This is a genomic window from Bradyrhizobium sp. Kon69, from assembly GCF_055807515.1.
Genome location: NZ_JBVVOS010000015.1, coordinates 54,264 through 164,197 on the forward strand (window position 1 = coordinate 54,264; position 109,934 = coordinate 164,197).

General features: G+C 63.9%; 114 protein-coding genes, 1 pseudogene and 1 riboswitch (2 of these 116 cut by a window edge). Of the genes and pseudogenes, 55 read left to right on the forward strand and 60 right to left on the reverse strand.

The features are described 5' to 3' along the window. Both AC0L3U_RS20480 and AC0L3U_RS20485 read left to right on the forward strand, forming a co-directional pair. Positions 1–286, forward strand: partial view of a YeeE/YedE family protein gene (locus AC0L3U_RS20480; protein ID WP_473362965.1) — the 3' portion only. 143 nt of this gene lie to the left of the window's left edge; only the last 286 of its 429 coding nucleotides appear in the window; its start codon lies off the left edge, out of view; it ends in the stop codon at positions 284–286. A 5-nt stretch (positions 287–291) separates the two neighbouring features. Next, complete coding sequence (locus AC0L3U_RS20485) at positions 292–759, forward strand: DUF6691 family protein (RefSeq protein WP_473362966.1); 468 nt, start codon at positions 292–294, stop codon at positions 757–759. 71 nt (positions 760–830) lie between these two features. Here the strand turns inward: AC0L3U_RS20485 and AC0L3U_RS20490 are convergent, their stop codons facing one another. Together AC0L3U_RS20490 and AC0L3U_RS20495 are read right to left on the reverse strand one after the other, a co-directional pair. Next, positions 831–1,160 (reverse strand): hypothetical protein, encoded by a 330-nt coding sequence (locus tag AC0L3U_RS20490; protein WP_018456387.1) that lies wholly within the window; start codon positions 1,158–1,160, stop codon positions 831–833. A 111-nt stretch (positions 1,161–1,271) separates the two neighbouring features. Beyond that, positions 1,272–1,676, reverse strand: a complete 405-nt coding sequence (locus AC0L3U_RS20495; protein ID WP_473362967.1) for a hypothetical protein — start codon at positions 1,674–1,676, stop codon at positions 1,272–1,274. Between the two features lie 182 nt (positions 1,677–1,858). On the opposite strand from AC0L3U_RS20495, the gene AC0L3U_RS20500 reads away from it, so the two are divergent. Together AC0L3U_RS20500 and AC0L3U_RS20505 are read left to right on the forward strand one after the other, a co-directional pair. Continuing rightward, positions 1,859–2,092, forward strand: a complete 234-nt coding sequence (locus AC0L3U_RS20500; RefSeq protein ID WP_473362968.1) for a hypothetical protein — start codon at positions 1,859–1,861, stop codon at positions 2,090–2,092. Then, a complete protein-coding gene (locus AC0L3U_RS20505) occupies positions 2,093–4,141 on the forward strand; it encodes a pyrroloquinoline quinone-dependent dehydrogenase (RefSeq protein WP_473362969.1) in 2,049 nt (682 codons plus the stop codon). A gap of 46 nt (positions 4,142–4,187) precedes the next feature. Here AC0L3U_RS20505 and AC0L3U_RS20510 read toward each other — a convergent pair whose 3' ends face one another. Next, positions 4,188–4,430 (reverse strand): PilZ domain-containing protein, encoded by a 243-nt coding sequence (locus AC0L3U_RS20510; protein ID WP_456769183.1) that lies wholly within the window; start codon positions 4,428–4,430, stop codon positions 4,188–4,190. 180 nt (positions 4,431–4,610) lie between these two features. Here AC0L3U_RS20510 and AC0L3U_RS20515 point away from each other — a divergent pair, with 180 nt between their 5' ends. Next, positions 4,611–4,904 carry an HdeA/HdeB family chaperone gene (locus AC0L3U_RS20515; protein WP_007602202.1) on the forward strand — a complete coding sequence of 98 codons (294 nt, stop codon included), beginning with the start codon at positions 4,611–4,613 and terminating at the stop codon, positions 4,902–4,904. 112 nt (positions 4,905–5,016) lie between these two features. Here the strand turns inward: AC0L3U_RS20515 and AC0L3U_RS20520 are convergent, their stop codons facing one another. After that, complete coding sequence (locus AC0L3U_RS20520; RefSeq protein ID WP_007612196.1) at positions 5,017–5,481, reverse strand: PaaI family thioesterase; 465 nt, start codon at positions 5,479–5,481, stop codon at positions 5,017–5,019. A gap of 359 nt (positions 5,482–5,840) precedes the next feature. Between AC0L3U_RS20520 and AC0L3U_RS20525 the strand changes: the two genes are divergently transcribed. Continuing rightward, positions 5,841–6,152 carry a hypothetical protein gene (locus AC0L3U_RS20525; protein WP_473259169.1) on the forward strand — a complete coding sequence of 104 codons (312 nt, stop codon included), beginning with the start codon at positions 5,841–5,843 and terminating at the stop codon, positions 6,150–6,152. Between the two features lie 102 nt (positions 6,153–6,254). Further along, positions 6,255–6,509 carry a hypothetical protein gene (locus tag AC0L3U_RS20530; protein ID WP_456769185.1) on the forward strand — a complete coding sequence of 85 codons (255 nt, stop codon included), beginning with the start codon at positions 6,255–6,257 and terminating at the stop codon, positions 6,507–6,509. Between the two features lie 9 nt (positions 6,510–6,518). Here AC0L3U_RS20530 and AC0L3U_RS20535 read toward each other — a convergent pair whose 3' ends face one another. Together AC0L3U_RS20535 and AC0L3U_RS20540 are read right to left on the reverse strand one after the other, a co-directional pair. Further along, positions 6,519–6,752 (reverse strand): DUF6894 family protein, encoded by a 234-nt coding sequence (locus AC0L3U_RS20535; protein WP_354208470.1) that lies wholly within the window; start codon positions 6,750–6,752, stop codon positions 6,519–6,521. 202 nt (positions 6,753–6,954) lie between these two features. After that, positions 6,955–7,143, reverse strand: coding sequence for a hypothetical protein (locus AC0L3U_RS20540; protein ID WP_456769186.1), 189 nt, complete (start codon positions 7,141–7,143; stop codon positions 6,955–6,957). 255 nt (positions 7,144–7,398) lie between these two features. Here AC0L3U_RS20540 and AC0L3U_RS20545 point away from each other — a divergent pair, with 255 nt between their 5' ends. Continuing rightward, positions 7,399–7,656 (forward strand): DUF2798 domain-containing protein, encoded by a 258-nt coding sequence (locus AC0L3U_RS20545; protein ID WP_473347699.1) that lies wholly within the window; start codon positions 7,399–7,401, stop codon positions 7,654–7,656. 660 nt (positions 7,657–8,316) lie between these two features. Here AC0L3U_RS20545 and AC0L3U_RS20550 read toward each other — a convergent pair. The 3 genes from AC0L3U_RS20550 to AC0L3U_RS20560 form a co-directional block, all read right to left on the reverse strand. Then, on the reverse strand, positions 8,317–8,484 hold the full coding sequence (locus tag AC0L3U_RS20550) for a hypothetical protein (RefSeq protein ID WP_473362970.1): 168 nt from the start codon (positions 8,482–8,484) through the stop codon (positions 8,317–8,319). Between the two features lie 207 nt (positions 8,485–8,691). After that, positions 8,692–9,222 carry a hypothetical protein gene (locus tag AC0L3U_RS20555; RefSeq protein WP_473362971.1) on the reverse strand — a complete coding sequence of 177 codons (531 nt, stop codon included), beginning with the start codon at positions 9,220–9,222 and terminating at the stop codon, positions 8,692–8,694. A 473-nt stretch (positions 9,223–9,695) separates the two neighbouring features. Then, on the reverse strand, positions 9,696–10,598 hold the full coding sequence (locus AC0L3U_RS20560) for an IS1 family transposase (RefSeq protein WP_473362972.1): 903 nt from the start codon (positions 10,596–10,598) through the stop codon (positions 9,696–9,698). A 482-nt stretch (positions 10,599–11,080) separates the two neighbouring features. On the opposite strand from AC0L3U_RS20560, the gene AC0L3U_RS20565 reads away from it, so the two are divergent. The 4 genes from AC0L3U_RS20565 to AC0L3U_RS20580 all read left to right on the forward strand — a co-directional run bounded on the left by AC0L3U_RS20565 (position 11,081) and on the right by AC0L3U_RS20580 (position 15,786). Then, positions 11,081–11,911 carry a hypothetical protein gene (locus AC0L3U_RS20565; RefSeq protein WP_473362973.1) on the forward strand — a complete coding sequence of 277 codons (831 nt, stop codon included), beginning with the start codon at positions 11,081–11,083 and terminating at the stop codon, positions 11,909–11,911. 623 nt (positions 11,912–12,534) lie between these two features. Beyond that, entirely contained in the window at positions 12,535–13,623 is a 1,089-nt protein-coding gene (gene recA / locus AC0L3U_RS20570) for a recombinase RecA (protein WP_007602214.1), read from the forward strand. Between the two features lie 103 nt (positions 13,624–13,726). Next, complete coding sequence (locus AC0L3U_RS20575) at positions 13,727–14,716, forward strand: hypothetical protein (protein ID WP_473362974.1); 990 nt, start codon at positions 13,727–13,729, stop codon at positions 14,714–14,716. Positions 14,717–14,811: 95 nt separating this feature from the next. After that, complete coding sequence (locus tag AC0L3U_RS20580; RefSeq protein ID WP_473362975.1) at positions 14,812–15,786, forward strand: hypothetical protein; 975 nt, start codon at positions 14,812–14,814, stop codon at positions 15,784–15,786. 125 nt (positions 15,787–15,911) lie between these two features. On the opposite strand, the gene gcvP is transcribed toward AC0L3U_RS20580, so the two are convergent. The 3 genes from gcvP to gcvT form a co-directional block, all read right to left on the reverse strand. Further along, entirely contained in the window at positions 15,912–18,776 is a 2,865-nt protein-coding gene (gcvP, locus tag AC0L3U_RS20585) for an aminomethyl-transferring glycine dehydrogenase (RefSeq protein ID WP_473363063.1), read from the reverse strand. Between the two features lie 273 nt (positions 18,777–19,049). Further along, entirely contained in the window at positions 19,050–19,418 is a 369-nt protein-coding gene (gene gcvH, locus AC0L3U_RS20590; RefSeq protein WP_007612173.1) for a glycine cleavage system protein GcvH, read from the reverse strand. 11 nt (positions 19,419–19,429) lie between these two features. Then, positions 19,430–20,578 (reverse strand): glycine cleavage system aminomethyltransferase GcvT, encoded by a 1,149-nt coding sequence (gene gcvT, locus AC0L3U_RS20595; RefSeq protein WP_473362976.1) that lies wholly within the window; start codon positions 20,576–20,578, stop codon positions 19,430–19,432. A 143-nt stretch (positions 20,579–20,721) separates the two neighbouring features. Further along, positions 20,722–20,810: riboswitch (glycine riboswitch) on the reverse strand. Positions 20,811–21,031: 221 nt separating this feature from the next. Here gcvT and alaS point away from each other — a divergent pair. After that, positions 21,032–23,725 (forward strand): alanine--tRNA ligase, encoded by a 2,694-nt coding sequence (gene alaS / locus AC0L3U_RS20600; RefSeq protein ID WP_473362977.1) that lies wholly within the window; start codon positions 21,032–21,034, stop codon positions 23,723–23,725. Between the two features lie 4 nt (positions 23,726–23,729). After that, on the forward strand, positions 23,730–24,956 hold the full coding sequence (locus tag AC0L3U_RS20605) for a cyclic nucleotide-gated ion channel (protein ID WP_473362978.1): 1,227 nt from the start codon (positions 23,730–23,732) through the stop codon (positions 24,954–24,956). Positions 24,957–24,960: 4 nt separating this feature from the next. On the opposite strand, the gene AC0L3U_RS20610 is transcribed toward AC0L3U_RS20605, so the two are convergent. After that, the gene (locus tag AC0L3U_RS20610) at positions 24,961–25,455 is read right to left on the reverse strand and encodes a DUF3455 domain-containing protein (RefSeq protein WP_473362979.1); all 495 of its coding nucleotides are present in this window, start codon (positions 25,453–25,455) and stop codon (positions 24,961–24,963) included. A gap of 96 nt (positions 25,456–25,551) precedes the next feature. Next, positions 25,552–26,766, reverse strand: a complete 1,215-nt coding sequence (locus AC0L3U_RS20615; RefSeq protein ID WP_473362980.1) for an NADP-dependent isocitrate dehydrogenase — start codon at positions 26,764–26,766, stop codon at positions 25,552–25,554. Positions 26,767–27,134: 368 nt separating this feature from the next. Between AC0L3U_RS20615 and AC0L3U_RS20620 the strand changes: the two genes are divergently transcribed. Continuing rightward, positions 27,135–28,334: a TrmJ/YjtD family RNA methyltransferase gene (locus tag AC0L3U_RS20620; protein ID WP_473362981.1), complete on the forward strand. Its 1,200-nt coding sequence runs from the start codon at positions 27,135–27,137 to the stop codon at positions 28,332–28,334. Between the two features lie 84 nt (positions 28,335–28,418). Here AC0L3U_RS20620 and AC0L3U_RS20625 read toward each other — a convergent pair whose 3' ends face one another. From AC0L3U_RS20625 to mddA, 4 genes are read right to left on the reverse strand one after another with little or no spacing between them, the layout of a single operon-like run. Continuing rightward, on the reverse strand, positions 28,419–29,168 hold the full coding sequence (locus AC0L3U_RS20625; RefSeq protein ID WP_473362982.1) for a hotdog family protein: 750 nt from the start codon (positions 29,166–29,168) through the stop codon (positions 28,419–28,421). Between the two features lie 28 nt (positions 29,169–29,196). Beyond that, the gene (locus AC0L3U_RS20630) at positions 29,197–30,174 is read right to left on the reverse strand and encodes an NADPH:quinone oxidoreductase family protein (protein WP_473362983.1); all 978 of its coding nucleotides are present in this window, start codon (positions 30,172–30,174) and stop codon (positions 29,197–29,199) included. Next, positions 30,171–30,821, reverse strand: a complete 651-nt coding sequence (locus AC0L3U_RS20635; protein ID WP_473362984.1) for a helix-turn-helix transcriptional regulator — start codon at positions 30,819–30,821, stop codon at positions 30,171–30,173. Before AC0L3U_RS20635 ends, AC0L3U_RS20630 begins: the two co-directional genes overlap by 4 nt. 23 nt (positions 30,822–30,844) lie before the next feature. Continuing rightward, a complete protein-coding gene (mddA, locus tag AC0L3U_RS20640; protein WP_473362985.1) occupies positions 30,845–31,645 on the reverse strand; it encodes a methanethiol S-methyltransferase in 801 nt (266 codons plus the stop codon). A gap of 148 nt (positions 31,646–31,793) precedes the next feature. Between mddA and AC0L3U_RS20645 the strand changes: the two genes are divergently transcribed. Next, entirely contained in the window at positions 31,794–33,353 is a 1,560-nt protein-coding gene (locus AC0L3U_RS20645) for a bifunctional AfsR/SARP family transcriptional regulator/alpha/beta hydrolase (RefSeq protein WP_473362986.1), read from the forward strand. A gap of 78 nt (positions 33,354–33,431) precedes the next feature. On the opposite strand, the gene AC0L3U_RS20650 is transcribed toward AC0L3U_RS20645, so the two are convergent. Continuing rightward, a complete protein-coding gene (locus AC0L3U_RS20650; protein ID WP_473362987.1) occupies positions 33,432–34,097 on the reverse strand; it encodes a TetR/AcrR family transcriptional regulator in 666 nt (221 codons plus the stop codon). Positions 34,098–34,342: 245 nt separating this feature from the next. Here AC0L3U_RS20650 and AC0L3U_RS20655 point away from each other — a divergent pair, with 245 nt between their 5' ends. The 3 genes from AC0L3U_RS20655 to AC0L3U_RS20665 are packed head-to-tail and all read left to right on the forward strand — an operon-like array spanning position 34,343 to position 36,956. Next, positions 34,343–34,885, forward strand: coding sequence for an OsmC family protein (locus AC0L3U_RS20655; protein WP_473362988.1), 543 nt, complete (start codon positions 34,343–34,345; stop codon positions 34,883–34,885). Between the two features lie 33 nt (positions 34,886–34,918). Beyond that, entirely contained in the window at positions 34,919–36,031 is a 1,113-nt protein-coding gene (locus AC0L3U_RS20660) for an acyl-CoA dehydrogenase family protein (RefSeq protein ID WP_473362989.1), read from the forward strand. A 46-nt stretch (positions 36,032–36,077) separates the two neighbouring features. Then, complete coding sequence (locus tag AC0L3U_RS20665; RefSeq protein ID WP_473362990.1) at positions 36,078–36,956, forward strand: sulfurtransferase; 879 nt, start codon at positions 36,078–36,080, stop codon at positions 36,954–36,956. A gap of 6 nt (positions 36,957–36,962) precedes the next feature. On the opposite strand, the gene AC0L3U_RS20670 is transcribed toward AC0L3U_RS20665, so the two are convergent. Continuing rightward, a complete protein-coding gene (locus AC0L3U_RS20670; protein WP_473362991.1) occupies positions 36,963–38,891 on the reverse strand; it encodes a sigma-54 interaction domain-containing protein in 1,929 nt (642 codons plus the stop codon). A gap of 160 nt (positions 38,892–39,051) precedes the next feature. Here AC0L3U_RS20670 and AC0L3U_RS20675 point away from each other — a divergent pair, with 160 nt between their 5' ends. The 4 genes from AC0L3U_RS20675 (at position 39,052) to cynS (ending at position 42,868) form a co-directional block, all read left to right on the forward strand. Continuing rightward, positions 39,052–40,431: a CmpA/NrtA family ABC transporter substrate-binding protein gene (locus AC0L3U_RS20675; protein WP_473362992.1), complete on the forward strand. Its 1,380-nt coding sequence runs from the start codon at positions 39,052–39,054 to the stop codon at positions 40,429–40,431. Between the two features lie 166 nt (positions 40,432–40,597). Further along, the gene (gene ntrB, locus AC0L3U_RS20680) at positions 40,598–41,440 is read left to right on the forward strand and encodes a nitrate ABC transporter permease (RefSeq protein ID WP_473362993.1); all 843 of its coding nucleotides are present in this window, start codon (positions 40,598–40,600) and stop codon (positions 41,438–41,440) included. 5 nt (positions 41,441–41,445) lie between these two features. After that, positions 41,446–42,369, forward strand: coding sequence for an ABC transporter ATP-binding protein (locus AC0L3U_RS20685; protein ID WP_473362994.1), 924 nt, complete (start codon positions 41,446–41,448; stop codon positions 42,367–42,369). A 16-nt stretch (positions 42,370–42,385) separates the two neighbouring features. Then, the gene (gene cynS / locus AC0L3U_RS20690) at positions 42,386–42,868 is read left to right on the forward strand and encodes a cyanase (RefSeq protein ID WP_007612142.1); all 483 of its coding nucleotides are present in this window, start codon (positions 42,386–42,388) and stop codon (positions 42,866–42,868) included. A 55-nt stretch (positions 42,869–42,923) separates the two neighbouring features. Here the strand turns inward: cynS and AC0L3U_RS20695 are convergent, their stop codons facing one another. Beyond that, the gene (locus AC0L3U_RS20695; RefSeq protein ID WP_473287785.1) at positions 42,924–43,247 is read right to left on the reverse strand and encodes a DUF1476 domain-containing protein; all 324 of its coding nucleotides are present in this window, start codon (positions 43,245–43,247) and stop codon (positions 42,924–42,926) included. Positions 43,248–43,556: 309 nt separating this feature from the next. On the opposite strand from AC0L3U_RS20695, the gene purC reads away from it, so the two are divergent. Both purC and purS read left to right on the forward strand, forming a co-directional pair. Next, positions 43,557–44,324 (forward strand): phosphoribosylaminoimidazolesuccinocarboxamide synthase, encoded by a 768-nt coding sequence (purC, locus tag AC0L3U_RS20700; RefSeq protein ID WP_171944915.1) that lies wholly within the window; start codon positions 43,557–43,559, stop codon positions 44,322–44,324. 12 nt (positions 44,325–44,336) lie between these two features. Next, complete coding sequence (gene purS, locus AC0L3U_RS20705; RefSeq protein WP_007602264.1) at positions 44,337–44,579, forward strand: phosphoribosylformylglycinamidine synthase subunit PurS; 243 nt, start codon at positions 44,337–44,339, stop codon at positions 44,577–44,579. A gap of 10 nt (positions 44,580–44,589) precedes the next feature. On the opposite strand, the gene AC0L3U_RS20710 is transcribed toward purS, so the two are convergent. Next, positions 44,590–45,606, reverse strand: a complete 1,017-nt coding sequence (locus AC0L3U_RS20710; protein WP_018455523.1) for a magnesium and cobalt transport protein CorA — start codon at positions 45,604–45,606, stop codon at positions 44,590–44,592. A 165-nt stretch (positions 45,607–45,771) separates the two neighbouring features. Here AC0L3U_RS20710 and purQ point away from each other — a divergent pair, with 165 nt between their 5' ends. Together purQ and AC0L3U_RS20720 are read left to right on the forward strand one after the other, a co-directional pair. Beyond that, positions 45,772–46,473: a phosphoribosylformylglycinamidine synthase subunit PurQ gene (gene purQ, locus AC0L3U_RS20715; protein ID WP_354208492.1), complete on the forward strand. Its 702-nt coding sequence runs from the start codon at positions 45,772–45,774 to the stop codon at positions 46,471–46,473. Beyond that, positions 46,470–47,444 (forward strand): tripartite tricarboxylate transporter substrate binding protein BugD, encoded by a 975-nt coding sequence (locus AC0L3U_RS20720; protein ID WP_473362995.1) that lies wholly within the window; start codon positions 46,470–46,472, stop codon positions 47,442–47,444. The genes purQ and AC0L3U_RS20720 overlap by 4 nt, the downstream gene beginning before the upstream one ends. Here the strand turns inward: AC0L3U_RS20720 and AC0L3U_RS20725 are convergent, their stop codons facing one another. Both AC0L3U_RS20725 and AC0L3U_RS20730 read right to left on the reverse strand, forming a co-directional pair. Next, on the reverse strand, positions 47,445–48,401 hold the full coding sequence (locus AC0L3U_RS20725) for a DMT family transporter (RefSeq protein WP_473362996.1): 957 nt from the start codon (positions 48,399–48,401) through the stop codon (positions 47,445–47,447). Positions 48,402–48,476: 75 nt separating this feature from the next. Continuing rightward, positions 48,477–48,956 (reverse strand): PaaI family thioesterase, encoded by a 480-nt coding sequence (locus AC0L3U_RS20730; protein ID WP_106944469.1) that lies wholly within the window; start codon positions 48,954–48,956, stop codon positions 48,477–48,479. 183 nt (positions 48,957–49,139) lie between these two features. Between AC0L3U_RS20730 and purL the strand changes: the two genes are divergently transcribed. Next, positions 49,140–51,350 (forward strand): phosphoribosylformylglycinamidine synthase subunit PurL, encoded by a 2,211-nt coding sequence (purL, locus tag AC0L3U_RS20735; protein WP_473362997.1) that lies wholly within the window; start codon positions 49,140–49,142, stop codon positions 51,348–51,350. 100 nt (positions 51,351–51,450) lie between these two features. Here purL and AC0L3U_RS20740 read toward each other — a convergent pair whose 3' ends face one another. Continuing rightward, the gene (locus AC0L3U_RS20740) at positions 51,451–52,629 is read right to left on the reverse strand and encodes an acyltransferase family protein (protein ID WP_473363064.1); all 1,179 of its coding nucleotides are present in this window, start codon (positions 52,627–52,629) and stop codon (positions 51,451–51,453) included. Positions 52,630–52,819: 190 nt separating this feature from the next. On the opposite strand from AC0L3U_RS20740, the gene AC0L3U_RS20745 reads away from it, so the two are divergent. Beyond that, complete coding sequence (locus AC0L3U_RS20745; RefSeq protein WP_007602280.1) at positions 52,820–52,993, forward strand: DUF1328 domain-containing protein; 174 nt, start codon at positions 52,820–52,822, stop codon at positions 52,991–52,993. A 122-nt stretch (positions 52,994–53,115) separates the two neighbouring features. Here the strand turns inward: AC0L3U_RS20745 and AC0L3U_RS20750 are convergent, their stop codons facing one another. Beyond that, positions 53,116–53,475 (reverse strand): DUF427 domain-containing protein, encoded by a 360-nt coding sequence (locus AC0L3U_RS20750; RefSeq protein ID WP_473362998.1) that lies wholly within the window; start codon positions 53,473–53,475, stop codon positions 53,116–53,118. A 212-nt stretch (positions 53,476–53,687) separates the two neighbouring features. On the opposite strand from AC0L3U_RS20750, the gene AC0L3U_RS20755 reads away from it, so the two are divergent. Then, positions 53,688–53,924, forward strand: a complete 237-nt coding sequence (locus tag AC0L3U_RS20755) for a BolA/IbaG family iron-sulfur metabolism protein (RefSeq protein ID WP_007602284.1) — start codon at positions 53,688–53,690, stop codon at positions 53,922–53,924. Positions 53,925–53,948: 24 nt separating this feature from the next. After that, entirely contained in the window at positions 53,949–55,142 is a 1,194-nt protein-coding gene (locus tag AC0L3U_RS20760; RefSeq protein ID WP_473363065.1) for a low temperature requirement protein A, read from the forward strand. A 25-nt stretch (positions 55,143–55,167) separates the two neighbouring features. Here the strand turns inward: AC0L3U_RS20760 and egtD are convergent, their stop codons facing one another. Together egtD and egtB are read right to left on the reverse strand one after the other, a co-directional pair. Next, the gene (gene egtD, locus AC0L3U_RS20765) at positions 55,168–56,139 is read right to left on the reverse strand and encodes an L-histidine N(alpha)-methyltransferase (RefSeq protein WP_473362999.1); all 972 of its coding nucleotides are present in this window, start codon (positions 56,137–56,139) and stop codon (positions 55,168–55,170) included. Positions 56,140–56,191: 52 nt separating this feature from the next. Next, complete coding sequence (egtB, locus tag AC0L3U_RS20770) at positions 56,192–57,490, reverse strand: ergothioneine biosynthesis protein EgtB (RefSeq protein WP_473363000.1); 1,299 nt, start codon at positions 57,488–57,490, stop codon at positions 56,192–56,194. Between the two features lie 241 nt (positions 57,491–57,731). Between egtB and grxD the strand changes: the two genes are divergently transcribed. Genes grxD through AC0L3U_RS20790 form a run of 4 tightly spaced genes read left to right on the forward strand, consistent with a single transcriptional unit; the run spans position 57,732 to position 61,210 of the window. Further along, a complete protein-coding gene (gene grxD, locus AC0L3U_RS20775; RefSeq protein WP_063995769.1) occupies positions 57,732–58,058 on the forward strand; it encodes a Grx4 family monothiol glutaredoxin in 327 nt (108 codons plus the stop codon). Positions 58,059–58,061: 3 nt separating this feature from the next. After that, positions 58,062–58,613 carry an O-acetyl-ADP-ribose deacetylase gene (locus AC0L3U_RS20780; RefSeq protein ID WP_473363001.1) on the forward strand — a complete coding sequence of 184 codons (552 nt, stop codon included), beginning with the start codon at positions 58,062–58,064 and terminating at the stop codon, positions 58,611–58,613. A gap of 46 nt (positions 58,614–58,659) precedes the next feature. Next, positions 58,660–59,946 (forward strand): serine hydrolase domain-containing protein, encoded by a 1,287-nt coding sequence (locus AC0L3U_RS20785; RefSeq protein ID WP_473363002.1) that lies wholly within the window; start codon positions 58,660–58,662, stop codon positions 59,944–59,946. Between the two features lies 1 nt (position 59,947). Further along, positions 59,948–61,210 (forward strand): serine hydrolase domain-containing protein, encoded by a 1,263-nt coding sequence (locus tag AC0L3U_RS20790; RefSeq protein ID WP_473363003.1) that lies wholly within the window; start codon positions 59,948–59,950, stop codon positions 61,208–61,210. A gap of 122 nt (positions 61,211–61,332) precedes the next feature. Here the strand turns inward: AC0L3U_RS20790 and AC0L3U_RS20795 are convergent, their stop codons facing one another. From AC0L3U_RS20795 to murI, 8 genes are all read right to left on the reverse strand, one after another. Further along, complete coding sequence (locus tag AC0L3U_RS20795; RefSeq protein ID WP_473363004.1) at positions 61,333–62,400, reverse strand: threonine aldolase family protein; 1,068 nt, start codon at positions 62,398–62,400, stop codon at positions 61,333–61,335. A gap of 152 nt (positions 62,401–62,552) precedes the next feature. Next, complete coding sequence (locus AC0L3U_RS20800; protein WP_473363005.1) at positions 62,553–62,738, reverse strand: type II toxin-antitoxin system RelE/ParE family toxin; 186 nt, start codon at positions 62,736–62,738, stop codon at positions 62,553–62,555. Then, positions 62,717–62,947 (reverse strand): hypothetical protein, encoded by a 231-nt coding sequence (locus tag AC0L3U_RS20805; protein ID WP_473347738.1) that lies wholly within the window; start codon positions 62,945–62,947, stop codon positions 62,717–62,719. Before AC0L3U_RS20805 ends, AC0L3U_RS20800 begins: the two co-directional genes overlap by 22 nt. A 113-nt stretch (positions 62,948–63,060) precedes the next feature. Continuing rightward, positions 63,061–63,678: a 30S ribosomal protein S4 gene (gene rpsD, locus AC0L3U_RS20810; protein ID WP_007602315.1), complete on the reverse strand. Its 618-nt coding sequence runs from the start codon at positions 63,676–63,678 to the stop codon at positions 63,061–63,063. 195 nt (positions 63,679–63,873) lie between these two features. Continuing rightward, positions 63,874–64,641 (reverse strand): acyltransferase, encoded by a 768-nt coding sequence (locus tag AC0L3U_RS20815; RefSeq protein WP_473363066.1) that lies wholly within the window; start codon positions 64,639–64,641, stop codon positions 63,874–63,876. A 104-nt stretch (positions 64,642–64,745) separates the two neighbouring features. After that, positions 64,746–65,129, reverse strand: a complete 384-nt coding sequence (locus AC0L3U_RS20820; protein ID WP_473287772.1) for a cupin domain-containing protein — start codon at positions 65,127–65,129, stop codon at positions 64,746–64,748. 74 nt (positions 65,130–65,203) lie between these two features. After that, on the reverse strand, positions 65,204–65,977 hold the full coding sequence (locus tag AC0L3U_RS20825) for an HpcH/HpaI aldolase family protein (RefSeq protein WP_106944481.1): 774 nt from the start codon (positions 65,975–65,977) through the stop codon (positions 65,204–65,206). 61 nt (positions 65,978–66,038) lie between these two features. Further along, positions 66,039–66,836, reverse strand: coding sequence for a glutamate racemase (gene murI / locus AC0L3U_RS20830; protein WP_473363006.1), 798 nt, complete (start codon positions 66,834–66,836; stop codon positions 66,039–66,041). 172 nt (positions 66,837–67,008) lie between these two features. Here murI and AC0L3U_RS20835 point away from each other — a divergent pair, with 172 nt between their 5' ends. Further along, on the forward strand, positions 67,009–67,557 hold the full coding sequence (locus AC0L3U_RS20835; RefSeq protein WP_473363007.1) for a cytochrome b: 549 nt from the start codon (positions 67,009–67,011) through the stop codon (positions 67,555–67,557). Positions 67,558–67,623: 66 nt separating this feature from the next. Next, positions 67,624–68,265 carry a glutathione S-transferase family protein gene (locus AC0L3U_RS20840; protein WP_473363008.1) on the forward strand — a complete coding sequence of 214 codons (642 nt, stop codon included), beginning with the start codon at positions 67,624–67,626 and terminating at the stop codon, positions 68,263–68,265. Between the two features lie 18 nt (positions 68,266–68,283). On the opposite strand, the gene AC0L3U_RS20845 is transcribed toward AC0L3U_RS20840, so the two are convergent. Continuing rightward, positions 68,284–69,090: a Crp/Fnr family transcriptional regulator gene (locus AC0L3U_RS20845; protein ID WP_456769230.1), complete on the reverse strand. Its 807-nt coding sequence runs from the start codon at positions 69,088–69,090 to the stop codon at positions 68,284–68,286. Positions 69,091–69,362: 272 nt separating this feature from the next. After that, complete coding sequence (locus AC0L3U_RS20850; RefSeq protein WP_473363009.1) at positions 69,363–70,457, reverse strand: SecDF P1 head subdomain-containing protein; 1,095 nt, start codon at positions 70,455–70,457, stop codon at positions 69,363–69,365. 259 nt (positions 70,458–70,716) lie between these two features. Here AC0L3U_RS20850 and AC0L3U_RS20855 point away from each other — a divergent pair, with 259 nt between their 5' ends. The 4 genes from AC0L3U_RS20855 (at position 70,717) to AC0L3U_RS20870 (ending at position 77,962) form a co-directional block, all read left to right on the forward strand. Beyond that, a complete protein-coding gene (locus tag AC0L3U_RS20855; protein ID WP_473363010.1) occupies positions 70,717–72,624 on the forward strand; it encodes an acyl-CoA synthetase in 1,908 nt (635 codons plus the stop codon). A 166-nt stretch (positions 72,625–72,790) separates the two neighbouring features. After that, the gene (locus AC0L3U_RS20860) at positions 72,791–74,635 is read left to right on the forward strand and encodes a caspase family protein (protein ID WP_473363011.1); all 1,845 of its coding nucleotides are present in this window, start codon (positions 72,791–72,793) and stop codon (positions 74,633–74,635) included. Positions 74,636–74,640: 5 nt separating this feature from the next. Continuing rightward, a complete protein-coding gene (locus AC0L3U_RS20865; RefSeq protein WP_473363067.1) occupies positions 74,641–76,476 on the forward strand; it encodes a caspase family protein in 1,836 nt (611 codons plus the stop codon). Between the two features lie 160 nt (positions 76,477–76,636). Then, complete coding sequence (locus tag AC0L3U_RS20870; protein ID WP_473363012.1) at positions 76,637–77,962, forward strand: LVIVD repeat-containing protein; 1,326 nt, start codon at positions 76,637–76,639, stop codon at positions 77,960–77,962. Between the two features lie 150 nt (positions 77,963–78,112). Here the strand turns inward: AC0L3U_RS20870 and AC0L3U_RS20875 are convergent, their stop codons facing one another. Both AC0L3U_RS20875 and purB read right to left on the reverse strand, forming a co-directional pair. After that, positions 78,113–79,285 (reverse strand): M20 aminoacylase family protein, encoded by a 1,173-nt coding sequence (locus AC0L3U_RS20875; protein WP_473363013.1) that lies wholly within the window; start codon positions 79,283–79,285, stop codon positions 78,113–78,115. A gap of 106 nt (positions 79,286–79,391) precedes the next feature. After that, positions 79,392–80,699: an adenylosuccinate lyase gene (purB, locus tag AC0L3U_RS20880; RefSeq protein WP_473363014.1), complete on the reverse strand. Its 1,308-nt coding sequence runs from the start codon at positions 80,697–80,699 to the stop codon at positions 79,392–79,394. Positions 80,700–81,275: 576 nt separating this feature from the next. On the opposite strand from purB, the gene AC0L3U_RS20885 reads away from it, so the two are divergent. Beyond that, positions 81,276–81,863, forward strand: a complete 588-nt coding sequence (locus tag AC0L3U_RS20885) for a TetR/AcrR family transcriptional regulator (protein ID WP_473287762.1) — start codon at positions 81,276–81,278, stop codon at positions 81,861–81,863. Between the two features lie 140 nt (positions 81,864–82,003). Here the strand turns inward: AC0L3U_RS20885 and AC0L3U_RS20890 are convergent, their stop codons facing one another. Then, positions 82,004–83,200, reverse strand: a complete 1,197-nt coding sequence (locus tag AC0L3U_RS20890; RefSeq protein WP_473363015.1) for a calcium-binding protein — start codon at positions 83,198–83,200, stop codon at positions 82,004–82,006. Between the two features lie 174 nt (positions 83,201–83,374). On the opposite strand from AC0L3U_RS20890, the pseudogene AC0L3U_RS20895 reads away from it, so the two are divergent. Then, positions 83,375–83,510: pseudogene (locus tag AC0L3U_RS20895) on the forward strand (TetR/AcrR family transcriptional regulator); the annotation flags it as partial. Positions 83,511–83,571: 61 nt separating this feature from the next. On the opposite strand, the gene AC0L3U_RS20900 reads toward AC0L3U_RS20895, so the two are convergent. From AC0L3U_RS20900 to AC0L3U_RS20915, 4 genes are all read right to left on the reverse strand, one after another. Then, positions 83,572–83,871: a hypothetical protein gene (locus AC0L3U_RS20900; RefSeq protein ID WP_473363016.1), complete on the reverse strand. Its 300-nt coding sequence runs from the start codon at positions 83,869–83,871 to the stop codon at positions 83,572–83,574. 89 nt (positions 83,872–83,960) lie between these two features. Continuing rightward, positions 83,961–84,863: an MBL fold metallo-hydrolase gene (locus tag AC0L3U_RS20905; protein WP_473363017.1), complete on the reverse strand. Its 903-nt coding sequence runs from the start codon at positions 84,861–84,863 to the stop codon at positions 83,961–83,963. 376 nt (positions 84,864–85,239) lie between these two features. Next, entirely contained in the window at positions 85,240–85,890 is a 651-nt protein-coding gene (locus tag AC0L3U_RS20910) for a response regulator (protein WP_473363018.1), read from the reverse strand. Positions 85,891–85,897: 7 nt separating this feature from the next. Further along, positions 85,898–87,268, reverse strand: a complete 1,371-nt coding sequence (locus AC0L3U_RS20915) for a sensor histidine kinase (protein WP_473363019.1) — start codon at positions 87,266–87,268, stop codon at positions 85,898–85,900. Positions 87,269–87,447: 179 nt separating this feature from the next. On the opposite strand from AC0L3U_RS20915, the gene AC0L3U_RS20920 reads away from it, so the two are divergent. The 5 genes from AC0L3U_RS20920 to AC0L3U_RS20940 all read left to right on the forward strand — a co-directional run bounded on the left by AC0L3U_RS20920 (position 87,448) and on the right by AC0L3U_RS20940 (position 91,817). Continuing rightward, entirely contained in the window at positions 87,448–88,248 is an 801-nt protein-coding gene (locus tag AC0L3U_RS20920) for a MotA/TolQ/ExbB proton channel family protein (protein ID WP_473363020.1), read from the forward strand. Next, entirely contained in the window at positions 88,245–88,931 is a 687-nt protein-coding gene (locus AC0L3U_RS20925; protein ID WP_027567694.1) for a hypothetical protein, read from the forward strand. Before AC0L3U_RS20920 ends, AC0L3U_RS20925 begins: the two co-directional genes overlap by 4 nt. Beyond that, a complete protein-coding gene (locus AC0L3U_RS20930; protein WP_027567695.1) occupies positions 88,924–89,529 on the forward strand; it encodes a hypothetical protein in 606 nt (201 codons plus the stop codon). The genes AC0L3U_RS20925 and AC0L3U_RS20930 overlap by 8 nt, the downstream gene beginning before the upstream one ends. Positions 89,530–89,645: 116 nt before the next feature. Next, positions 89,646–90,386, forward strand: a complete 741-nt coding sequence (locus tag AC0L3U_RS20935) for a metallophosphoesterase family protein (RefSeq protein WP_473363021.1) — start codon at positions 89,646–89,648, stop codon at positions 90,384–90,386. Between the two features lie 6 nt (positions 90,387–90,392). Further along, complete coding sequence (locus AC0L3U_RS20940; protein ID WP_473363022.1) at positions 90,393–91,817, forward strand: protein kinase domain-containing protein; 1,425 nt, start codon at positions 90,393–90,395, stop codon at positions 91,815–91,817. A 23-nt stretch (positions 91,818–91,840) separates the two neighbouring features. On the opposite strand, the gene AC0L3U_RS20945 is transcribed toward AC0L3U_RS20940, so the two are convergent. The 4 genes from AC0L3U_RS20945 to rpe all read right to left on the reverse strand — a co-directional run bounded on the left by AC0L3U_RS20945 (position 91,841) and on the right by rpe (position 93,226). Further along, a complete protein-coding gene (locus AC0L3U_RS20945) occupies positions 91,841–92,032 on the reverse strand; it encodes a hypothetical protein (RefSeq protein WP_007602380.1) in 192 nt (63 codons plus the stop codon). Positions 92,033–92,053: 21 nt separating this feature from the next. After that, positions 92,054–92,230, reverse strand: coding sequence for a hypothetical protein (locus AC0L3U_RS20950; protein ID WP_473287749.1), 177 nt, complete (start codon positions 92,228–92,230; stop codon positions 92,054–92,056). A 4-nt stretch (positions 92,231–92,234) separates the two neighbouring features. Beyond that, positions 92,235–92,375 (reverse strand): hypothetical protein, encoded by a 141-nt coding sequence (locus tag AC0L3U_RS20955; protein ID WP_007602382.1) that lies wholly within the window; start codon positions 92,373–92,375, stop codon positions 92,235–92,237. 149 nt (positions 92,376–92,524) lie between these two features. After that, a complete protein-coding gene (rpe, locus tag AC0L3U_RS20960) occupies positions 92,525–93,226 on the reverse strand; it encodes a ribulose-phosphate 3-epimerase (RefSeq protein ID WP_473363023.1) in 702 nt (233 codons plus the stop codon). 250 nt (positions 93,227–93,476) lie between these two features. Between rpe and AC0L3U_RS20965 the strand changes: the two genes are divergently transcribed. Next, complete coding sequence (locus tag AC0L3U_RS20965) at positions 93,477–94,268, forward strand: EF-hand domain-containing protein (protein WP_473363024.1); 792 nt, start codon at positions 93,477–93,479, stop codon at positions 94,266–94,268. Between the two features lie 12 nt (positions 94,269–94,280). Here the strand turns inward: AC0L3U_RS20965 and AC0L3U_RS20970 are convergent, their stop codons facing one another. The 3 genes from AC0L3U_RS20970 to AC0L3U_RS20980 are packed head-to-tail and all read right to left on the reverse strand — an operon-like array spanning position 94,281 to position 98,423. After that, positions 94,281–94,493 (reverse strand): KTSC domain-containing protein, encoded by a 213-nt coding sequence (locus tag AC0L3U_RS20970; protein ID WP_473363025.1) that lies wholly within the window; start codon positions 94,491–94,493, stop codon positions 94,281–94,283. Between the two features lie 50 nt (positions 94,494–94,543). Continuing rightward, positions 94,544–95,539, reverse strand: a complete 996-nt coding sequence (locus AC0L3U_RS20975) for a P1 family peptidase (RefSeq protein ID WP_473363026.1) — start codon at positions 95,537–95,539, stop codon at positions 94,544–94,546. Positions 95,540–95,597: 58 nt separating this feature from the next. Next, positions 95,598–98,423, reverse strand: a complete 2,826-nt coding sequence (locus AC0L3U_RS20980; RefSeq protein ID WP_473363027.1) for a PAS domain S-box protein — start codon at positions 98,421–98,423, stop codon at positions 95,598–95,600. A gap of 225 nt (positions 98,424–98,648) precedes the next feature. Between AC0L3U_RS20980 and AC0L3U_RS20985 the strand changes: the two genes are divergently transcribed. Continuing rightward, a complete protein-coding gene (locus AC0L3U_RS20985; protein ID WP_473363028.1) occupies positions 98,649–99,035 on the forward strand; it encodes a response regulator in 387 nt (128 codons plus the stop codon). An 84-nt stretch (positions 99,036–99,119) separates the two neighbouring features. Here the strand turns inward: AC0L3U_RS20985 and AC0L3U_RS20990 are convergent, their stop codons facing one another. The 5 genes from AC0L3U_RS20990 to AC0L3U_RS21010 all read right to left on the reverse strand — a co-directional run bounded on the left by AC0L3U_RS20990 (position 99,120) and on the right by AC0L3U_RS21010 (position 104,213). Beyond that, positions 99,120–100,238, reverse strand: a complete 1,119-nt coding sequence (locus tag AC0L3U_RS20990; protein ID WP_007602405.1) for a branched-chain amino acid ABC transporter substrate-binding protein — start codon at positions 100,236–100,238, stop codon at positions 99,120–99,122. 159 nt (positions 100,239–100,397) lie between these two features. Continuing rightward, positions 100,398–101,138, reverse strand: coding sequence for an ABC transporter ATP-binding protein (locus AC0L3U_RS20995; protein ID WP_456769254.1), 741 nt, complete (start codon positions 101,136–101,138; stop codon positions 100,398–100,400). Next, positions 101,135–101,968 carry an ABC transporter ATP-binding protein gene (locus tag AC0L3U_RS21000; protein ID WP_473363029.1) on the reverse strand — a complete coding sequence of 278 codons (834 nt, stop codon included), beginning with the start codon at positions 101,966–101,968 and terminating at the stop codon, positions 101,135–101,137. The genes AC0L3U_RS20995 and AC0L3U_RS21000 overlap by 4 nt, the downstream gene beginning before the upstream one ends. Continuing rightward, entirely contained in the window at positions 101,965–103,284 is a 1,320-nt protein-coding gene (livM, locus tag AC0L3U_RS21005) for a high-affinity branched-chain amino acid ABC transporter permease LivM (protein ID WP_027567705.1), read from the reverse strand. Before livM ends, AC0L3U_RS21000 begins: the two co-directional genes overlap by 4 nt. A gap of 11 nt (positions 103,285–103,295) precedes the next feature. Beyond that, positions 103,296–104,213 (reverse strand): ABC transporter permease subunit, encoded by a 918-nt coding sequence (locus tag AC0L3U_RS21010; protein ID WP_007602412.1) that lies wholly within the window; start codon positions 104,211–104,213, stop codon positions 103,296–103,298. A 343-nt stretch (positions 104,214–104,556) separates the two neighbouring features. Between AC0L3U_RS21010 and AC0L3U_RS21015 the strand changes: the two genes are divergently transcribed. After that, complete coding sequence (locus AC0L3U_RS21015) at positions 104,557–105,093, forward strand: hypothetical protein (protein ID WP_473363030.1); 537 nt, start codon at positions 104,557–104,559, stop codon at positions 105,091–105,093. Here the strand turns inward: AC0L3U_RS21015 and AC0L3U_RS21020 are convergent. The 3 genes from AC0L3U_RS21020 to AC0L3U_RS21030 form a co-directional block, all read right to left on the reverse strand. Beyond that, positions 105,055–105,447 carry a carboxymuconolactone decarboxylase family protein gene (locus AC0L3U_RS21020; RefSeq protein WP_027567707.1) on the reverse strand — a complete coding sequence of 131 codons (393 nt, stop codon included), beginning with the start codon at positions 105,445–105,447 and terminating at the stop codon, positions 105,055–105,057. The genes AC0L3U_RS21015 and AC0L3U_RS21020 overlap by 39 nt on opposite strands. A gap of 107 nt (positions 105,448–105,554) precedes the next feature. After that, a complete protein-coding gene (gene pcaD / locus AC0L3U_RS21025) occupies positions 105,555–106,337 on the reverse strand; it encodes a 3-oxoadipate enol-lactonase (RefSeq protein WP_473363031.1) in 783 nt (260 codons plus the stop codon). Positions 106,338–106,373: 36 nt separating this feature from the next. Next, positions 106,374–107,729, reverse strand: coding sequence for a 3-carboxy-cis,cis-muconate cycloisomerase (locus tag AC0L3U_RS21030; protein WP_473363032.1), 1,356 nt, complete (start codon positions 107,727–107,729; stop codon positions 106,374–106,376). Positions 107,730–107,913: 184 nt separating this feature from the next. Between AC0L3U_RS21030 and AC0L3U_RS21035 the strand changes: the two genes are divergently transcribed. The 4 genes from AC0L3U_RS21035 to AC0L3U_RS21050 all read left to right on the forward strand — a co-directional run. Continuing rightward, positions 107,914–108,360, forward strand: coding sequence for an SRPBCC family protein (locus tag AC0L3U_RS21035; protein WP_007602417.1), 447 nt, complete (start codon positions 107,914–107,916; stop codon positions 108,358–108,360). Positions 108,361–108,495: 135 nt separating this feature from the next. After that, positions 108,496–108,981 (forward strand): (2Fe-2S)-binding protein, encoded by a 486-nt coding sequence (locus AC0L3U_RS21040; protein WP_007602418.1) that lies wholly within the window; start codon positions 108,496–108,498, stop codon positions 108,979–108,981. 33 nt (positions 108,982–109,014) lie between these two features. Then, complete coding sequence (locus AC0L3U_RS21045; protein ID WP_027567711.1) at positions 109,015–109,821, forward strand: FAD binding domain-containing protein; 807 nt, start codon at positions 109,015–109,017, stop codon at positions 109,819–109,821. A 62-nt stretch (positions 109,822–109,883) separates the two neighbouring features. Next, positions 109,884–109,934, forward strand: partial view of an AAA family ATPase gene (locus tag AC0L3U_RS21050; RefSeq protein ID WP_473363033.1) — the start only. The gene runs 885 nt beyond the window's last position; 51 of the gene's 936 nt are visible here — the first part of the coding sequence; it begins with the start codon at positions 109,884–109,886; the stop codon falls past the right edge of the window.

Genomic DNA, 109,934 nt, shown 5'->3' on the forward strand with positions numbered 1-109,934 from the left:
TCGGCAATTCGCCGGCCGGCTCGCCTTCGTCGCGGGCCTCGTCATCGCGCCCGTCCTGGTGCGCCTGGTCATGGGAGGCCTGCCGGCGCAAACGATCGCCGCCGGAACGCCGCTTCTGATTGTCGCGGGACTGCTCACCGGCTTTGGCGCGGTGTGGGGCAGCGGTTGCACCTCCGGCCACGGCGTCTGTGGCCTGTCGCGGTTGTCGGTGCGATCGCTGGTCGCGACCATGACCTTCATGGCGGCCGGCATGGCGACCGTCTTCGTGATGCGGCACTGGAGCTGACCGCGATGACAATCCTCATTCAATTCGGGATCGGTGTGGTCTTTGGCCTTGGCCTCATCGTCTCAGGTATGTCGAACCCGGCAAAGGTCCTGAATTTCCTGGACGTTGGCCGCATCCCGGCAGGAACGTGGGATGCAAGCCTCGCTTTCGTGATGGCCGGCGCGGTCGCGGTGACCTTCATCGGCTTCAGCCGCGTCTTGAAACTGGCGCGGCCTGTCTTCGCCGATCGCTTCTATGTCCCAACGCGAAAGGATATCGATCCGAGAATTGTCGCCGGTCCCGCCATCTTCGGTATCGGCTGGGGCCTTGTAGGCTTTTGTCCAGGCCCGGCGTTGACCGCGCTCGGATTTGGCTCGGCCTCCGCATTCATCTTCGTCGCCGCGATGTGTGCTGGCATGGTGCTCGCCCGCTTCATCGCGCAGCTTCCGTCGGCAACGCGTGTCGTCACGCCGGCAGATCCGCTCGAAACCTGACATGGAAAGGACCGGGCGAGTTGTCTCGTCCGGTCCTGCCTGTCATGTCCTGCCTTTCATGGCTTCATCGACTACCAGCGATCGCCGACACCGACGCCAACACTGACGCCGGGCGCGCGGATGCCGACGCCGCCGCGCGGACCATCGTCCCAGTCACGATAAGTGCGGCGCTCGTAGTAACGGTCGCGCGGCATGGTTGCGTAGGAGTCGCGCACGATCACGCGCGAACCGCCGCGGGTCCGATAGCAATTGCCGGAATCGTCGCAGACCAGCCGCACTTGCTGGACGAGATCGGGGCTGGTGTATTCGCTGGTCGTGTAGACGTCGGCGGCCTTCGCGCCGCTCACCGCTGCCAAAGCTCCGACGCCAGCCAGCAACGCAATCGTGAATGTCCTCATCATGTCCTCCTCGAAACTGCCCTCGGCGGTAACAAGAAGGGGAGGCCATGATCGTTCCGGCAAAATTACAGGTTTTTCCCGGAACCGGGATCGGATGCCGGCTTGATCCATTTCCTAGATCGGCTCGTAGCTTTCCGATCCGCAGATGTCGTCCGCTTCGGCGCGGCGGCGATCGACCACCTTTCCGCCTGATATGGTCACGATGTAGGTCTGTGGGCCGAGCGGCGATCCGGTCGCCGAGGTGAGCTGGGCGCGAACGCAAGCTGTCCAGCCTGGTCCCCGCACCTCACGATGGGGCGTGGCGACATGCACCTCACGCGGATAGGACGTGCTGAGGAAGACGAATTCCATCTGCTCGCGCACGACGCGTTTGACGTCGGGGGGCGCTTCGGGCGGCGGCTGCTCGGCCTCCTTCATGCGCATGAACTCGGGCACCGGTGCGCGGCTGTCCGCAAAGCCGCAGGCCCCGAGCGCGAGCGCGCTGGCCAGCAGCGCGGCATGAACAATGATCCGCAACATCCGTGAAGGTCCCCTGCGGGCCAAAATAGGCACGAATGCGATCCGACGAAGACCCGGCCGATCAAGATTTGCTGAAGCCAGCATTTCCCGAAGCCAAGATTTCCTCAGGCCCTGGAGCCCGCAGCATTGGCTATTCCATAATTGCCGGCTAGTTTGTGCCCCAGACGAGGGGGATTGCGCCCATGAGGATTTTGGTCATAGCGGCCGCGGTGCTGGCGCTGGCGGTTGCCTCCGCGCAGGCGCAGATGGGCGGCGGCAGGCGTCAGCCTAACGAGGGCGGCCAGAAGGCGGACAGCAAGCCTAAGGTCGACGAGAAGGCCTACAAGGCCGCACTCGAGCGCATTCCCGAGTCCAAGGAGAAGTACGATCCGTGGAGCGGGGCGCGTCCGCCTGAACCTGCCAAGAAGCCGAAATAGGTGAGGCGGGCGCTGGCGACCCGCTCCTGCTATTTGGCCGCTCTCGTCACGCTCCTCTTGTTTTCGTCGCGGCCAGGCATCGCCTGGGAGAGCTGGGGTGGCGATCCCGGCGGCTCGCGCTTCTCGCCATTGCGAGAGATCACGCCCGACAATGTCGGCAACCTGGTTCGGGCCTTCGAATTCCACACGGGCGATCTCGCGGCGCGGCCGCCCGGGGTGATGCGGCGAACCAAATTCCAGGCGACGCCGCTGTTCGTCGAGGACAGTCTGATCTTCTGCTCGCCTTTCAACGAGGTGATCGCGCTCGATCCTGGCACGGGCGCGCAGAAATGGCGCTACGATCCGAAGATCGCGATCAACCAGCGTCCCGCCAACCGCTACGTCTGCCGCGGCGTCACCTACTGGCTCGACGACGAGGCGCCTGTAGATGCCTCATGTCGATCGCGCATCTTCATGGGGACCAACGATGTCCGCCTGATCGCGCTCGATGCGAAGACGGGAATCCCCTGTGCCGACTTCGGCAAGGGCGGTGAGGTCAGGCCCGATATAGGCATGAAGCTGGAATGGCCCGGCGAATTCCAGATCACCTCGCCGCCGGCAGTCGGCCGGGGTGTGATCGTGGTCGGCTCCGCGATCGGCGACAACCGCCGCGTCGACGCACCGAGCGGAATCGTGCGCGCGTTCGACGCGCGCAGCGGTCAGCCACGCTGGACCTTCGAGCCGCTCAAGCGCGATGGCATCGAAGCCGGTCACGCCAATGTCTGGGCGCCGATGTCGGTCGACGCGGCGCGCGGACTGGTATTCCTGCCGACGTCCTCGCCGTCGCCGGATTTCTGGGGCGGCATGCGGCCTGGCGATAACGAGCATGCCAATTCGGTGGTCGCGTTGCGCATCGAGACCGGCGCGCTCGTATGGGCATTCCAGACCGTGCATCACGACGTCTGGGATTACGATCTGCCGGCGCAGCCGACGCTCACGCGCATCGACACCGGCGAAGGTCAGCGCGATGTCGTGATCCAGCCGACCAAGCAGGGCTTTGTCTTCGTGCTCGATCGCGACACCGGCAAGCCGGTGTGGCCGGTCGAGGAGCGCAGCGTTCCGCAGGGGGCCGCGGAAGGTGAACGGCTGTCGCCCACGCAGCCATTCCCGACGCATGTGCCACCGCTGATGTCGCAAAAAATCTCGGCTGAGGATGCGCTCTCGCTCGTTCCGGGCCTGCGCCGCTCAGCTTGCGAGAAGCAGTTCGCAGAGGCGCGCAACGAGGGCCTGTACACGCCACCCTCAACGCAAGGCACGCTGGAGTTTCCCTTCACCGGCGGCGGCGTCAACTGGGGTAGTGCGGCCTTCGATCCCGTCAACCAGATCCTTTATGCCAACACCAGCCGGGCCGTTCATCTCATCAAGCTGATTCCGCGGGCGGAGGCGGCCGGATTCGAGCCTCCGCCCGGTCATGATTTCGGCCAGCAGAATGGTGCGCCGTTTGCGATGTCACGTGCGGTGGCAATGTCGCCGCTCGGGCTTCTTTGCAACAAGCCGCCCTGGGGCGAGATGGTCGCGGTCGATCTGAAGGCCGGCAAGATCCTCTGGCGTTCGACGGTGGGCACCACCGAGGATCTCGCCCCGCTCGGCGTGCCGCTGCCATGGGGTGCGCCGCTCGTCAACGGGCTCGCGGTCACGGCAGGCGGGCTCGTTTTCACCGGCGCGATGGACGCCTATTTGCGCGCCTTCGATGCGCGAAGCGGAAGGGAGCTGTGGCAAGGCCGGCTGCCGGTGCCCGGAGTCGCCAATCCGATGACCTATCTCTGGAAGGGCGAGCAGTATGTTGCCATCGGCGCCGGCGGCCACTCCGAGGCAGGCACCTCGATTGGCGACAGCGTCGTTGCGTTTCGCCTGGCGCGGCCGGGCGAGGGGCCGTCGTTATGGTCGCGTACCATCGATCGTCCCGGTGGACGATTTTTTGCAGCATCATCGGCGGTCGCGCTCGCGATTGTCGCGCTCGTGGTTGTAAGCCTGCGCTGGCGTCGCCGACGTCGTATCGCGCGAACATGACGCAGCATCGCGCGCGCGATGCGAACGATCGTTCACATCATGCGCACTACTGTTCGAAAGCGACGCCGATGCGCCTCTCGCTGCGCCAGACGGGGCGGCATTTGCGCACGAAATTGTCGCGCGCGATCGCGAGCGTGAACGATTGCGGCACTGTGACGAGGGCATCGAGGTCGATTGCGGCGCCGTTCGCCGACATGTTTCGCACCGTGCACGTGATGCCGCAATTTTCAAAGGTGATCGTTCCACCCTTGAAAACACGGTAACGCTGCGCTGCACGCTTCTCGATCATCCGCGTTAATCCATAATGATATTTGTGAAGTAGTGCATAGAAATTACGTTGAACTAAACTCAATACTGGCGCTACTTGCACTGCGCTTCAGATTTCGTTTACGACGTCGAAGCGGAAGTCACTCCGCGGATTTTCCCCCAAGCCGTTCCTTTGTGGCGCTACGCGCCGATGGAGATATTGATGAAGACCACGTTCTCGCTTCTGTTCGCCGCAGCGCTCTCGCTGTCGTCCATGCCCGCCCACGCCACCAAGCTCGATCTCGCGACCATGAGCTGCAAGCAGTTCCTGGAGAGCGGCGACGACACCATCAAGATGGTGCTGACCTGGATGGATGGCTGGTACAAGGGCGATGAAGAGAACGCGATCATCGACACCGACGTGTTCGTCGAGAACGCCAAGCAGTTCGGCAGCTATTGCGGAAAAAATCCGAACGTCAGCATCGTCACGGCGGCTGACGAAGTGCTCGGCAAGTAACTTCTCCCGCGTGACGGCGCGAAGCGCGATCGCGCTTCCGGTCTCGACATGACGCCATCGAGAGCCGCGGTGCGCTTTGCGCTCACGCGGCTTTCCTCTTTTCGGCTGATACTCACCCCGGCAGCATCGCGAACGCGCTCGACACCATCGCCACCGGCTTGTTGTCGGTGGCCGAGAGCAGCGTGACCCGGCCAAAGCTCATGGTGCGCCCGAGTCGCACCACGCGGGCGTCGGCCAGCACGTCCGACGAGGAGACTGCGCGCATGAAATGCGTGGTCTGGTCGACCGTCGTCATCGGACGATAGCCGCGGTTGGCGGCGAGGTTCGCAATCACCATGGCGGTATCGGCGAGCGCCATCAGCGCCTGGCCGCAGACCACGCCGCCGTTGCGGCACAGGCGCTCCGAGAACGGCATGCGCAGGAGCGCTGCCGGCTGCCAATCCGGCACGTCCGGCGGCGGCAGGTGCTCGATGCGCTCGACCGACAGGTTGAGATCCTGGACCCAGGGCGCAAAGACCTCGCCGAGGATGCGTCTGGCTTCAGTGATGCCGAACTCGGCTTCTGGCTGCGATGGCATTGCTGTCGTTTCCTCCGTGTTGCCGGATGTTCGGCATTCCGAGCGGACCGGCGCGGCAAAGTCACCCGGACTGCCGCGGGTCCCGTCGGCTTGAAAATGCCTGACTTCGCCCGGTATGATGCCACGGAGTGGGTATGGGTGGGTGATGTTGCGTCGGTATGTCCTCGTGTTTTGTCTGGCCGGGCTCGGCCTGTTGCTGAACGGGTGCACCAAGTGCGGCCCGATCTGGGACGACTGGCTCCACGCGCCGAAATCGTGCAAATCGGACAGGCTCTAGCGGGCCGAGCAGCCCCTGCGGAGTGGCAGGGGTGATAAGGCGCAGGCGACCCGCGTCGCCATGGATGATCAAGGAGTTGATGATGAAGCTTTTCCGTATGGCCGCGGTGCTGGCTGTTCTGGCGGGACCGACCGTGCTGGCGGGACCGGCCTATGCGCAGATGCCCAATCTCAATTTGCTGCAGGAGGGGCCTGGCAAGACACCCGAGGAGAAGGCTGCGGAAGCGGAGCGTGACAGGGCCTACAAGGAAACGCTGAAGAAGATTCCGGATTCCAAGGCCTCCAACGATCCCTGGGGTGGCATGCGCTCCGACCCGCCGAAGCAGGCGGCGGCGCCAAAGGCATCGGCCGCAACCGGTGCGCCGAAGAAGAAATCCGGCACGACTGCCAATTGACCGTCTGCCCGATCGGAGGCGGCCGGCCTCCGGCCGGGACTCCACTTCGGCCGGCCTGCTTCCTACATTGCGCGAGAGCGTATTGCGTAACGGAGGCGGGACATGGCCGATCGTCCGCGAGATCTCGCCGAGCGGATGGCGCGCCGGCGCAAGATGGGCGGCACACCCGGCGCGACGGCCGGCGACGGTTATCTGCGCGAGACCTTCACGCTGCCACGCGCGGCGGCACGGGAGAGGGCGCAGGCTTTCTTCGCCCGCTACCCCAAGGCCGGCTATATGAGCGCGGTCGAGACCTGGCGCGAGCTGCCCGGCGGGGACATCGAATTCACGATGCGGCGGCTGCCCAGCGCGGATTAGGGCCGGCCCCTATTCGAAGGTTTCCGATGTGATGCGGATCCGGAACACGGGCTCCTTGGCCTCGTCCAGCAGCTCCATGTGCCATTCGGAATTTTCCTGGAGCTTGCGGGCGATGCCGGCGGCCATGTCGGCGCAGACGCTGGTCATCTCCTTCCAGGCCAGATCGCGATTTGCAAATTCCGACGCCTGGTCGGCACAGCCGGAATAGCTGCCGTTCCGGATTCGAAAGAAGTAGAGCGGCATGGTTCGCACCGATCGCGCCTGATGGCTCCGTCCCCACGGCCATAATCGCGGGCAGTCCAATCCCAAACCGTCGGCAGATCAATTCCGGTCGGCTACGGAATAGTCCCATGGGCGCCGCTGCGTCCTATAGGCCATGACGGCTGCGGCGCGCCGGGGCGCGCCAGCCGCCGCCGATCTCGGTCCTGCCGTTTAGGCTTGCCGCTCAGGCCGTGTCGCGCCCGATCGCCTTCAGCTCGCGATCAATGCGCAGCTGCACCCGCCGGATCGCCAACAGATCGATCTTGGTCTCGGTCCGGCCGGTCTTGATCTGCTCGCCGATCCGGAACTGCCACTGCCAGATGCCGGGAAGTGCCGTCTTGGCGACGGTGAACTCGACGCCCCTGTGATTCATGGCCTTCTCCCACGATTCCATCACTGAGAACATGCTGGGCGGCATAATATTCCTGGGAAAGCTAAATCTGTCGGTAAGCCCCGGATAGCTCACGGCTATCCCGCAAACGCACGCGCTGCCGCCCAGCGGCGGCGCGAGAGCTCTCCGTGGTTCTCCGGCCATGAACAGAGTTCCTGGGATGGGTAAGGGCGCCTTCCGGAACGTGGCGGCATGTGCCTTGCTTGGTCCGATCACGGTCAGCAACATGGGCGCGTCATGCTGGGCATTCCCCGCCGCTATTCTCATTTCGTGTTCGGAATCATCCAGTCCGGACTGACCTCGCTGGTCGCCGCGGGCATCGCCAGCTTTCCCGCAGGGAACGCGCTGGACTTCCTCGCGCACTGGATGGTGTCGTGGCTGATCGCATGGGCGGCGATGCTGCCGATCGTGCTGCTCGCGGCGCCGGCGATCCGCGCCTTCTCGCTGCGTCTGACGCAGGAGGAGGGCGGCTCGCAAACCGGCCGGCCGGCATGAAATCGGCAAGGAAATCGGCAAGAAAATCAGCATGAAAAAACCCCGCTTGGGAGAACCAAGCGGGGAGAAGGTTATTGGAGGCTGAGGTGCTGGGCTGCAACACCATAGCCGGACGACCCTAGCCGGCTCAGCTTACGACAGCCTGACAAGGCCCGACGGTGACAGCGAAAGCCGGAGCGCGGGGGCCGCACACTGGCCCCGCACCGGTCCCAATTTCGACATCCGTTCGCACAACTCAGGACACAACCGCAGGCGAGATTCCGCAGCGACGGTGCTGCCATGGGGGAAACGTGGCGCACCGGCAACGGGGTGGCATCATGGACAACGTAGAGCGGTCATTCGCCGCCGCAACGGCGGCTGGCTTCGTAGTGCTGGTGATCGGCATCGGGTTGCTGGTTCTGCTGTAGGCGGTGTTGGGTGCCGGAGATAGCTTTGGGGGTGGAAAGGCCCATGCGCGCCTTTCAAAAACACGAAAACAACCCCATGCACAGTAGCCTGTTGGAAAATTCCGCCGCTCCATCAAGGGGTTATCGGTAGCATTATGATACCATATTGTCTCGGAATCGCCTTCACGTTAGGCGAATCCCCATTCCCGTGCCGATCTCCTGGAGATCAACGGGCGGCCGCTCCGGCACCGTCGCCAGCGCGGTCCCGGCGACCTTAGTGAACCTTGATCGCGTCCAGCGGCAAATGGAGTTCGGCGGCACGCTCTTCGCGGTCCTTCTTGCGGAACTCGTTTTCCTTGCGCTCGAACTTGCTCATCTCCTCCTGCGCCGCCTCCAGCAGCGGAATGCGCCGGTTCGTATCGTGATGCGTGTTGTTCGTCATGACTGAGGTCCCCAGAGTTGCGGTCCCGTCCAAGACTCCCATGCAAGAGTCCCATCCCAGAGAAGGCCGCAGACCGCGAAAAGGTTCGGTGCCGCAGGATTACGGAATTCTGACGGCGCTGAGCTCATCCGTCTTTGATGCGCGTCATTTAACGCGCAAATCCGGGTACTGGCCGAAATAGCCCACTCGGGATTTCAAAGTAGGCCATCAAGAATTTTCTTGCTCTGAATAAAGCGTCCGCTCTGGTGGCAACGGCTTCCCTGCAAACCAGTAACCTTTGCCCTCATGGTTCTTAAAATCGTTTTCGTGACGCCAAAGGATAGTCCCGACATATTTCGCCCGCTCGCCTTTGCCGGCCCCCGGGAGTGGCGTTCCTTGCCGCTCCAATTCTTCGGCAAGTTCGCCCCGGGTCATCGGGCGCGACTTTCCAATGAGGATAGCTTTGACGGCAGCAACAATAGCCGCTGGATTTCCACGGCGGTGTGCCCGCGCTGACTGTCTCCCCGACTCGAAGTCCTCAGCCTTAAAGGTGGCGGGGAGTTTGGCTCCTCCCAACAAGGGGATGCCAGTTTCCGACTTGTCCGACTTATCCACAGGTATGGGTTCTTGGTTTGTTTTCGAAAACTTCTTGTGGAGTGTCAAATAGAGTTCGATTTCGGCCATCTCTCGCTTTGACGCTTCTATCAGAAATTTCAATTCTTCTAATCTTTTCAAAGCGTTGGCAAAGGCTTGGTCCATAACCCGAACTCCTGAACGGCTGTCACGCCGATAAAGCACGTAAAAGGCCTTGAAGGCAACTCATGCGGCCTTGAGTTCTGGAATTGAGTCGGGCATATTGGGAACAGCCGTCCTGAAATGAGTACGGCTCCCGAGGCGGTGAGACGCCAGAGGAGCCGTTTTCAGGTTCTTCCAAGGTGGTAGCAACACCAAAGAAGATGGAGGCGGGAGTGTGGTCCCGATATCCGTACTGGGAATCTAACACTTCCGCGCATCGGCTGCAAGTTGCTCCATCCAACGATGGAGAACAACGATGGTATGGGTTCACCCATACACTCGCGTTCGCTTCGGTCACTTGGAATCGGTGAGCGGTCATTTCCGTTCACTTCCAAGGTACTGAACTGAACGTTAACAACGATGCTTAGGGCTTGCGAATTGGGCGGCCCGGTGTCCTGGCCGGCGCGGTTGAGAATCCTCCCGCGCCGGCTTTCCATTTAGATCTTCCCGCCCTCGATTACCGTGAACTTCCGGCGCCGATCTGGCGGCGTCTCAGTGGGCAGCGCAGGCGCCACAGCGAGCGCGGCGTCCACAAGCTGCGCAACCGTCCACGGCTTCTGAGCAAGCCCAAGCGCCTTCGCTGGCGTCGTGCGTAGGGCTTCGTGAGTACGGCAGAGATTGTAGTGCGCGACGTACAGCGCGACGGCTGCAACATGGTTGTCCAGCTTCTTGCTAAAGCCGTTGGTCAACCGGGTGAACCGACGCGACGCCATGCGCAGCGAAAGGTTCTGGCGCTCGACATAGGAGGTCGAAACGTACTGGTCGGGGTCGCCAGATACTACGTCACGGCTTACAGCTACTACGGCGGCGGGGGAGTACCGGCCCTGCGCTTCCTTTACCAGATGCGTGACGCTGTAGGTCTTTACGATCACGCCATGCGAGGCGCTGGGGCCGAAGGCGTCGCGGATCGCTACGCGGTAGGGGTGGAAGCCGTCCGTTGAAATCTCCGGCTGGCCAATGACGCGGCTGCGGAGGTCGTGCAGGAAATCCATGGTGCTTTCGGCATTCCGCTTGCCGACGCCCCAGCTAATGATTGCCTTCTGCGTCCCGGCCATGCCGATAAAAACGTACTGGTCGCCCTTGGCGTTAATCTCGTGGCGCTGGACGTTCTTTTGTTTCTTGCCGACGAAGCTCCACAGCTCGTCAAGCTCAAGCCGCTCGGTGCGCACGCCGACCATGATGCGGTCGTGCAATTCCATGCAGCCAAGGCCGACACGCAGGGCCAGGCTGGCGACGGTGCCACGGTTGACGCCGGTTAGGCGGGAAGCGGTGCGGACGCCGACGCCTTCACAGAGGGCGGCAATGACTTCAATTTGCTTTTCGCGGGAAAGTACATTCATGAGGGCGCAATCCTCTGGTTTGAGGAATTGGCCCGTCAGCGACTCTAGAAAAGACGCCCTCCAAGGCGTATATTCCGGATGGTTATCGCTTCGGGGCGCAATCCCGGGGTGGGTAACTAGGGATCGGCAGCGCTCCAACGCCGTCGGTCCCGCTTATTCGAATCCTTGGCGGCCCCGCCGGGATTCGGACCCGGACCTCTCGGCCTGTAAGAGCGAGCGTCCTACCGTTAGACTAAGGGGCACTAGAGCCGATTAGGGGGCCGCTACCTTTCCTTCGCGGGGAGCCGGGTAGCGGCCCTTTCCTATGTGTCACAGCCTCAGCGCCGGTCGGGATTACGCTGAAGCTCTGGCCGTGTTGTCATACTCGCCTCCGTTGACGAGAATCACTCTAGGATAATTTATCCTCCATCACAAGGATTATTTCTGGACAAAGTTTCGGCTTGTCTATAGAAATATCCTCACGCCTTTAAGGAGGGTGCCAAATGTCAGACGAAAGTGCGGACGCGCGCGAAGATACGTTGAAATTGAGTGCTGGTCGTGGGCCCGCCTACCCAGCGATCTCGCTTCGCGAGGCTCTAGACCGTGCGACCAAGTTCAGGGTCGCTAATGCCATTAGGATCACGCTCAACATGGAGGCCGCCTATCGCGTCCTCGGCTTTAAGGGCGCGTCCGGTGCATCACGCCAAATCGTTGCCTCCCTCAATTACTATGGTTTGCTGGATTACATTGGGAAAGGAAGCGACAGGAAGGTGCGCCTTAGCGAGCTTGCGCTTCGGATCATGCTGGACAAGCTCCCCGACTCGCCGGAGCGAATAGCCGCCTTGAGAGAGGCCGCCCTGAAGCCAGCGATCCACGCTCGACTTGCCGAGCAACTTCAATTGCCGCCGCCGGCCGATGTAATCATTGAGCGGTTCCTCGTCTTGGAATGTGAGTACAGCGAGGCGGTCGCGGAGACGATTATTCAGGTCTACAAAGACACTTTGGAGTTTGCGGGGCTTAATAAGCCTGATAGAATCGACGAGCAAGAAGGCTCCGTTGTCGATTTACCGCCCCCTCCGACGATGGTGGATGATGCAATTAAGGGAATTGGGGCCGGGATAGGGAAGCCGCTAATGACCCCTGCGACTCATACCCCAGCGCCATTGCCACCCGTTGAGCCGGGAGCAATGAAAGTCGCGCTGGACGGAAATAGGATCGTCGTCTCGGCCGTAGTGGGCCTGCGCGATGCAAAGCGCTTGCTCAAGCGGCTTGAAGCAAACATTGCTCTTCTTGAAGAGGAAGAGAACGATGGCGAAGGAGAGGCCGCCCACTGAGGCGGGCCTTAGTCTTTCTTTCGAAACTGCTGCGCCCGCGCTCTGTAGGTCTCTAGTTGTACCATCGCGGTGTGTATTTCGGCGTCTCTGAGCTGACTTCGGCACGTTCTGCGGAGCGCAATGGATTCGTCTATCGCGCGTTGAGCGCGGTCCAACAGTTCCTGAGTTTCCGGGCTGATTGTTTGTTCTGGCACAAGAAGCGCTCCCTGCTTGAGGCGGGAGCGCTATGGCGTCTCTCAGTCAACCGACGCCTGAAATCGTGGCCGGTGATAGATGCTAACGTATCACAGGCGGGGTGGGTCCCAAATCGCTCAATTCATTTTGCGGCGGAGTTTCTCGGCAATGGCCCGCTGGTCGTCAATGTGCTCTTGGACGACCTGCCGAGCTTCATCTTCCCGGGAAGGTTTGGGCTTCTCTTTGTCGCTCATTCCGACAGCCTAAACCAAAATAGGCCAGCGCGAAAATCAACTTAGGCCACTGACGATGGAAACAGGCCAGTACCCAAATCCGCAAAAGAACATATTGCGAACCTAGAACAAATAGGGTACATTGATTTTATCGCCGCGCCGCCTCGCCAGCCGTTTGTCCCTCTAGCGAATCCTCGCCATAAGGAGCACGACCCAATGTCCACCACTGCCCTGCGTATCGTCGAAGGATCTTCCATGGACAAGAGTAAAGCTCTGGCCGCCGCGCTCTCCCAGATCGAGCGGCAGTTCGGCAAGGGCTCGGTGATGAAGCTCGGCAAGAACGACCGTTCGATGGACGTCGAGGCGGTCTCCTCGGGCTCGCTCGGGCTCGACATCGCGCTCGGGATCGGCGGCCTGCCGAAGGGACGCGTCGTGGAAATCTATGGGCCGGAATCCTCGGGCAAGACCACGCTGGCGCTGCACACGGTGGCGGAAGGGCAGAAGAAGGGCGGCATCTGCGCCTTCATCGACGCCGAGCACGCGCTCGACCCGGTCTATGCACGCAAGCTGGGCGTCAACATCGACGAGCTCCTGATCTCGCAGCCGGACACCGGCGAGCAGGCGCTGGAAATCTGCGACACGCTGGTGCGCTCCGGCGCGGTCGACGTGCTGGTGATCGATTCGGTCGCGGCGCTGGTGCCGAAGGCCGAGCTCGAGGGCGAGATGGGCGATGCGCTGCCGGGTCTGCAGGCCCGCCTGATGAGCCAGGCGCTGCGCAAGCTGACGGCGTCCATCAACAAGTCCAATACCATGGTGATCTTCATCAACCAGATCCGCATGAAGATCGGTGTGATGTACGGCTCGCCGGAAACCACCACCGGCGGCAACGCGCTGAAATTCTATGCCTCCGTCCGCCTCGACATCCGCCGCATCGGCGCGATCAAGGAGCGCGACGAAGTTGTCGGCAACACCACGCGCGTCAAGGTCGTCAAGAACAAGCTGGCGCCGCCGTTCAAGCAGGTCGAATTCGACATCATGTACGGCGAGGGCGTCTCCAAGATGGGCGAGATCCTCGATCTCGGCGTCAAGGCCGGCATCGTCGAGAAATCCGGCGCATGGTTCTCCTATGACAGCCAGCGTCTTGGCCAGGGCCGCGAGAATTCGAAAGCATTCCTGAAGGCCAACCCGGACATCACCGCCAAGATCGAGACCTCGATCCGCCAGAACTCCGGTCTGATCGCCGAGCAGATTCTCGCCGGCAGCCCCGAGCGTGACGCCGACGGCGAAGAGCCGGGCGACGAGTAAGCTTCAACAGTAGAGTTTTTCGCGAGGAGCGGGCGCTGAGGACGTTGAGTTGCCGACGTCTTCGGCGCCTGTTTCGTTTTGCGTGGGGGCACCGGGTGGTGCGATGAAGCGTCTGATCTTGACCAGTTCGTCCGGAGGCCAGCTCGCACGATCCGGGTTGGCGGAGCTTGTCATCTCATCCTCGTTTCACTTTGAGTGGGGACCGCTGCCCTCGCCCGAGAAGCTCGCAGCCTATTTCGCGCCGCGTTCGGCGAATCTCGGGCCGGGTGATCATTGGTCTGATTGGGGCATCCGGTGGCCCAAGAGCATCAAGGATCGCAAAGACTTGTCGCTTGCGGACTTCTGCGAGCAATATGACGTGGTTGAACTTTGGTTCGACCCAGCTCCCCGGGATCAATTGCAGCTCGTCTGCCTGCTGGACCACCTCAGCTCCTGCTCCTCGCTGGTGGGAAAGCTTAAACTTCGACTTGTGGCATCCGAGCTGACGACAGCACACGGTGAGGATCTCGCTGCATCCGAGCCGCACATTCATGTCGTGCCTGTTAGGGCCCAGGAGTTCGAGACTGCCCGGTTGGCGTGGTCGGCCTACCGCGCAATGACCCCTGAGGCGTGCGTCGATCTCCTTTACCAGGATCTCAGTGCATTGCTGATGCTGCGCCCGGCCTTGCTCGATCTCTTGGCAGAACTCCCGTCGCCTGCGACCGGACTCGGTGCGACCGAGATGCGGTTCTTGGAGATGCTTGCCAGAGGGTTTGCGAACACGGGTTCGTTGTTTCACCTGCGCTCGCATCGGCGCACTTTCGTGTTTGGAGAGACTGAGTTGGGTCGGTTGCTCGACGGGCTCGCGCTCGGCCCCAAGCCCGCAGTGGCCGGATTGGACGACGAACTGCGCACGATCGACCACGAGAATCACAGGGATCGGCATGCCGCATATCTCCGCAGCCGACTGTCACTGACCGAGTTCGGGGAGGCTGTCCTGGCCCACCAGGAGGATTTCAGTCGCCACAATCCGATCGACCGCTGGTGGGGTGGCACGCATCTGACCAATGATCGGCTGTGGCGTTACGGGTCTGTTTTGACGACGCCATCGTGAAGTCATTGGCATGACACATGACACACCTTGTTTCGACGACAGATTTGACCGTTGCCGGCGCCACACAGCGCGCCGGACTCCTTTGAGAGCTGATCGTGTCACATCTGATTTTGACCACGAACCATCTTGCGGCAGACACGCTTCGCCAGTCCAAACTGGCGAATATCGCGCTCGGCTTCTACACGCGCTTCGTCTGGAGGAAATTGCCTTCCGCAGAGCAGCTTTTAATGGGGCTGGAGCGGCGGTCGGCAAAGCACTGCAATCCAGGCGATCATTGGCTCGATGACGTTTGTCGAGACTGGCTGGAAGGTTTCGGCACGCGCGATATCGGTTTCTTCGAACTCTGCACGAAGTTTGACTCGATCGAATTGTGGGTTGATCCTCGACCAAACGATCAGCTCGTACTCGTCTGGCTGCTCGACCTGCTTCGCCCTTACAAGGAGATCACGACGAAGCTCAGCCTGGTGCATACGGATGACAAGGTCGCCAACTATGCTCCAGAGTCTGTCGCAAAATGGAAGCTGCCGGCCTTCAAGGTGACCGACAACCATTTGCTGACGGCCAGCCGCGCCTGGAAGGCCTATCGGGCTGAAACGCCAAAGCCCTGTTTCGATCTTCTGATGACGGACCTGACGATGCTGCCGAGACTTCGACCGGCACTCATTGCGTTGCTTGAAGAGCTTCCGGACAGCGTCACGGGCCTAGGTGCCAGCGAAATGGATATTCTGGATTTTGTGAACGACGGGCACACGGACCCGAGGCGTGTCACCGAAGCGTGGTGGATGCGAGATGTGTTCGACGAAAACGACGCGCGCGATGCTTTGCTCGAATTGGGGGCACATTCGGCGCCGGCGGTCCTCTTGGGCGATCCGGCGTTCGACAATGAGGCCCGCTACTTCGGCAAGAGCGAGTGGAAGGTCACGCTGACCGCACTCGGGCGTTCAATTTTTGCGCGCGAAGACGACATGTGGCGCCACAACCGGATCTATCGCTGGTGGGGTGGCACGGAGCTGACCAACGAACGGCTTTGGCGATGGGATCGCGAAAGCCGATTGCTGGTTGCGCCTTAGATAAATAAAATCGTGTGCCGTAGGCTGTAAGATGGGTGGAGCGAAGCGAAACCCATCGCACTTCCATCCTTAGACCGGAATGCAGGGATGGGTTTCGCTACGCTCTACCCATCATACGCATCGTGTTACTCCGCCGCTTCCGCATAATCGCTCACCGGGGGGCACGAGCACACCAGATTGCGGTCGCCATAGACGTTGTCGACGCGGCCGACGGGGCTCCAGTATTTGTCCGTGCGCGAGGTGCCCGCGGGGAAGCAACCCTCGGCTCGGGTGTAGGCGCGCTTCCAATCGTCATCCGCGATGTCGTGCACGGTGTGCGGGGCGTGGCGGAGCGGCGACGCCTCGATCTTGAACCGGCCGGCCTCGACCTCGGCGATTTCCTTCCGGATCGCGATCATGGCATCGCAGAAGCGATCGAGCTCCGCCTTGGATTCCGATTCGGTCGGCTCGATCATCAGCGTGCCCGGCACCGGGAAGCTCATGGTCGGCGCGTGGAAGCCGTAGTCGATCAGGCGCTTTGCGATGTCGTCGACGGTGACGCCTGAGGTCGTCTTCAGCGCGCGGGGATCGACGATGCACTCATGCGCGACGCGGCCCTTTTCGTTCTTGTAGAGCACCGGGAAATGCGCATCGAGCCGTGCGGCGACGTAGTTGGCGTTGAGGATCGCGATCTCGGTGGCGCGCTTGAGGCCTTCGCCGCCCATCATCAGGATGTAGATGTAGGAGATGGTCAGGATCGAGGCTGAGCCGAACGGCGCTGCCGAGACCGGGCCGACCGGCGCGTCTGCATTCGTTCCGGGATGACCGGGGAGGAACGGCTTGAGATGCGCCTTGACGCCGATCGGGCCCATGCCCGGGCCGCCGCCGCCATGCGGGATGCAGAAGGTCTTGTGCAGGTTGAGATGGCTGACATCGGCGCCGTAATCGCCGGGCCTGCTAAGGCCGACCTGCGCGTTGAGGTTGGCGCCGTCGAGATAAACCTGCCCGCCATGGCCATGCACGATGTCGCAGATCTCGCGGATGTGCTCCTCGAACACGCCATGGGTCGAGGGATAGGTGATCATGACCGCGGCGAGGTCGTTCGAATGCTTCTCGGCCTTGGCGCGGAGATCGCTAACGTCGACGTCACCGTTCTTCTCGCAGGCGACCACCACCACGTCCATGCCGACCATCGCGGCCGAAGCCGGGTTGGTGCCGTGGGCGGAGGAGGGGATCAGGCAGATCTTGCGATGCGTCTCGCCACGCGCCGCGTGATAGCCGCGGATGGCCAAAAGCCCGGCATATTCGCCTTGCGCGCCCGAATTCGGCTGCAGCGAGATCGCGTCATAGCCGGTGATGTCGCACAGCCACTTCTCCAGCCGCGCGAACAGCGCGTGATAGCCGCGGGCCTGCTCGCGCGGGGCGAAAGGATGCAGCGAGCCGAACTCGGGCCAGGTCAGCGGCATCATCTCGGTCGTCGCGTTCAGCTTCATGGTGCACGAGCCGAGCGGGATCATCGCGCGGTCGAGCGCGAGGTCGCGGTCGCTGAGCTTGCGCATGTAGCGCAGCATCTCGGTTTCCGAGCGATGCGCATGGAAAACCGGATGGGTGAGGAAGGAGGTCGCGCGCTTGAGCGCCTCCGGCAGCGCCTCACGCGTGGTCGCGTCGATCTCGGCATAGGCAAGCTGGCCACCGAACGCGCGCCAGACCGCTTCCACCGTCGCGGGCGTCGTGGTCTCGTCGAGCGCGATCCGCAATGCAGTTTCGCCGACGCCAAGGTTGATCTTCTCGGCAGCGGCGCGCGCGACGATCTCGGCGCGTTTGCTACCTGCACCCACGCTGAGCGTGTCGAAGAAACTGTCGGACTGCAGCGCAAAGCCGAGCTTGCGCAGGCCCGCGGCGAGCACCGCGGCGCGGCGATGCACATTGCGCGCGATCTGCGAAAGGCCTTCGGGGCCGTGATAGACCGCATACATCGAGGCGATCACGGCGAGCAGCACCTGCGCGGTGCAGATGTTGGAGGTCGCCTTCTCGCGGCGGATGTGCTGCTCGCGGGTCTGCAGCGCGAGGCGATAGGCCGGCATTCCGCGCGAATCCACGGAGAGGCCGACGATGCGGCCGGGCAGCGAGCGCTTCAGCGCATCGCGCACCGCCATATAGGCCGCGTGCGGTCCGCCATAGCCCATCGGCACGCCGAAGCGCTGGGCAGAGCCAATCGCGATGTCGGCGCCGAGCTCGCCGGGCGAGGCGAGCAGTGTCAGCGCCAGCAGATCGGCGGCGATGATCGCAAGCGCGCCCTTGGCCTTCAGGCTCGCGATCGCGGGCCTGAGGTCGCGCACAGCGCCTGAACTGCCCGGATATTGCAGCAGCGCACCAAGCACGTCGGTCTTGTCGAGATCGGTGAGGGGATCGCCGACGACCAGCGTCCAGCCCAGCGGCTCCGCGCGAGTGCGCATCACCGCAAGCGTCTGCGGATGCACGTCCTTGTCGACGAAGAAGGCCTTTGCTTCAACTTTCGAGTGCCGCTCCGCGAGCGCCATCGCTTCGGCGGCCGCGGTTGCCTCGTCGAGCAGCGAGGCGTTGGCGACGTCGAGCCCGGTGAGATCGCAGATCATGGTCTGGAAGTTGAGCAGCGCCTCGAGCCGGCCCTGGCTGATCTCGGGCTGGTAGGGCGTGTAGGCAGTGTACCAGGCCGGGCTCTCCAAGATGTTGCGCTGGATCACCGCAGGCAGGATCGTACCGGAATAGCCCTGGCCGATCAGCGAGGTGAAGACCTGGTTCTGGGCGGCGAGCTCGGCCATATGCGCGATCGCCTCGGTCTCGCTGAGCGGCTTGCCGAGATCGAGTGGAGTCGTTTGCCGGATCGAGGCGGGTAGCGTCTGCGCCATCAGCGTATCGACGCTGTTCGCGCCGACGGCCTCGAGCATCGCGGCGACGTCGCGCGTGGAGGGGCCGATGTGGCGGCGTACGAAGCTCGTGGTATCGCCGTTGGATTTGCGGTGCGCGGTCATCATGGGTCCTCGCTTTAGATGTTCTTGTCGCCGTCATGCCCGCAGGCGCAGGGGCAATCGCATAAGGGGATCAGATCACATTGCTTCTGCACGTCCGTGCCACAAACTCGTCATGCCCGGGCTTGTCCCGGGCATCCACGTTCTTGGTGCCGCGCGAAGGCCGTGGATGGCCGGGACAAGCCCGGCCATGACGTTGTGGGAACATCGCGTACACTCTCATGCGATAGTCCTGAGCCTTCGCGGGGCATGACGATCGGTTGGGTCTGCATCATCTCACGCCGTGTGGGCCTTGTACGCCGCTTCATCCATGAGGCCGCCGAGCTCGCTCTTGTCGGCCATCTTGATCTTGAAGAACCACGCCTTGCCCTGCGCGTCCGAGTTTACCAGCGCCGGCTCGCTCGCGAGCTCGGGGTTGGTCTCGAGCACCTCGCCGCTGACAGGCGCGTAGACGTCCGAGGCGGCCTTGACGGACTCCACGACGGCGGCGGCTTCGGTCTTCTTCAGCGTGCGGCCGAGCTTGGGCAATTCGACGAACACGACGTCGCCGAGCTGCGATTGCGCGTAGTCGGTGATCCCGACGGTGGCGACATCGCCGTCGATCGCGAGCCATTCGTGGTCGGAGGTGTACAGCGTCGTGGTCATTGTCTCAGTCCTCAGCGTTTGTAGGTGTTTTTCACGAAGGGCATGGCGGCGACGGCGAGCGGCAGGCGTTGGCCGCGCACTTCGGCGAACAGTTTTGTGTCGATCGCGCTTGATCCGGTGGGCACATAGCCCATCGCGACCGGCGCATTCAGGCTCGGGCCGAAACCGCCCGAGGTGACCTTTCCGATCGGCTCGCCGGAGGTTGCGTCCGCAAACAGCAGCGCGCCCTCGCGCACCGGCGCGCGGCCCTCGGTGCGCAGGCCGACGCGGCGGCGGGACGCGCCATTGTCGAAATGGGCAAGAATCTTGTCCGCGCCGGGAAAGCCGCCGGCGCGCGCGCCGCCGGTGCGGCGGCTCTTCTGCACCGACCATTCCAGTGCGGCCTCGACCGGCGTGGTCGCGGTATCGATGTCGTGGCCGTAAAGACAAAGCCCGCCTTCGAGCCGCAGGCTGTCACGGGCGCCGAGCCCGATCGGCATGACGTCCGGATTGTCCAGCAGGGCCCTGGCGAGCCGTTCGGCATCGCCGGCAGGAACCGAAATCTCAAAGCCGTCCTCGCCGGTGTAGCCGGAGCGCGAGACGAAGCAGTCGAGGCCGGCAACCCTGTGCGGGCCGGAATCCATGAACTTCATGGCGGGTGCTTCTGCACATAATTTCGCCAGCGCGGATTCCGCCTTCGGCCCCTGCAGCGCGATCAGCGCGCGGTCGGAGAGCTGCTCGATGATGCAGTCGTCCGAGAGATTCGCGCGCAGATGCGCCTCGTCCTCGGCCTTGCAGGCGGCATTGACGACCAGGAAGAGGTGATCGCCGAAATTGGCGACCATCAGATCGTCCAGAATCCCGCCCTCGGCATTGGTGAACTGGGCGTAGCGCTGCCGGCCCGGCGCAATCGCCAAAATATCCTGCGGCACCAGCCGTTCCAGCGCGCGGGCGGCGTCCTCGACCTTGCCGGATTTCGGCCGGAGCGCGATCTGGCCCATGTGGGAAACGTCGAACAAGCCGGCTGCGTTGCGGGTATGAAGGTGCTCCTTCAGGACTCCGGCCGGATATTGCACGGGCATGTCATAGCCCGCGAACGGCACCATCTTGCCGCCGAGCGAGACATGCAGATCGTAAAGCGGGGTGCGTTTCAGGGAGTCTTTGTCGTCACGCGCAAGCATCGGGGGGCCCTCGGCGGTTCCCCGGGAACGATTTCCCGTGGACACCAGTCGAAGCCCCATCTGTCGCTGTGCCTGAGAGTATTATCCCGTCGGCGGACGCTGTCCGGGCCTAAACCCGTCGGCGCCTCTTTCCAGATGCTGTCAAAGCCACGCGGTCCTTTTGCCTGAGAGTTTCCGGGGCGGTTGCTCCTTCGGCGCCGGCACCAGTGCCGGTCTCTCCCGACGTGGCCGTACGATACAGTGGGTAAAGACCACAGGCCGGCCAAGCCTGTCAACGCGGCTCAAGCGGCTTTCCAACGGATTACGCGACTGCGGCAACGCCTTGATCTGGCTGCACAGTTTCTGGACAGCGAAGCTGGCCTTGTCTAAAAGCGCTTTGACCCGCAGATATCAGCCCAAACTTGCGGTTTGGATGGCTGGAAGGCGGGTGCAAGCACACCCGATTGGATGAACATGAGCGGCGTCAACGAGATCAGGTCGACCTTTCTGAACTTCTTTGCCGAGAACGGCCACGAGATCGTGTCGTCCTCGCCATTGGTGCCGCGCAACGATCCGACGTTGATGTTCACCAATGCCGGCATGGTGCAGTTCAAGAACGTCTTCACCGGCGTCGAGAAGCGGCCCTATCAACGCGCCACCACCTCGCAGAAATGCGTGCGCGCCGGCGGCAAGCACAACGACCTTGACAATGTCGGCTACACCGCGCGCCATCTCACCTTTTTCGAGATGCTCGGCAACTTCTCGTTCGGCGACTATTTCAAGGAGCGCGCGATCGAGCTGGCCTGGAAGCTGATCACCAAGGAATACGGGCTCAAGAAGGACAAGCTGCTCGTCACGGTCTACCACACCGACGACGAGGCGGCGGACCTCTGGAAGAAGATCGCGGGCTTCTCGGATGATCGCATCATCCGCATTCCGACCTCGGACAATTTCTGGGCGATGGGCGATACCGGCCCGTGCGGACCGTGCTCGGAGATCTTCATCGATCGCGGCGAGCACATCTGGGGCGGGCCGCCGGGCAGTCCGGAGGAGGACGGCGACCGCTTCCTCGAATTCTGGAATCTGGTCTTCATGCAGTATGAGCAGGTGACGAAGGAGGAGCGCGTGGCGCTGCCGCGTCCCTCGATCGACACCGGCATGGGGCTGGAGCGCATGGCCTCCATCATGCAGGGCGTCGACAGCGTGTTCGAGACCGACCTGTTCCGTCATTTGATCGATGCGACGGCGTCTGCTCTGGGAAGCGGACCGGACGAGAAGACCGTGGCCTCGTTCCGCGTCATCGCCGACCATCTGCGTTCCTCGGCCTTCCTCGTCGCCGACGGCGTGCTGCCCTCGAACGAGGGCCGCGGCTATGTGCTGCGCCGGATCATGCGCCGCGCGATGCGCCATGCGCAGCTGCTCGGTGCGCAAGAGCCGCTGATGCATCGCCTGGTCTGGGCGCTGGTGCGCGAGATGGGCCAGGCCTATCCGGATTTGATGCGCGCGGAAAATTTGATCGAGGAAACGCTGCGCCTGGAAGAGACCCGCTTCCGCAAGACGCTGACGCGCGGCCTCGCCATCCTCGACGAGAAGAGCGCTTCCTTGAAGAAGGGCGACATGTTCGACGGCGACGTCGCCTTCACGCTGTACGACACTTATGGCTTCCCGCTCGATTTGACGCAGGACGCGCTGAAGTCGCGCGGCATCAGCGTCGACCAGGCCTCGTTCACCGATGCGATGGAGCGTCAGAAGGCCAAGGCGCGCGAGTCCTGGAAGGGATCTGGCGAAGCTGCTTCCGAGGCGATCTGGTTCCCGCTGCGTGAGAAGCTGGGCGCAACGGAATTCCTGGGTTACGAGACCGAGAGCGCTGAAGGCGTGGTGACCGCGCTGGTCAAGGACGGCAAGGAAGCCGCGAGCCTCAAGGCCGGCGACACCGGCGCGATCGTGCTGAACCAGACGCCGTTCTACGCGGAGTCCGGCGGCCAGGTCGGCGACACCGGACTATTGACCGGCGAGGGCGGCATCAAATTCCGCGTCACCGACACCCAGAAGAAGCTCGGCGATTTCTTCGTTCATGTCGGCACGGTCGAGAGCGGCGAGCTGAAGCTCGGCACGGCGCTGCAGCTCGAAGTGGATCACGGCAGGCGCTTTTCGATCCGCGCGCATCACTCGGCCACGCATCTCATCCACGAGGCGTTGCGACAGGTGCTCGGCGACCACATCGCCCAGCGCGGCTCGATGGTCGCGCCGGACCGTTTGCGTTTCGACTTCGTGCATCCGAAGCCGATCACGGCGGAAGAGCTCGCGCGCGTCGAGGACATCGCCAACGACGTGGTGCTGGAGAACGACGAGGTCTCGACCCGCGTCATGGGCGTGGACGAGGCCCGTGAGGCCGGCGCACGCGCGCTGTTCGGCGAGAAATATGGCGACGAGGTTCGCGTCGTCTCGATGGGGCGGACCGCGCGCGAGCGCGGCGCCAACGCACTCGGCTGGTCGGTCGAACTTTGCGGCGGCACCCATGTCAGGCGGACCGGTGACATCGGGCTGATCACGCTGACGGGCGAGAGCGCGGTCGCCTCCGGCGTGCGCCGCATCGAGGCGCTGACCGGCAACTACGCGCGAAAACACGCCAACGACACCATGGCGCTGGCGAAGACAGCGGCCCACGAGCTGCGCACCTCGATCGACGACGTCCCCGCGCGCATTGCCGCGCTGATGGAGGAGCGCAAGAAGCTCGAGCGCGAACTCTCCGACGCCCGCAAGAAGCTGGCGATGGGCGGCGGTGCAGCTTCGAGCAACGCCGCGGCCTCCGGCGTGCGCGAGGTCGGCGACGTCAAGCTGATGGCGCGCGCGGTCGAGGGCATCGAGATGAAGGATCTCAAGAGCCTTGCCGACGACGGCAAGAAGCAGATCGGCTCCGGCGTCGTCGCCATCGTCGGCGTCACCGAGGACGGCAAGGCCGGCGTCGTGGTCGGCGTCACCGCGGACCTCACTTCGCGTTTCAATGCGGTCAATCTGGTGAAGGTCGCCTCCGAGGCGCTCGGCGGCAAGGGCGGCGGCGGGCGGCCCGACATGGCCCAGGCCGGCGGCCCCGATGGCGCGAATGCGGCTGCGGCGCTCACGGCGATCGAAAAAGCCATGAGCGAACAAAAATCGGCCGGCGCGTAAGCAGGTGCGCCCCGTTCCGCGAGGGCGTGGGCTTCGCGATCCCGATCTGAGGGATCGCCTCTACGAATTGCTGGAGCACGATCCGCTGGCCTACTCGGTAGGGTCGCGCTTCATCCAGCTGATCATTGGCGTCATCGTGCTCGACGTGGTCGCGATGATCCTTGCCTCGGTGCCGGAGCTGGACGCGGAATTCGGTACGCTGTTCGCAGGCATCACCATCCTGTCCGTAATCGTGTTCGCGCTGGAATATGCCGCGCGGCTGTGGACGGTGGCGGGCCATACCCAGCGCACGGCGTCCGCGCTGTCGGATCGGCTGGGCTATGTCTTCTCCGCACTCGGCATCATCGATCTCCTCGCCTTCCTGCCGGCTGCGATCGTGCTGGTCACTGGCCGTCACGCGACGCTGGCAGCCCTGGGCGTGCTGCCGTTCTTCAAGCTGGTGCGGTATTCGCCGGCGATGCGCTCGCTGCTCGCGGCCGTGCACGCGGAGCGGCGGGCGCTGATCGGCTGCATCGTCATCCTGATCGGCGCGGTGCTGACGTTTGCCTCGCTGCTCTACGCCATCGAGCGCGACGTGCAGCCGGACAAGCTTGGCACCATTCCGCAGGCGATGTGGTGGGCGATCGTGACGCTCGGCACCGTCGGTTACGGCGACGTCGTGCCGGTGACGGCGCTCGGAAAGTTCATCTCCGTCTTCACGATCATCAGCGGCTTTGCCATGATCGCGCTGCCGGTCGCGATCATCTCGACGGCCTTTGCGGAAGAGGTGAAGCGGCGTGATTTCGTGGTCACCTGGGGCATGCTGGCGCGGGTGCCGCTGTTCTCGCATCTCAGCGCATCCGAGATCGCCGACATCATGCGGCTGCTGCGCGCACGCACGATCGAGCAGGGCGAGATCCTGGTGCGGCGGGGCGATGCGGCTTCGTCGATGTATTTCATCACCGCCGGCGAGGTCGAGATCGCGCTGCCGAACCAGCAGGTGCGGCTCGCGGATGGCACCTTCTTCGGCGAGATCGCGCTGCTGCACAAGACAAAACGCAGCGGCACGGTGACGGCGACACGCAAGACCCGCCTGCTGGTGCTCGACGCCCAGGATTTTCACGCGCTGATCGAACGCATGCCGACGCTCGCCGCGCACGTCCACAAGACCGCAAAGGCGCGGCTGGAGGGCAGCGGCGACCTTGCGGTGGCGGAGCTGGCGCAGGCGGAGCGCGACGGCACCGACCGCTGAGGGCTCAACCTTTCTTCAGGAAGACATACTCGGCCGAGTAGGGCGCGCTCTTGAAATCGCCGGCCTTGTCGCAAGAACCCTCGAGCTTGCCGCCATGGGTGTTGATGCGCTGGACGGTGGTGACCGGCGTCAGCACGCCGCTGCCGCGGTGGGTCGTCACTTCCAGCTTCAGCCAGGCGATGTCGTTCGCGGTCGTGCCCGGCGCGTTGCCGATGGCCTTGCCGATCACCGCGCTGCCGTCGACATGCTCCCAGTTCGGCCCGGCATAGTGACGGCCAATGGTCTTGCCCTCGGACAGCAGCATCGCGATCGGCTCGCGAAAAGCCCAGGCGAGCTTGCCGTCGGTGCCGGCCTTGCACTCATAGACCTGCGCGCCTTCGGCGTGGACGCTGAGCACGATGCTCTCGCCGGGCGCTGCGATGGCGTCGGGGAGCGGGTCGGCGGCCACAGCCGGTCCAGCGAGCAGCAACAGGCAGGGGACGGCAAGCTTGATCGACATGGTCGCATCTCCACGAAAGGTCTCAAAAAGAACGGGCCGCGCTTGCGGCGCGGCCCGTGATGATGTCCGGCCCAGTCGGGCGAAATTGCGGACGGCTTACGCCGCCAGCGCCTTCCCGAGGTTCTCGGCGACCTTGTCGAGGAAGCCGGTGGTCGAGAGCCAGCGCTGGTCGGCGCCGACCAGGAGCGCGAGGTCCTTGGTCATGTAGCCTTCCTCGACGGTGTCGACGCAGATCTTCTCCAGGGTGTTTGCGAACTTGGCGAGCTCGGCATTGTTGTCGAGCTTGGCGCGGTGCGACAGGCCGCGGGTCCAGGCGAAGATCGACGCGATCGAGTTGGTCGAGGTCTCCTTGCCCTTCTGGTGCTCGCGGTAATGGCGGGTCACCGTGCCGTGGGCGGCTTCGGCTTCCACCGTCTTGCCGTCGGGGGTGAGGAGGACCGAGGTCATCAGGCCGAGCGAGCCGTAGCCCTGCGCCACCGTGTCGGACTGCACGTCGCCGTCGTAGTTCTTGCAGGCCCAGACATAACCGCCGGACCATTTCAGCGCCGAGGCGACCATGTCGTCGATCAGGCGGTGCTCGTAGGTCAGGCCCTTGGCGTCGAACTCCTTCTTGAACTCGCGCTCGTAGATGTCCTGGAAGATGTCCTTGAACCGACCATCATAGATCTTCATGATCGTGTTCTTGGTCGAGAGATAGACCGGATAGTTGCGCAGCAGGCCGTAGTTCAACGAAGCACGGGCGAAGTCGATGATCGAGTCGTCGAGATTGTACATCTGCATCGCGACGCCGGCGCCCGGGGTCTTGAACACTTCCTTCTCGATGACGGTGCCGTCCTCGCCGACGAACTTCATCGTCAGCGTGCCCTTGCCGGGGAACTTGATGTCGGTGGCGCGGTACTGGTCGCCATAGGCGTGGCGGCCGATGATGATCGGCTTGGTCCAGCCGGGAACCAGGCGCGGCACGTTCTTGCAGATGATCGGCTCGCGGAAGATCACGCCGCCGAGGATGTTGCGGATGGTGCCGTTCGGCGACTTCCACATCTGCTTGAGGTTGAACTCCTTCACCCGCGCTTCGTCCGGGGTGATGGTGGCGCACTTGACGCCAACGCCGACCTTCTTGATGGCCTCGGCGGCGTCGATGGTGACCTGATCGTTGGTGTGGTCGCGGTACTCCATTCCCAGGTCGAAATATTGCAGCTCGACATCCAGGAACGGGTTGATCAGCTTGTCCTTGATGTACTGCCAGATGATCCGGGTCATCTCGTCGCCATCGAGTTCGACGACGGGGTTGGACACCTTGATTTTTGCCATGATCGGGGAAGCCTCTTGGGAACGGCGCTTTTGGCGCGCCACGGGAATATCCGCCGCTCTTAGCACCTGATAGCAGCGGGCGAAAGCCAAGGGATTATGCACTTTTAGCTCATCCAGCCTCCGCAGATGGGGGGCGGGAGCAGTCCTGCGGCGGGGACCGGGCTGAGGTTTCAGGCGAGATTCAAAAGTTGAATCCAACCCGTTATTTCCCTTGAGAATTTCGTCAGGACAGGCAAACGACAGGCGGAGGGACAGCCGGCCCAAGGCTGGGGCAAATCCGGGTCGAGACCAGGTCAGGACCGGCCTTGAATCAATTCATGAAGAGCGCCTCTCCAAGGCCTTGAGAACCAGTGTGAAAGCGAAGCGAGATGTCCGGGACTGACAAGAGCAAAGCGGGTCTTTCCCTCGACGGTCCCATCGTCATCCTGGTCGAGCCGCAGCTTGGCGAAAACATCGGCATGGCCGCGCGCGCCATGGGCAATTTTGCGCTTTCCGCGCTGCGCATCGTCAATCCGCGCGATGGCTGGCCCAACATCGCCGCCCAGCGCGCCGCGGCCGGGGCCGACTATATTCTGGACAAGGTCGAATTGTTCGACACGGTCGGTGAGGCCGTCGCCGACCTCGACCTGCTGTTCGCCACCACCGCGCGTCCCCACGACCAGGCCAAGCCGGTGGTAGGACCGGAAGCCGCAGCTAGCGAGATTTCCGGGCACGTCGCGGCGGGCGGCAAGGCCGGTATCCTGTTCGGCCGGGAGCGCTGGGGCCTGACCAACGAGGAGGTCGGACTCGCCAACCGCATCATCACCTTCCCGGTCAATCCAGGCTTTGCCTCGCTCAACCTCGCCCAGGCCGTGCTCTTGGTCGGCTACGAATGGTTCAAGCGCGCGACCTCCGGCGAGCTGCCGCACGCGATGCCGGAGCGCTCCGAGCGCGCCTCGCAGCACCAGATGCAGGCCTTCTTCGACAATCTCATCCGCGAACTCGACCGGGTCGAATTCCTGCGTCCGGCCGAGAAGCGCGACACCATGCTGGTGAACCTGCGCAACATCTTCAGCCGGATGGAGCCGACCAAGCAGGACATGCACACCCTGCACGGGGTGGTGATGGCCATCGCTGAAGGGCGCAAAGGCCCGGCCAAGGGCGGTGTGCTCGACGGCGAGCAGGCCACCCGTCTGCGCGCGCTGCTGGCCGAGCACGGGCAGGGTGGCGGGGTGCCGGACAGCGGCTCCACCGTGCGCGGCCTCGCCCGCCTGCTCCGCCGCAACCCGACCGATGCCGAACGCCTGCTTTGGCAGGCCCTCACACGGGATCGTCGATTTGCAGGTGGATTCAAGCGCCAGACGCCTGTGGGGCGGCACATCCCGGACTTCGTCTCGTTCCCGCACCGAATCGCGATCGAGTTGGTGAACCCGGGTGAGAACGAGGCGATCGTCGCCGATCGGGCGGGAAGGCGAGCCTGGCTCGAGGCGCGGGATTATCGCGTGATCGAGATGCGCGCGGCGGATGTGGAGCGGGATATCGAGGCGGAGCTGGCGCGGCTGCAGGGGATGATCGAGCAGAGCATGTAGGTCTCGTAGGGTGGATTAGCGAAGCGTAATCCACCTCTTTTCGTGCCGCGGCCAAAGTGGTGGATTACGCTTCGCTAATCCACCCTACGAAGTGCGCCCGAGCTGTACGTCGCGGTCGACCGCAATCCATGTCGTGCGCGCCACCGCGAGCAACTTCCCGACTCCATCATGCACCGCGGCGTCGGCCATGCGCTTGCGGCCGTCGCGGGCGGTCGGCCACGCCGTGATGACGCAGCGGTCGCCGGGGCGGGGGCGGGCTTCGATTCGGACCGACATGCGGCCAAGCAGCAGCGGCGTCCGGTCGAAGCTGCCGGTCTGCTGATCGCAATTGCAGGCAAAGCCGGTGGGGCAATCGAGCGCCGACCAGAGGAATTCCGGCGCGACGAGGCCGTCGTCGGTGGCGAGATTCTTATCCGGTGTCCAGCTTGCTGCGAGAACGGCGTTGTGACCACGGAGCGAGCCGGCAAAAATGCGCAAGCCATCTCCCTTGGCCCTTGCGGGGCCGCACACGAAACATGTCGGCAGCGGATGCTCGTGCGGCTTCACCGGCGTCAACAATTCGGCGGCGCGGGCCTCCTCGAAGCTGGCTGTTTCCACGCGCGCAAGCTCGACGCTTGCCGGCCGCCCGGTCGCGACGATCTTGTCGCCGTCGCGAAGCTCCCATGTGCCGTCGTTCGTCGCGACCGCATCAAGCGGCGTGTCCAGCGGCGGCGGTGCGCGCAGCGTTATCTCCGCGGCGCCGGGAATATGGCGGGCCAGCCGGCCGCAGACATAGCCGCCGTTGCCGGAGTTCGGAGGACCGCAAAAGCGTTTGTCGATGATGATCTGTGTCATCGGTTTTGTTCTCTCTTCCCCGTGCACTTTACCTGATCTTGAGGACAATTCGCCCCTGAACCGTTCGGTTGGCCACGGCACGCATGGCTTCGCCGGCCTCCTCCAAAGGGAGGACGCGATCGATATGCGGGCGGATTTTTCCGCCGGCCAGCAATTGCATCAGCGTGGCATTCATACGCGCAGCGTCCGCGGGAAATTTCTCCGCCCAGGCGCCGAGGAAGACCCCGAGGATGGAATAGTTCTTCAGCAGCGGAAGGTTCATCGGGAGCTGGGGAATTTCGCCGCTGGTGAAGCCGATCGGCATCAGCCGTCCGCCCCATTTCATCGACCGGGCCATCTGCTGGAATATCGCGCCGCCGAGATTGTCGAAGCCGATATCGATGCCTTCGCCGCCGGTGATCGCCTTGATCCGGTCGCGCAGATCCTCGCTGCGATAGTTGACGATTTCGCCAGCCCCATAATTGCGGACGAGGGCACCCTTGTCATCGGAGCCGATACCGGCGACGACGCGCAGGCCCAAATGGCGGCCGAGATCGACGGCGGCAAGGCCAACTCCGCCGGCAGCGCCGGTGACGAACAGCGTTTCGCTGCGCTGCGCCCTAGCCCGCTCGACCAGCGCATAATAGGCCGTGCCGTAATTGTGCAGGACCGTCGCCGCGGCCTCGAACGCGACACCTTCCGGCAGAAGCACGCACTTGGAGTCCTTCGCTATCATCCGTTCGGCGTAGCCGCCGGTCCAGGCGCTGCATGCCACGCGGTCGCCGGGCGCGAATGCCGTGACCTCGTCGCCGACCGCGACAACCACACCGGATGCTTCAGTGCCGGGCACGAAGGGCGTCGGCGGCCGCATCTGGTAGAGCCCCGAGACCACCAACTGGTCCATGAAGCTGACGGAGGCCGCATGGACGTCGATCAGGATCTCGTCGCCGACCGGCTTCGGCTCGTCGATTTCACTGAGGCGCAAATCGGCGGGGCCAGTGAATGAGCTGCATAGAATTGCTCTCATCGTGTCGCTCCAACGGATTGTCTGCATTCGGCAGGTTTGCGTAACGGCGTCGCATATCCCGCGACAAGCTTGACGAAATCTGCCTGTCGCGCTGCACCGGTCTTTTCAAACAGGCGCCGGACATGCGTCTTGATCGTCGTATTGGCGACGCCGAGTGCCGCCGCCACTTCGGGAACGCCGCCGAGTTCGACGATCGCGAGCATCACACGCAACTCGGTCGGCGTCAGCTTGAATGCCTTGCCGATCACTTCGGAACGAGACGGTAGCATCAGCGCCGCCCTGCGGACGAACAGCGCTGCGACGGCGCTGTAGGCGACACCCCCACGTCGGCGTGCGCCGGAAGTCAACGGCAGAGCATGGGCGACGTGGCGCTTCCCATCCCGCCCGATCATCGGCACCGCGATCCCGTCGGCGCCGAGGAACGCGTTTTCCTGCCCGGCGGCTGCGAAAAAATGCTGCAGGGTCCGGTTGACCGTCGGATCGCAAGCCGCGAGATGCCCGCGGATCTCAAACAGGATGTCGCGCGCTTCGATCATGTCCTGCCCGGCAGTATTGGCGTGAATGAGACGCGCCTCCGCGTCAACGAGACAAAGACCGACGTCAAGCCCATCCAGCGTATCGGCAAACGTGGCGGCCTCCGCCGACATCCGGGGAATAGCTGATATTGCATTCATTGCGATGCTCCAGCAGGCCGAGGCGGCTGGCGATCTTCCGTCCGACGACCGAAAAGACGCGGCAGCAGCATGGGAACGCGCCGGCGATAATCCTGGTACGTCGCGCCGAATTCGGCGATCAGGTCGCGCTCCTCGAACTGAAGCGCGGCCAGGATGTAGGCGGTGTTTGCGAGCGCAAACAGAAGGTGGCCAACGGTCATCTCGGGCGTGGCCCAGAACGCGAGCAGGAAGCCGAGCATGATAGGATGCCGCACGATCTTGTAGAGCAGGGGCGTCCTGAACGATTGATCTGGTATCTCGCTCCCGCGGAACGCGACGAAAGCCTGGCGCAGGCCGAACAGATCGAAATGATCGATCATGTGGGTCGAGGCGAACGCGATCAGCCAGCCGAGCCAATGCACCCCGATCAGCAACCAGGCCGCTATTCCGCTCGCTTGCCAGACCGGCGTCGGGATCGGACGCCACTGCCAGAACAGCAACAGCAGGATCAGGCTGGAGAGCAGCACATAGGTGCTGCGCTGGCAGGCCGCGGGGAGGAATTGGACCAGCCATTTTTTGAAAGCCGGCCGTGCCATCACGCTGTGCTGGATCGCAAACAGGCTGATCAGCAGCAGGTTGACGACGACGGCCACGCTTAGGTCGGTGGAGGTGCCGAGATCGATCGACTTACCGATCGACATGTCGATCGACTTGGGCACGACATAATTGCCGACGAAACCGAGCGCATAGAGAAATGAGACCGTGAAGATCACGTAGCTCACGATGGCGTAGAGCAGGATCAGGAGGCGCGAGATCATGTTTTTTCCTATTGTGCCTGATGCAGCCGTGCCGCATGGAGGAGCCTGAATTGCTCGCCCGCGAGCAGGCTCGATCTGCCCCGACTGCTATTGCTGGACCGTCCCCTGTGCGTCCCCCGGGGGCGCCGCAAGGGGAGGGAGGACTTTCATGACGATTTTCTCGCTGGGGACGTTTGGGTTCCCGGAGGTCCACGCCGACGGCCGCCCGATCAAGTTGGCCTTGCGCAAGGGCCTCGCGCTGCTGGTCTATCTCGCGGAGGCCAAGGGCGCTGTGGCCCGCGAAATTGTGGCCACGCTGCTGTGGCCTGAAACTGACCGCGAGACCGGCCTTGCGCGATTGCGGCGCCTGCTTCACCGCATCGAGCTGACGCTCGGTCAGCAGGTTTTCGAGACCGACCGGACCAGTCTGCGATGGGCTCCGGCAGTCGCGCTGCAGGTCGATGCACATCTGTTCGAGAGCGCCTGCGATCGCGGTGACTTTGACGAAGCCTGCCAGATCTATCGGGGAGATTTCCTGGCAGGCTTCTCGCCGGAGGATTGTCCGGAATTCGACGACTGGGCGTTCTTCCGCCGCGAGGCGCTGCGCGGACGTCTAATGCACGCGCTGGAGCGCCTGGTGCAGGACAAGACCGCCGCCGGCGACTACTTTGCCGCGGCCACGCATGCGACCCGTCTGGTCGAGCTCGATCCTTTGAGCGAGGTCTACGGCCGGCATCTGATCCGCAGCCTGCTGCTGGCGGGTGACCGCAGCGCGGCAGAACGGCACCACGCGGCACTGACGCAGCGGCTGAAGGACGAGCTTGGCGTTGCGCTCGAAGCCGAGACCGAGGCGTTGATGAGTCCTGCGGCGGCATACGCCGTTCCAGCGACGCGCTACGTCAAGGGCGCCGGCGTGCATCTGGCATATCAGACCTATGGCAGCGGTCCGCTCGATATCCTGGTCATGCCCGGCTTCGTGTCGCATGTGGAACGCGCCTGGGAGCATCCCGCGAGCCGGACGTTTCTGGCGTCATTGATGAAGTTGGGGCGACTGATCGTGTTCGATCGCCGCGGCATCGGGTTGTCCGACCGGGTCGGATCGGCGCCCGATATCGACGGCACCGCGGAGGATATCGGCACGGTGCTCCGCGCGACCGGCTCGCGCCGCGTCGTGCTGTTCGGCGCATCCGAGTGTGGACCAGCCTGCATCAAATTTGCGGTCGATGAACCGCGTCTCGTGGCCGGACTCATCCTGTTCGGTGCACTGGCCAAGGGCTGCTGGTCGCAGGACTATCCGCACGCGTTGCGGGCCAGCCAGTACGACGCCTGGAGCAAGCACCTCATCGCGCAATGGGGAGGTCCGGTGGAGATTGAGACCTTTGCGCCCAGCCTTGCCGGCGATCCCCAGGCCCGCGCCTGGTGGGCCGGGCTATTGCGCGCGGCGTCCAGTCCCGGCGGCATCTCGGCGGTGCTCGAGGCGTTTCGCGACGCCGACGTGCGGCAGCTTTTGCCGCAGATTGCCATGCCGACACTGGTGCTGCATCGTCGTGACGACAGGGCCGTACGGATCGCGGCCGGCCGCGATGTGGCGAGCCGGATCAAAGGTGCGCAATTCGTCGAGCTCGACGGCAACGATCACTGGTTCTTTGCGGGTGATCAGGAACCGGTGCTGGAGGCGATCCGGCGCTTCATTGCTGCGTTACCGAGGGAGCGGCTGCGAGCGCTGTAGCCCGGATGAGCGAAGCGACATCCGGGGACAGCCGTCCCGCATTTCGCTGCGCTCATGCGGGCTACGGGATGGGAGCGATCACACCGCCTCTAACTGATCCGCCGCGCGCTTCTTCTTTGCCTTGGACTGGCTGAGCAGGGGGCCTGCCGTCAGCGCCGCCGTATCCGCCACGCCCGGATCGCGCGACACCATCGCCGCGACGATCGCGCCGTCGATCAACAGGCCGAGCTGATGTGCGAGCACGAGGGGCTCGTTCGAACCGAGCTCGCCGGCGAGCTTCTCGATATGGCCGAGCACGATCTTCTTGTGCTTCATCGCGATGTTGCGGAACTGCTTGGCGTCCTTGTCGTGCTCGCCGACCGCGTTGATGAAGGGGCACCCGTAGAAGCGCTCCTCCGCGAACCAGCTCTTCAGGGCCGGGAAGATGCGCGTGAGCTTGGCTTGCGCGTCGCCGCCGCCTTCTTCCATGGCGCCGATGAACCATTCGCGCCACTGCTTGCCTTCGCTCTCCAGTACCGCGTTGACGAGATTGGTCTTGGAGCCGAACAATTTATAGAGCGTGGTCTTCGCGGTGCCGGCTTCCGCGATGATCGCGTCGATGCCGGTGGCGTTGATGCCGTTCTTGCAGAACAGATGTGTCGCGGCGTTGAGCAGGCGTCCGCGCGCGGACTCGTCGTCACCCGCACCGGCATGCGGCGAATGAGACTTCTTCTTTGACGTCTTGTTCTGTGAGGGCTTGGCCATAGGCTGCAACTTAATCGCAGCCGCGCCGCATCGGCAAGCCGCATCTGTCCGCGCTGAAAAGATTCGCACGGGAAAGCCCGTCTGCATCGCCTTTGAGCAAATGGCGGCTGATCAATCCGCAGGCAGTGTTCGCTAAGCGGCTCCAATGTTTCGCCTTTTGATTTTGGCCGGCTCTGGCACGCTCCATGCAAGGAAACAGACCGTTCGGTATCCTACCGATTTCCACTTCTGCCAGGGAGAAGATGATGACTGCCGTCGTTCAAAAGACAGTGCTGACGGGTTGCCTCGCGCCCATCGACAAGAATGGCCTCGAGCAACTGATCGCCAACGGCAAGGCCAATCCGAAGGTCATCAAGACCTTGAAGTGCAAGACGGTCGCGGAAGGAAAATTCCGCCACGCCAACTACATCCGCAATTTGCAGCCCTACATCGTCGACGAGCCGCCCGGTCTGCTCGGCGACGACACTGCGCCCAATCCATCCGAAGCTTCGCTCGCCGCGCTTGGCTCCTGCCTCGCCGTCGGCCTGCACGCCAACGCCGTGCATCGTGGCTGGATCGTCAACAAGCTGGAGCTCGAGCTCGAGGGCGACCTCAACATCACCGCAGTCTGGGGCACCGGCGACGTCTCCGACAAGCCGGTCGGCTTCACCGACGTGCGCGTCAAGGTCGACATGGAATGTGAGGGGATCTCGCCGGACGAGATCGATGCGCTGGTCGCCCATGTGAAGCAATGGTCGCCGGTCGCCAACACCTTCACCCGCCCGGTCAATCTCGAGGTCGGCATCTAGACGACGGCAACAGGAAAGGTGCGGGAGACGATCATGGGTTCACTGGCTTTATCACGGGCCGAAGTTTTGGATCAGCCCGCACCATCCATTGCAGGCGAGGTGGCGCGGATTGCGCGGGAGCAGCTCGCGCCGCTCGCCGCCGGCATTGATGCCGGCACCATTTATCCCGCCGATGTGCTGCGCAAGTTCGGCGAGATCGGCGCCTGGGGCAGTCACGTGCCGCACGAAGGGCCTGCCGATCTGCGCTGCGCCATCGAGGCGATGGCTGAGATCGGCGAGGTCTGCGGCAGTACCGCCTTCATGGCGTGGTGCCAGAACACGCTGGTCTGGTACGCCGCCAACTCGACCAACATGAAACTGGCAAAGCGCTTCGGCGATGCGTTCTCGACCGGCCGCGTGCTCGGCGGCACCGGGCTCTCCAATCCGATGAAGAGCTTTTTCGGCATCGAAAAGCTCAAGCTGAAGGGGCGCAAGGTCGACGGCGGCTACATCGTGCGCGGCGCGCTGCCCTGGGTGTCCAATCTCGGCACCGACCATTATTTCGGCACCATCTTCGAACGCGAGGACGAGCCGGGCCAGGTGATGTTCCTGGCCGACTGCTCGGACCCCGCGATCACGCTGACGCCATGCAAGCCGTTCCTCGCCATGGACGGTACCGGCACTTACGGCGTGCAGTTCCGCGACGTGTTCGTGCCTGACGAGCTGATCCTCGCCGATCCTGCCGGCCCCTTCGTGAAGAAGATCCGCGCCGGATTCATCCTGCTGCAGGCCGGCATGGCGCTCGGCCTCATCAAGGATTGCATCAACATCATGGACGAGGTCGACAATCCCCTCGGTCACATCAACCGCTATTTGCCGCAACAGCCGGTGCACTTCCGCGATCTCGCCGCCGAGCTCGAGGCCGAGACCATGGCGCTGGCGCGCGATCCCTACAATGAAGAGGAGACCTACTGGCGCAAGGTGATCGCGCTCAGGCTTCGCGCCGGCGAAGCCAGCGTTGCGGCGGCGCATGCGGCGATGCTGCATTGTGGCGCGCGCGGCTACCTCAAGTCCCACCGCGCGCAGCGTCGCCTGCGCGAGGCCTATTTCGTCGCGATCGTCACGCCGGCCACCAAGCAGCTGCGCAAGATGCTCGCCGATTCCTGAGTTTTACGAGTCCACCCACCATCTAACCTCAACGGAGAGGCTGCCAATGACGGACGTTCTGATCTCTGCCAGCGAACTTGCCGATCTCTTGAAAACCGAGCCCTGTGTCGTGATCGACACCCGCAACCCCGACGCCTATGGCGCCGGGCACCTTCCCAATGCCGTGAACGTGCATGAGATATTCACGTTTCTTGCGACCTCGACGCCGGAGGGCATGGCCGAGCTGAAGACCAAGTTCGCCGACGCCTTTGGCGGCGCGGGCCTCTCCGGCAAGGAAACGGCCGTGATCTACGAGCAGTCGATGAACTCGGGCTTCGGCCAGTCCTGCCGCGGCTACTACCTGCTCACCATGCTCGGCTATCCCAAGATCAAGGTGCTGCATGGCGGCTTCGATGCCTGGGCGGCCGCAGGTCTCCCGGTGACGAAGGATGTCCCGTCGCCGGCGAAGGCGTCGTTCTCGATCGTGCCCGAAGCGGGCGACATCCTGATCGACGCCAAGACCATGCTGGGGGCGGTCGGCAAGCCGGGCGTTGCCATCCTCGACGTGCGCGACGTCGATGAGTGGATCGGCGACAGCTCGTCTCCCTATGGGAAGGATTTCTGCCCGCGCAAGGGCCGCATCCCCGGTGCGGTGTGGCTGGAATGGTATCGCATGATGAAGCCGACCGCCGAAGGCCCGCGCTTCAAGTCCAAGGACGAGATTCTGGCGGAATGCGCCACTGTCGGCATCTCGCCGTCCACGCCGGTCTACCTCTATTGCTTCAAGGGCGCGCGCGCCTCGAACACGTTCCTGGCACTCAAGAACGCCGGCGTAAAGGACGTGCGGATGTATTTCGGCTCCTGGAACGAATGGTCGCGCGATCCGTCGCTGCCGATCGAGCAGGGATTGCCGATCGCATCGGAGGTCACGACCAAGGCGGCGTGATCGCCGCTAGCCGCCGGCCCGCGGACGGGGCGCGATTCCCAGCGCCTTGATCCGCGAGGCCAGCGTGGTTGGCTTGATATCCAGCATCTCGGCCGCGCCGCCGGGGCCGAACACTTTTCCGGCGCAGCCCTCGAGCGCGGCCAGGATGTTGGCGCGCTCGTGGTCGCGCATTTCAGATGACGTCATCACAGCGGGCCGTGCGTCAGCCTTCTGCCGCGCGGCGCCGGCTGGGGCCTGTGTGCCGGAGGGATCGGGCAGATCGATCCGCAAACGGCCGTTCTGCGACAGGATCGCGGCGCGCTCGATCACGTTCTGGAGTTCGCGGACATTGCCCGGCCAGTCATAGCGCGTCAGCCGCCGCGCATCGCCTTCCGACAGGCGCAGATTCGATTTCAGCGCCTTGCTCTCGCGCGTGAGGAAATGCTGGGCGAGCAGCGCAATGTCCTCGCGCCGTTCGCGCAGGGGCACCGTCTCGATCGGAAACACGTTGAGGCGGAAGTAGAGGTCCTCGCGAAAACGGCCGCGCTGCACCTCCTGCTTGAGGTCGCGATTGGTGGCGGCGATGAGGCGGACGTCGACCGCGCGGGTGCGCTCCTGGCCGACGCGCTCGAAATTGCCCTCCTGCAACACGCGCAGCAGCTTGCCTTGCAATTCGAGCGGGATCTCGCCGACCTCGTCGAGGAACAGCGTGCCGCCATCGGCGAGCTCGAACCGGCCGATGCGGTCGCGCGTCGCGCCGGTGAAGGCGCCGCGGACATGGCCGAAGAACTCGCTCTCGAACAATTCCCGCGGGATCGCGGCGCAGTTGACGCGGATCAGCGGCCGGTCGCTGCGGGTGGAGTCCTCGTGGATGGCGCGCGCGATCAACTCCTTGCCGGTGCCGGACTCGCCGGTGATCATCACCGCCGCGCTGGTCGGTGCCACCAGCTTGACCTGGCGCAGCGTCGTCTGGATCGCCTCGCTGCCGCCGATGATGCCGCGCGGATTGGTCTCGATGCGGATTTCTTCCTGGAGGTAGGCGTTTTCGAGCTCGAGACGTTCGCGGAGGCGATCGACCTCGGCGAGCGCGGCGTGCAGCTTCTCGTCGGCCTCGCGGCGCTGGCTGACGTCGCGAAACACCACGACGGCACCGACCACCACGCCGCGGTCGCGGATCGGCGTGGAGGTGTATTCGACCCAGGCCGGCGAGCCGTCCTTGCGCCAGAACACCTCGCCGTCGACCTGGTGCACCGCGCCGTCGCGGAACGCCGCGTAGATCGGACAGTCATGGTTGTGATAGTGCCGCCCGTCATGGTGGGTGTGGTGCATGATGGGATGGATTTCCTTGCCGACAAGCTCCTCGGCAGTCCAGCCCAGCATCCGCTCGGCGGCGGGGTTCACGAAGGTGGTCTTTCCTTCCGCGTTGACACCGTAAATGCCTTCGCCGGCGGCGCGCAGGATCAACTGGTTCTCGCGCTCGATGTCCTGGAACACGCGCTCGACCCGCTGCCAGGTCGAGATGCCGCTGCGCATGTGGTCTTCAGCGGCGGCATCGACATTGCGGCGGCGGCGCGCGTCGAGATCGGTGAGGGTAAGCTGGATCAGTGTGCGCCCGTCATGAGGCAGCACGCTTCCCGCATATTCGAGCCGGAGATTTTGCCCGGTTGCATGGCGCGGGTTGAGCGCCGTGGTCCAATAGGCGCCCTTGTGCAGCACGGCCTGGGTGAACACGGTCAGTGCCGGAAGCTCGCCGGCATGCAGCGTGCTCGGCCTGGTCTGGCGCAGCAGCGCGCGGTCGTAGCCGAGCAGGGCGCAGGCGGCAGGATTGGCATCGACGATCTGGTCGCCGAAGGGATCGACCAGCAGCGTCGCTTCGACCGAGGATTCGAAGGCCGCGACGCGCGGATCGATGGTCGGGGCCACATCGTCGTGGGCGAGTAGTGGCGTCGTTGCCATTACGAAATCTCGTTATTCAACTACGAAATGTCGTTTATCACGAATTTTCGTAATGACCAAGTGCGAGTGAAAGTGCTGCGTCATCAAGGCACTGGCCGGCCTGGAGGTGATGGCATGCTCCTTGCGTAATTCTCCTCGCAAATGACGCGCAGGAGGTCCGATGTCCACTTTCGACAATCCGTTTGATCCCGATCGCAACCTGCGAGCCGGCTGTGCCTGTGGTCAGCATCAATCCGCGGCTGAGCACGAACAGGCCACCGCGTTGCGCTGTGATCCCGTCGAGAGCGAAGAGAAGCGCTACGAGGGCGTGGTCGCCTCTGCCGTGATGCGTGCGATGTTTCCGCAGGATGTTGCGCGGCGCGCGTTTCTGAAATCGGTCGGCGCCTCCACCGCGCTGGCCGCGCTGTCGCAGTTCTTCCCGCTTCAGACCGCCACCGAAGTCTTTGCGCAGGCCGGCGCGCCGGAAAAGAAGGACCTCAAGGTCGGCTTCATCCCGATCACCTGTGCCACGCCGATCATCATGGCCGCGCCGCTGGGCTTCTATGCCAAGCACGGCCTCAATGTCGACGTGGTCAAGACCGCCGGCTGGGCCGTGATCCGCGACAAGACCATCAACAAGGAATACGACGCCGCGCACATGCTGGCGCCGATGCCGCTCGCGATTTCGCTTGGCTTAGGTGCCAACGCCATTCCGTTCGCCGTGCCCGCGATCGAGAACATCAACGGGCAGGGCATCGTGCTGGCGAGCAAGCACAAGGACAAGCGCGACCCGAAGGACTGGAAGGGCATGAAATTCGCCATTCCGTTCGACTATTCCATGCACAATTATCTGCTGCGCTACTATCTCGCCGAACACGGCATCGACCCCGACACCGACGTGCAGCTGCGTTCGGTGCCGCCGCCGGAAATGGTGGCAAACCTGCGCGCCGACAACATCGACGGCTTTCTCGCGCCCGACAACATCTGCCAGCGCGCGATCTATGACGGCGTCGGCTTCATGCATCTGTTGTCCAAGGAAATCTGGGACGGCCATCCCTGCTGCAGCTTCGCCGCCAGCCGCGAGTTCATCACCACGGCGCCGAACAGCTTTGCCGCGCTGACGCGCGCGATCGTCGATGCCACCGCCTATGCGTCGAAAGCGGAAAATCGCAAGCAGATCGCCGAGGCGATCGCGCCGGCGAACTACATCAATGCGCCGGTCACGGTACTGGAGCAGGTCTTGACCGGCACCTATGCCGACGGCCTCGGCGGCGTGAAGACGGATGAAAAACGCGTCGATTTCGACCCATTCCCCTGGCAGTCCTTTGCGGTGTGGATGCTGACGCAGATGAAGCGCTGGGGCCAGATCAAGGGCGATGTCGACTACAAGGCGGTCGCCGAGCAGGTGTATCTTGCCACCGACACCAGGAAGCTGATGACCGAGATGGGTCTCGCGCCGCCAGCCGGCAGCTACAAATCGTTCGCGGTGATGGGCAAGACTTTCGATCCGGCCAAGCCCGAGGATTATTTGGCGGGCTTCAAGATCAGGAAGGCGTCGTGAGCGGCCGCCCTCTCTTTCCACCTCGCCCCGCTTGCGGGGAGAGGTCGGATTGCATCGTTAGATGCGATCCAGGTGAGGGGGACTCTCCGCGAGTTCGTCTCTCACCGAATATGCGGAAGCATGCCCCTCACCCCAACCCTCTCCCCGTAAGAACGGGGAGAGGGAGATGACCACCAGCTCCCTCCGTCTCCGCGCTGGCCTCGTCTCGATCGTGCTGCTCGTCGCGTTCCTCGGCGTCTGGCACCTCGCCGTGCGCTCGACCGCACCGGTGGCTACGATGAGCCCGGAATATGCCAAGCTGATGGGCCTGACCGCGACGCAGGGCAAATCCGCCATGCCCGGGCCGCTCGACGTCGGCGCAAAGCTCTGGGAGCATGTGAGGAGGCCGTTCTACGACAACGGACCTAACGACAAGGGGCTCGGCATCCAGCTCGGCTACTCGATCGCGCGCGTCGGCACCGGCTATCTGCTCGCCGTGCTCGTCGCCATCCCGCTCGGCTTCCTGATCGGCATGTCGCCGTTGCTCAGTAAGGCGCTCGATCCCTTCATCCAGGTGCTGAAGCCGATCTCGCCGCTGGCGTGGATGCCGCTCGCGCTCTACACCATCAAGGATTCCTCGATCTCCGCGATCTTCGTCATCTTCATCTGCTCGATCTGGCCGATGCTGCTCAACACCGTGTTCGGGGTCGCGAGCGTACGCAAGGAATGGATCAACGTCGCGCGAACGCTCGAGGTCGGAACGATCAGGCGCGCCTTCACCGTGATCCTGCCGGCAGCGGCGCCGACGATTTTGACCGGCATGCGCATCTCGATCGGCATCGCCTGGCTCGTGATCGTCGCGGCCGAAATGCTCGTCGGCGGCACCGGCATCGGCTACTTCGTCTGGAACGAGTGGAACAATCTCTCGATCACCAACGTGATCATCGCGATCCTGCTGATCGGGATCGTCGGCATGCTGCTCGACCAGGTCCTCGCGCGTTTCACGCGCATGGTCACGTTTCCGGAGTAGGGGCTGTGACCGAAAAATTCATCTCCATCGAAGCCATCGCAAAGCGCTATCCCGGCGCTGGCGGAGCGACAACGGCGGTCTTCGAGAATCTGTGGCTGTCGATGGCGCGCGGCGAGTTCTGCTGCGTGATCGGCCATTCCGGCTGCGGCAAGACCACGGTGCTCAACATCCTCGCTGGCCTCGATGCGCCGAGCGAGGGCGCGGTGATCGTCGATGGGCAAGCCATTTCGGGGACGAGCCTCGACCGCGCCGTGATCTTCCAGAGCCACGCGCTGCTGCCCTGGCGCACCGTGCTCGGCAACGTTGCCTACGCCGTGAGCTCGAAATGGCGGAGCTGGAATCGCGCCAAGGTGAAGGCGCATGCCCAGAAATTCATCGACCTCGTCGGCCTGACGGGTTCGGAGCACAAGCGACCTTCCGAGCTTTCCGGCGGGATGAAGCAGCGCGTCGGCATCGCGCGTGCACTGTCGATCACGCCAAAGATGATGCTGATGGACGAGCCGTTCTCGGCACTCGATGCGCTGACGCGCGGCACGCTGCAGGACGAGGTGCGGCGCATCTGTCTGGAGACCGGGCAGACCGCGTTCATGATCACTCATGACGTCGACGAGGCGATCTACCTCGCCGACAAGATTTTCCTGATGACCAACGGTCCCGGCGCAGTGCTGGCGGAAGTGGTCGAGAACCCGCTGCCGCGGGACCGCGGCCGCACCGATTTGCACCGCCACCCGCTGTACTACGCGCTGCGCAACCACATCGTCGATTTCCTGGTGACGCGCAGCAAGACTTTCGCGGCCGAGACGCCCGGTCACGATCCGCGCAATGTGCCGGTGGTGCGTATCGGCAAGCCCGGACTGACCGTCGCGTCCGGTGGCGACGAGCAACGACAGACCTGGATACCCGGGACGAGTCCCGGGCTGACTGCTTGAAAAAGGAGACCCTGACATGAAACGCGAAGACCTCACCGAGAAGCTGCTCGACATCAAGCGCGAGAAGGGCTGGACCTGGAAATATATCTGCGAGCAGATCGGCGGCTATTCCGAGGTGCTGATAACAGGCGCGATCCTCGGCCAGATGAAATTGACCAAGCCGCAGGCCGCAAACGCCGCTGAACTGTTCGGCCTGACGAAGGCCGAGACCACGATGCTGAACGAGACGCCAATGCGCGGCATGCCGATGCCGCCGACCGATCCCTTGATCTATCGTTTCTACGAGCTGGTCATGGTCAATGGTCCGGCGTGGAAGGCGCTGATCGAGGAGGAATACGGCGACGGCATCATGTCGGCGATCGATTTCGACATGGTGATGGAGCGCCTGCCCAATCCGAAGGGCGACCGCGTCAAGATCACCATGAGCGGCAAATTCCTGCCGTACAAATATTACGGCGCCAGCGGCAACGTGCCGGAATATGGGTTCAAGGAGGGATAGCTGGTTGGCATCCCGGGGGCGCGTCGCAGACGTGACCCCGGAATGATGCTTCGCCTTATTTCCCGGCCTTCACCTCGGCCGCCGCCACCGCGATCAGCTCGTTCATCTTGGCCCGAATCACCTGTTCGGTGACGGCGACGTTCTTGGCGGCGAAATCGGCCATGACCTTGCGCAGGACGTCGGCGTCACCGGCTTCCTCGAAATCTGCCGCGACCACCTCCTTGGCATAGGCCGTGGCGGCATCGCCGCTGATGCCGAGCTTTTCGGCCGCCCACAGACCGAGCAGCCGGTTGCGGCGGGCTTCCGCCTTGAATTTCTGCTCCTCGTCGAGGGCGAACTTCTTCTCGAAGCCTTCCTCGCGCTTGTCCAACGTGCTCATGCCTTTTCCAATTCCCTGCTGACTGGACCCGGCCGGCCCTCGTTGCGAGAGCCCCGGTGCATGCCTAGATAGGGGGCACGAATCGGCAAAACAACGAGCCGTTAAGCCGCAGGCAAGACGGTATAAGTTTGATGCCGGACGGCCGGATCGATTGTGCTGGGACGGCCAATCGGATAGGTTGCCTAAGGCTGGGTTCCCGTTCTGTTTCCAGGGGTTCCGGGCCGTTCACGGCAGCTCCGCTGTGGGTCGTAGTCTCGTCAACCGGAGCACACCAAATACATGGATTTCAACAAAACACGGTACATCCCCATGAGCCGTCGGCGTCGCATTTATGAAGGCAAGGCAAAGGTTCTTTACGAAGGCCCGGAGCCCGGTACCCTGATCCAGCACTTCAAGGATGACGCCACCGCGTTCAATGCGAAAAAGCATCAGGTGATCGAGGGCAAGGGTGTCCTCAACAACCGGATCTCGGAGTACCTGTTTCAGCACCTCAACGACATCGGGGTGCCGACCCATTTCATCCGCCGCCTCAACATGCGCGAGCAATTGATTCGCGAAGTCGAGATCGTGCCGCTGGAAGTGGTGGTGCGGAACGTTGCCGCCGGCTCGCTGTCGCAGCGCCTCGGCATCGAGGAGGGTACGCAGCTGCCCCGCTCGATCATCGAGTTCTACTACAAGAACGACCAGCTCAATGACCCCATGGTGTCGGAAGAGCACATCACCGCTTTCGGCTGGGCGACACCGCAGGAGATCGACGACATCATGGCGCTTGCCATCCGTGTCAACGACTTCCTCACCGGTCTCTTCCTCGGCATCGGCATCCGCCTCGTCGACTTCAAGATGGAGTGCGGCCGACTGTTCGAGAACGACATGATGCGGATCATCGTCGCCGACGAGATCTCGCCGGATAGCTGCCGCCTGTGGGACATCAAGTCGAACGAGAAGCTCGACAAGGACCGTTTCCGCAGGGATCTCGGTGGGCTGCTCGAGGCCTATACCGAAGTCGCCAAGCGTCTCGGCATTCTCATGGAGAACGAGCGTCCGGCCGGTTCCGGCCCGGTGCTGGTGAAGAGCTAAGAGGAATCTGACGTGAAGGCACGTGTCACCGTTACGTTGAAAACGGGCATCCTCGATCCGCAGGGTAAGGCGATCGAGGGTGCGTTGAAGTCGCTCGGCGTCGACGGCGTCGCCAGCGTTCGCCAAGGCAAGGTGTTCGACATCGAGCTCGCCGGCGCGGACAAGGCCAAGGCAGAGGCGGCGTTGAAGGACGCCGCCGACAAGCTGCTGGCGAACACCGTGATCGAGAATTATCGGGTTGAGCTGATCGGGTGAACAGGATGGCTCACAGCCATCCAACCCGACGAAAACGCCAGTACAGCGCGCCGCACGCCGTCAGCATCACGCCGAGCAGCGTGTAATAGCCGTACTCCCAGTCCAGCTCCGGCATGTGCTTGAAGTTCATGCCGTAGATGCCGGCAAGCGCGGTCGGGATCGCGATGATCGCGAGCCAGGAGGCGAGTTTCTTGGAGACCGCCGTCTCCTGGGCCTGGCCGACCAGCAGGCTCGCTTCGAAGGCGAAGGCCAGCACCTCGCGCATCGAATCGATCCGCTCCTGGATGTTCCTGACGTGGTCGGTGACGTCGCGGAACAGCGGCTGCATCGTCGCGCGCACCATCGCCAGCTCGTCATGCTCGAGCCGGCGGCAGACCTCCACCAGCGGCCCGATTGCAGTCCTGAGCCGCAAGAGGTCGCGGCGCAGCATGTAGAGCCGCTCGATCTGCGCCTTGCTGATCGCCTTGGAGAGCACGTCGTCCTCGATGCTCTCGACCTCTTCGTGAATGCTCTCGAGCACGGGCGAGTAGTTGTCGACGATGAAATCGAGGATGGCGTAGAGGATGTAGTCCTCGCCGCGCGCGAGCGCGCGCGGGCAGCTTTCGCAGCGTTCGCGCACGGGCGTATAAGACGTCGACGCGCCGTGGCGCACCGAGACCAGATAGCCTTCGCCGACGAAGATGTGCGTCTCGCCGAAGGCGATCCGGCCCTCGATCAGTTGCGCGGTCCGCGCCACGATGAACAGGGCCTCGCCATATTGCTCGATCTTCGGTCGCTGATGGGCGTGGTTGGCATCCTCGATGGCGAGCTCGTGCAGGTCGAACTGCTTCTGCACCGCGCTGAGCAGCGCCATGTCGGGCTCGTGCAGCCCGATCCAGACCACGTGGCCGGGTTTCGCCCGCCAGCTCGAAGCCTCGCTGATGGCGATATTGGCGACGCGCCGGCCGTCGACATAGGCACCGGCGGCGATGACGCCCTCGGTGGACACCGGCTCGGAGAGGGATGCAGGCAGCGAGGGGACATTCATGGCTTTAATCCCGGGCGAATCGATCGGCCGAATGGCGGGCTATGGCCTGTGCACAACGCTCGCGGGCAAGGCTAGCACTGGTAAAATCCCCGTCAAATGGTTATGTCTGCTGCCGATTTGGCAGCCGTGCCAGCCCCATTTTAATCCTCGTTCGGAACCTCTGCCATGAAAGCCGCCATCCTCGTCTTTCCCGGAATCAATCGCGAGCGCGACATGGCCCGTGCCTTGAGGCTGATATCGGGCAGCGAGCCCGCGATGGTGTGGCATGCCGAGACGTCGCTGCCTGATGGCACTGACCTCGTGGTCGTGCCCGGCGGGTTCTCCTACGGCGATTATCTGCGCTGCGGCGCGATTGCGGCGCGGGCGCCGGTGATGGACGCGGTGCGCGACTATGCGGCCAAGGGCGGCCTCGTGCTCGGTGTCTGCAACGGATTTCAGATCCTCTGCGAGTCCGGCCTCTTGCCCGGCGTCCTGATGCGCAATGCGCGGCTGAAATTCATCTGCCACGACGTGCATCTCCGCGTCGAGCGCTCCGACACGCCGTTCACCCGCGGCTACAATGCCGGGCAGGTGATCCGCGTGCCCATCGCGCATGGCGAGGGCAATTATGCGGCGGACGCAGAGACCATCAAGCGGCTCGAAGGCGACGGTCGCGTGCTGTACCGCTATTGCTCGGCCGACGGCGCGATCGACGATGTCAGCAACATCAATGGCGCCGCGCAATCCATCGCCGGCATCGTTAACGACAAGGGCAACGTGCTCGGCATGATGCCGCATCCGGAAAATCACGTCGAAGACATCATGGGCTGCACCGACGGTCGCGGCCTGTTCGCCGGCCTCACCGCGCATCTGGAAAAAGCCGCGTGATTGCGTTCGTGCTGAAGCGGCTGCCTGTCGCTGTCGCCGTCGTTGCGTTCGCGACGGTCGCGTTCGCGCAAGATTTCCCCAAGCGTCCCGTCACCATGATCGTGCCGTTCGCGGCCGGCGGCACGTCCGACGTGATCGCGCGCACCGTTGCCGAGCAGATGGGCATCGCGCTCGGCCAGACCATCGTGATCGAGAACGTTGCCGGCGCCGGCGGCTCGACCGCACTGGCGCGCGCCTCCCGCGCCGAGCCCGACGGCTACACCATTGCGATCGGCAATGCCGGCACCAACGCCGCGACCTATACGATCTATCCAAAGCTGCCGTTCACGCCGGACTCCTTCGTGCCGATCGCCATGGTGGCGAAAACGTTCGGTATCATCGCCGTGCGCAAGGATTTTCCGGCGAAAGACCTGAAAGAGTTCATTGCCTACGCCAAGGCGAATCCCGGCAAGATCAATCTCGGCCATGCCGGCGTCGGCTCCTCGAACTACCTGATCTGCAAGAGCTTCGTTACGGCCGCGGGGATCGACGCGACGCTTGTCGGCTATCGCGGCGCCGCGCCCGCGCTCACCGATGCGATCGGCGGCCAGATCGACGGCGTCTGCGATGCGGCGGCCTCGGTCTCGCAGTCGATCAACGAGAAGCTGGCGCGCGGACTCGTGGTCGGCTCGACGGTGCGGCTCGCCACAGTGCCCGACCTGCCGACGTCAGCCGAAGCCGGTCTGCCCGAGTTCGAAGCGCAGGGCTGGAACGGCCTGTTCGCGCCCAAGGGCACCCCGCCGGCCGTGATCGCCAAACTAAATGCCGCCGCGCGCACGGCGGTGGAGACCGATGCGGTGAAGAAACGGTTCGCCGACCTCTCGACCGTGGCACCCGATGCCGACGAGCACACGCCCGAGGTGCTGCAAAAGCTCGTGACGCGCGATGTTGAGAAGTACCGCAAGATGCTGGCCGACGACGCCAAGCCATAGCTAGCGTCGTTTCAGCCGTTCCGTCGGCACCGTCATCGCGGCAACGCCCGCCATGACCAGCACCAGGCCCAGCGCCAGGTTCGACGGCACGCTCTCGCCGAGCAGCAGCACGGAGAGGCCGACGCCGATCGGGATGCGCAAATAGCCTTGCGCGTTCGTGGTCAGCGTGCCGAGCCGTCCCAGGCACATGTAGAACAGCATCAGCCCTAGGGCGCTGGAGACGATGCCCATGACGATGGTGGCTATGATCGCCGTCGGCGTCGGGTGCAGCGTCCAGGGCTGGTCGATGATCAGCGAAGGCGGCAGCAGCACCAGCCCGCCGAACAGCAGCGAACCGGCCGCCACCACCATCGGGTCGTAGTCGGACAGCCGCAGGCCGAAGATCGTGGCACAGGCAAAGGAGATGGTGGCGAGCAGGATGGCGATCTCCGCCACGATCTCGCTGCCGAAACCGCGCAGCGCATCGAGGCCGACGATGACGATGGTGCCGGCAAGGCCGAGGAGCGCGCCCAACAGCTTCAGCAGCGTTGCCGGCTCGTGGCGCGTGATCAGGGAGGTGATCAGGAAGGCGAAGATCGGCGTGGTGGAGGCCAGCACCACCGTGTTCGACGCCGGCACATATTGCTGAGACCAGGTGATGATCAGGAACGGAAAGGTCGAGTTGATCAATTGCTGGGTCGCGAACAGCTTCCAGGCCTTCGCATCGGTCGGGATTCTGACGCCGCGCATCCACAGGATCGCGAACAGGAAGGCGGCCGCGATCAGCGAGCGAGCCGAGATGAAGGTCACGGGCGGGATTGTATCCAGCGCGAGCTTGGCCAGCGGATAGGTTGAGCTCCAGCAGCAGGCCAGCGCGACCAGCAGCGCATAGGCACGCCAGTTGCGCGCGCCTGTGGCGGGCATGGACGGCAATTGCGAGGCCGTGGCGCGAGCCGCCGGCGGTGTGCTCTGCGGCACCTTGATATTGCTCCCCGGCGCGACGGCGCTGGACACAAGTCTGGGCGAGGGGGCGCCAAAAGGGAAGGCGGCGAGCTATGCGTTTGGCTGCAGTGCCGGCTTCCGCTTCACCCGCTTGATCGTGCCGGAGAAGGTGAACAGCGGCCGCCCGCCCGATGTCAGCTTGCCGCGCAGGAAGATCAGCGAGCCGCCGGCGCGGGAGACCTCGCCGACGCATTCGATCAGCTCGCCTTCGCGCGCCGCGTCGAGGAAGTCGCAGGCGAAATTGGTGGTCACCGCCGGCCCATCCAGCTCGTGGGTGGCGATCGCGAACAGGCAGTAGTCGGAAAACGCCATGAAGCAGCCGCCATGGACGTTTCCGGAGCCGTTGAGGTGCTTTTTCTCGACCCGGAACGCCGAGCGGACGCTGCCGTCGTCCTCGATCTTGTGCCAGAACGGGCCGATATGGCTCTCAAAACTATCGCGAATCCAGGTTCGCCAGCCCTGGAATTCCCCATCGGTAGCGATGTGGAGGTCGGGGCGGCGAGGCGGGGGCGCTTTGGTCAATTCGTGCAAGGAAATGGGCCTTCAATTGCGGGTCGTTTGCCCTTAAATCCGATCTGTCCGCGCTGTGCAATTCCTGTTCCCGCAGCCCCCGGCCGCAAAACGTGGGACAGCGGGAAAATGCGCCATAAAGGGCTTTTCCAAGCCGTCCGATGTTCCTAAGAACGGCCCACCGCCGTCGAAAGCCTCGAATCCATGAAGAACGAACCCAAGATCACTCCCGAGCTGATTGCCGCCCACGGGCTCAAGCCCGACGAGTATGAGCGCATTCTGAAGCTGATCGGGCGGGAGCCGACCTTCACCGAGCTCGGCATCTTCTCGGCGATGTGGAACGAGCACTGCTCGTACAAATCCTCGCGCCTCCATCTGAAGGGCCTGCCGACCAAGGCGCCCTGGGTGATCCAGGGTCCTGGCGAGAACGCCGGCGTGATCGACATCGGCGACGGCCAGGCCGTGGTCTTCAAGATGGAGAGCCATAACCACCCGAGCTACATCGAGCCGTACCAGGGCGCCACCACCGGCGTCGGCGGCATCTTGCGCGACGTCTTCACCATGGGCGCGCGTCCGATCGCCTGCCTCAACGCGCTGAGTTTTGGCGCACCGGAGCATGCCAGGACCCGGCATCTCGTCTCCGGCGTCGTCGCCGGCGTCGGGGGCTATGGCAATTCCTTCGGCGTGCCGACGGTCGGCGGCCAGGTCCGCTTCCACACCCGCTATGATGGCAACATCCTCGTCAACGCGATGGCGGTCGGCCTCGCCGATACCGACAAGATCTTCTATGCGGCCGCCTCCGGCGTGAACATGCCGATCGTCTATCTCGGCTCCAAGACCGGCCGCGACGGCATCCACGGCGCCTCGATGGCCTCGGCCGAGTTCGACGACAAGTCCGAAGAGAAGCGTCCGACCGTGCAGGTCGGCGATCCCTTCGCCGAGAAGCTGCTGTTAGAGGCCTGTCTCGAGATCATGGAGAAGGGCTGCGTCATCGCGATCCAGGATATGGGCGCTGCGGGGCTGACGTGTTCGGCGGTCGAGATGGGCGCCAAGGGCGACCTCGGCGTTGATCTCGATCTCGATGCGGTGCCGACGCGCGAGATCGGCATGAGCGCCTACGAGATGATGCTCTCGGAGAGCCAGGAGCGCATGCTCATGGTGCTCAAGCCCGAGAAGGAGAAAGAGGCCGAGGCGATCTTCAAGAAGTGGGGCCTCGATTTCGCCGTGGTCGGCTACACCACGCCGAGCAAGCGCTTTGTGGTCAAGCATGGCGGTGACGTCATGGCCGATTTGCCGATCAAGGAGCTCGGCGACGAGGCGCCGCTCTATGATCGCCCGCATGTCCCTTCCGCCGCGCTGCCGGTCGTGCATGCGCGCGAGGTGGCGGCGCCGATGGGTCTTGGTGCCGCGCTTGAAAAGCTGATCGGCACGCCCGACATGTGCAGCAAGCGCTGGGTCTGGGAGCAGTACGACCACGTCATTCTCGGCAACACCATGCAGCGTCCCGGCGGCGATGCCGCCGTGGTGCGCGTGCAGGACGGCCCGAAGGGCCTGGCGCTGACCGTCGACGTGACGCCGCGCTATTGCGAGGCCGATCCCTATCAGGGCGGCATGCAGGCCGTGGCGGAGGCCTGGCGCAACATCACCGCGGTCGGCGGCAAGCCGCTTGCGATCACCGACAATCTCAATTTCGGCAATCCAGAGCGGCCCGAGATCATGGGCCAGTTTGTCGGCTGCCTGAAGGGCATCTCGGAAGCCTGCCGCACGCTCGACTTCCCGGTCGTCTCAGGCAATGTCTCGCTCTACAACGAGACCAACGGCCGCGCAATCCTGCCGACGCCCTCGATCGGCGGCGTCGGGCTGCTGGACGACTTCACCAAGTCAGCCTCGCTCGCCTTCAAGGCCGAAGGCGAGGCGATCCTCCTGATCGGCGAAACTCATGGCTGGCTCGGCCAGTCGGTTTACTTGCGCGACATCTGCGGTCGCGAGGAGGGCGCGCCGCCGCCGGTCGATCTCGCCGCCGAGAAGCGCAACGGCGACTGCGTGCGCGGCATGATCCATGCGGGCACCGCGACCGCCGTGCACGATCTCTCCGACGGCGGCCTGCTGATCGCTCTTGCCGAGATGGCGATGGCGAGTGGCATCGGCGCCAAACTGCTCGCGGCGCCAACCTCGTTGGTGCCTCAGGCCTATTGGTTCGGCGAGGACCAGGCGCGCTATCTCGTCACCGTGCCTGAAACCGAGGCCGGCCGCGTGCTCGCCAAGATGCGCGGCTGCGAGGTGCCCTGCGTGCGGATCGGCACCACCGGCGGCGATGCCGTCGCGATCGCGGGCGAGGCGCCTGTAACGATCGAGGCGCTGCGGACCTCGTTCGAGCGCTGGCTGCCGGAGTATATGGGCGGCAAGGCGGCGTAACGCGCTGAACTTGTAGCCCGGATGAGCGAAGCGACATCCGGGTCTTGTCGAGAGGTTTCCCGGATGTCGCTGCGCTCATCCGGGCTACGAGCGTCTTGCCTCACAACACGTGCGAGGCCCCCGGAATCTTCCGCAACGCCGCAGTCAGGCCCCAGCTCAGGATCACCGTGAGCACGAAGCCGATCGCGGCCTTGACGATCGCAGGCCAGCTGTAATCGAACAGCGCGTACTGGATCCACAACGCGGTCGGGTAGTGCACCAGGAAGATGCCGTAGGCATCCGCCTGCATGCGGTCGAGCAGGTTCGGTCCCGGCGACTTCTGGTGCAGGAAGAAGGCGAGGATCGCGAGCAGGATCGAGCCTGAGAACAGCACAAAGAACGTGCCGTAGATGGCCTGGTACCAGTGCGGCTGCGGGTCTGGATTGCCCAGAACTTCCCGCTTGATGTAGATCATGCCCCACATCAGGCAGTAGGGGATCAGCGTGGCGATCACCCACAGCCAGCGCTGTTTCGGCAACTGGCCGCCGGCGCTGAGGATGCCGCGATCGAAGTTCGCAGCTCCAACGCTGACGCCGATGAAGAAATAGGCGAAGTAGAGCAGGATGCGGCTTGCCTGCACCGAGAACGGCCCGAGCTCGAACCATTTGCTGCCGCCGAAATAGAGCAGCGCCGGCACGTAGGCGCTTATGGTGACGGCGACGAGCAGCAGCCAGAATACGGCCGGCTGGTCGAATCCGCGCAGCGACACGCGATTGCCCGGATCGACCAGATGCGCGGAGACCCGGTAGAGCAGGCTCGCGGTCAGGTCGAACGCCAGCAGCACCCACACGAACCAGATCGGGCCGCTCGGCCACGGGCCAACCGTGATCGTCTTCCACCAGAACGCCGTGAAGCTCAGCCCGGGATCGTGCCGCAGCGCGATGGCGTAATAGGCGAGCGGGATGACGGTGAACGCCGCGATCGCGAACGGCAACCCGAGCCGCAACAGGCGGTCGCGGAGAAAAACTGACGGCGCCTTGCGCGCGATGCCCGGCCAGGTGAACAGTCCCGACAGGAAGAAGAACATCGCCATGAAGAAGCTGTCGGTGGCGAGCACGACCACGTCGAAACCGGCCCAGGACGCCGAATCAGTGTGCCCGAAATAGGTGTAGGGGATGACGGCGTGGTGCAGCAGCACCACCAGCGTGAGGAAGGTGCGGGCGCGATCGAGCGACAGATTGCGCGCCTTGGCCGTCGGCACCGCGTGCGCCTCTGCTCCGATCGTCGCTGAATGTGACATCGTCATCGTGGCCGCCCCGGTCGCGCTTTCCGTCCCGGCGGGACTTTGCCGCCGGGAACCGGATTCAGCAAGGGTCGTCTGGGACGCCCGCAGGGCCCGCTGCCGCTAGGAACCAGTTCCCTGCGACGAAGTTAGCGTTCGCCAAAAGGGCTTGGGAACCGCGACAAGCGGTACAATTTCGGAGCTGGCGATGACGATCCTGAAATGGGCGCTGATCTTCTTACTTGTCTCGATCGTGGCCGGCGTGCTCGGCTTCACCGGCATCTCGGCCGCCTCCGCCGACATCGCCCGCTTCCTGTTCTACGTGTTCGTCGCGATCTTCCTGGTGTTGCTGATCCTGGGGCTCACGATATTCAGGGCGTAGCGGGGCTCGCGTCGGCCATCGCTGCCGTCATGGCCGGGCTTGTCCCGGCCATCCACGCCTCGCCGCGCTGTCCAAGAACGTGGATGCCCGGGACAAGGCCGGGCATGACGAACTCTCGGCAGCTACCCAACTTCCTCGATCTTCACCTTGTCGGGATAGAAGGCGAGATGGCCCGAAATCTCGGTCATCGCCGGGAAGGGCGTCTCGTAGGTCCAGATCGCGTTGTCCAGCGTCTTGCCGTCGGCCTTGACGCTGTAATAGCTCGCATCGCCCTTGTAGGGGCAGTGGGTGACGCGGTCGGTGCGCTCCAGCAGCGCCATGTTGGCGTCCTGTCGCGGCACATATTGCACCGCCGGATATTTCGCCTCTTTCAGCGTCAGCGCCTTGGTGGTCTCGGCGATCACGATGTCGCCAGCCGTGACGCGGACGCGCCGGGGATTTGGGGTGATGGTGATGGGGTGGTCGGGCCCTGGAAGCTTCATGATTTCACGCCTTTTTCGATCACTCTGCCGCGCGCGGCACTTTGTCGTGGCTTTATCCAGATCGGATCACCGATATAGTGCCGGAAGGCGTGACGTAGAAGGCCGTTCACGCTAAGTTTGGCCCCGCCGGCAAGTTTGGCTTTGCAGATCCGGACCCCGGCAGCGATTCGACGACAAAGGCTGATTGCAGCCGAGACAGGAGCACGACCCGAATGCCTATGGACGCCCACGATATCGAGGCGATGATCAAGGCGGCGATCCCCGATGCCGAGGTGACCATCCGTGACCTCGCCGGGGACGGCGATCACTATGCCGCGACCGTGATCTCGGAAACCTTCCGCGGCAAGTCCCGCGTCCAGCAGCACCAGATCGTCTATCAGTCCCTGCGCGGCCAGATGGGCGGCGTGCTGCATGCGCTGGCGCTGCAAACCGGGGTGCCGGGCGCCTGATCCGATCGTGACGGGGGCATGACGATGGCTGCGGACAATCCTCGCGGCGCGATGTTTCGCGTCATCCTGCCGAACCAGCACAGCCGCGTCACCAATGCCGAGCTGTTCTTCGACCTGGTCTTCGTTTTCGCGATCACGCAGGTCTCGCACACACTGCTGCACCATTTCACGCCGCTCGGTGCGGTGCACGTCGCAGTGCTGTTTCTCGCGGTATGGTGGGTGTGGGTCTACACCGCCTGGGTCACCAACTGGCTCGATCCCGAGCTGACGCCGGTCCGGATCCTGATCTTCCTGATGATGCTGGGTGGCCTCGTGCTGTCCACGACGATCCCGACCGCCTTCGAGGGGCGGGGCCTGTGGTTTGCGATCGCCTACGCAACGATGCAGGTCGGGCGCACCGCCTTCTGGATGTTCGCGACTCCGCGCCACCGGACGGCGGTCCGGCACAATGCGATCCGCATCCTGACGTGGCTCTCGGTCTCCGCGATCTTCTGGATCCTCGGCGGCCTCGCCCATGACGAGGCGCGACTGTGGTTCTGGATCGGGGCACTGACGATCGAATACATCTCGCCGGCGGTCCGCTTCTGGGTCCCGAAGCTTGGCTTCTCGTCGGTCGAGGCCTGGGCCGTCGAGGGCGGACACATGGCCGAGCGCTGCTCGCTCTTCGTCATCATCGCGCTTGGCGAGGCCGTCGTCGTCAACGGCGCCACCTTTGCCGAGTTGGACTGGACCGCGGACAACATTTTGGCCTTCGTCTCCGCGCTGGTCGGCAGCATCGCGATGTGGTGGGTCTATTTCCACAAGGGCGCCGAGGCCGGCGCCGAGCGCATCTCGAAATCCGCCGAATCGGGCCGGTTGGCGCGGCTCGCCTACACCTATCTGCACATGCCGATCGTCGCCGGAATCATCCTGACCGCGGTCTCCGACGAGCTGGTGCTGAAGCATCCGGTCGGGCATTCAGATGTCAGGACCATCGTGAGCACGATCGGCGGTCCATTGCTGTTCCTGGTCGGCACCATCCTGTTCAAGCACGCGATCCGCGGCTTCCTCCAGCTCTCGCACGGCATTGGCATCATCGCGCTCGCGGCGCTGTCGTGGTTCGCCGCCGAACTGTCCCCGCTATGGCTGTCGGTCGCCGCGACGGTGATCATGATCGTCGTTGCGGTGTGGGAGTCGGTCTCGCTGGGGTCCGCGACGGAAAAAGCCGAGGAGCATTGAGCCGGCGCCATTGGCGCCGGAGCGCTCACTCCGCCGCCTCCAGCGCGTGCACCGAGAACATCTTCGCGGCATCCGTCCAGCTCTCGCGCACTTTCCAGCCCGCGCCTTGCGCCAGCGCCGCAAACCGATCGATGCTGTATTTATAGCTGTTCTCGGTGTGGATGCTCTCGCCCGCGCGGAACGAAAAGCTGGTGCCGAGCAGGCGCACGGTCTGGCTCTTCTTGCTGATCAGGTGCATCTCGATGCGGTGCCGCTCGCGATTGTAGATCGCGCGATGGGTGAAGGCGGAGAGGTCGAAATTGCCGCCGAGCTCGCGGTTGATCCGCACCAGCACATTGAGGTTGAAGCGCGCGGTGACGCCGGCGGCATCGTTATAGGCGTCGTGGAGCAGGCGCTCTTCCTTCTCGAGGTCGGCGCCGATGATCATCTGCGCGCCCCGGCCCAGAATGGCGCGCGCGCTCTTCAGGAAGGCCTGCGCTTCATGCGGCTCGAAATTGCCGATGGTCGAGCCCGGGAAGAACCCGACCTTGGGCATGGTCGCCACCGCCTTGGGCAGCTCGAACGGCGTGGTGAAGTCGGCCGCCACCGGGTAGATGCCGAGTGACGGAAAATCCCGCTTCAGGCCGTTTGCCTGCGCCGTCAGGAAGTCACCGGAGATGTCGACGGGCACATACGCCGCGAACTTGCAGTGGTTGAGCAGCAGTCGGACCTTTGTGGTCGCGCCCGCGCCGAATTCGACCAGGGCCGCGTGCTCCGGAATGATTCTCGCGATTTCGCCGCCGCGCTCCTTCAGGATCGCAAGCTCCGTGCGTGTCGGGTAATATTCCGGCAGCCGCGTGATCGCCTCGAACAGTTCAGATCCGGCCGCATCGTAGAAATATTTCGGCGACAGCTTTTTGGGCTGCTGCGAGAGGTCCTCGATGGCCTCGCGGGCAAAGGCGGTGGTCTGTTCGTCGGGAAGATGGGCTTCGGCCAAAGCGCTGGCGTGCACATTCATGATACTCTCCTGAACGCGCTGTCCGGCGCGCATTTGTCGTCGGATGAGAATTTTACTCGTAGTCGGCGAGCCGCAGTCCCGTGAATTGCCAGCGGTGGTGCGGATAAAAGAAGTTACGATAGGTGATACGGCTGTGCCCCTCCGGGGTTGCAAGCGAAGAGCCGCGCAGCACCAGCTGGTTGACCATGAACTTGCCGTTGTATTCGCCGAGCGCGCCTTCGATGGCGCGATAGCCGGGGTACGGCGAGTAGGACGATCGCGTCCACTGCCAGACGATGCCGAAGGCATCGTTGAGCTGGCCGGCGCGGGCCGCGACCTCCCATTCCATCTCGGTCGGCAGATGTTTTCCGGCCCAGCGCGCAAAGGCGTCGGCCTCGTAATAGCTGACGTGGCAGACGGGCGCGTCGGGATCGACCGGCTTGAGGCCGGCCAGCGTCATGACATGCCATTGGCCGTCGATCTCGCGCCAATGGCCGGGGGCGTCCCAGCCGTCGTTGTTCACGGCCGCAAAACCGTCCATCAGCCACAGCGTTGCGGTCCGGTAGCCACCGTCGCGCATGAAGGCGAGCCATTCGCCATTGGTGACGAGATTGCGTGCGAGCTTGACCGGGCCGACGAGGGCGCGATGCGCCGGCTTCTCGTTGTCGAAATGAAAACTGTCATCGACATGACCGACGGTGTGGATGCCTTCGTTCAGCGTCAGCCAATCCTCGCTGGCCGGCGTTGCCGCCGGGAAGTGCCAGTCCGGATCATAGGCCGGCGGGATCGGGTTCTGCGCGAAGGCGTGCAGGATGTCGGTGAACATCAATTCCTGATGCTGCTGCTCGTGGTTGAGGCCGACCTCGACCAGCGGCGCGATCTCGCGGAGCTTGTCCTCGCCGGCGTCGCGGAAGAATTTCACGACGGCAGCGTCGACATGTTTTCGATAGGCGCCAACCTGATCGGCGCTCGGACGGGTGATATCACCGCGGTGGTTGCGGGAATGGCGCGGGCCGGCGCTGACGTAATAGGAATTGAACAGGAAAGCGAAGTCAGGGTGAAAGAGCCGGTAGTCCGCACAGTGCTCGCTGAGCACGAACTGCTCCCAGAACCAGGTGGTGTGCGCCCGGTGCCATTTCGTCGGGCTCGCATCCGGCATGGACTGGATCTGCTGGTCCTCCGGCGACAGCGGCGCGGCCCTGCGCTCAGTCTCGTCGCGGACGGCGAGAAACGCGTCCTCCAGCCTCTGGGCAAGGCCGCCCAAATCGACCGACGGTGACGAAAGCGGCGGACTGGCCGTAACGGAGGCTTGTTTCGTCACGTTTTTCTCCAGACAGGACAAGAGAACGTTGTTGGCGTTGTCGGGTTCCAAAACGCCGGGTTCGTCCTAGATAGGGGCTCCGTGACGGTATGAAAGTCCTCCCCGGCGATGATATTCGTGCCATCATGCAATGGCCCAGGGCTGCCGAGAGCGGTCCACCCAGGGGCCGCTCGCCGCCATTTTACTTTGGATGCACAACGGTTTGGGCTACATATATGGGCAGGGATCGGGTTAAATCGGCTGAGCCAGCCCGAAGCGATTGGAGTGGGCTCCGCCCCAGAAGGACACGGATATGAGCATCGAGGAATTCATCGCCAACGAAGTGAAGTCGAACGACGTGGTTCTGTTCATGAAGGGCACACCGCAGTTTCCGCAGTGCGGGTTCTCAGGCCAGGTCGTCCAGATCCTCGACCACATCGGCGTCGGCTATAAGGGCCTCAACGTTCTCGAATCCGCCGAACTGCGCAACGGCATCAAGGACTTTTCGAACTGGCCGACCATCCCGCAGCTCTATGTGAAGGGCGAGTTCGTCGGCGGCTGCGACATTGTCCGCGAGATGTTCCAGGCTGGTGAATTGCAGCAGCTCTTCTCCGAAAAGGGCGTCGCTGTCGCGGCCTGATAGGTGAGTCAGCTGACGCGCCGGATCGGCGGCGCGGAGCTCAAGGTCGTCGTTGCTGACATCACCACGCTGAGCGTTGACGCCATCGTCAACGCGGCCAACACGTCGCTCCTGGGTGGGGGCGGCGTCGATGGCGCGATCCACCGGGCGGCCGGGCCCGGGCTTCTCACCGAGTGCCGGAAGCTCGGAGGATGCGCGACCGGCGATGCCAAGATCACGAAAGGCTACCTTCTCCCTGCGCGCCATGTGATCCATGCGGTCGGCCCGGTCTGGCACGGCGGTACTCGCGGCGAGGCAGAGGCGCTGGGCTCATGCTATCGCCGTGCGCTTGAGCTCTGCGGGGCCAATCAGCTGACCTCCGTGGCGTTCTCCGCGATTTCGACCGGGGTTTACGGCTTTCCGGCCGACCAAGCGGCGAAGATTGCGGTCCATGCCACCATTGAAGCCCTGCCGGCCGCGCCGCTGGTCGTCGACGCCATATTTTGTTGTTTCTCGGAAAAGAGCGCGGCTCTGCACGCGGACGTTTTGGCGCGGTATGGCGGCCCTTGTGCCTGATGACGCGGTCGGTACACTCCGCCGGGCCATGTTCCGGGGAGGGGATATGATTTCACAGTCTGGACTGCGCGCGCTGGTCTGCGCCGCGCTTGTGTCGTTGGGTACGATGTCGTTCGCGCGGGCGGAGGGCACCTACGAGATTCCGGCCGGCGCGCATTTCAATCCGGACAAGCTCGCGAGGATCACCGAGTTCTTCAAGAACGAGGTCGCGACCGGCAAGATCGCCGGCGCAAACGTGCTCATCAAGCAACATGGCAAGCCGGTGTACCACGAAGTCTTCGGCGTGCAGGACGCGGTCAGCAAGGCACCGATCACCGACAAGACGATCTTCCGCCTGTTCTCGATGAGCAAGGCGATCACGTCCGTCGCCGCAGTGAAGCTGATCGAGGAAGGTACGATCAAGCTCGACGATCCCGTCTCGAAATACATTCCGTCCTTTGCCAATGTGAAGGTCGGCGTCGAGAAGAAGGCCGAGGACGGCACCAAGTCGCTCGAGCTCGTGCCGCCGAACCGGCCGATGACGGTGCACGATTTGATGACGCACACTTCGGGCGTCACCTACGGCTTCTATGGCGACAGCCTGGTCCGCAAGGCCTATCGCGACGCCAATATCTATGCCGGCGATTTCGACCTCGCGGAGTTCGCCGAGCGAATCGCGAAACTTCCGCTGCACAACCAGCCGGGCGCGCTGTGGCAATACGGCCATTCCACCGACATCCTGGCGCGGGTGATGGAGGTCGCGGCCGGCAAGCCGCTCATCGAGATCGAGCGGGAGAAGCTGCTCGACCCGCTCGGCATGGTCGATACCGGCTTCTTCGTCACCGATCCCGAGAAGCAGAAGCTGCTGGCGCAGCCGGTGCCGAACGACAGCGATTTCCGGGTCGGGAGGATCAACGATCCGACGGTCGTCAAGAAAATCCAGTTCGCCAGCGGCGGTATGGTGACGACCATGGCCGATTATGAGCGCTTTACGCAGATGCTGCTCAACGGCGGCAGCCTCGACGGCAAGACCATTCTCAAGCCCGAGACGTTCAAGCTGATGGTGACCGACCAGATCGGCCCCAAGTCGGGCGTCGATCGCGATTATTTCTACTTCCCCGGCGATGGTTTCGGCTTCGGTCTCGGACTTGCGGTGCGCACCGATCCTGGCAACGCCAAACCGCCGCCGCCCGGCGATCTCGGCGAATTGAAATGGGACGGCGCCTCCGGCTGCTATTTCGTGATCGATCCCAAGCAGGACATGTTCTTCGTGCTGCTGGAGCAGACCCCGACGGAGCGCCAGCGCGTGCAGCGGACATTGAAGCAGCTGGTCTATGAAGCGATGGAGAATTGACATGTTCGGGCGCCGCGCGTTGGTCGCGGCGCTCGTCCTTCTCGCCGGCGGCATCGTTGCGAAGGCAGGTTCCGAGGGACGTGCGGTCCACACGCTCTCGCCTGCGGGGCTGGCGAAGGTTTCCGATTACATCCGCAATGAGGTCGCCACCGGCAAGATCCCCGGAGCCATCCTGCTGCTTCAGCAGCACGGCAAGCCGGTCTACTATCAGAATTTCGGCGTCCGCGACGTCGCGACTGAACTCTCGATGAGCGCGGACACGATCTTCCGCCTCTACTCGATGTCGAAGCCGGTTACCTCAGTCATGGCGATGATGCTGGTTGAGGAGGGCAAGCTGTCGCTCGACGATCCCGTCTCGAAATACATTCCGGCCTTCGCCGGCATGAAGGTCGGCATCGAGAAGAAGGCCGAGGACGGCAAAGTCGCCCTGGCGCTGGAGCCGCTGGAGCGACCCATCACGGTCAAGGATCTGCTGCGCCACACCTCCGGGCTGCCTTACGGCTATTACGGCGGCGGTATGGTGCGCGAGCTCTACGCGGACGCCAATCTCTTCAACAGCAATCTGACCAACGCCGAATTCGCCGCCAAGATCGCCACGCTGCCGCTGGTCGAGCAGCCCGGCACGGTGTGGGACTATGGCTATTCCACCGACGTGCTCGGCCGCGTCGTCGAAATCATCGCAGGAAAGACGCTGCTGCAGTTCGAAAGGGAGCGGCTGCTCGATCCGCTCGGCATGACCGAGACGGCTTTCTTCGTCGCCGATCCCGCCAAATTTCCACGCATCGCCGAGCCGATGCCGGACGATCGCAACATCAATCCGACGACGCAGGTCCGCGACATCAGGCGGCCCGCGACATGGGAATCGGGCGGCGGCGGTATGGTCGGCACGGTCGGCGACTACGCCCGGTTCGCCCAGATGCTGCTCAACGGCGGCACTTTTGAGGGCCGGCGCTATCTCAAACCGGAGACCATCGCGCTGATGGCCTCGGATCATATCGGGCCGGAGACGAAGATCGCACGCGACCAGAACTATTATCCGGGCGGGTCTTCCGGCTTCGGCCTCGGCTTCGCCGTGCGCACTTCGGTGCCCCCTGGAACAACTTGGCCGCTCGGGGAGTATCGCTGGGACGGCGTCGGCGGCACGTTCTTCTTCATCGATCCCGAGGACGATCTGTTCGGGATCTTCATGGTGCAGACCCCGACGCAGCGCGGCCGGATTCAACTGGCGCTGAAGACGCTGATCTACCAGGCGATGGGGCGGTGAACCGCCGTTGTTTTGCAGCCGGATAAGAGCAGTAGCCCGGATGAGCGCAGCGACATCCGGGATCCCTGCGAGTGAAGTCCCCGGGTATCGCTGCGCTCACCCGGGCTACGGGACTGCTCGGTTTACGCTCCGCGCACGATCTCGCGGATATATCCGACCGTTTCCTCGATCTGGCTCGCATTGACGTCGAGATGGGTGCAGGCGCGGATGCGGCCGTCCATCATCGCAAGCGTCACACCGCGCTGGCGCAGCGCCGCGACCATCTTGTCGCCGGGAATGCCGGCACCATCGGGCTTGAAGAACACCAGGTTGGTTTCGGGCTCCTGCACCTCGACGCCTGCGATCTGCGACAGTCCGCGAGCGAGCGCGCGCGCATTGGCGTGATCGTCGGCGAGCCGCTCGACATGATGGTCGAGCGCGTAGATGCAAGCCGCCGCGCAGATTCCGGCCTGTCGCATCGAGCCGCCGAGTCGCTGCTTCCACTGCCAGACCGCATCGATGAAGGCGCGCGAGCCCGCCAGCACGCCGCCGATCGGCGCGCCCAAGCCCTTCGAGAAGTCGATCCAGGCCGAATCCCAGCCCGCCGTCATGTCGCGCGGGGAGATGCCGCTCGCGACAGTGGCGTTGAGCAGGCGCGCGCCGTCCATGTGGGTGACGAGGCCATGTTGTTTCGCGATCGCTACGATCTCGTCGAGCGCGGCTTTCTTCCAGATCGTGCCGCCGCCGATATTGGCGGTCTGCTCCACGCTGACCACCGTCTGCGGCGGCTGGTAGCGGGTCCGCGGATGCAGCGCTCTGCGAAAGGTCTCCGGCGTGAACTGGCCGTCGGGTCCCTTCAGCTGCGTGACCTGGAAGCCGCCGATCGCGGCATGCGCGCCGCCTTCGCGCGCGATGATGTGCGCGCTCTCGTGCGCCAGGATCTCGTCCCCGGGACGGCAATGCACCAGCGTCGCGGTGACGTTGCACATCGTGCCTGACGGCATGTACACGGCTGCCTCCTTGCCGAGCAGCTCGGCGACGCGCTCGCACAGGGCGTTCACGGTCGGATCGTCGCCGACCTGCTCGTCGCCGACCTCCGCCCGCGCCATCGCCTCGCGCATTGCGGGTGTCGGCTTTGTCTGCGTGTCCGACAGCAGATTGATGCGCACCGGCGGCGCTTTGGGATCGATCAGGGGAGGGGTGTAGAGCATCAACTTGCTCCCTAAGGGATGGCACTCACTTGCGGTCAGCGAGTTCTGGGTGGACGGCGAGCGGCGTGACGAAACCGCATAATAACGATTTCCGTCACGGTCACACGATAGTCTATCAGATACGGATAAGGATTGACCGGCAAGCGACGGACCTATGCACGAGTGGTCGGTCGTCCTGCATAAGGGTGAGCCTGGAGCAGCGCGATGAGAGCAACAATGCGGTCGCGCACATGGCTCGCTCCCTGGGGCGATCGCGCCTCGATATAGGTCAGAACTTCGTCGATCTGGGCGAGTGCTCGCTTTGTGTAGCGGACATTCACAGCCCGTGCTTTGCCCACATCGCTCGAACTTCGTCAGCGCTGGCCAGTTCGCCACGGGCGATTTCAGCTTCGGCCTCGGCGAGATCGGCCTCTTCCGCCGCCGTCAGCTGGATCGGAGGCTGATCGACCCCGGCGAGCTCAAGCAGCGTCCGCGCCAGCTCGTCCTGCTCTGACTCAGGCAGGGCGGAAACCTTGTTAAAGGCCTCTTCCAGAAGACGCGTCATCATGTAGCTCCACTACTTGCAATCATAGCACAAGTGGATTGAGACATGGGAATGGCTGGCCCAAACAAAAAGGCCCCGGAAAACCGGGGCCTTTGAGCGATTGATCTGCCGAACTATCAGCGCGAATAGAATTCGACGACCAGATGCGGCTCCATCTGCACCGGGAACGGCACGTCGGAGAGGTGCGGGATGCGAATGTATTTCGCGGTCATCTTGCCATGGTCGACTTCGAGATAGTCGGGGGTGTCACGCTCGGAGAGCTGGCTGGCTTCGAGGACGTGAGCGAGCTGCTTGGAGGATTCCTTGACCTCGATCACGTCGCCGAGCTTGACCAGATAGCTCGAGATGTTGACCTTGCGGCCGTTCACCTTGACGTGGCCGTGATTGATGAACTGGCGCGCGGCGAAGATCGTCGAGACGAACTTGGCGCGGTACACGACCGCGTCGAGACGGCGCTCGAGCAGGCCGATCAGGTTCTCGCCGGTGTCACCCTTGAGACGGCTGGCCTCGACATAGATGCTGTGGAACTGACGCTCGGAGATGTTGGCGTAGTAACCCTTCAGCTTCTGCTTGGCGCGCAGCTGCACGCCGAAGTCGGAGAGCTTGCCCTTGCGGCGCTGGCCGTGCTGGCCGGGGCCGTATTCGCGGCGGTTCACGGGGCTCTTCGGGCGGCCCCAGATGTTCTGGCCCATACGGCGATCGAGTTTGTACTTCGCCTCACTGCGCTTAGTCATCGCGTCCTCTTCAGGTACATGGTTTGAGGAAACGCGCCCTCCTGTGTGACGGGCTAGCCCGGCACTGACAGGTCCAATCCCAAAGCTTAAGGGACAGGACCACGGGTCGCGAAACGCTTCGCGGGCCGAAATCGGCCCGCGAGCAAGCGGCTTTTAGGAGGATTTGGGGCTCGCTGTCAATGCGAATGGCCGGACTCACGTTCCGACCGCCCGGATCGGCTTTGACCCGGCCGCACGCAATTCGGCAGCGATTTCAGTGTTCAGGACCTGTTCCAGCCGGGTCAGGACCCGGGCGATTGGGGCGGCGTCGGTGACCCGGTGATCCCAGCGGATCACGACATGGATGGTCTGGTCAGGCCCGACCACCCCATAGCTGACGATGAAGGGGCCGGGCGTGATCGGGTGAAGCTCGCCGCCACCATAGGCGGCCACCGAGCTCACCGCGAAGCTGCCGAACCAGTTGCCGCGCTGCCGGCCGAAATTCAGTCCTATCGCCCAGGACAGCCGCCGCAGCGGCAGCGGCAGGCGGGTCGCCCGCATGATCTTGCGGAACATGGGAATTTCGTCGATCGGGGCGGTCTTGGCGCGCCGGATCTCGGCGTCGACCGCAGCCAGCGTCATGGCCTCGGGAGCTGCGATTCGCTGCGGGATCACGCATTCCTCGCCGCCCTCGACCCGGGCAATGGCCACCGACGCCACGCTCTTTGGCAGCTCGTAAAGCGACGGCCAGGGCCATTTGGCATAGATGGTACGCAGGACCGGCTCGTCCCTGGCGACGAGGGCAAAAGCCTTGACGAACATGGCCGCCCAACCGGCTGGTGCCATCGCGCCTGCGCGGGCCTCCAGCAGGGGGCCGATATCGAGCGAACGGGACAGGGACACGAAGGGCACGCCCATCGAGGCGTGCATGAGGTCGATAATCAGGCGACGCGGCAGCGAAATGGTCTTGGGCGTCCCGCGCATCGCTCTTTTGTTTCCCCTGATTAAAGTTTGTGCAGCGAGCGGGTTCCCGCTCGCCGCCTGCTCTAGCACGAACCAACCCGCATGGGGCCGGTCGGTTCGCCGCATCAGGGCGCCGGCGAGGCGAGCGGCTTGGTCTTGTCGACGATGTAAACTCCAAGCACTTTCATAGTCTTGTCGCCGTGGGCTTTGGCGTCATGCACGACGCCTGCCGGGATCTGGTAGGAATCGCCGGCTTTCAGCGTCTTTTCCGGCTGCCCGTCGATGAGGAGATTGAGTTCACCTTCGAGCACGTAGCCGGTCTCGATGCCCGGATGGGTATGGCGTCCGGCCGCGCCGCCCGCCGGGACCTCCGCGATGGCGGTGATGGTGTTGTAGCCATCCGGAAATTCGACCTTCTGGAGCGGGGTGCGCTTGATGCCGGGCTGCTGGGCGAAGGCGGCAACGGCAAGGCCGGTGAAGGCGAGAGCGAGCAAAGTCTTTTTGAGCATGGTTTTTTTCCTCCCTGGAACGACTGAGCCTAGCAGCGCAGCAGTTCCCGGCAAGGTGGCAATCGGCTTTGCCGTCAGCGCTTGATCCCCTCGAACGCCGCCATGATGCCGCGCTGGAATAGCGACCAGTCGAAGCCGAGCGCGATCGCGCGGTAGCCGCGGTCGACCAGGGCGTTGGCCTGGTCTGCGGTGCGCGCCACGCCGCCGATCGGCACACCGCTTCTGAGGATGCCGGCCTCGGCCCGCGCCACCAGCTCCAGCAATTCCGGATCGTCCATCTGGCCGCGCTTGTTGATGGAGGTGGCGAGGTCGCCGGGGCCGATTACGGCGACGTCGATGCCGGGCGTGGCCATGATCTCGTCGATTCGGTTGACGGCGTCGACGTGCTCGATGGTGATCATGCAGATCATCTCATCGTCGGCGCTGGCCATGTAGTCCGGCATCGACTGGCCCCAGCGGAATGGTGCATGGAACGGACCCCAGAGCCGATCGCCGCGTGGCGGATAGCGCACGCTGCGCACCGCTTTCTCGGCCTCCGCGCGATTGGTGATCATCGGGAAATTGATGCCGAAGGCGCCGATGTCCATCGGTGCCTTCGCAAGCCAGGGCTCGTTTGCCGCGATCCGCACCAGCGGTGTGCACGGTGTGCCGGTCGTGGCCGCGATCATCGCATGTGCTTCGGTCAGTCCAATCGGCCCATGCTCGAGATCGACGATGATCCAATCGAGTGAGCGCGCCATGATCTGCACGGTCTGCACGCTCGGGATCGTCGCGATCGCGCCAAAGGCGGGACGACCCTCGCGCCAGAGCTGGCGGAGACGGTTGAGCGGCGTTGCGGGGACCGACATGGGAAGAACCTGCAGGAAACGACGACGGCGGAGCCTAGCAGCGCGCCGCCGAGGCGCAAGGTCAGGCTGGAATGCGGCCGCCGAAGAACGGCGTCAGCTTGGCCGAAAGACCATGGACGCGGTTCGAGGTGAAGATCATCTCGGCGCCGGATTGCGCGATGCCACTGGTCTGCGCGCCGAGCAGATCTGAGACGCGGCGGGCGATCGCGGGCGCCGGATCGATCCAGTCGACCGGCCAGGGCGCGAGCTTTTTCAGCCGGTCGAGCAGCAGCGGATAATGCGTGCAGGCGAGCACCACGGTGTCGGTGCGTGCGCCTGCGTCTCCGGCATCGCCGACGAAACACGGGGCGAGCTCGGCGAGGATGGCGTCGTCGCTAACGGGAGAGCCGCTGAGCTCTGCTTCGGCCAGCGCGGCCAGCTCGGGCGAGCCGACCAGCGTCACCTCGCAGCTTTGCGCGAAATCGCGGATCAGCGCCTTGGTATATTCGCGCTTCACCGTGCCCTTGGTGCCGAGCACCGACACGCGCCGGCTCTTCGACTGCGCGCAGGCCGGCTTGATCGCCGGCACAGTGCCGACGAAGGGCAGGGAATAAGCGGCGCGCAGATGCGATAGGACCAGGGTGGATGCCGTGTTGCAGGCGATGACGACGAGGTCAGGCTCGTGCGTGCCAATCAATTCCCCCATCAGCGGCACCACGCGGGCGATGATCTCGTCCTCGCTGTGGTGGCCGTAGGGAAAGAAGGCGTCGTCCGCGACGTAGACGTAATGCGCGTCGGAGCGCGCGGCCACGACCTCACGCAGGACCGTGAGCCCGCCAAGGCCGGAATCGAACACCAGAATCGTCAGGGAATTGGTCACGTGATCACTCTAGCCGGACATGGTTACCATTCGGTTTTTGGGGCGGTTTTGCGGCAGGGGCGTTGAGGGCTAATTTGGACCGATTCGATTTCGCGATTGCCGCATGGTCCGATATCAGCTGCCGGACTGCGGCGCGGATCGGGACAGGCCCGCAAAACTCCGGAGAACCGACATGATCAGAAATACCAGTCACGGCTGGGGCAGCATTTCCCGATGGCTGCACTGGGGTCTGGCGCTGACCATCATCGGCATGATCGGCTTCGGGTGGTGGATGAACCACATGCCGGCGCGTCCCGACCGCTTCTTCTATCGCTCGATCCACGCCGATATCGGCTATGTGATCCTGCTGCTCACGGTGCTGCGCCTGGTCTGGCGCCTCGTCAACCCGACGCCCGCCCTGCCGGCCGAGACCTCGCGCTGGCAGAAGGTCGCCGCCCATGTCAGCCACGGCGCGCTCTACCTCGCAGTCATCGTCGTCACCATGCTCGGCTGGGCGCATTCCGGTGCGCACGCACCTGATTATTCGGACTTCTTCGGCCTGTTTCACGTGCCGCAATTCACCGCTCCCGACCGCGCGGCGGCGGGCGCCTATGAAGACCGCCACATCCTCTTTGCCTATGTGCTGCTCGCCTTGATCTCGGTTCACGTGATCGCCGCCCTCTGGCACCACTTCATCCGCCGCGACCGCGTTGTGGCGCGGATGGTGACAGACGAGGCGTAGTCGCAACCACATCTATGCGTTCTCGTGGCACATCCCACGTTCTGCTTCATGTCTTCAGGAGGCCTCATGCTCACCGTCCATCATCTCGGCAAGTCGCAGTCCGAGCGAATCGTCTGGCTGTGCGAGGAGCTGGGGATTCCCTACGAGCTGAAGCGCTATACGCGCGATCCCGTCACCATGCTGGCTCCGGCCGAGTACAAGGCGCTGCATCCGATCGGGGCGGCGCCGGTGATCACCGACGGCGAGCTGGTGCTCGCGGAATCCGGCGCGGTCGTCGACTACATCGTTGCAAAATATGGCAACGGCCGACTCGTGCTCGGTCCCACTGATCCCGCCTTCGCGCAATTTCTGTATTGGCTTCATTTCGCCAATGGCACCCTGCAACCCGGCATGGGGCGGATGATGATCCTGAGCCGGCTCGATCTCGCCAAGGACAATCCGACCCTGCTCGCGATGAAGGGGCGTCTCGATCGGGCCTACGATCTTCTCGACGCAAGGCTTCGCGAGGCGGAATATCTTGCAGGCAGCGCCTTCACGACCGCCGACATCATGACGCTGTTCTCGCTCACCACCATGCGCTACTTCCAGCCCTATGACGTGTCGCGCTGTCCCAACGTGGTCAAATATCTCGGCCGCATCAGCGCGCGGGCGGGCTATCGGCGTGCGATGGAGAAGGGCGATCCGGGCATGGCGTTGCTCTTGAACTGAACGGCGGCGCGCACTCGATCACGCGATCCTGTTCGTGGTGGCCGCCCGTTCCGACGCCAGCTGCGCCTGGAGGCGCTCGATGTTCTGCAGTAGCCGCTGGCTGGTCAGCACCAGGAAGTAGTAGCCGAACTGCGGATCCTGGAAGTAGATCTCGAGCAACCGGTCATAGGTAATCGTCAGCACCTGCCCGTCTTCGATGCATTCGATCGTGCCTGTGCGCCGGTTGCCCGGCGTGAGGAAGCCGAGCTCGCCCATCAGCGCGCCCGGCATGATCTCGATATTGATCTCCTTGACCAGGAACTTGCCGGTGACCGTAAGGAGCATCTCCTTGGCTGGGTCGCCTAGTTTGAACAGCGTGTCGCCGCGGCGATATTTCCGTTCGGTCATGAACGGCTTGAGCCATTCGATCGACATGTCGCCTTCGGCGGCATGGCGCGCCTTCTTGACGAGCTTGAGCATCTGCCGCAGGCGCAAGGCGTTGATCGGTAGCAGCAGGAGATAGAGCAGGAAGGTCGAGACGTTGGCAGAGAGCGCGCCGAAGACGGCGAAGAACGCACAGCCGACCATATTGGCGACGCGCAACGGAACCATCGTCCGCATCAGGAGGGTGGCGACGAAGAAGCCGGCGCCGACCGCGGCAAACATATTGGCCAGCGTGATGTTCTGGACGAAGATCTCCAGCATCCGATTGAAGATAGAGTCATAGGTGACGTTGTTCGGATCGAGGCCCATCTGGACCAGGATCTTCGCGATCCTGAGGTTATCCGTCGCCGCCTCGAGAATGCGGTCGAGGATCGACGAAATGTCTGCGCTGCCGGACGGCATGGTACTATCCCCGCGTAAGGCCTTCAGTCACGGTCGGTCTTCTCGACACCTATAGCCGAAATCGAACGACGACCGCTTGAATGAAGCGTTCGGCCGCTGTGCCGCAAGAGGCAAATTTTAGCCTGATCGGGCGTTTCGGCAATTGCCTGTTTGGCGGTGCGTATGGCCGTGGCGCGCCCGCGATTCGGGGGCCGCCGGGTACGAGCCTCGGCGTGCTGGACCTCGGCGGCCGACGGGGCGGGCGGGACCGGGGCGTGGGGCGATCCCCCGCCTCAGGGCTTGGCGGGCGGCACGACCTGCTGCTCGACCAGGCCGAGGTGCCCCGGCAGCGAACCGGCGCGCAGCAGCATGGCGACGCTGTTTGCTTCCTCCAGGGTGAAATTGCCGGAGATCTGGCCCGAGCCGCCGGTGATGGGCTCGCGGATCACGGGGGCGGAGATCACCTTGCCATCGAGCACGATGGCGAAGGGCTTTGCTATGTTCTCTTCGGTGATATGGGCAAAGCGCCGCGTGCCGCGGCCATTGAAGCGGAACGAGGCGATCGGCTCTTTTGTGGCGCTTGCAAACCCCGGGCCCGCATAGCTGATGTCGTCGCCGTCGAGCACGCTGTCCTTGGCGACCAGATAAAGGCTCTTGTCCTTGAAGCCGGGCAGGACTTCCGTGCCTGTCGGCGGCGTGCCGGATTGCGCCTGCTCCGGCGGCATGGAGAGGTCGATCAGGCGGAAGCCGACCTTGACCCTTCGGGCGAAGACTGCGGTGACGCGCTCGGGCTCCATCACACCGGGCAGGAAGATTCGGATGCGGTCGGTGCCATCGGGCTGGACGCTGGCGAGCTGGACGCCAGCCTCCTTCAGACGCTGCTCGATCATGGCGATGGCATCTTCGACGAGTTCGTGCAACCGCGTGGCGGATGCCGCATTGGTCGGCGCGAGCCTGACCAGTCCGTCGCCGCCGTCGGTCACGGCCAGTGCATGCGACGGCAATCCTTCCGCGGCCGACGCGAGCTTGCGCGCGAGTTGCTCGCGGCCCTTGACGTCGGCAATCTTCAACTCGACGCCGCCGTCGCGGATCGCAAGGCCGGAGAAGGCGATCTTGCCGTCGCGCAGGTTCTTGTAGACGTCGTCGCGCAAATCCGTAACGACGCTCTCGCGCAGGCCATCGGTGTCCACCTTGTAGACGATGCGTGACCCGCCGAGCTTCTCCATCTTGTCGCTGATGAAGGCCGAGATCTTGGCGCGCATCTTGTCGATCTGGCCGTCCTCGGCGTGTGCCGCGCGGGGCAGGGCGAGCACCGATGTCATGATCCCTGCTGTCACGGCGAGCGCGATGAGCAGCCGGGTAGCGCAATCCCGCGGGAGCGTAGTCATGATCACCTCAAGTCTTGCGCCAGGGCGCTGGCAAGGACACCGGCATGTGAGTCCAATGCCAGTTCTTGGTCCCCGGATCGGGCGCGCAGGTTCAAATGCCTCTCACCAGAGCCCGATTACGGCGGCCGCTAGGTCATGGACGAACGCCAAATCATCGATCATTCTCCCGTGCTCGGCCGGCCATCGGTCGAGGTCTCGCCAACCCAAAAAGTCAAAAGACAGGGCGCGGGGACATGCATCTGAGGGAGGACGGAATTCCATGGCGGGCATCCACGCGCTCGATCGCTTCATCGGCAACGACTATCCGGACCTGGCAACGGACGCAGAGGTTCGAGCCTTCGAGCAGGTCCCTTACGCCGATCGCGTCGCGGCCGAGAGCACTTACGATGCCATCAGGCTGGGTGCGGCCCTTAACCCCGACGGGCCGGCGCTCCAGTTCCTGCAAAACGCCGATCCCGCCGACACGCCGGTCGTGGTGACGTACCGTGATTTCATCGCGCGCGTCACGCAGGCCGCCAACATGTTTCACGCGCTCGGCGTCGAGAAGGGCGACGTCGTCAGCTTCATGCTGCCGCTGGTGCCGGACGCCTTCGTAACGCTGTTCGGGGCTGAGGCCGCCGGCATCGCCAATCCCGTCAATCCGCTCCTGGAGCCGCACCAGATCGCGGAAATTCTGGAGGCCGCGAACACAAAAGTCCTGGTGGCGCTCGGGCCGATGCCGGGCACCGACATCTGGCAGAAAGTCGAGCAGATCAGGCCACAACTCAAGCACCTCAAGGCGATCGTGCAGGTGTTCGGTGCTGGCGATCCAGCGAGCGGAATCCTTGCCTTCAACGACCTGATCAAGCAGCAGCCTTCGGACCGCCTTATCAGCGGCCGCAAGATTCTGGGCAGCGACGTCGCCGCTTATTTCCACACCGGCGGCACCACCGGCACGCCAAAGCTGGTGCGGCACACGCATGCCAACCAAGTGTATCAAGCCTGGGCGCTCAATCTGCTGCTGAAGTCGAAGCCGGGCGCCAACATGCTGTTCGGCATGCCGCTGTTTCACGTCGGGGGCTCGTTGACCCAGGTGCTGACGACGTTGTCGGCCGGCGGCTCGCTGGTCGTGCTGTCGCCGAGCGGATGGCGCAATCCGAATGCGGTCAAGAACATCTGGCAACTGGTCGAGCGCTTCAAGCCGGAGGCGCTGTCGAGCGTGCCGACGGTGCTCGCCGCAACGCTCGCGGTGCCGCCTGGGAATGCCGACATCTCCAGCCTGAAATATGCAGCCGGTGGCGGCTCCGCGATCCCGGTCGCGGTGGGGTCTGCGATCCAGGACAAGCTCAAGCTGCCTGTCGTCGAGGTCTACGGCATGACCGAGACCTCGAGCGTTCACACGCTGGCCTATCCGTCGCGCCCGATCCGGCTCGGCTCGGTCGGCCTTCCGATGCCCTATGCGCGAGTCCGCATCGTCCAGCTCGATGGCGAGGGCAAGCTGATCCGCGACTGCGCGCCGGACGAGATCGGTGTCGTTATCATGGCCGGGCCCGGCGTGTTCGGCGGCTATCTCAACGACGAGCACAACAAGGGTGCCTTCGTCGACGAGGTCCGGGTCAATTCCGGCGATCTTGGCCGGCTCGATGCCGACGGCTATCTCTGGATCACCGGCCGCGCCAAGGATCTCGTGATCCGCGGTGGCCACAACATCGATCCGGCACCGATCGAGGAGATCATGTTCCGGCATCCCGCCGTCGGCTTTGCCGCGGTGGTCGGTCAGCCCGACGCCTATGCCGGCGAACTGCCGGTGGGGTATGTGCAGCTGAAGCCCGGCGCGACCGTCGAACCGGGCGAGCTGGAGACATGGGTGCGCGAGCGTACTCCGGAGCGCGCGGCTGTCCCGGTGCAGGTCATCCCGATCGATCCGATGCCGGTGACCGGCGTCGGCAAAGTGTTCAAGCCGCAGCTGCGCTGGGACGCAGCCCAGCGCGTGTTCACGAAGGTGCTGACACCGCTTGCCGAGCGCGGCATCGACTGCAAGGTCAGGGTCGGCGCTCACGGCAGCCACGGCTCGATCGCCACCGTGACGCTGGCGGGCCTGCCGGCGGATCAGCGCGAGGCGGTTGCGCGCGAGGTGCACGCATTGCTTGCACCGTTCGTGATGCGCCACGAGGTGCTGCAAATGTAACGTACCCAACAGACGGCTTCGGTGTCAGCTCGAAAGCAGGGCGACGCTTCGCCGCATTAGCCATACCCCCGATAGAGCTCCCTATGTGACAAGCATCACATAGGAAGAATTGGCAATCGGCGATGCTACCGAATAGTCTCATGGAATTGCATCCGGGGGGACGCAAGTGATTCCGTTTCGGTTATTTGCTTTGTTGATTTTGGCCATTGGCCTTGCCTGCGGACCGGCACATGCAGACCGGCGGGTTGCGCTTGTTATCGGCAATTCCGCCTACAAGAGCGCGCCCAAGCTCGGCAACCCCGTCAACGATGCCACTCTGGTCGGCGGCATGTTCAAGAAGGCCGGATTTGATTTCGTCGACGTCAGGCTGGATCTCAGTGCGAGCGAGATGCGGCGCATGTTGCGTGAGTTCGCCGGCAGGACCCGCGATGCCGACATGGCGGTGATCTATTACGCCGGTCACGGCATCGAGCTGGAAGGCACTAACTATCTTATTCCGATCGACGCGACGCTGGAGACGGATGGCGATGTGCTCGACGAAACCATCCCGGTCGAGCGCGCGCTGTTCGCAGTCGAGCCGGCCAAGCAGCTGCGCCTGATCATCCTTGATGCCTGCCGCGACAACCCATTTTCCAAGACCATGAAGCGGACGCTGGCCTCGCGCGCGATCGGTCGCGGGCTTGCCAAGGTCGAGCCGACCAGCCCCAACACCATGATCGCCTTCGCCGCAAAGGCCGGTTCGACCGCGTCTGACGGTGACTCCAGGAACAGCCCGTTCGCCGTCGCTTTGGTCGAGCACTTGCCGAAGCCCGGCCTCGATTTGCGCAAGGCGTTCGGCTTCGTGCGCGACGACGTGCTCAAGAGCACGGGCTACAAGCAGGAGCCCTATGTCTATGGCTCGCTTGGCGGCGACGATGTGCCGCTGGTCGCGACCAAGCCGGCAGCGACCGGTCCGCAGGCCAATCCGCAGGATTCTATTCGCAGGGATTACGAGCTCGCGCTGCAGCTTGCCACGCGCGACGGTTGGGAAGCGTTCCTGGCGCAATATCCCGAGGGGTTCTATGCGAATCTCGCCAAGGGCCAGATGAACAAGATAGCCGCCGAAGAGACGCGCGCCTCGGCCGAGCAAAAAGCGAATGCGGCCGAGCAGCAGAAGGCAAGGCTCATTGCCGAACGCGCCCAGAAGGCCGAGCAGGACAAGGCGGCCGCGGCGGCCAAGGCGGCCGAAGAGGCCCGGATCGCGGCGGAGAAGCAAAAGCAGATCGAGCAGGCAAGGGCCGACGCGGCGGAGCAGCAGCGCAAGCTGGCCGAAGCCGCCGCGGCGAAAGCACAGGCCGAGAAGCAGGCGGCGGAGAAAGCGAAGGCCGAGCTTGCCGCCAAGCAGGCCGCCGAGAAGGCGGAACAGGCGGCAAAGCCTGTGGCCGATCGGCAGATGCCTGAGGTCGAGCAAAAAGTTGCAGCCCTTTCGCCCGCGCCGGCATCCACATTGTCGGCGGCTGATCTGACAAAATCCGTGCAGAGCGAATTGCGCCGCGTCGGGTGCCTGTCCGCCACCGCTGACGGCGATTGGAGCGCCACCTCGCAGCGTTCGCTGACCCTGTTCAACAAATATGCCGGCACCCAATTCGACGCAAAGCTCGCAAGCGTCGACGCGCTCGATGCCCTGAAAGCCAAGCCCGGTCGGGTCTGCCCGCTCATTTGCAATTTCGGCTCCAAGGCCGACGGCGATCAATGCGTGAAAATTACGTGCCGCGCCGGCTATCGCGTCGGTGACGACAACGAGTGCGAGAAGGTTCAGGAGAAGAAGCCGGCGCCTACCGCCCGCGACGAGCCGAGAAGGCGCGACCAAGACCGGAAGGACGCAGAATCTGCCGCACCGAAATCGCAAGCGTCCGGGCAGATGATCTGCAACAACGCAGGATGCAGGCCGGTTGCTAAGGGATGCCGGCTGGGATTGGTTCCCAATCCCAGCAACGCCAGCGTCAAGGTCACCGGTGAAGTGTGTAACTGATGGCGATGTCAGCCTTCCGAAACTGCACCCTCGGGCTTAAAGTTCTTATTCTTTTTATCCTTGCGAGCTGTGGCTCTGCCCTCGCCGACAAGCGCGTCGCGCTCGTCATCGGCAATTCCGCCTACAAGAACGCGCCCCGGCTCGCGAACCCGGTGAACGACGCCGGGCTGGTCGGCGGCATGTTCAGGAATGCGGGCTTCGATACGGTCGAGATCAGGCTGGACCTCAATGCCAGCGAAATGCGGCGATCGCTACGCGAGTTCGCGGCCAGGACGCGCGATGCCGACATGGCGGTGATCTACTATGCGGGCCACGGCATCGAGCTGGACGGCAGCAACTATCTCGTTCCGACCGATGCCATGCTGGAAACCGACGGCGACGTCCTCGATGAGACGATCGCGCTCGATCGCGCGCTGTACGCGGTCGAACCGGCCAAACAACTCCGTCTCGTCATCCTCGATGCGTGCCGCGACAATCCCTTCGCCAAGACGATGAAGCGCACCCTGGCCTCGCGCGCGATTGGCGGCGGGCTTGCCAAGGTCGAGCCCACCAGTCCGAACACGATGATCGCGTTTGCGGCCAAGGCGGGATCGACGGCGTCGGATGGCGACTCCCGGAACAGCCCGTTCGCCGTCGCGCTGACCGATCATCTGCCGAAGCCCGGGCTCGATTTGCGCAAGGCGTTCGGATTTGTCCGTGACGACGTCTTGAAGAAGACCGGCAACAAGCAGGAGCCGTATGTCTATGGCTCTCTGGGTGGCAGCGATGTGCCGCTGGTGCCGGCAAGGCCGGCCGCCGCAGCCGGTCCGCAGGCAAATCCGCAGGACAGTGTGCGCAAAGACTACGAGCTTGCCCTTCAGGCCGGCCTGCGCGAGGCCTGGGAAGCATTCCTCCAGACCTATCCGGACGGCTTTTACGCCAACCTCGCCCGCGTGCAGTTGAAGAAGATCGCCGCCGAGGAGGATCGCACGGTGGCGACAGAGAAGGCGCGTCTGGCCGAACAGGAGAAGGCGAGGCTCGCGACCGAACGAGCCCAGAAGGCCGAGCAGGAGAAAGCCGCCGCAGCTGCCAAAGCCGCGGAAGAGGCGAGGATCGCGGCCGAGAAAGCCAAGCAGATCGAGCAGGCCAAGGCGGAGGCGGCCGAACGAGATCGAAAGGCGGCGGAAGCTGCCGCGGCCAAGTCGCTGGCGGAGAAGCGGGCGCTTGAGAAGGCGGCGAGTGAGGCCGCAGCGAAGCAGGCGGCGGAGAAGCAGGCGGCTGATGCCGAAAGCAGGAAAGTGGCCGCGCTGTCGCCGCCGCCAAGTTCCCCGCCGCCCGGTGATCTCGCGAAATCCGTTCAGAGCGAACTGCGCCGTGTCGGTTGCCTTTCGTCTACCGCCGACGGCGATTGGAACGCCGCGTCGCAGCGCTCGCTGACGCTGTTCAACAAATATGCCGGCACCCAGTTCGACGCGAAGCTTGCAAGCGTTGACGCTCTCGATGCGTTAAAAGCAAAGCCGGGCCGCGTCTGCCCGCTGGTGTGTAATTTCGGCTTCAAGGCCGACGGCGATCAATGCGCGAAGATCACCTGCCGCGCCGGCTATCACGTCGGCGAGGACAATGAATGCGAGAAGATCCAGGAAAAGAAGCCGGTCGCGACGCGCGAGGATTCGAGGAGGCGCGACCAGGACCGGAAGGCAACCGAATCTTCGCCGTCCAAGCCCGAGGCAAGCGGACAGATATTCTGCAATTCGGCGGGCTGTCGTCCAGTGCAGAAAGGATGCCGGCTCGTCAATGGGCTTATCCCCGGCAGGGCCGCCTCAAACGCGGCCGCCGGTGGGTCGTACGAGGTGTGCAATTGAGAGCCGGGCTAAGTTGATGCGGTGGAGCGCGTAAATCCTACGCCGCCGGTATCCATTCGTGATGCTGCATGAGATGGTGCGCTGCAGGTGAGGGCAGATGACACCAGACTTGCATGCCTCGCCACAAGTGAGCATCATCTTAAAAAAATGGGGGAAACCGATGCCACAACTCTCTCGCCGCAGTCACCTTCAGCAACTGTCGGCCGTGCTCGGATCCGCCGCGCTGTCCGGTTGGTCGAGGCCGGCATCGGCCGCGGATGCGGACATCCCGCCCGAGGGCATTGCCAAGGGCATCAAGCACATTTCCTATAGCGACATCGGCGGACGACCCGACAGCGTGCAGGTGATGTTCAACCGGCAGCACGTCTATGTCGGACACATGTTCAGTGACGGCGTGACGATCCTGGACGCATCCGATCCGCGTTCGCTGAAGCCGGTCAATTTCTTCACCGCAGGACAATACACTCGCACCCACCATTTACAGGTGGCGGAAGATTTGCTGCTGCTTGCGAACGGCGCCAATATCGTCGCGATGCAGTCTTATGACAACATGCGCGGCTATTTCGAGAACACGCTGGTCGACAGCATCACCAAGGCCAAGAAATTCCGCTGCGGCCTCTCGATCCACGACATATCCAAGCCGAACGAGATGCGCGAGATCGCGTTCCTCGAAATGCCCGGCTTCGGCATTAATCGGCTGTGGTGGCCAGGCGGCCGCTATGCCTATGTGTCGGCGCATCTCGACGGCTTCACGGACCACATTCTTTGCGTGGTCGATCTCAAGACCATCACCAAGCCGGAGATCGTCGCGAAATGGTGGCTGCCGGGCATGAACCGCGCGGCCGGCGAGCCGGCGACGCCGAAGGGCAAGCGCTTTGCGCTGCATCACATGATCACGGCGGGTGATCGCGGCTATGCTGCCTGGCGCGATGGCGGCTTCACCATTCATGACATCAGCGATCCCGTGAATCCAAAGCTGCTGTCCCACATCAATTGGTCGCCGCCCTTCGCCGGCGGCACGCATACGCCGCTGCCGCTGCCCAAGCGACAGCTCGCAATCGTCGCGGACGAAGCCAATGCGGATCAGTGCGCCAAAGGCCTGTTCCATACATTCGTCCTCGACGTGCGCGCGCCTGGAAACCCGGTGCCGATCGCAACCCTGCCGACCCCGCGCGACCGCGACTTCTGCACGAACGGCACCTTCGGGCCGCATAATCTGCACGAGAACCGCCCGGGCTCGTTCCAGAGCGAGGAGACGATCTTCGCGACCTACAACAATGCCGGGGTCAGGGTGTTCGACGTCAGGGACGCCTTCGCACCGAAGGAGATCGCGTATTGGGTGCCGCCGACACCGAAAAAGCTCATCGATCCGCGCCCGAACGTCGCGCTCGCGGCCAAGACCTGCGACGCCTATGTCCGGCCGGACGGGCTGATGTTCGTCTCCGACTGGAACGCCGGCATGCACGTGCTGCAATATCAGGGATGAGCGGTGGGCAGGAGACTCTGTTCACCCTATGAGACGGGGAATCGTAGCCCCGATGAGCGCAGCGATATCCGGGACCTTGCTGCAAATCTGGTGAGAGCTGTCCCGGGTGTCGCTTCGCTCACCCGGGCTACGAGTGCGGCGATTGCAGCTTCACTCTGCCGGCATCCGCGTCTCCACCAGGCGCGCCCAATACGACGCGCCGTGGCCGAGGATGTTGTCGTTGAAGACGTAGGCCGGGTGGTGGCACTCGTTGCCGTCGCCCATGCCGACCAGGATCATCGCGCCGGGGCGCGCTTCCAGCATGAAGGAAAAGTCTTCGGCGCCCATCATGGGAATGAACTTGTCGTTGACGCGCTCGGCGCCGACGATGTCGCGGGCGACGTCGGCGGCAAGGCCGGCCTCGCGCGCATGGTTCATCGTCACCGGATACATGCGCGTGTATTTGGTTTCCGCCGAACCGCCATAGGCGCGCGCGACGCTGTCGGCGACCTCGCCGATGCGGCGCTCGACGAGATCGCGCACTTCAGGGTCGAGCGTGCGCACGGTGCCGCCGAGCTCGGCGATCTCCGGGATGATGTTGAAGGCCGTACCGGAGTGGAATTGCGTGATCGATATGACGGCGGACTTCAGCGGATCGACGTTGCGCGCGACGATCGATTGCAGCGCGTTGACGATCTGGGCTCCGATCAGCACACTGTCGACGAATTTGTGCGGACCCGCGCCGGCATGGCCGCCCTTGCCGTGGACCGTGATCTGGATGTTGTCGGAGGAGGCGAGCATCGCGCCGGGCGTGGTCGCGAAATGTCCTTCGGGCAGGCCCGGCATGTTGTGCATGCCATAGACCTCCTGGATGTTCCAGCGCGTCATCAGCCCGTCCTCGACCATCGCCTTGCCGCCGCCGCCGCCTTCTTCCGCGGGCTGGAAGATCACGACCGCGGTGCCATCGAAGTTGCGGGTCTCGGCGAGATATTTGGCGGCGCCGAGCAGCATGGCGGTGTGGCCGTCATGGCCGCAGGCGTGCATCTTGCCGGGGACCTTGGAGGCGTAGGCGACGCCCGACGTCTCCATGATCGGCAGCGCGTCCATGTCGGCGCGCAGGCCAATGGTCTTGCCCGAGGCCGACTTGCGGCCGCGGATCACACCGACGACACCGGTGCGGCCGATGCCCGTCACCACCTCGTCGCAGCCGAACTCGCGCAAGCGGTCGGCGACGATGCCGGCGGTGCGGTGGACGTCGTATTGCAGCTCCGGGTTCTCGTGGAAGTCATGGCGCCAGGCGGCCATTTCGTCGGAGAGGGCGGCAACGCGGTTGACGATGGGCATGGGAGGGTCCGCCTTGATTTGTAGCCCGGATGAGCGAAGCGACATCCGGGATCTTTGTGAGGGAAGTCCCGGGTATCGCTGCGCTCACCCGGGCTACGAATGACGTTCAGCTTTCGCCGAACACGCGCTTGAAGATCGTGTCGACGTGCTTGAAGTGATAGCCGAGGTCGAACTGCTCCTCGATCTCGGCGTCGGTGAGATACTTCTTCACGTCAGCGTCGTTCTTCAGGAGCTGGAGGAAGTCGCCTTCGCCGCGCCAGACCGGCATGGCGTTGCGCTGCACGAGCTTGTAGGCGTCCTCGCGGCTCGCGCCCTTCTGGGTCAGCGCCAGCAGCACGCGCTGCGAATGCACGAGGCCGCCGAGGCGGTCGAGGTTCTTCTGCATGTTGGCGGGGTACACCAGGAGCTTGTCGATCAGACCGGCGAGGCGGACCAGCGCGAAGTCGAGCGTCACGGTCGCGTCGGGACCCATCATGCGCTCGGCGGAAGAGTGCGAGATGTCGCGCTCGTGCCAGAGCACGACGTTCTCCAGCGCCGGCGTCACATAGGCGCGCACCATGCGCGACAGGCCGGTGAGGTTTTCCGACAGCACCGGGTTGCGCTTGTGCGGCATCGCCGACGAACCCTTCTGCCCTTCGGAAAAGAACTCCTCGGCTTCCAGCACTTCGGTGCGCTGCATGTGGCGGATCTCCACCGCGAAACGCTCGACCGAGGAAGCGATCACGCCGAGCGTCGAGAAATACATCGCGTGGCGGTCGCGGGGGATGACCTGCGTCGAGATCGGCTCGGGGACGAGACCCATGGCCTTGGCAACATGCTGTTCGACCCGCGGATCGATCTGGGCAAAAGTGCCGACCGCACCGGAGATGGCGCAGGTCGCGACTTCCTTGCGCGCCGCGATCAGGCGCTCCTTGGCGCGCGAGAATTCCGCATAGGCATAGGCGAGCTTGAGGCCGAAGGTCACGGGTTCGGCGTGGATGCCGTGGCTGCGGCCGATGGTCGGCGTCATCTTGTGCTCGAGGGCGCGCTTCTTCAGCGCCGCCAGCACCTTGTCGAGGTCGGCGAGCAGCAGGTCGGCGGCGCGGGTGAGTTGGACGTTGAGACAGGTGTCGAGCACGTCGGAGGAGGTCATGCCCTGATGCACGAAGCGCGCCTCGGGGCCGACGATCTCGGCGAGGTGGGTGAGGAAGGCGATGAGGTCGTGCTTGGTCTCGCGTTCGATCTCGTCGATGCGGGCGACGTCGAAAGTGGCGTCCTTGGCCTTGGCCCAGACCGTTTTGGCGGCCTCCTTGGGAATCGTGCCGAGCTCGGCAAGGGCGTCCGCCGCATGCGCCTCGATCTCGAACCAGATCTTGAACCGGGTCTGCGGCTCCCAGATCGAGGCCATTTCCGGGCGGGTATAGCGGGGGATCATTGGACTGCTCCAGGAAGGTGGGCGGGCGACCCAAAGGGCGACACCGGCCAGAATGTTTTTTACGCCGTGATTTAGCAGAGCGGGGAGGGCGAAACAAACGGCGGAGGCGAGGTAGTGGGGGATGATTGGGCTGGGCGGGGTCATCCCCCGGCCGTGGCGGGCGACGGGCCAGCCCGGCGCCCCGGAGCTGCAGATATTAACTGTCAATCACGGATCATTGACTGACAGATATTGAAATCTGTCAGCGAGACGTGTATATCTGTTCTCGGACGCTCCAATTGGGCGTCTGGCGGCATCCCGGGAGCCCGACGTCCCAAACAAGTGGGGGATTGAGGGTCGCAATTGAACAATCGGGACCGCCAATTGATTGGAGACTTACGACAATGACGACCGAAATCATCAATTTGACCGGGACGATTGGGCACTGGCTCAATTTACTGGTGGCGCGCCAGATCGCGGCGCAGGCTGCAAAACTGCCTCATTAAGGCGAGAGCTTTCCGAAACGACCGGCACGGGCGCTTCGGAAGCAGCTCCGTCGCCGGGTAACTGAGCCCTCAACGGGAACATGGTGCTGGCATGAACGAAGCCGTTATCTTGACGCCGGAGCGGATCCTCGAAGTCACCGAGGACGTGCTGCGGCGTTACGGACTCGCCAAGGCCACCGTGGTCGACGTCGCCCGTGCGCTCGATGTGAGCCACGGCAGCGTCTACCGCCATTTCCCGAGCAAGGCCTCGCTGCGCGAGGCCGTCGCCAAACGCTGGCTTGACCGCATCGACGCCCCCTTACGCCAGCTCGCCGAAGAGCAGGGTCCGGCGCCGGCGCGGCTCGACCGCTGGCTGCGCACGCTGTTCGCCGCCAAGCGTTCGCGCGTGCTCGACGACCCCGAGATGTTCGACACCTATCTGACCCTGGCGCGCGAGGCCTGTGCAGCCGTCAAATGTCACAAGGATACCATGATCGACCAGATCGCGGCGATCCTGTCCGATGGCGTGACGCAGGGCGTGTTCGCCGTGGACGACGTCAAGGCCACCGCACGCGCCATCTTCGACGCGACCGTCCGCTTCCACCATCCGGCTCATGCCGACGAATGGAAGGACGCCGATCTCGCGGCGCGCGTCGATGCGACGCTGGCGCTGGTATTGCGCGGGCTGAAGGCGGCGTGAGGTTGCGGAGCCTGCGCGGCATCGCAGCTTGGGGCTTGATCCGCTCCTGCTCATGACTTTGGCGATCGGCAGGATGACGGGCCTGGCCTCGACGATTCTGTCGTGACCACCATCCCATCATCCTGCGAGGGTTTGAGCCGTCAGATGACGAAGTCCGTTGGATGCAGGGCCGCCGTGTGCACGCCGTCCAACGTGATCGTATCGCTGGCGGTGAGGTGGATCACGGCATCGCCAGCGCTATTGTCGCCGATGAGGCTGGAGACGGCTGCCCAGTCCGCGAAGCCGTAGTCATGCAGGTTGATCAGGTCATGCTCGCTGGTGGTGCTGCCGACAGCCTGGTTGCCTTGATTGAAGTCGTTGATGATGTCCTGGCCGGAGCCCGTGTTGAACACGAACGTGTCGTTGTTCGGGCCGCCCCACAGGAGATCATTGCCGCTGCCACCGTTGAGGGAATCCGTGCCTCCGGTGATCGAGCCGGGTGAGGAAGGCGCGTAGCTCATGGCATCGCCCGCCAGGCGATCGGGGCTCGATCCGCCGGTGAGAATGTCGTTCCCGCCGTGAGCATTGCCCGACATCGTGGGAGCGTCGCCGTACAACGTTGTGCTGAAAGCAGCTCGCTCGCCATCGACGACGGCAGTGAGGATATCGTTCCCGCCCTGGGTATTGTCGGACATGGACGTTCCGGAATCGCCCGACAGGCTTCCTCCTCCGAGCTGGGCGTCGCTGCTCGCCGCAAAGGTCAGGATGTCGTTTCCGCCGACCGCATTGTCGGTCATGGCGCCAGTGGCATCGCCGCTGAGTGCGTCGCCGCCGCCATTTATCCCATAGTCCGTCGCGCTCAGCGTATCATTCCCGCCGTGCGCATTGCCGCCCATGGCGCCACCGGCGTCCCCGCTGAGCGACCCGAACGATCTCCATCCGGTCGACGCCGTCAGTGTGTCATTTCCGCCTCCCGCGTTGCCCGACATGTCGCCTTGGACGTCGCCATAGAGATAAACATTGGTGTAGAGCGAGTTGTGGGCATCGACATTGAGGGTGTCGTTACCGCCCTGGGTGTTGTCCGCCATGGATTGGGCATCACCAACGGCGACGGCACTATCCCAGCCGCCATCCACGCTCACCACGAGACTGTCGTTTCCTCCGTGAGAATTGCCATGCATGGCCACCAGGTCTTCCCCAACGAGCGTCACGTTCGAGTTGAGACTCGATATGGCTGCCGTCAGCGCATCGTTGCCGCCCCAGTCGTCGGTTGCCAACCCCGGATCTCCGAGCACGGTCATGGATTGACCGAAGTCCGGCAGGGTGACTGCGATAGTGTCGTTTGGCAGTTGGTGCATGCTTCACTCCGATTTCATTTCAGTCGCGGGGCCTGAAAGCAGCGGAGGTCTTTGCGAGACGCGCTGTGGCCGCGCTTGACGTTGAATCTGCTCGGAGTTGATGGCGGAGATTTGCTTTGGGTTGGATTTCATTGCGACCGAAGGAACTTCGGCGCAGCGTGGCGGAACTCGACCGACGTCAAGTCTACCGCGCGCGCCATCTTCGATGCGACTGTTCGCTTCCACCATCCGGCCCCACGCCGACGAGAAGGACGCCGATCTCTCCGCGCGTGTCGATGCGACGCCCGCGCTACGCGGGCTGAAGGCGTAGGCCAACTTCCTTCACGCGTTCCGAAGCCGTCACACCTGACGTGACCTGTCCCGGTTCTATCTCAGACCTTATGAGCAACGCTGCCATTGCCGAGCGAGCGCGGATGATGGGTCTTTTTTCGCGCACGCAAGGCGGCGTTGGCCGATGGCACGACCGACGGGCTTTCCGGATAGGTATTGACTTCGATTTCGACCACGTCCTTTGACCGCTTTCGAAGGCGGTAGAACGCGAGTTCCTGTTCGAGAATGGGGCAGTGGAATTGGATCGTCGCTGTGTCCGGCAGACGGCAGAGTTCATCGATGAGCTCGCCGACAGTGATGATCGGGGGATGATGGATGGCTTCGCGGACAGCCTTACTCATGGCGCAACTCCCTCACTCCGCTACTAACCACCGCGCGACGGCGTCAGTTCCAATCCTACCGGTCTAAAGGTGCGAGCCACGCCGGCGCCCTAGAGCGCGGGCGCCAAATGCGAGCTGCGCAACCGCAATATGCCGAACGGGTCTTTGCGCCCCGCGAGTTTGCGATAGGTCGCAAGGTCGTCAAGTGTCGGACCTTCCCCGCGTCTGACATTCGCGCCCGCAACCGTTGCAACCGGAATCGACGTGCCGAGGCCTGCGTAGAGATAATTGTCGCCGAAAGCCTTCTTGAGCGCGGTAAAAGTCGGCTCACCGGTGCAATGTCCCGGGGCTACGCTGTCGACTTTGAACCTGTCCTTCAGGGCGGTAACGACTTTCGCGATAGCTTCGTCAGGTGCGACGACCAGATGAAATCCTCCCGCGATGAGATGAATCCTGGGATTGATTGCCGTCGCCGCTTCGACGATGCGCTCGATCCCGGGGTGCGAGCAACCGACCAGAAGGACCATGCCGTCGGCCGTGTTGACGGCCAAGGACAGCTCCTTGAGTTCTCTCGTGCCCGGTGCGTCGGAAATCAGCGAGATAAGTGTGATACCGGGAGCAATCTCGGTGGTCTGATCGATCAGTTCGAAGTTCGCGTGGGCCCACGCGGTGCCGAACTTCATCGTCGCGGGCGGCTTGCCAGCATAGTACCGCATCTCCGGCGGCAAGGCCTCGTCTTTCCGGTAGAAGGAGGAAGGCAGAGACGAGCCGTAGATGCCAAATCCTTCCTTCGGCGCGTAGATCTTGACGGTTGGATTGATGCTCAGGAGGTAGGACAAGCCCGCCATGTGATCGGAGTGGCGGTGCGACAGAACGACAAAGTCGAGGTCCGAGAGATCAACTCCCTTGGCCTTCACGTTCGCCGCGAAGATTTCGGGATCGTTACCCGTATCGAACAGGATGCGTTTTCCCGCGATTTCGACCAGGGCGGCGAAACCCCAGTCCTTCGTCATCGCCTCATCTGTGCCGAAGGCGTCATAGAGAATCGTGATCTGGTTTTTCGCGTCAGCTGCCGCGCTTTCGGTGAGCCCGGCCGCGAAAGCGCTGAAGGCGATCAGTGCTGCAAGAAGACTGTCCCTGATGTTCATGAAAGCGTCTCCTGTTGTCGTGCAAGACATACAACGGGAACGAGGGCGGCTCTCGAGAGCCGTCCAAATTGGCTCTCGTCGAAAGATCGGAGCCGGACACGCATCCACTGGCCGCTTGATGCTGGATGCCGTGCCTGTGGTGGAGCCTAGCACAATCTGAGAGAGACTTGGAGACCTTCGTTGGGGGTGGCCAGTCGGGAACCAGATATTCTGGTCGCAGCAAACGGCACGCCGTCACCCTCTAGATTTTCGTCAGTCCGCAATTCGCCGCCAATCGCACCAGCTGCGCATCCGTGCGCGCGCCGGTCTTGGTCTTGATCAGATAGTGATAGTTCTGCACCGTCTTCACGCTGAGATTGAGATGCGCCGCGATCTGTTCGGTCGTGGCGCCGCCGGCGAACTGGCGCAGGATCTCGATCTCGCGTTCGCCCAGTTGATCCAGCGCAGAGCCCGCCGACAGGCTGTCCTCGGCCAGGATGTGCGCGATGTCGTCGCTCATGGCGCGTTCGCCGCGTGCGACGCTGCGGATCGCGGACACGACCGCGGACGGCTCGCTGCTCTTGGTGACGAAGCCGCTGGCGCCGGCACTGAAGGCTGCCTTCACCAGCACGGCTTCGTTGTGCATGGTGAAAACGAGGATTCGCGCCCGCGGGCTGCGCGCGCGGATGTTGCGGATGGCTTCCAGCCCGCTCGCGCCGGGCATCGAGATATCCAGCAAGACCACGTCGGGATCGCGCGCCTTGAAGGCGCTGTAGGCATCCGCGGCGTTGTCGGCTTCCGCCACGACATGCAGATCGCCCTGGCTTTCCAGCACGCGCCGGTAGCCTTGCCGCACGATCGGATGGTCGTCGACCAGCAGCACGGAGATGCCCGTTGTCGTAATCTCGTTCATGCCGGCCTCACGCGGCGAGCGGGATGGTGGCGGCGACGCTGAGTCCGCCTCGGGCGGGCAGGATCGAGAATGAGCCGCCGGCCCCTGCGACGCGCTCGCGGATGCCGGTGAGGCCGAAGCCCGCCGACTGCGCAACGCGTGCCGCGTCGCCGCCGCCATCGTCGTCGACACGGATCAGCAATGCATCGTCGTCGCCCGTGCGCCGCTCGACGTGCAGAGAAATCTCGCGTGCCGTGCCGTGGCGCAGCGCGTTGGTCAGGCATTCCTGCGCGACGCGATAGGCGGTGGTGGCGGCCGGGCCGCTGATGTCGGTGAAATCGCCCTTGAGATCGAGCTGGATCGTGGGCCGCGCCGCGCTCTGCGAGCGCCAGCTATCCACCAAATTCACGAGGCTCGCCTCCAGTCCAAGCTCGGCGGGCAGGGGATTGCGCAGGCGCTTCAGCGCGTCGCGCAGCGAGGCCATCAGATGATGCGTGGCCTGCGAGATCATCCGCGCGTCCTGCACGATATCGTTGTGCTTGTCTGCCTTCGTGCTCGCCGTCTCGATGGTGTTGGCGAAGGCGAGGATGGCCGAGAGATTTTGTCCGAACTCGTCGTGCAGCTCGCGGGCGAGCGCGCGGCGTTCGTCGTCGCGGATCTCGATCAGGCGCCGCGTCAGCGCCGCGCGTTGCTCGGTCGCTTCCTCCAGCCGGCCGCCGAGCTCGCCGACGGCGCTGCCGATCATCGCCAGCTCCATCGAGCGGAAGCGCGGCAGTTTCGTGCGATACTGACCGCGGGCCATGCGCTGCAAGGCGATCACGATCGTGCGCGCCGGCGCCAGCGCATGCGCGATCGCGAGCGAGGCCAGCAGCGCGATCGCCGCCGCCATCAAAAGCGCAACGTCGATCACGTTGAGGATGTATTCCCAGGCGAGCGAGATGGCGGCCGTTTCATCCGGTGTCGCGACCACCGTTCCGGCGGTCGCCGCGCGGGGACTGACCGGCCGGATCACTTCGGCATGGCTGCCGAGGAAGGTCGGCACAATTGACGCGAACCAGCGCGGCGGCGTCTTGCCGAGCCCCTCGCTCTGGCCGCAGAGCGGCTTTTCGAATGCAATGGCCGGTTGGAATTCGACGCAGACGCCGGGTGAGATCAGCTTCATCGTCTCCAGCGTGCGCCACTCCGGAACCGGCAGAAGCTGCTCGCGTGTTCTGCTGCTACGCAACAAGAATTCGTGCCAGTACAGGGCCTGAAGCGCCTGGGCGACCCGCTGCGCCGACGCCGCAGTTGCCCGGTCGACGCTGCGATAGGCGTCGAACGTGGCCCAGATGGTCGCCGCGCCAAGGCAGAGCACGACGATGAGAAACAGACGGGCGACAAGCTGAAGCACAAGGCGCATGCGATCACCCCAAAGTTTGCTAAGGTCAGCCTAACAACGCCGCCGCGCCTTGCCAATTGCGAGGCACGGCAGGATGGCAGCTCGGGCAAATTTCCCAAGCCGGATTGGGCATGGCTCTTTGGACCGGGCGCGGCGGCTTTGATCTAATGGGCGGAATTCACGGCCAGGAGCGGTGCAGCATGAGTTCGATGACAATTGGGCCGATCGCGGGGTCTGCTGCCGACCCATCCGAGCGTAGCGCGCTCCTGTTCTGGATGATCTTCACCGGACTTTCGATCTTCGCCGTGGTGCTGCTGTGGCGGTTCGGACTGATCCGTCTCATGTTGACCTCGGATCGGACCTACATTTCCAGCGTGATCGCACTGCTCTATGTCCTCACCTGCGGTCACTGCTTCCTGCGCACGCGGGCCATTGCCCGTGAGGGCGCGGCGGCCCGGCGCTGCCGGGCGGCGCTCGCAGCACCCGACGGCAGCAAAGTGCTCGATGCGAGCGCGACCGCATTGCCGCGCGGCCTGGTCCGCGACCATATCGAGAGCCTCGTGACAAAGGCCGCCGCGCAGGACTATCGCCCGGTCGACCAGACGCTATTGCTGCGCACGCTCGCCGACCGCTTGCGCGGCTCCAACGGCTTCGGGGCCTTCGTCTCGGATACGCTGATGAAGCTCGGCCTGCTCGGCACCATCGTCGGTTTCATCATCATGCTGGCGCCAATCGCGGGGCTGGATGCCGCCGACAAGGTCGCGATGCGATCCTCGATGGGACTGATGAGCGACGGCATGGCGGTTGCGATGTACACGACGCTGGCGGGCCTGGTCGGCTCGATCCTGGTCCGCATCCAGTACTACATGCTGGATGCCGCGACCCAGCGGGTGTTCTCGGATTCGGTGGTGCTGACCGAGACTTATGTGACGCCGGTGCTGGAGCGCAAGGGTTTCGGAATCAAGAGTTCTGGAATCAAGGGCGCTGGAATCGCGACATGATGGATGATTTCGGTCTCTATCCGCGCGAGGAGCCGTTCGATCCCTTGGGCGTGATGCTGTTCAAGGCGCTCCAGGTGATCGCTTTCCTGTTCTTCCTCGCGCTGCTCGCGGTCTCACCGGACGCCAAGGACGGCAAGATCGATTCCAAGGCCGAGTTCATGATCACGCTGGACTGGCCCGACAGCCATCCCGACGATCTCGACCTGTTCGTGCAGGATCCCGTGGGCAACATCGCCTGGTATCGTCACCGCGAGGCCGGATTCCTCACGCTCGACCGCGACGACCGCGGCGGAGCCAACGACTTCATCGTGGTCAACGGCAAGAAGATTGCTTCGCCGATCCGCGAGGAGATCGTCACGGTGCGGGGCATCGTTCCCGGCGAATACACCGTCAATGTCTCACATTTCGTGGCCACGACCGGCGAACCCGTCACAGCGAATGTGAAGGTGCAGAAGCTCAATCCCACGGCGCAAGTGGTCTTCGACAACAAGTTCACGGTCGATCACACCGGCGACGAGAAGACCGCGGTGCGGTTCCGGCTCGATGCCGAGGGCAAGGTCGTCAATGTGGATCAGCGGCCGAAATCGCTGCTGGAGACGTTTCGCAGCGGCTGGCGCAACGGCGCCGATCTCGACCCGAGCACTGGCGTGAGCAAGAACGCTGTGAGGGTGCGCCGTGACTAGCCTGCAGACGGTCATCCTCACGCTATCGATAGCTTACGCCGTCATCGGCGCGCTGCTGCTGGTCGTGTTGGTCTATGCGCGGCTGCACTGGTCGATCAAGGCCGTTGCGGTGGTCGTGACCAGCGCCTTCTATGTCGTCAGCTTCACGGAAATGCGCGGGCTGCTCGGCTGGGCCAGCGCCGACCGGCTGCCGGCCTCCTTCAAGCTGCTGAAGGCCCGCATCGTCGAGCCGCATTCGCTGGAAGGCGATCCCGGCTCGATCTATCTCTGGGTCGAGCAGCTCGACGAGGACAATCGCCCGAGCGGCATACCGCGCGCCTTTCGTGTGCCCTACAATGACAGGCTGGCCGACAAGACCCATGCGGCGGAGAACGAAATCGCGCTGGGACATCCGCAAGGCGGCCGGGCTGCCGATTTCGGCGGCGGCGATGGCAGCCTCATCGACATGGTCAGGGAATATGTGACGCCCAAGACCATCCTGGAGACGAGCGGAGGCGATTCCTCGACCGGCGAATTCCTGGCGCCACCGGCCGGCGCGCAGGGCGCCGTGTTCACTCCGATTCCGCCGCCCCGGATGCCGCCGAAGGACGAGCAATAGGCTCTTCACCATCGCGACAGGGCAGCGCTGGCAAACCGCGCGCCGCTGGCGCATGTTCTTGACCTCCCTCAATTTGGCCTTATCGGCTCCCAATAAGGTTCGAGGGTGGAGGGTGCGTGCTTCTCGCTGTCTTCTCGGATATCCACGGCAACCGGCAGGCGTTCGAGGCGTGCCTGAAAGTCGCGCGGGCGCGTGGCGCTGAGCGGTTCATCCTGCTCGGCGACTTCGTGGGCTATGGCGCCGATCCGGAATGGGTGGTGGATACCGCGATGGAGCTGGTCGCCCAGGGCGCCGTCGCCGTGCGCGGCAACCATGACCAGGCGGTGAATTCCTCGGCCGAGACGATGAATGCCGAGGCGCAAATCGCGATCGAATGGACCCGCGGCCGGCTCGACACCGCGCAGCGGCGGTTCCTGGCGGAATTGCCGATGCTGGTGGAGGACGGCGATCGCCTGTTCGTGCATTCGGAAGCCTCCAGCCCCCGGAGCTGGCACTATGTCCGATCGACGGCGGACGCCGCCAAAAGCCTGATCGCGACGCCCGCTCATGTCACGTTCTGCGGCCACATCCACCGCCCGGCGATCTATTCGATGTCGGTGACGGCGAAGATGTCGGGATTCGTGCCCAAGACCGACGTCTCCGTGCCGCTGCTGCGCGGGCGGCAATGGCTAGCGGTGCTCGGCTCGGTCGGCCAGCCCCGCGATGGCGATCCATCCGCGGCTTTCGTGCTGTTCGACACGGTCTCGTGCCTGATCACCTATTGCCGCGCGCCCTACGATGTCGAGACGGCCGCGAACCGGATCCGTGAGAACGGCCTGCCGCACTGGCTCGCCGACCGGCTGTCGCAGGGGCGCTAGAGGCCGATGCCGAAACCCCTCGTCAAATCGGGCGCAGAGATCGACGGCTACACGATCGGCGAATGCGTCCATGCCGGCGGAATGGCGACGCTGTGGTCGGTCACCCATCCCGGCATCGATGTGCCGCTGCTGATGAAGATTCCGCGGGTGTCGGAGGGCGAGGACCCCGCGGCGATCGTCTCCTTCGAAATGGAGATGATGATCCTGCCGCGGCTGGCCGGGCCGCATGTGCCCTCAAGCTTCGGCACCGGCGATTTCGCCCACCAGGCCTATGTCGTCATCGAGCGCATCACCGGGACCACGCTCTACAAGCGGTTGCCCGACCTGCCGCTGCCGTATGACGAGGCGCGGCAACTCGTCGCCAGGATCGCGACGGGGCTGGCGGATTTGCACCGGCAGAACGTGATCCATCACGACATCAAGCCGAGCAGCATCATGTTCCGCGAGAGCGGCGAGGCGGTGCTGATCGACTATGGCCTGTCGCATCACAACCATCTGCCGGACCTGTTGCAGGAGGAATTCCGCCTGCCTTACGGCACCGCGCCCTATATGGCGCCGGAACGGCTGTCGGGGGTGCGCGATGATCCGCGCAGCGATCTGTTCTCGCTTGGCGTGCTGCTCTATTTCTTCACGACCGGCGAGCGGCCGTTCGGCGAGGGCGAGACGCTGCGTGCGATGCGGCGCCGGCTGTGGCGCGATCCGCACCCGCCGCGCGGCTTGCGCGCCGACTATCCGCCCTGGCTCCAGGAGGTGGTGCTGCGGTGCCTTGAGATCGAGCCGGTGCGGCGCTATCCGACGGCGTCGCAACTCGCCTTCGATCTGACCCATCCGGACCAGGTCAGGCTCACGATGCGCTCGGAGCGAATGAAGCGCGATCCGCTCAGCGTCGCCTGGCGCCGCCGGTTCAACCAGGGTGTCATGGCGCCCCGCGCGAAATCGGATGTCGCAGCCCAGCTCGCATCAAGCCCGATCGTTGCGGTCGCGCTCGATACGGCGGAAGGCGAGCCGGAGTTGAACGAGGCTCTGCGCATGACGACAGAACGCATTCTCGCCACGCTGCCGTCGGCGCGGCTCGCATGTCTCAACGTGCTGAAGCTCAACCGCATCGCGATCGACAGGACGCTGGATGAGCAGGGCTCCAACAAGCATATCGACCGGTTGGTCGCGCTCAGGCACTGGGCCACTCCGCTCAAGCTCGATGAGAGCCGGCTGTCGGCTCACGTGCTGGAAGCCGTCGATCCCGCGGCGGCCATCCTGGAGTTTTGCGAGGTCAACCACGTCGACCACGTCATCATCGGCGCGCGGCAGGGCTCGTTCAGGCGCACGCTGCTCGGCAGCGTCTCGGCCAAGGTGGCCTTGGAAGCGGCCTGCACCGTCACCGTGGTACGGCCGCCGCGAATGGCTGCGGATGCGGGCGAGGAGGTGGGATAGAGCCGCGCTCTGGATCTGGAGGTTCAGGCCGCGTGAGCGGTGTGGACGGAGCGCTTGCGGCGGATCGGCCAGGAGAATTGCGGGCCGGGCTCGCCGTGATCCGCGCTGCCGCCGAAGAACTGGATGATCTCGCGGCAGGGTTCGCAGTTGAACAGGTTACGCGACGCGGACGCCTTGGTCATTTCCTTCAGGCAGTTCGGGCAATGCGGCTTCATGTGCTTGGTCCAGAAAAGAATTCAATGCCGGCGCGGTGACCGGAGCGGGTGATCCTGGTCCGTCTCGGGCCCGGTGTCGTCGCGCATCTCGCCTTCGGTGCGTTCGAGCCGACCGAAGAAAAAATCGAGGTCAGGATGTGGGCGCCGCGGGATGCGGCACCGGCGCTTCGGCTGACGCTTCACGAGCGCGATCTGCATGGGGTCAGGCCCGATACCAGTCGCGACGAGCGATGCGGGTCGAGCGAGCCGAGACCTTCACCGGTCCAGCCGATGGACCAAACACAACAAACGCACAAAAACCAAGCCACAACGCCACGCCAGTCCAAACCAGGGTCGTCGTCATGATGTGCTCCCGCGAAACAGGCAAGAATCACTAGCGGTGATTTGCGCGAATCAGGGAAGCCCGGAGGAGTACGGATCAAGGTTGTAAATTTAGGCACTGCGCGCTGCAACACCCGTAGAAGCCGCACGTCTGCGGAGCCGAGCGGGCCCTCAGATCGCCTCGCCGCGTGCAGCCGCGGCGGCGTTGCGGATTGCGGCGATGTTGGTCTTGTAGGCGTCCTGCGTGCCGCCCCTGAACACGGACGTGCCGGCGACGAAGGCGTTGGCCCCGGCCGCAGCCAGGGGACCTGCGACGTCGGCACCGACGCCGCCATCGACTTCGATGTCGATCGGGCGGCCCGCCGTCATTGCGCGGATGTCGCGGATCTTGCCGATCGCGGAGGGGACGAAGGCCTGGCCGCCGAAGCCTGGATTGACCGACATCACCAGCACGAGATCGACCAGGTCCAGGACGTATTCGAGCGCGCTGATCGGCGTGCCCGGATTGAGCGAAACGCCGGCCTTCTTGCCGAGCGCGCGGATCGCCTGAAGCGAGCGGTGCAGATGGGGGCCGGCCTCAGCATGCACGGTGATGTGGTCGCAGCCGGCTTTCGCAAAGGCCTCCAGGTAGGCGTCGCAGGGCGAGATCATCAGATGCGCGTCGAATATCTTCTTGGTGTGCGGGCGCATCGCCTTGATGACGTCGGGGCCATACGAGATGTTGGGAACGAAGTGCCCGTCCATGACGTCGAGATGGATCCAGTCGGCTCCGGCGGCGTCCACGGCGCGCACCTCCTCGCCGAGCCTGGAGAAGTCCGAGGCCAGGATCGAGGGCGCGATTGCCAGGGGGCGGGGAGCGAAGGCTTGGGTCATGGCGGTTTCCCGTGGCGGCCGTGAAAGATGGACTCGCCTAACATGGGCCTCTCAGCCGGGCAATGCAGGGGCGGCGTGCTTCCTGTGGGCGGAAATTTCTGCCGCGACCGGCATGAATTGCCGGTGTTCCCGGGCGTGCAAAGTGCGGTGAAAGCGGATTTCATTGAGCTTTTTGCGCTGGCACGGCGCTTGCTGACTTCATCTCAACAGAACATTGGCCGCGGCATGCCGCATCGGTTGGAGTTGTGCAATGTTGTTCGCTCTTGGGGCCGTATCGAGTGCGCTCGACGCGATCCAGTCGCTGACGAATTCGAAATCGTCCTCGTCGACGCAGAAGACGGGGTCCTCGCAAAAGCCGGCGACCAATCCGTTCGCGATCGACAGCGGCAGCAACAGCACGACCGGCGCGACCTCGTCGGTCAATGCGGGCAAAACCCCGCAGATCTCGTCGGAGACGATGAACGCGCTGTTCGCAGCGCAGAGCCAGTCGACGGACAGCACCGGCAGCGCCAACTCGACCTCGTCGAGCTCGACATCCTCGTCCTCGACGCGCCGCGACGCCGCCCTGAAGGACCTGTTCTCGCAGATCGATGGCGACGGCGACGGCAAGATCACCAAGTCGGAATTTGAGAATGCGCTCGGTGCTGGCGGCACCAACCTCGCGCGGGCCGACGACGTTTTCTCAAAGCTGGACTCGAATACCGACGGCAGCGTCAGCCTCGATGAGATGTCGAAGGCGCTGAAGAGCGGCCATCGCGGCCACCATCACGCGCAGGGTGCGAGCGATGCCTCCGGCAGCGGCTCGGATTCCTCCTCGCAGGCCAAGGGCGGCTCGACCTCGACTTCGACGACCGGCGCCGACGGCTCGACCACCACCACCGTCACCTACGCCGACGGCTTCAAGATGTCGACGACGGTTCCGGGCGCCTCCAGCCCCCGTAATTCGGCGTACGATCTGTTCGCGCAGTTGATGCAGCGGCAGGGCGGGCAGGGACAAGGCGCCTCAGCGGCTGCCGGTTCATCGATGTCGATGAGCGTGTAACCTTGCTAACGGCTAGCCTGCATATTCGTGAGTGATGTCACGGTAGAGATAACGATCGCGGATTTCGTGATTGAAGAATGTACCCTTTGAGCGCGCATTCCTGAACGCCGCGGCGACCTCGGGCGGAACGTCCTCGTAGACATAGAGGCGCCCGCTGACGAAAGTCACTTTCAGCTCGCGCATCTCGGGCGCATAACGGAAAAACCGGATCACGGAAGACGGCATGGCGGTGCACCTTGGTCCGTCAGGGTAACGCCGTGCCCGCCGTTTCGTTTCTAGCCGAACCGATCCTTCCATGCCGGCAGCGCGCCGGCAAATGGCAGGGCTGTCGCATTGTAGACGCCGCGTGCGATTGCGCGTGCGACCACGTTGGCGGCGACGGTTCCGAGTTCGGTGAGGCCGACCAGCGGCTCGATCGGCTTCTCGCCCGTTGCGGCGGCGAACAGCACGTCGCCATCGGTTGGGGCATGCACCGGATAAATCGCACGGGCGAACCCGGTATGCGCGATCATCGCAAGCCGCTTGGCCTGGGCCTTGGTCAGCGTGGCATCGGTGACGACGAGGCCGATCGTGGTGTTCTCACGCGCGCTCGCAGCGGGTCCGCCCTTGATGCGCATCGCCAGCATGTCCGGCGTGAACGCGGACGGCAGGCCGCGCCCGCCGAACTCGCCGTTCTCCTCGAACGGCGCAGCCCAGAACCAAGGCCCTTCGCCAATTGTTGTGCTGCCGACCGCGTTGACGACGATGATCGCGGCGACCTTGATACCATTGGCCAGGACCGCGGAGGCCGACCCCAGTCCGCCCTTGAAGGTTGCGGTGGTGGCTCCAAGGCCGGCCCCGACGCTGCCCAGCGCGAAATCGTCGCTGGCGGCCAACGCTGCGGCGTAGCCGAGATCGCGATAGGGCGCGAAGCGTCCCCAGGCCTTGTCGCCACCGTTGAGCAGGTCGAAAACGATCGCGCCCGGCACGATCGGAATCACCGCCTCGCGTATCCGCAAGCCGCGGCCTTGTTCGGCGAGCCAGGCTTGGATGCCGCCGCCGGCGTCGATTCCAAAGGCGGAGCCGCCGGACAGCGCAATCGCGTCAACGCGATCGACGGTGCTGGCGAGGTCGAGCAACGCGTCTTCGCGCGTGCCGGGGCCGCCGCCGCGAACATCGATGGCCGCGACCGCGGGGGCGTCAAAGATGATCGCAGTCGTGCCAGTGGCGATTTTCGCATCCTCGGCATGGCCGACGCGGACGCCGGCGATATCGGTGAGAAGGTTTTTCAAGGCGGCTCCGCAGGCTGAAAGGCGCTCGCTTCAGCGATATCGCAGGGATGCCGCAGGCTCAACCCGCGAGGGCGGTCCTCAGCATCTTGGCGAGCTCGGACTTGCGGTAGGGCTTCGCCAGCAGCAGCACGCCGGAATCGAGCCGCCCGTGATGGACGATGGCGTTCTCGGTGTAGCCCGAGGTGAACAGCGTCTTCAAGTCGGGGCGGCGGCGAGCCGCCTCATCGGCGAGCTGGCGGCCATTCATATTGCCGGGCATGATGACGTCCGTGAACAGCAGGTCGATGTCCTTGTCGGCGTCGATGATGACGAGGGCCTCGGCCGCGTTGGCGGCTTCGAGGGCTGTATAGCCGAGGCTCTTGATCTGGGTCACGACATATTGGCGCACCAGCGCATCGTCCTCGACGATCAGGATCTTTTCGTGGCCGCCGGTGACGGGCGCGTTCTGGAGCACCTCGAATTCGGTCTCCTGCACGCCGCTCGAGCGCGGCAGGTAGATCTTCACGCTCGTGCCGTGGCCTTCCTCGCTGTAGATCTTGATGTGTCCGCCGGACTGCTTGACGAAGCCGAACACCATGCTGAGGCCGAGGCCGGTGCCCTTGCCAACCTCCTTGGTGGTGAAGAAGGGATCGAACACCCGATCGATCAACTCCGGGGGGATTCCGGAGCCGGTGTCGCTGACGGCGATCATGACGTAATTGCCAGCCACCACGTCGGGATTCATGCTGGCATAACCGTCGTCGAGGAAGATGTTGCGGGTCTCCAGCACCAGCGTGCCGCCGTTGGGCATGGCATCGCGCGCGTTCAGCGCGAGATTGAGGATCGCGGTGGAAAGCTGGCCCGGGTCGATCAGTGCCGGCCACGCATCCTCGGTGAGTTGCGGCATGATGGTGATCTGCTCGCCGAGCGTGGGATGCAGGAGCTTTGCGGCCTCGAGCGTCAATGCGTTGACGTCGATTTCGCGCGGTTGGAGCGGCTGCTTGCGGGCGAAGGCGAGCAGATGCTTGGTCAGTTGCGCGCCACGTTCGGCGGCGTCATCGATCAGCTTGGTGATGGCGGCGAGCTCGGGACGGTCAGCGACCGCGTCCGCCAGAATTCCGATCGTGCCGGTGATGACGGTCAGCACATTGTTGAAGTCGTGCGCGACGCCGCCGGTCAATTGACCGATGGAATCCATCTTCTGGACGTGCCTGAACTGCGCCTCGGCGGCCTGCTTCTCGGTGAGATCGCGGCCGATGAAGAAATGGCGCTTGACCGGCTCAGACCAGGTGCCCATCCAGTTCAGCGTGACCTCGTGACCGTCGTAGTGGTAGTAGCGCGCCTCGAAGCTGCGCTTGACCGCGCCACTCCGCGCCGCGCGCATCTCGTCGCGCGTCTTCTGGAGGTCATCGGGATGAATGAACTCAGTGGCGCTGTGCCCGATCATGTCGTCGGGACTCAAGCCCAGAATGGTCTTCACGCTAGGGCTGACCTGGATGAAATTGCCAAAACCGTCGGTGACCAGGATCAGGTCCTGCGAAGTCTCGAAGATCCGCTGCCGCTCCTCGACCTCGCGGCGCAGTTTTTCTCGTGCCTGCTTCTCTTCCGTGATGTCGTGGGCGATCTTGGAGGCGCCGATGATCTGTCCGGTGGCTGATTTGAGCGGAGAAACATTGAGAACGACGTCGAGCGGCCGGCCGTCCTTTCGGATCCGGACCGTTTCATGCTGGGCGATCGTTTCATTGCCGCCGACCCTGTTCAGGATACCCCTGACCTCGGCCTTGCGGTCCTCCGGCACGATGATGTCGATCGGTTGGCCGATGGCCTCCGCGGCGGCATAGCCGAACAGATGTTCGGCGGCCTTGTTCCAGCCCGTGATGACACCGTCGAGGGTCTTCGTAATGATGGCGTCATTGGCGGATTCGACGACGGCCCCGTACAGCGCAAGGCGCTTGCCATAGTAGTCGCGATCCAATGCTGACTGCTGGCGCAACCTGCCGACGAGCCCAAGCGTGTGCGCCTGGAGGCGGACATTTTCGATCAAAAGCACTGCGAGCACGAAGGTCGCCGCGCAGAGGCCGTAGACGCGGCCGGCGTAGAAGCCGAGATCGAAGCGCGCGACGTTGACGATCGCCGACAGCGCGATGTCGAACAGCCACGCGCACATCACCACCATGAGCCAGACGTCGATGACCGAATGCGGACGGCGGAACCATAGCGAGACCAGCGCGGCAAAGCTCAAGGACCAGACAAAAGCCACCACGCCGATCATGATCTGCGTGTAACGGCCGTCGCGCAGCAGGACCGGAAGCAGGTCGTGCTGGGCAGTGACGATCCAGGTCAAGACGATCATGACCGCGGCGACGCCGGCCACGCTGGCGTAGATCGCCTTGCTTGCCGAGCCCGCGATCCGGGCACCGCCGTCGGCCTCCTTCAGCCAGGCGTAGCCCAGCACGCAGAGCGGAAAGCCGCCGTGCCAGATCATGTAAAGCCAGACCGTGGTCTGCTGGTTGGCCCCTAGCAGCCCGGTCGGCGAAAAAAGTCCGGGGAAGGTGAGGGCATGGACCACGGCCGCGGCAGCGGTGAACAGGTAGCCCGTCGCGAGCATGAGCAGCGCGCGGGTCCTGAGCACCGCAAACTGCGACAACAGCAGGACCGCGGTGACGATGTCCGCGACGACGAGCGCGGATTGATAGCTCGCGACAAAGGCTGGCACCGGGAGCAGCGGGATACCTGCGACGGGTACGGCCACTGCGAACAGGATCGACGAGACGCCCACGATCGCCAATGCTGCGGTGCGATCTTTCGGGGTAGCCGGCAGCGTCGAAAGGAATGTGTTCCGATCGGTCGTCGCGGACACGTGCAGCTCTCGCAGATCGGTCTTGAGCATCTTCGCCAATCTCATTTGGCCTAATCAATTTTGGTCCATGGTAGCGGGTTCTGGGCACGCATCATGACAAAACCCACCGCGACTCAACCGAAGGTTACAGTTTACTTAATTTTGTGGGGAACGCGCACGGGGGATCGGGTAAGATGCGCTTTACTGGACGGTGCCATAATGCTCTCCCGCTGCTACGGGTTCCAGGTTTGAATCAGGCATTTTGATTTCACGATCCGGGAGTTGTTCCCTATGCCCCGTGTCCTCATCATCGACGACCAGAAGGACGTCCGTGCGATGGTCGCGATCGTGCTGCGCGTCAACCGTTACGACGTCGTTGAGGCCGATAGCGGCGCAGCCGGGGTAAAAGCCTTCACCGAGGCCTGCTTCGACGCGGCAATCGTGGACATTTTCCTTGGCGATACCAGCGGCGTCGAGGTCATCACGACGCTGCGCGAGCTTGCACCGAGCCTCCCGGTCGTTGCCGTGTCGGGGATGACGGCGCTGGACTTCATGGAACAATCGCCCCACCTCGCCAACGTGGTCTGCCTGCAAAAGCCGTTTCGGCCGAACGATCTTCTTCAAGCACTAAGGAACGCCCAAGCCGCGGCGGACGGCACGCTGCCTGCAGCCGTCTGACCCTGACGCGGGAAGAAACGCCCCGGGGCAAACCGGGGCGCGACGATGATTGGATGAGGCCTCCAAGGCCCCCGGCAACCGTGCTTAGGTGCCGTTGCCGCTAATCGCGGCGTAGCCGCCCTTGGCGTCCCATTTGTAGACGACGTAGTCGAGCTGCTTGATGTCGCCCTTGGCGTCATACTCGATCGGCCCGATCACGGTGTCCCACTTGCCGGCCTTGATGGCCGCCATGACCTTCTTGGCATCGGTGGTGCCGGCCTTCTTGGCCGCCTGCGACCAGACCTGCATCGCCGCATAGGTGTAGAGCGTGTAGCCCTCGGGGTCGATGTTCTTGGCCTTGAAGGCCTCGACAATCTTCTTCGCGGTCGGCTTATTGCGCGGATCGGGGCCGAAGGTGAACAGCGTGCCTTCGCCGGCCGGGCCGGTGATGGAGGCATATTCCTTGTCGGCGAGCGCGTCGCCGGCCATCAGCACGGTCTTGAGGCCCTGGTCGCGCATCTGGCGCAGGATCAGGCCGCTCTCCTGATGGTAGCCCCCGACATAGACGAGATCGATGTTGTCGCGCTTTAGCCGCGAGACGATCGCGTTGAAGTCCTTGTCGCCCTTGTTGTAGGACTCGTACATCTTCTCGGTGACGCCGGCCTTGTTGAGCGCCTTCTTGGTCTCGTCCGCAAGACCCTTGCCGTAGGTGGTCTTGTCGTTGAGGATGGCGATGTTCTTGCCCTTGTAGTTCTTGGCGATGTACTGGGCGGCGACCAGGCCCTGCTGGTCGTCACGGCCGCAGACGCGCGCCACGTTCCACAGTCCGCTATCGGTGAACTTCGGATTGGTGGAGGCGGGAGTAATCTGGAGCACGTTGCCGTCGGCATAGGCTTCCGAAGCCGGGATCGACGACGACGAGCAATAATGCCCGGCCACGAAGGGAATCTTCGCGCCGGCGATCTTCTCGGCGATCGAGCGCGCCTGCTTCGGATCGCAAGCGTCGTCCTCGACGGACAGCGCGAGCTTCTTGCCGTTGAGGCCGCCGGCGGCGTTGATGTCGGCTACGGCCATCTCGGCGCCGTTCTTCATTTGGCGGCCGAAAGCGGACTCGCCGCCGGTCATCGGACCTGCGACTGCGACGGTGACATCCTGCGCGAATGCCGCGCTCGACAGCGCGATCGACGCGCCGAATGCCAGACCGATGAGCTTCAGTGATTTCATGAGATACCTCGAGGGTGGTCGCCTGTGGGAGTTACCGGGCATGCCCGGTTCAAACCGGCGCCATTCTTGAATGAATTCGAGGAGAAGTCACCGGCAAAATACGGGCATGGACAGAGATATCTCGCCACATTCGGCAGCACGGGTTCGCCTTGGGCGGCCTCAACCGTGCCGGCCGCCTTCCAGGTAGGCGGCGCGAATCTCGGGGCGCTGCAACAACTCGGCACCGGTCCCGGCCAGCGTGATCAGGCCATTGACCATGACATAGCCGCGATGGGCGAGCTTGAGCGCATGGTTGGCGTTCTGCTCGACGATCAGCACGGTCAGGCCGTCCTGGCGGTTCAGGGTGCGGATCGCATCAAAAATCTGGCGCGCGATCAGAGGCGCCAGACCAAGCGAGGGCTCGTCGAGCAGGAGCAGGCGAGGACGGCTCATCAAGGCGCGACCGATGGCCAGCATCTGCTGCTCGCCGCCGGACAGGGTTCCGCCACGCTGGGCGTAGCGTTCCTTCAGCCGCGGAAACAGCGTGAACACGCGTTGTAGCGTCGCCTCGCGTTCGGCGTCAGTGCACTCGGTGGCATCCGCCCCCATCTGGAGGTTTTCCGCCACGCTCATGCGCGGGAAGATGCGGCGGCCTTCCGGCGATTGCGCGATACGCAAATGCGCGATCTCGTGGGTAGGCACTTCGGTGATGTCGCGGCCTTCGTACAGGATCTGGCCGGCGCGGGCGCGCGGCTTGCCGAAGATCGTCATCATCAGCGTCGATTTGCCGGCACCGTTGGCGCCGATCAGTGCCACGATCTCGCCGGCATTGATCTCGAGGTCGACGCCCTTCAGCGCCTCGATCTTGCCGTAGGCGGCGCGAAGGCCGCGGATCGCGAGCAGGGCAGTGGGCGACGTCACGACCCGCCCTCCATCACGGCCGTCGCCTCTTCCTCATCGGTGCCGAGATAGGCGGCGATCACCTTTGGGTCGTCGCGAACCTCGCGCGGGGAGCCTTCAGAGATCTTCACACCGTGGTCCATCACAACGATGTGGTCGGAGATCTCCATCACCACAGACATGTCGTGCTCGATCAGCAGGATCGAGGTGCCGAGCTCGTTGCGGATCGACAGCAGCAGCTCGCTCAGGGCGGCACTCTCGCGCGCATTGAGGCCGGCGGCGGGTTCGTCCAGGCACAAGAGCGCGGGCTCGGTGCACATCGCACGTGCGATCTCGAGCCGTCGCTGGTCGCCATAGGCAAAATTACCGGCGGCATCGTCGGCGCGATCGAGCAAATTGACCCGCTTGAGCCAGTCGGTGGCGAGATCGATCGCGCGCTTCTCGGCGTCGCGGTAGACAGGCGCGCCAATGAGCCCGAGCAAGGTGAAGCCGGAGGCGCGCATCAGCGCGTTGTGCTGCGCCACCATCAGGTTTTCCAGCGCGGTCATGCCGGGAAACAGACGGATGTTCTGGAAGGTGCGGGCGACCTTGGCCTGCTTGGCGATGCGGAAATCGTTCAGCCGCTCCAGCGCGATCACCTTGCCGTCGTCATGGCTGAGGCGGATGGCGCCGCCGCTCGGCTTGTAGAACCCGGTGATGCAGTTGAACACCGTCGTCTTACCGGCGCCGTTGGGTCCGATCAGCGCGGTGATCTTGTTCCGCTCGGCAGCAAACGACAGGTCCTGCACCGCGACGATGCCGCCGAAGCGCATGGTGAGCCGGTCGACCTCGAGAATCTGGTCGCGGCTCATCCGTGTCCCTCCTTGACGAGGTCGGATGAGATCGCGTGGGCCTTGGTCAGATACACGGTCGGCGCGCGATGGCCGATCAGGCCGCGCGGCCGCCAGATCATGATCAGCACCATGGCCATGCCGAACACCAGCATGCGATAGCTCTCGAGGCTGCGGAACAGCTCGAAACCGCCGATCATGGCGAGGGCGGAGAGCGCCACGCCAAGCTGCGAGCCCATGCCGCCGAGCACGACGATGGCGAGCACCAGCGCCGATTCCTGGAAGGTGAAGGATTCCGGGCTGATGAAGCCTTGGCGGGTCGCGAAGAACGCGCCGGCAAAGCCGCCGAACATCGCACCGGTCGCGAATGCCGTGAGCTTGGTTGTCGTGGTGTTGATGCCGAGCGCGCGGCAGGCGACTTCATCCTCGCGCAAGGCTTCCCAGGCGCGGCCGATCGGCAGCCGGCGCAGCCGTATCGTCACCCAGTTGGTGAGCAGCGCGAGCGCCAGGATGAGGTAGAACAGGAAGACGATGCGGTGGGTCGGCGAATATTCGATGCCGAGCCTGGCGGCGAGCCCGTTGTCGCTGTTGTCGAGCGGGATGCCGAAGAAGGAGGGGCGGGGAATGCTGGAGACGCCGTTGGGGCCGCCGGTCAGATCCTGCCAATTGATGATGACGAGGCGGATGATCTCGCCAAAGGCGAGCGTCACGATGGCGAGGTAGTCGCCGCGCAGGCGCAGCACGGGAAAGCCGAGCAGCACGCCCCAGAATGCGGCGAGGACGCCCGCTAGCGGCAGGCAGATCCAGAATGACCAGCCGAAATTGGTCGCAAGCAGCGCGTAGGAATAGGCGCCGACCGCATAGAAGGCGACGTAGCCGAGATCGAGCAGGCCGGCGAGGCCAACCACGACGTTCAATCCCCAGCCCAGCATGACATAGGTGAGCACGAGGATTGCGAGGTCGAGGATGTAGCGCTGGTCATAGAAGATCACGGGCACCAGCAGCGTGAAGATCAGGAGCGCCGGTGCAAGATAGCGGCCGAGGAACGACATTCCGCTTTGCACCGCGGGCGGCACCAGCTTTTCGGCGCCGGTCGGACCGATCCATTGCTTGAGCAGCTCGAGCACGATCGAGCCGCCGAAGACCGCGGCGACGAGGGAGGCGACCTCGCCGAAGCGCGTCCAATAAGTGAGCTGGCCGTCGGAACCGGCTTCGGTGCGGACGCCGACCATCAGCGAGAACAGCACCAGCGCGATCAGTGCGTTGACGCAGGCGGTCTTCAGGAGAGCGGGGATGCCCGATGCAGCTTTGGCCGTATTGCTCGAGGGAGTTTTCACGCGCGCGACCGTCAGACTTTTTCGACTTCGGGGCGACCGAGCAGGCCGGTCGGCATGAAGATCAGCACGACGATCAGGATCGAGAACGCGGCGACGTCCTTGTACTCGACCGAGAAATAGGCCGACCAGAACGTCTCGATCAGCCCGATCGCGAGCCCCCCGAGCATGGCGCCGGGCAGCGAGCCGATGCCGCCGAGCACGGCCGCCGTGAACGCCTTGATGCCGGCGACGAAGCCCATGAAGAAATCGACCAGGCCGTAATAGAGCAGGTACATCAGCCCGGCCACCGCGGCGAGCGCAGCGCCGATCACGAAGGTCATGGAGATGGTGCGGTCGACGTTGACGCCGAGCAGCGCCGCCATGGTCTGGTCCTGCTCGCAGGCGCGCATGTCGCGCCCGAGCCGTGTGCGCGACACCAGCCAGGTGAAGATCGCCAGCAGCACGATGGTGGTGATGACCACCACGATCTGGATGTTGGAGAGCTGGATGACGAAGCCATCGGCGCTCTCGTGCAGCGTATATCCGCCGGTGATCACTGGCGGCACTGGCTTTACCCGTGCGCCTTGCGCCACCTGCGAATAGTTGGTCAGCACGAACGACATGCCGATCGCCGACAGCATCGGCGCGAGGCGGAAGGAGTGGCGCAGCGGACGGTAGGCGATGCGTTCGATGGTCCAGCCATACAGGGCGGTGACCGCCATCGAGACCAGGATCACGATCAAAAGGATCACCGGGACCGCGGTCAGGCCGGTCGAGACCAGGAGAAGGAAGGTGATCAGCGCGATGAAGCCGCCGATCATGAAGACATCGCCATGGGCGAAGTTGATCATGCCGACGATGCCGTAGACCATCGTGTAACCGATCGCGATCAGCCCGTAGATCGAGCCGAGCACGAGGCCGTTGATGAGCTGCTGGGCGAAATAATCCATACGCTGCCGTACCCAAATCTGACGCGGCTCAAAGGGAGCTCTTCGAGAGAGAGTGCTGGTTTCTTCTCGGGCCCCGGCAGCCCTTAAGCATTCTCGTTTTGTAACAGGAGGGAACTGGCGGCTGCAACCGGCCCTGCCTCCGCATCAAGGCTTTTACAGAGATCATTTGGGGCTCCGGTTCCCCCGCAATGGGCGGAACCGGCTTCGCCAGCGCCCATCCGGATGCTTGTCGGGAGGCAGTTAAGGTAAACAAAGGGTTTAAATTGCCGCCACAGTCTGATGCGAGTTAGCTCCCGGCAAAGCCTTCCATCGAAGGCGCGGGCCAAACGAAGCGGGAAGCGGCATGTTCGGAAACTGGCGGATCGGTTCGGTCAACGGCGCACTTCTGGCGGCCTATTTCATCCCGGCCTGGACCCTCGTTGCCTTCAACATCATGGTGGCGCCGGTGCACGGCCTCTATGAGCGGCCGAGCGTCGCAGTGGCGCTTTTCCTCAGCGACCATCTCCAGATGGCGGGGATGGACACGGTGCGCGCCGCCTGGCTGCTGGCACTGGGCCGACTGACGGTGGTGGCGTTCTTTGCGATCTACCTTGCGCTGCTCTGCATTCCCCGCGTCCGCAAGAACGCCGGCAGCGACGAAGCGCTCGGCATTGCGCTTGCGATCGGCAGCCTGATCTCGTTTGCGAGCATGATCATGGCCTCGAAGGTCGGCGAGATGGCCGCGCTGCGGCTGCACGCCACCGAGCTCCTGCTCCTGCTCGGTGCCGCCATCGTGGTGGTGATCGAACGGCCCGCGGCGGCGCCCAAGATCGTTCAGAGGACCGTGGAGGCCACCCCGCCGCTAGGTCTTGAGCAGGCCGAGCTCCTGCACAATCGCTGAGGCTTCCTTGACGGCGTGGTTCGCCGCCGGCACGCCGCAATAAATCGCCTGCTGCAGCAGGATTTCCTTGATGTCGTCGGGCGTGAAGCCGCCCTCGGCGAGGGCCGCGCGCACATGCAGGCGGAATTCGTCCCATTGCCCAAGCGCTACCATGGTGCCGATCACCAGCACCCGCCGCGTGCGCTCGTCGAAATGCGGCCTCGTCCAGATCTCGCCCCAGGCGTAGCGCGTGATCATGTCCTGGAAATCGGTGTTGAATGCATTGCGACCCGCGATCGACTTGTCGACCCAGGCATTGCCCAGCACTTTTCGGCGCACGTTCATGCCGGCATCGCGGCGTTTCTGATCGTCCATTCTCTATCCTCCTCTCCGTCATTGCGAGCGTAGCGAAGCAATCCAGAGTGTGGCCGCGGAGGGATTCTGGATTGCTTCGCTGCGCTCGCAATGACGGCGCTATGAAATCAGCGTTGCGTCAAGAAGCCCACCACCGCGTCAGTGAACGCGTGCTGCTGCTCGATATTGGAAATGTGGGCGGCGTCGATGATGGTCATGCTCGCGCCGGGAATGCTTGAGCGGATCAATTCACCCGCCGAAATCGGCGTCGCCATGTCGTGGCGGCCAGCGATCACCAGCGTCGGGCTCTTGATCTTCGGCAGCAGCGCGCGCTGGTCGAGCGTCGACAGCGCCTCGCAGCAGGCGAGATAGCCTTCGACCGGCGAGGCCAGCAGCATCGCCTTCATCCTGGCGGCGATGTCGGGTGCGCGCTCGCGGAAATCCTGGGTGAGCCAGCCGGCAATAACGGCATCGGCGACGGCGGCGATGCCGCCCTTCTTCACGGCATCGATGCGCTCGAGCCATTTGGTCGGCTCGGCATAGTAGCAGGAGGTGTTGGCGAGGATGAGCTTGCCGAAGCGCTCCGGCGCGTTCGCGCCCAGCCATTGCCCGACCATGCCGCCCATCGACAGGCCGCACCAGTGCACTTTCTCGATATTGAGGTCGTCGAGGATCGCGAGCACATCGCGGCCGAAGCGCTCCATCGTATAGGGGCCGGGCGGAACGTTGGACTTGCCGTGGCCGCGGCGGTCGTAGCGGATGACGCGGAATATCTGCGTCAGCGCCTTCATCTGCGGCTCCCACATCTGCAGCGTGCAGCCGAGCGAGTTCGACAGCATCAGCGTCGGCCCGCCGTCGCGGCCCTCGACGGAGACGTTGATCAGGCAACCGTCGGCATCGATCATGGGCATGCGGGCGTCTCCGTTTTATGTCCGCTCAAGGCTGCTCTATTCGCGTTCGAGGCTGTCGAGCAGGCGGTCGATCAGGGCTTGGGAAGCGCCTTGATAGGCCATCGGCTCGAACAACGCCGCAATTTTTTCCGACGAAAGATGCGCAGTGACCTGTGAATCGGCTGCGAGCACCTCGCGCAGATGCTTCTTCTCGGCGACCGCGCGCTTGCTCGCGGCCTCGATCAGATGATGCGCATCGCTCTTGCCGATCTTGTCGGCCAGCGCAAAGGTGACCGCTTCCGCCATGATCAGCCCGCGCGTCGCATGGAGATTGCTGCGCATGCGCGCGGCATCGACATCGAGACCCTCGGCGATGTCGACGATGGCGGCAAGCGCGCCGGAGGTGACCAGCATTAATTGCGGCAGCGTCGGCCATTCCGCGTGCCAGGGACCGGCGCTGCGTTCGTGGTCCTGCACCTGTGCGGCAAAAATCGTCGCTGCGAGCTGAGGCGCCATGGTCGCGCAGCCCAGCGCACTTGCGGCCGCGACCGGGTTGCGCTTGTGCGGCATGGTCGAGGAGCCGCCGCGGCCTTCGCCGGCAGGCTCGAACGCTTCGCCGACATCGGTCTGCATCAGCAGCGAGACGTCGCGCGCGATCTTGCCGCAGCTGCCGGCGAGAATCGCAAAGCTCGATGCGGCTTCCGCGATGCGGTCGCGATGGGTGTGCCAGGGCGCTTCGGGCAGCGGCAGGTTCAGCTCCCGCGCCAGCCGTTCGGAGACCACGAGCCCCTTGTCGCCGAGTGCTGCAAGCGTGCCGGCCGCGCCGCCGAATTGCAGTGCGAGGCCCTCGCGGCAGAGCCGCCTCAAGCGGCAGCGGGCGCGGGCGAGGCTTGCGGCGTATTCGGCGGCCTTCAGGCCGAACGGCATCGGCAGCGCGTGCTGGAGCCAGGTCCGCGCCACCATCGCCGTGTTGCGATGATTGCGCGCCAGTGCGGCAAAGCCCTTGATGGCGCGGCTGAGATCGGCGTCCAACGCATCGATGCCGGCGCGAAGCGTGAGCATGGTCGCGGTGTCGATGACGTCCTGGCTGGTCGCGCCCCAATGTACGTAGCGGGCGGCCTCTGCGTCGGCCCTGCCGACATTGGCGGTCAGCGTCTTGACCAGGGGGATCGCGAGATTGCCGGATCGCGTCGCGGCCTCGGCCAGCGCAGCCATGTCAAAGGTATCGGCCTTGCACGCGGCTTCGATCGGGCCCACCGCCGACGCGGGAATCACACCGGTGGCCGCCTCGGCTCGGGCCAGGGCTGCCTCGAAATCGAGCATGTTCTGGAGGGTCGACCGGTCGTCGCAGACCGCGCGCATGGCCACGCTCGACAGCATCGGCGCAAGCAGGGGGGAGAGGGATGTGCTCATATTGTGCGGGACCTAACCACCATGGCCCGCCTGTGCCAATCCCAAACCGGCGGCGCAAGCTTTTTGCAGTTGCGAATATGCAATGCACGTGACCGAGGGGCACCCTTTCTTTTGCCGCCTCCCTGCGGTACTTGAGCAGCCCTATAGTTGCGCGATCCAAGTTCGATATCCCGGGAGGCACCCAATGGCCATGACGATGAACGGCGAAGTCCAGCTTGCGGCGCCGCGCGAGGCCGTGTGGGCCAAGCTCAACGATGCCGAGGTGCTGAAGGCCTGCATCCCCGGCTGCGAGGAGCTGGAGAAGACCGAGGATGGCGGCTTTCGTGCGACGGCGAAAATGAAGGTCGGTCCGGTGTCGGCGCGCTTCAAGGGCAAGGTCACGCTGTCCGATCTCGATCCGCCGAACGGCTACAAGATCTCCGGCGAAGGCGAGGGCGGGGTGGCCGGCTTCGCCAAGGGTGGCGCCGTGGTCAAGCTTGCGGAGAAGGACGGCGGCACGCTTTTGTCCTACGAGGTCGAGGCGCAGATCGGCGGCAAGTTGGCGCAGCTCGGCCAGCGCCTGATCAACGGCGCTGCCAAGAAACTGGCCGACGAATTTTTCGCGAACTTCGCCAAGGCGGTACAGGGCTGAACGCTATCGCCTTTCGGCATGGCGCCTTGCATTCCCGGTGATGTTGCCCCGGGGCATAATGGCCCATATGATGGGTTGGAATAATTATAAGAACCGCTTCGACGGGACCCGTCGGGGCGCTGATAGAGAGTGCTTATGGCAAAAATCTCCCTCATCGTGAACGGCAATCCTGTTACGGCCAATGTCGATCCCCGCACCCTGCTGGTGCAGTTCCTGCGCGAGAATCTGCGGCTCACCGGCACCCATGTCGGCTGCGACACCTCGCAGTGCGGCGCCTGCGTCGTGCATCTGGACGGCAAGGCCGTGAAGTCCTGCACCACGCTCGCCGTGATGGCCGATGGCCACGAGGTCAAGACGATCGAGGGGTTGGCCGCCGACGGCGCGCCGCTGCATCCGATGCAGGAGGCCTTCCGCGAACACCACGGCCTGCAGTGCGGCTTCTGCACGCCCGGCATGATCATGACCGCGATCGACATCGTCCATCGCAAGGGCAACGAGCTCGACGACCACACCATCCGCGAGGAGCTGGAAGGCAATCTCTGCCGCTGCACCGGCTACCAGAACATCGTCACCTCGATCTCCGCCGGCGCCAAGGCGATGGCGAAATCCGATCTCGCGTAAACCTCGCGCGCACTCCGCGATCAGGACATTCAGATGTACGACTTCAAATACCATCGCCCCGGGACCGTTAGGCAGGCCGCCAACATCCTGGTCAAGAACGAAGACGCCAAGGTGATCGCCGGCGGCCACACGCTGATTCCCGTCATGAAGCAGCGCCTCGCCAGCCCGCCGCATCTGGTCGACCTCTCCCATATCGATGGGCTCAACACGATCGAGATGAAGGGCCGCGCGCTCGTGATCGGCGCCACCGCCAGGCATGCCGAGGTCGCAAGCTCGGCCATCGTCGGCGAGGCGATCCCGGCGCTCGCGAACCTTGCCAGCCAGATCGGCGATCCCGCCGTGCGCCACAAGGGCACGATCGGCGGCTCGCTCGCGAACAACGACCCGACGGCGGACTATCCGGCTGCGGTGCTCGCGCTCGGCGCCACCATCGTCACGAACAAGCGCCGCCTCAAGGCGGAAGAGTTTTTCCAAGGCCTGTTCACGACGGCGCTCGAAGCCGACGAGATCATCACCAAGGTGATGTTCCCGCTGCCGAAGAAGGCGGCCTATATCAAATTCCGCAACCAGGCCTCGCGTTACGCGCTGGTCGGCGTGTTCGTGGCGCGCCGTCCCTCCGACGTGCGGGTCGCGGTCACCGGTGCCGGCTCCGAAGGCGTGTTCCGTGTCACCGCGTTCGAGGAAGCCCTGAAGAAGCGCTTCGCCGCGAAGGCGCTCGACGGCATCGAGGTGCCGGCGGACGGCCTCAACAGCGACATCCATGGCAGCGCCGAATACCGAGCGCACCTCATCGGCGTGCTGACGCGGCGTGCCCTCGACGCCGCCAACGCCAAGGAGTGAGCGATCCTCACGCCTCGGCCCAAACTTGTCCCCGGTGAGGGTGTAGCGAGACTGGCTTTTTCATGACCTCAGCGGCCAATACGCCCGGTGCCAATACTTCAGTTGTATTGCCG

What these genes read in the sequence shown, in the direction of transcription:
- AC0L3U_RS20520 (WP_007612196.1), bottom strand. Translation starts at nt 5,481, where the DNA reads ATGCCATCGCAGCCAGAAGCCGAGTTCGGCATCACTGAAGCCAGACGC.
- AC0L3U_RS20565 (WP_473362973.1), top strand. Translation starts at nt 11,081, where the DNA reads ATGTCAGACGAAAGTGCGGACGCGCGCGAAGATACGTTGAAATTGAGT.
- AC0L3U_RS20510 (WP_456769183.1), bottom strand. Translation starts at nt 4,430, where the DNA reads ATGATCGAGAAGCGTGCAGCGCAGCGTTACCGTGTTTTCAAGGGTGGA.
- purC (WP_171944915.1), top strand. Translation starts at nt 43,557, where the DNA reads ATGAGCCGTCGGCGTCGCATTTATGAAGGCAAGGCAAAGGTTCTTTAC.
- AC0L3U_RS20610 (WP_473362979.1), bottom strand. Translation starts at nt 25,455, where the DNA reads ATGTCGATCAAGCTTGCCGTCCCCTGCCTGTTGCTGCTCGCTGGACCG.
- AC0L3U_RS20525 (WP_473259169.1), top strand. Translation starts at nt 5,841, where the DNA reads ATGAAGCTTTTCCGTATGGCCGCGGTGCTGGCTGTTCTGGCGGGACCG.
- rpe (WP_473363023.1), bottom strand. Translation starts at nt 93,226, where the DNA reads ATGACCCAAGCCTTCGCTCCCCGCCCCCTGGCAATCGCGCCCTCGATC.
- gcvT (WP_473362976.1), bottom strand. Translation starts at nt 20,578, where the DNA reads ATGCTTGCGCGTGACGACAAAGACTCCCTGAAACGCACCCCGCTTTAC.
- AC0L3U_RS20985 (WP_473363028.1), top strand. Translation starts at nt 98,649, where the DNA reads ATGCCCCGTGTCCTCATCATCGACGACCAGAAGGACGTCCGTGCGATG.
- AC0L3U_RS20740 (WP_473363064.1), bottom strand. Translation starts at nt 52,629, where the DNA reads ATGTCACATTCAGCGACGATCGGAGCAGAGGCGCACGCGGTGCCGACG.
- AC0L3U_RS20945 (WP_007602380.1), bottom strand. Translation starts at nt 92,032, where the DNA reads ATGAAGCCGCATTGCCCGAACTGCCTGAAGGAAATGACCAAGGCGTCC.
- AC0L3U_RS20795 (WP_473363004.1), bottom strand. Translation starts at nt 62,400, where the DNA reads ATGCTCTACACCCCTCCCCTGATCGATCCCAAAGCGCCGCCGGTGCGC.
- AC0L3U_RS20940 (WP_473363022.1), top strand. Translation starts at nt 90,393, where the DNA reads ATGCCGAAACCCCTCGTCAAATCGGGCGCAGAGATCGACGGCTACACG.
- AC0L3U_RS20650 (WP_473362987.1), bottom strand. Translation starts at nt 34,097, where the DNA reads ATGGCCAAGCCCTCACAGAACAAGACGTCAAAGAAGAAGTCTCATTCG.
- AC0L3U_RS21035 (WP_007602417.1), top strand. Translation starts at nt 107,914, where the DNA reads ATGGCCATGACGATGAACGGCGAAGTCCAGCTTGCGGCGCCGCGCGAG.
- AC0L3U_RS20890 (WP_473363015.1), bottom strand. Translation starts at nt 83,200, where the DNA reads ATGCACCAACTGCCAAACGACACTATCGCAGTCACCCTGCCGGACTTC.
- AC0L3U_RS20900 (WP_473363016.1), bottom strand. Translation starts at nt 83,871, where the DNA reads ATGAGTAAGGCTGTCCGCGAAGCCATCCATCATCCCCCGATCATCACT.
- pcaD (WP_473363031.1), bottom strand. Translation starts at nt 106,337, where the DNA reads ATGCCCATGATCGATGCCGACGGTTGCCTGATCAACGTCTCCGTCGAG.
- rpsD (WP_007602315.1), bottom strand. Translation starts at nt 63,678, where the DNA reads ATGACTAAGCGCAGTGAGGCGAAGTACAAACTCGATCGCCGTATGGGC.
- AC0L3U_RS20955 (WP_007602382.1), bottom strand. Translation starts at nt 92,375, where the DNA reads ATGACGACGACCCTGGTTTGGACTGGCGTGGCGTTGTGGCTTGGTTTT.
- AC0L3U_RS20540 (WP_456769186.1), bottom strand. Translation starts at nt 7,143, where the DNA reads ATGAATCACAGGGGCGTCGAGTTCACCGTCGCCAAGACGGCACTTCCC.
- AC0L3U_RS20530 (WP_456769185.1), top strand. Translation starts at nt 6,255, where the DNA reads ATGGCCGATCGTCCGCGAGATCTCGCCGAGCGGATGGCGCGCCGGCGC.
- AC0L3U_RS20825 (WP_106944481.1), bottom strand. Translation starts at nt 65,977, where the DNA reads ATGTCGGTCCCCGCAACGCCGCTCAACCGTCTCCGCCAGCTCTGGCGC.
- AC0L3U_RS20745 (WP_007602280.1), top strand. Translation starts at nt 52,820, where the DNA reads ATGACGATCCTGAAATGGGCGCTGATCTTCTTACTTGTCTCGATCGTG.
- AC0L3U_RS20925 (WP_027567694.1), top strand. Translation starts at nt 88,245, where the DNA reads ATGATGGATGATTTCGGTCTCTATCCGCGCGAGGAGCCGTTCGATCCC.
- AC0L3U_RS21010 (WP_007602412.1), bottom strand. Translation starts at nt 104,213, where the DNA reads ATGGATTATTTCGCCCAGCAGCTCATCAACGGCCTCGTGCTCGGCTCG.
- AC0L3U_RS20495 (WP_473362967.1), bottom strand. Translation starts at nt 1,676, where the DNA reads ATGTTGCGGATCATTGTTCATGCCGCGCTGCTGGCCAGCGCGCTCGCG.
- AC0L3U_RS20910 (WP_473363018.1), bottom strand. Translation starts at nt 85,890, where the DNA reads ATGAACGAGATTACGACAACGGGCATCTCCGTGCTGCTGGTCGACGAC.
- AC0L3U_RS20625 (WP_473362982.1), bottom strand. Translation starts at nt 29,168, where the DNA reads ATGACACAGATCATCATCGACAAACGCTTTTGCGGTCCTCCGAACTCC.
- AC0L3U_RS20905 (WP_473363017.1), bottom strand. Translation starts at nt 84,863, where the DNA reads ATGACGAAGGACTGGGGTTTCGCCGCCCTGGTCGAAATCGCGGGAAAA.
- AC0L3U_RS20760 (WP_473363065.1), top strand. Translation starts at nt 53,949, where the DNA reads ATGGCTGCGGACAATCCTCGCGGCGCGATGTTTCGCGTCATCCTGCCG.
- AC0L3U_RS21045 (WP_027567711.1), top strand. Translation starts at nt 109,015, where the DNA reads ATGTACGACTTCAAATACCATCGCCCCGGGACCGTTAGGCAGGCCGCC.
- cynS (WP_007612142.1), top strand. Translation starts at nt 42,386, where the DNA reads ATGAAACGCGAAGACCTCACCGAGAAGCTGCTCGACATCAAGCGCGAG.
- AC0L3U_RS20870 (WP_473363012.1), top strand. Translation starts at nt 76,637, where the DNA reads ATGCCACAACTCTCTCGCCGCAGTCACCTTCAGCAACTGTCGGCCGTG.
- AC0L3U_RS20555 (WP_473362971.1), bottom strand. Translation starts at nt 9,222, where the DNA reads ATGGACCAAGCCTTTGCCAACGCTTTGAAAAGATTAGAAGAATTGAAA.
- egtD (WP_473362999.1), bottom strand. Translation starts at nt 56,139, where the DNA reads ATGAATGTGCACGCCAGCGCTTTGGCCGAAGCCCATCTTCCCGACGAA.
- AC0L3U_RS20840 (WP_473363008.1), top strand. Translation starts at nt 67,624, where the DNA reads ATGCTCACCGTCCATCATCTCGGCAAGTCGCAGTCCGAGCGAATCGTC.
- gcvP (WP_473363063.1), bottom strand. Translation starts at nt 18,776, where the DNA reads ATGACCGCGCACCGCAAATCCAACGGCGATACCACGAGCTTCGTACGC.
- AC0L3U_RS20710 (WP_018455523.1), bottom strand. Translation starts at nt 45,606, where the DNA reads ATGAATGTCCCCTCGCTGCCTGCATCCCTCTCCGAGCCGGTGTCCACC.
- AC0L3U_RS20575 (WP_473362974.1), top strand. Translation starts at nt 13,727, where the DNA reads ATGAAGCGTCTGATCTTGACCAGTTCGTCCGGAGGCCAGCTCGCACGA.
- AC0L3U_RS20785 (WP_473363002.1), top strand. Translation starts at nt 58,660, where the DNA reads ATGATTTCACAGTCTGGACTGCGCGCGCTGGTCTGCGCCGCGCTTGTG.
- AC0L3U_RS20630 (WP_473362983.1), bottom strand. Translation starts at nt 30,174, where the DNA reads ATGAGAGCAATTCTATGCAGCTCATTCACTGGCCCCGCCGATTTGCGC.
- AC0L3U_RS20515 (WP_007602202.1), top strand. Translation starts at nt 4,611, where the DNA reads ATGAAGACCACGTTCTCGCTTCTGTTCGCCGCAGCGCTCTCGCTGTCG.
- AC0L3U_RS20970 (WP_473363025.1), bottom strand. Translation starts at nt 94,493, where the DNA reads ATGCCGTCTTCCGTGATCCGGTTTTTCCGTTATGCGCCCGAGATGCGC.
- AC0L3U_RS20915 (WP_473363019.1), bottom strand. Translation starts at nt 87,268, where the DNA reads ATGCGCCTTGTGCTTCAGCTTGTCGCCCGTCTGTTTCTCATCGTCGTG.
- AC0L3U_RS20695 (WP_473287785.1), bottom strand. Translation starts at nt 43,247, where the DNA reads ATGAGCACGTTGGACAAGCGCGAGGAAGGCTTCGAGAAGAAGTTCGCC.
- gcvH (WP_007612173.1), bottom strand. Translation starts at nt 19,418, where the DNA reads ATGACCACGACGCTGTACACCTCCGACCACGAATGGCTCGCGATCGAC.
- AC0L3U_RS21040 (WP_007602418.1), top strand. Translation starts at nt 108,496, where the DNA reads ATGGCAAAAATCTCCCTCATCGTGAACGGCAATCCTGTTACGGCCAAT.
- AC0L3U_RS20950 (WP_473287749.1), bottom strand. Translation starts at nt 92,230, where the DNA reads ATGCAGATCGCGCTCGTGAAGCGTCAGCCGAAGCGCCGGTGCCGCATC.
- AC0L3U_RS20655 (WP_473362988.1), top strand. Translation starts at nt 34,343, where the DNA reads ATGACTGCCGTCGTTCAAAAGACAGTGCTGACGGGTTGCCTCGCGCCC.
- AC0L3U_RS20820 (WP_473287772.1), bottom strand. Translation starts at nt 65,129, where the DNA reads ATGCTCAAAAAGACTTTGCTCGCTCTCGCCTTCACCGGCCTTGCCGTT.
- AC0L3U_RS20485 (WP_473362966.1), top strand. Translation starts at nt 292, where the DNA reads ATGACAATCCTCATTCAATTCGGGATCGGTGTGGTCTTTGGCCTTGGC.
- AC0L3U_RS20620 (WP_473362981.1), top strand. Translation starts at nt 27,135, where the DNA reads ATGTCCGGGACTGACAAGAGCAAAGCGGGTCTTTCCCTCGACGGTCCC.
- purB (WP_473363014.1), bottom strand. Translation starts at nt 80,699, where the DNA reads ATGATCCCCCGCTATACCCGCCCGGAAATGGCCTCGATCTGGGAGCCG.
- AC0L3U_RS20885 (WP_473287762.1), top strand. Translation starts at nt 81,276, where the DNA reads ATGAACGAAGCCGTTATCTTGACGCCGGAGCGGATCCTCGAAGTCACC.
- AC0L3U_RS20755 (WP_007602284.1), top strand. Translation starts at nt 53,688, where the DNA reads ATGCCTATGGACGCCCACGATATCGAGGCGATGATCAAGGCGGCGATC.
- AC0L3U_RS20635 (WP_473362984.1), bottom strand. Translation starts at nt 30,821, where the DNA reads ATGTCGGCGGAGGCCGCCACGTTTGCCGATACGCTGGATGGGCTTGAC.
- AC0L3U_RS20850 (WP_473363009.1), bottom strand. Translation starts at nt 70,457, where the DNA reads ATGACTACGCTCCCGCGGGATTGCGCTACCCGGCTGCTCATCGCGCTC.
- AC0L3U_RS20535 (WP_354208470.1), bottom strand. Translation starts at nt 6,752, where the DNA reads ATGCCGCTCTACTTCTTTCGAATCCGGAACGGCAGCTATTCCGGCTGT.
- AC0L3U_RS20645 (WP_473362986.1), top strand. Translation starts at nt 31,794, where the DNA reads ATGACGATTTTCTCGCTGGGGACGTTTGGGTTCCCGGAGGTCCACGCC.
- AC0L3U_RS20660 (WP_473362989.1), top strand. Translation starts at nt 34,919, where the DNA reads ATGGGTTCACTGGCTTTATCACGGGCCGAAGTTTTGGATCAGCCCGCA.
- AC0L3U_RS20675 (WP_473362992.1), top strand. Translation starts at nt 39,052, where the DNA reads ATGTCCACTTTCGACAATCCGTTTGATCCCGATCGCAACCTGCGAGCC.
- AC0L3U_RS21000 (WP_473363029.1), bottom strand. Translation starts at nt 101,968, where the DNA reads ATGAGCCGCGACCAGATTCTCGAGGTCGACCGGCTCACCATGCGCTTC.
- AC0L3U_RS21020 (WP_027567707.1), bottom strand. Translation starts at nt 105,447, where the DNA reads ATGGACGATCAGAAACGCCGCGATGCCGGCATGAACGTGCGCCGAAAA.
- purL (WP_473362997.1), top strand. Translation starts at nt 49,140, where the DNA reads ATGAAGAACGAACCCAAGATCACTCCCGAGCTGATTGCCGCCCACGGG.
- AC0L3U_RS20615 (WP_473362980.1), bottom strand. Translation starts at nt 26,766, where the DNA reads ATGGCAAAAATCAAGGTGTCCAACCCCGTCGTCGAACTCGATGGCGAC.
- AC0L3U_RS20875 (WP_473363013.1), bottom strand. Translation starts at nt 79,285, where the DNA reads ATGCCCATCGTCAACCGCGTTGCCGCCCTCTCCGACGAAATGGCCGCC.
- AC0L3U_RS20990 (WP_007602405.1), bottom strand. Translation starts at nt 100,238, where the DNA reads ATGAAATCACTGAAGCTCATCGGTCTGGCATTCGGCGCGTCGATCGCG.
- AC0L3U_RS20560 (WP_473362972.1), bottom strand. Translation starts at nt 10,598, where the DNA reads ATGAATGTACTTTCCCGCGAAAAGCAAATTGAAGTCATTGCCGCCCTC.
- AC0L3U_RS20490 (WP_018456387.1), bottom strand. Translation starts at nt 1,160, where the DNA reads ATGATGAGGACATTCACGATTGCGTTGCTGGCTGGCGTCGGAGCTTTG.
- AC0L3U_RS20835 (WP_473363007.1), top strand. Translation starts at nt 67,009, where the DNA reads ATGATCAGAAATACCAGTCACGGCTGGGGCAGCATTTCCCGATGGCTG.
- ntrB (WP_473362993.1), top strand. Translation starts at nt 40,598, where the DNA reads ATGACCACCAGCTCCCTCCGTCTCCGCGCTGGCCTCGTCTCGATCGTG.
- AC0L3U_RS20805 (WP_473347738.1), bottom strand. Translation starts at nt 62,947, where the DNA reads ATGATGACGCGTCTTCTGGAAGAGGCCTTTAACAAGGTTTCCGCCCTG.
- AC0L3U_RS21015 (WP_473363030.1), top strand. Translation starts at nt 104,557, where the DNA reads ATGTTCGGAAACTGGCGGATCGGTTCGGTCAACGGCGCACTTCTGGCG.
- AC0L3U_RS20920 (WP_473363020.1), top strand. Translation starts at nt 87,448, where the DNA reads ATGAGTTCGATGACAATTGGGCCGATCGCGGGGTCTGCTGCCGACCCA.
- AC0L3U_RS20750 (WP_473362998.1), bottom strand. Translation starts at nt 53,475, where the DNA reads ATGAAGCTTCCAGGGCCCGACCACCCCATCACCATCACCCCAAATCCC.
- AC0L3U_RS20550 (WP_473362970.1), bottom strand. Translation starts at nt 8,484, where the DNA reads ATGACGAACAACACGCATCACGATACGAACCGGCGCATTCCGCTGCTG.
- AC0L3U_RS20865 (WP_473363067.1), top strand. Translation starts at nt 74,641, where the DNA reads ATGTCAGCCTTCCGAAACTGCACCCTCGGGCTTAAAGTTCTTATTCTT.
- AC0L3U_RS20845 (WP_456769230.1), bottom strand. Translation starts at nt 69,090, where the DNA reads ATGCCGTCCGGCAGCGCAGACATTTCGTCGATCCTCGACCGCATTCTC.
- AC0L3U_RS20665 (WP_473362990.1), top strand. Translation starts at nt 36,078, where the DNA reads ATGACGGACGTTCTGATCTCTGCCAGCGAACTTGCCGATCTCTTGAAA.
- AC0L3U_RS20815 (WP_473363066.1), bottom strand. Translation starts at nt 64,641, where the DNA reads ATGCGCGGGACGCCCAAGACCATTTCGCTGCCGCGTCGCCTGATTATC.
- AC0L3U_RS20670 (WP_473362991.1), bottom strand. Translation starts at nt 38,891, where the DNA reads ATGGCAACGACGCCACTACTCGCCCACGACGATGTGGCCCCGACCATC.
- grxD (WP_063995769.1), top strand. Translation starts at nt 57,732, where the DNA reads ATGAGCATCGAGGAATTCATCGCCAACGAAGTGAAGTCGAACGACGTG.
- AC0L3U_RS20500 (WP_473362968.1), top strand. Translation starts at nt 1,859, where the DNA reads ATGAGGATTTTGGTCATAGCGGCCGCGGTGCTGGCGCTGGCGGTTGCC.
- AC0L3U_RS21030 (WP_473363032.1), bottom strand. Translation starts at nt 107,729, where the DNA reads ATGAGCACATCCCTCTCCCCCCTGCTTGCGCCGATGCTGTCGAGCGTG.
- recA (WP_007602214.1), top strand. Translation starts at nt 12,535, where the DNA reads ATGTCCACCACTGCCCTGCGTATCGTCGAAGGATCTTCCATGGACAAG.
- alaS (WP_473362977.1), top strand. Translation starts at nt 21,032, where the DNA reads ATGAGCGGCGTCAACGAGATCAGGTCGACCTTTCTGAACTTCTTTGCC.
- AC0L3U_RS20855 (WP_473363010.1), top strand. Translation starts at nt 70,717, where the DNA reads ATGGCGGGCATCCACGCGCTCGATCGCTTCATCGGCAACGACTATCCG.
- AC0L3U_RS20790 (WP_473363003.1), top strand. Translation starts at nt 59,948, where the DNA reads ATGTTCGGGCGCCGCGCGTTGGTCGCGGCGCTCGTCCTTCTCGCCGGC.
- purQ (WP_354208492.1), top strand. Translation starts at nt 45,772, where the DNA reads ATGAAAGCCGCCATCCTCGTCTTTCCCGGAATCAATCGCGAGCGCGAC.
- mddA (WP_473362985.1), bottom strand. Translation starts at nt 31,645, where the DNA reads ATGATCTCGCGCCTCCTGATCCTGCTCTACGCCATCGTGAGCTACGTG.
- AC0L3U_RS20980 (WP_473363027.1), bottom strand. Translation starts at nt 98,423, where the DNA reads ATGAGATTGGCGAAGATGCTCAAGACCGATCTGCGAGAGCTGCACGTG.
- AC0L3U_RS20545 (WP_473347699.1), top strand. Translation starts at nt 7,399, where the DNA reads ATGCTGGGCATTCCCCGCCGCTATTCTCATTTCGTGTTCGGAATCATC.
- AC0L3U_RS20965 (WP_473363024.1), top strand. Translation starts at nt 93,477, where the DNA reads ATGTTGTTCGCTCTTGGGGCCGTATCGAGTGCGCTCGACGCGATCCAG.